Source organism: Pseudomonas sp. OTU750018 (assembly GCF_011636575.1).
Taxonomy (GTDB): domain Bacteria; phylum Pseudomonadota; class Gammaproteobacteria; order Pseudomonadales; family Pseudomonadaceae; genus Aquipseudomonas; species Aquipseudomonas peli.
The window spans coordinates 56402-167886 of record NZ_JAAPAU010000001.1 but is presented as its reverse complement, the minus strand read 5'-3'; the positions used below and the strand labels follow the sequence as shown (position 1 = coordinate 167886).

The 111485-nt window shown below is 60.7% G+C and carries 109 protein-coding genes and 4 tRNA genes (2 of these 113 running past the window's edge); 54 read left to right on the top strand and 59 right to left on the bottom strand.

Annotated elements, in window-relative coordinates; genetic code table 11:
- A protein-coding gene (locus HCI85_RS00845) for a long-chain-acyl-CoA synthetase (protein ID WP_167141122.1) crosses the window boundary here: on the bottom strand, positions 1–1801 show its 5' portion. Its footprint begins 26 nt before the window's first position; only the first 1801 of its 1827 coding nucleotides appear in the window; it begins with the start codon at positions 1799–1801; its stop codon lies off the left edge, out of view.
- A gap of 179 nt (positions 1802–1980) precedes the next feature.
- Between HCI85_RS00845 and HCI85_RS00840 the strand changes: the two genes are divergently transcribed.
- Entirely contained in the window at positions 1981–2355 is a 375-nt protein-coding gene (locus HCI85_RS00840; protein ID WP_167141120.1) for a VOC family protein, read from the top strand.
- Positions 2356–2460: 105 nt separating this feature from the next.
- Positions 2461–3243, top strand: coding sequence for a substrate-binding periplasmic protein (locus HCI85_RS00835; RefSeq protein ID WP_167141118.1), 783 nt, complete (start codon positions 2461–2463; stop codon positions 3241–3243).
- Positions 3244–3248: 5 nt separating this feature from the next.
- Here the strand turns inward: HCI85_RS00835 and HCI85_RS00830 are convergent, their stop codons facing one another.
- From HCI85_RS00830 to HCI85_RS00800, 7 genes are all read right to left on the bottom strand, one after another.
- Positions 3249–4067: an SDR family oxidoreductase gene (locus HCI85_RS00830; RefSeq protein ID WP_167141116.1), complete on the bottom strand. Its 819-nt coding sequence runs from the start codon at positions 4065–4067 to the stop codon at positions 3249–3251.
- Between the two features lie 35 nt (positions 4068–4102).
- Positions 4103–6091 carry an acetyl/propionyl/methylcrotonyl-CoA carboxylase subunit alpha gene (locus tag HCI85_RS00825; RefSeq protein ID WP_167141114.1) on the bottom strand — a complete coding sequence of 663 codons (1989 nt, stop codon included), beginning with the start codon at positions 6089–6091 and terminating at the stop codon, positions 4103–4105.
- A gap of 55 nt (positions 6092–6146) precedes the next feature.
- On the bottom strand, positions 6147–6947 hold the full coding sequence (locus tag HCI85_RS00820) for an enoyl-CoA hydratase/isomerase family protein (RefSeq protein WP_167141112.1): 801 nt from the start codon (positions 6945–6947) through the stop codon (positions 6147–6149).
- Positions 6948–7138: 191 nt separating this feature from the next.
- Positions 7139–8296 carry a citronellyl-CoA dehydrogenase gene (atuD, locus tag HCI85_RS00815; RefSeq protein WP_167141110.1) on the bottom strand — a complete coding sequence of 386 codons (1158 nt, stop codon included), beginning with the start codon at positions 8294–8296 and terminating at the stop codon, positions 7139–7141.
- Positions 8297–8314: 18 nt separating this feature from the next.
- Positions 8315–9931 (bottom strand): geranyl-CoA carboxylase subunit beta, encoded by a 1617-nt coding sequence (gene atuC, locus HCI85_RS00810; RefSeq protein ID WP_167141108.1) that lies wholly within the window; start codon positions 9929–9931, stop codon positions 8315–8317.
- A gap of 4 nt (positions 9932–9935) precedes the next feature.
- Positions 9936–10805, bottom strand: a complete 870-nt coding sequence (locus HCI85_RS00805) for an SDR family oxidoreductase (protein ID WP_167141106.1) — start codon at positions 10803–10805, stop codon at positions 9936–9938.
- A 2-nt stretch (positions 10806–10807) separates the two neighbouring features.
- Positions 10808–12607, bottom strand: coding sequence for an acyclic terpene utilization AtuA family protein (locus HCI85_RS00800; RefSeq protein WP_167141104.1), 1800 nt, complete (start codon positions 12605–12607; stop codon positions 10808–10810).
- 242 nt (positions 12608–12849) lie between these two features.
- Here HCI85_RS00800 and HCI85_RS00795 point away from each other — a divergent pair, with 242 nt between their 5' ends.
- From HCI85_RS00795 to HCI85_RS00785, 3 genes are all read left to right on the top strand, one after another.
- Complete coding sequence (locus HCI85_RS00795) at positions 12850–13473, top strand: TetR/AcrR family transcriptional regulator (RefSeq protein ID WP_179960907.1); 624 nt, start codon at positions 12850–12852, stop codon at positions 13471–13473.
- Positions 13474–13581: 108 nt separating this feature from the next.
- Positions 13582–14367 carry a substrate-binding periplasmic protein gene (locus HCI85_RS00790; RefSeq protein ID WP_241693705.1) on the top strand — a complete coding sequence of 262 codons (786 nt, stop codon included), beginning with the start codon at positions 13582–13584 and terminating at the stop codon, positions 14365–14367.
- A gap of 72 nt (positions 14368–14439) precedes the next feature.
- On the top strand, positions 14440–15261 hold the full coding sequence (locus HCI85_RS00785) for an amino acid ABC transporter substrate-binding protein (protein ID WP_446730766.1): 822 nt from the start codon (positions 14440–14442) through the stop codon (positions 15259–15261).
- Here the strand turns inward: HCI85_RS00785 and HCI85_RS00780 are convergent.
- Together HCI85_RS00780 and HCI85_RS00775 are read right to left on the bottom strand one after the other, a co-directional pair.
- Positions 15212–15970 (bottom strand): CPBP family intramembrane glutamic endopeptidase, encoded by a 759-nt coding sequence (locus HCI85_RS00780; RefSeq protein ID WP_167141102.1) that lies wholly within the window; start codon positions 15968–15970, stop codon positions 15212–15214. The genes HCI85_RS00785 and HCI85_RS00780 overlap by 50 nt on opposite strands.
- 20 nt (positions 15971–15990) lie before the next feature.
- Positions 15991–16158, bottom strand: coding sequence for a DUF2897 family protein (locus HCI85_RS00775; protein WP_090247932.1), 168 nt, complete (start codon positions 16156–16158; stop codon positions 15991–15993).
- Between the two features lie 183 nt (positions 16159–16341).
- Between HCI85_RS00775 and HCI85_RS00770 the strand changes: the two genes are divergently transcribed.
- Together HCI85_RS00770 and HCI85_RS00765 are read left to right on the top strand one after the other, a co-directional pair.
- The gene (locus HCI85_RS00770; RefSeq protein WP_167141100.1) at positions 16342–17646 is read left to right on the top strand and encodes an ATP-binding protein; all 1305 of its coding nucleotides are present in this window, start codon (positions 16342–16344) and stop codon (positions 17644–17646) included.
- A gap of 1 nt (position 17647) precedes the next feature.
- On the top strand, positions 17648–18559 hold the full coding sequence (locus tag HCI85_RS00765) for a response regulator (protein WP_167141092.1): 912 nt from the start codon (positions 17648–17650) through the stop codon (positions 18557–18559).
- Between the two features lie 55 nt (positions 18560–18614).
- Here HCI85_RS00765 and HCI85_RS00760 read toward each other — a convergent pair whose 3' ends face one another.
- The 6 genes from HCI85_RS00760 to HCI85_RS00735 form a co-directional block, all read right to left on the bottom strand.
- Positions 18615–19961: a class II 3-deoxy-7-phosphoheptulonate synthase gene (locus tag HCI85_RS00760; RefSeq protein WP_160084870.1), complete on the bottom strand. Its 1347-nt coding sequence runs from the start codon at positions 19959–19961 to the stop codon at positions 18615–18617.
- A 106-nt stretch (positions 19962–20067) separates the two neighbouring features.
- On the bottom strand, positions 20068–21858 hold the full coding sequence (locus tag HCI85_RS00755) for an N-acyl-D-amino-acid deacylase family protein (protein WP_167141090.1): 1791 nt from the start codon (positions 21856–21858) through the stop codon (positions 20068–20070).
- Positions 21855–22595, bottom strand: coding sequence for a sulfite exporter TauE/SafE family protein (locus tag HCI85_RS00750; RefSeq protein ID WP_167141088.1), 741 nt, complete (start codon positions 22593–22595; stop codon positions 21855–21857). Before HCI85_RS00750 ends, HCI85_RS00755 begins: the two co-directional genes overlap by 4 nt.
- Positions 22595–23377, bottom strand: coding sequence for an SDR family oxidoreductase (locus HCI85_RS00745; protein WP_167141086.1), 783 nt, complete (start codon positions 23375–23377; stop codon positions 22595–22597). Before HCI85_RS00745 ends, HCI85_RS00750 begins: the two co-directional genes overlap by 1 nt.
- Complete coding sequence (locus tag HCI85_RS00740; protein ID WP_167141084.1) at positions 23377–24312, bottom strand: bile acid:sodium symporter family protein; 936 nt, start codon at positions 24310–24312, stop codon at positions 23377–23379. Before HCI85_RS00740 ends, HCI85_RS00745 begins: the two co-directional genes overlap by 1 nt.
- Positions 24312–25652, bottom strand: coding sequence for a flavin-containing monooxygenase (locus tag HCI85_RS00735; protein ID WP_167141082.1), 1341 nt, complete (start codon positions 25650–25652; stop codon positions 24312–24314). Before HCI85_RS00735 ends, HCI85_RS00740 begins: the two co-directional genes overlap by 1 nt.
- Before the next feature lie 162 nt (positions 25653–25814).
- On the opposite strand from HCI85_RS00735, the gene HCI85_RS00730 reads away from it, so the two are divergent.
- On the top strand, positions 25815–26588 hold the full coding sequence (locus HCI85_RS00730) for a spermidine synthase (RefSeq protein ID WP_167141080.1): 774 nt from the start codon (positions 25815–25817) through the stop codon (positions 26586–26588).
- Positions 26589–26594: 6 nt separating this feature from the next.
- Here HCI85_RS00730 and HCI85_RS00725 read toward each other — a convergent pair whose 3' ends face one another.
- A complete protein-coding gene (locus HCI85_RS00725) occupies positions 26595–27386 on the bottom strand; it encodes a crotonase/enoyl-CoA hydratase family protein (protein ID WP_090247917.1) in 792 nt (263 codons plus the stop codon).
- Positions 27387–27738: 352 nt separating this feature from the next.
- Here HCI85_RS00725 and HCI85_RS00720 point away from each other — a divergent pair, with 352 nt between their 5' ends.
- Positions 27739–29451 (top strand): DEAD/DEAH box helicase, encoded by a 1713-nt coding sequence (locus HCI85_RS00720; RefSeq protein WP_169852824.1) that lies wholly within the window; start codon positions 27739–27741, stop codon positions 29449–29451.
- Between the two features lie 71 nt (positions 29452–29522).
- Here the strand turns inward: HCI85_RS00720 and HCI85_RS00715 are convergent, their stop codons facing one another.
- On the bottom strand, positions 29523–30293 hold the full coding sequence (locus HCI85_RS00715) for a DODA-type extradiol aromatic ring-opening family dioxygenase (protein WP_167141077.1): 771 nt from the start codon (positions 30291–30293) through the stop codon (positions 29523–29525).
- A gap of 169 nt (positions 30294–30462) precedes the next feature.
- Here HCI85_RS00715 and HCI85_RS00710 point away from each other — a divergent pair, with 169 nt between their 5' ends.
- The gene (locus tag HCI85_RS00710; protein ID WP_167141075.1) at positions 30463–31119 is read left to right on the top strand and encodes a thiopurine S-methyltransferase; all 657 of its coding nucleotides are present in this window, start codon (positions 30463–30465) and stop codon (positions 31117–31119) included.
- A 53-nt stretch (positions 31120–31172) separates the two neighbouring features.
- Here HCI85_RS00710 and htpX read toward each other — a convergent pair whose 3' ends face one another.
- The 4 genes from htpX to HCI85_RS00690 form a co-directional block, all read right to left on the bottom strand.
- Complete coding sequence (gene htpX / locus HCI85_RS00705) at positions 31173–32045, bottom strand: protease HtpX (RefSeq protein WP_167141073.1); 873 nt, start codon at positions 32043–32045, stop codon at positions 31173–31175.
- A gap of 143 nt (positions 32046–32188) precedes the next feature.
- On the bottom strand, positions 32189–32641 hold the full coding sequence (locus HCI85_RS00700) for a hypothetical protein (protein WP_160084860.1): 453 nt from the start codon (positions 32639–32641) through the stop codon (positions 32189–32191).
- Entirely contained in the window at positions 32641–33384 is a 744-nt protein-coding gene (locus HCI85_RS00695; RefSeq protein WP_167141071.1) for an SDR family NAD(P)-dependent oxidoreductase, read from the bottom strand. The genes HCI85_RS00700 and HCI85_RS00695 overlap by 1 nt, the downstream gene beginning before the upstream one ends.
- Before the next feature lie 11 nt (positions 33385–33395).
- The gene (locus HCI85_RS00690) at positions 33396–34607 is read right to left on the bottom strand and encodes a pyridoxal phosphate-dependent aminotransferase (protein ID WP_090247908.1); all 1212 of its coding nucleotides are present in this window, start codon (positions 34605–34607) and stop codon (positions 33396–33398) included.
- Positions 34608–34852: 245 nt separating this feature from the next.
- Here HCI85_RS00690 and msrB point away from each other — a divergent pair, with 245 nt between their 5' ends.
- From msrB to HCI85_RS00675, 3 genes are all read left to right on the top strand, one after another.
- Positions 34853–35248, top strand: coding sequence for a peptide-methionine (R)-S-oxide reductase MsrB (msrB, locus tag HCI85_RS00685; RefSeq protein WP_090247906.1), 396 nt, complete (start codon positions 34853–34855; stop codon positions 35246–35248).
- Positions 35249–35358: 110 nt separating this feature from the next.
- Positions 35359–35844 carry a glutathione peroxidase gene (locus tag HCI85_RS00680; RefSeq protein ID WP_090387165.1) on the top strand — a complete coding sequence of 162 codons (486 nt, stop codon included), beginning with the start codon at positions 35359–35361 and terminating at the stop codon, positions 35842–35844.
- Positions 35841–36314 carry a MarR family winged helix-turn-helix transcriptional regulator gene (locus HCI85_RS00675; RefSeq protein ID WP_167141068.1) on the top strand — a complete coding sequence of 158 codons (474 nt, stop codon included), beginning with the start codon at positions 35841–35843 and terminating at the stop codon, positions 36312–36314. The genes HCI85_RS00680 and HCI85_RS00675 overlap by 4 nt, the downstream gene beginning before the upstream one ends.
- Here HCI85_RS00675 and HCI85_RS00670 read toward each other — a convergent pair.
- A complete protein-coding gene (locus HCI85_RS00670) occupies positions 36290–38602 on the bottom strand; it encodes a response regulator (protein ID WP_167141066.1) in 2313 nt (770 codons plus the stop codon). The genes HCI85_RS00675 and HCI85_RS00670 overlap by 25 nt on opposite strands.
- A gap of 99 nt (positions 38603–38701) precedes the next feature.
- Between HCI85_RS00670 and HCI85_RS00665 the strand changes: the two genes are divergently transcribed.
- Both HCI85_RS00665 and HCI85_RS00660 read left to right on the top strand, forming a co-directional pair.
- A complete protein-coding gene (locus HCI85_RS00665; RefSeq protein ID WP_167141064.1) occupies positions 38702–39595 on the top strand; it encodes an ATP-binding protein in 894 nt (297 codons plus the stop codon).
- Positions 39588–40070 carry a GAF domain-containing protein gene (locus HCI85_RS00660; RefSeq protein ID WP_167141062.1) on the top strand — a complete coding sequence of 161 codons (483 nt, stop codon included), beginning with the start codon at positions 39588–39590 and terminating at the stop codon, positions 40068–40070. The genes HCI85_RS00665 and HCI85_RS00660 overlap by 8 nt, the downstream gene beginning before the upstream one ends.
- A 69-nt stretch (positions 40071–40139) precedes the next feature.
- Here the strand turns inward: HCI85_RS00660 and HCI85_RS00655 are convergent, their stop codons facing one another.
- Together HCI85_RS00655 and HCI85_RS00650 are read right to left on the bottom strand one after the other, a co-directional pair.
- Positions 40140–40802 carry a glutathione S-transferase family protein gene (locus HCI85_RS00655; RefSeq protein ID WP_167141060.1) on the bottom strand — a complete coding sequence of 221 codons (663 nt, stop codon included), beginning with the start codon at positions 40800–40802 and terminating at the stop codon, positions 40140–40142.
- Positions 40803–40853: 51 nt separating this feature from the next.
- On the bottom strand, positions 40854–41621 hold the full coding sequence (locus tag HCI85_RS00650; RefSeq protein WP_167141058.1) for a hypothetical protein: 768 nt from the start codon (positions 41619–41621) through the stop codon (positions 40854–40856).
- A gap of 224 nt (positions 41622–41845) precedes the next feature.
- Between HCI85_RS00650 and HCI85_RS00645 the strand changes: the two genes are divergently transcribed.
- The 4 genes from HCI85_RS00645 (at position 41846) to HCI85_RS00630 (ending at position 42252) form a co-directional block, all read left to right on the top strand.
- Positions 41846–41921: transfer RNA gene (locus HCI85_RS00645), tRNA-Glu, on the top strand.
- A gap of 38 nt (positions 41922–41959) precedes the next feature.
- A tRNA-Gly gene (locus HCI85_RS00640) sits at positions 41960–42035 on the top strand.
- 43 nt (positions 42036–42078) lie between these two features.
- A tRNA-Glu gene (locus tag HCI85_RS00635) sits at positions 42079–42154 on the top strand.
- 22 nt (positions 42155–42176) lie between these two features.
- Positions 42177–42252: transfer RNA gene (locus tag HCI85_RS00630), tRNA-Gly, on the top strand.
- 111 nt (positions 42253–42363) lie between these two features.
- Here the strand turns inward: HCI85_RS00630 and HCI85_RS00625 are convergent.
- Both HCI85_RS00625 and HCI85_RS00620 read right to left on the bottom strand, forming a co-directional pair.
- On the bottom strand, positions 42364–42774 hold the full coding sequence (locus HCI85_RS00625; RefSeq protein WP_090247892.1) for a PA2817 family protein: 411 nt from the start codon (positions 42772–42774) through the stop codon (positions 42364–42366).
- A gap of 66 nt (positions 42775–42840) precedes the next feature.
- Positions 42841–45288 carry an acyl-CoA dehydrogenase gene (locus tag HCI85_RS00620; protein WP_167141056.1) on the bottom strand — a complete coding sequence of 816 codons (2448 nt, stop codon included), beginning with the start codon at positions 45286–45288 and terminating at the stop codon, positions 42841–42843.
- 151 nt (positions 45289–45439) lie between these two features.
- Between HCI85_RS00620 and HCI85_RS00615 the strand changes: the two genes are divergently transcribed.
- The 5 genes from HCI85_RS00615 to HCI85_RS00595 all read left to right on the top strand — a co-directional run bounded on the left by HCI85_RS00615 (position 45440) and on the right by HCI85_RS00595 (position 52219).
- On the top strand, positions 45440–46099 hold the full coding sequence (locus HCI85_RS00615; protein ID WP_167141054.1) for a transglutaminase-like domain-containing protein: 660 nt from the start codon (positions 45440–45442) through the stop codon (positions 46097–46099).
- A gap of 208 nt (positions 46100–46307) precedes the next feature.
- Positions 46308–47240 (top strand): ABC transporter ATP-binding protein, encoded by a 933-nt coding sequence (locus HCI85_RS00610; protein WP_167141052.1) that lies wholly within the window; start codon positions 46308–46310, stop codon positions 47238–47240.
- A gap of 11 nt (positions 47241–47251) precedes the next feature.
- A complete protein-coding gene (locus HCI85_RS00605) occupies positions 47252–48031 on the top strand; it encodes an ABC transporter permease (RefSeq protein ID WP_090251084.1) in 780 nt (259 codons plus the stop codon).
- Positions 48032–48122: 91 nt separating this feature from the next.
- Positions 48123–49154 (top strand): efflux RND transporter periplasmic adaptor subunit, encoded by a 1032-nt coding sequence (locus tag HCI85_RS00600; protein ID WP_167141050.1) that lies wholly within the window; start codon positions 48123–48125, stop codon positions 49152–49154.
- Positions 49151–52219, top strand: a complete 3069-nt coding sequence (locus tag HCI85_RS00595; RefSeq protein WP_167141048.1) for an efflux RND transporter permease subunit — start codon at positions 49151–49153, stop codon at positions 52217–52219. The genes HCI85_RS00600 and HCI85_RS00595 overlap by 4 nt, the downstream gene beginning before the upstream one ends.
- A gap of 48 nt (positions 52220–52267) precedes the next feature.
- Here the strand turns inward: HCI85_RS00595 and HCI85_RS00590 are convergent, their stop codons facing one another.
- Positions 52268–53275 carry an NADP-dependent oxidoreductase gene (locus tag HCI85_RS00590; RefSeq protein ID WP_167141046.1) on the bottom strand — a complete coding sequence of 336 codons (1008 nt, stop codon included), beginning with the start codon at positions 53273–53275 and terminating at the stop codon, positions 52268–52270.
- A gap of 224 nt (positions 53276–53499) precedes the next feature.
- Here HCI85_RS00590 and HCI85_RS00585 point away from each other — a divergent pair, with 224 nt between their 5' ends.
- Together HCI85_RS00585 and HCI85_RS00580 are read left to right on the top strand one after the other, a co-directional pair.
- A complete protein-coding gene (locus HCI85_RS00585; RefSeq protein WP_090247880.1) occupies positions 53500–54261 on the top strand; it encodes an SDR family oxidoreductase in 762 nt (253 codons plus the stop codon).
- Between the two features lie 147 nt (positions 54262–54408).
- On the top strand, positions 54409–55293 hold the full coding sequence (locus HCI85_RS00580; RefSeq protein WP_167141044.1) for a bile acid:sodium symporter family protein: 885 nt from the start codon (positions 54409–54411) through the stop codon (positions 55291–55293).
- 61 nt (positions 55294–55354) lie between these two features.
- Here the strand turns inward: HCI85_RS00580 and cysB are convergent, their stop codons facing one another.
- From cysB to HCI85_RS00555, 5 genes are all read right to left on the bottom strand, one after another.
- Positions 55355–56329, bottom strand: a complete 975-nt coding sequence (gene cysB / locus HCI85_RS00575; RefSeq protein ID WP_090247877.1) for an HTH-type transcriptional regulator CysB — start codon at positions 56327–56329, stop codon at positions 55355–55357.
- 113 nt (positions 56330–56442) lie between these two features.
- On the bottom strand, positions 56443–56943 hold the full coding sequence (locus HCI85_RS00570; RefSeq protein WP_160084845.1) for a universal stress protein: 501 nt from the start codon (positions 56941–56943) through the stop codon (positions 56443–56445).
- A 157-nt stretch (positions 56944–57100) separates the two neighbouring features.
- Positions 57101–58006, bottom strand: a complete 906-nt coding sequence (locus tag HCI85_RS00565; protein WP_090247874.1) for a 5'-nucleotidase — start codon at positions 58004–58006, stop codon at positions 57101–57103.
- A 9-nt stretch (positions 58007–58015) separates the two neighbouring features.
- Entirely contained in the window at positions 58016–58963 is a 948-nt protein-coding gene (locus HCI85_RS00560; RefSeq protein WP_167141042.1) for a putative 2-dehydropantoate 2-reductase, read from the bottom strand.
- A complete protein-coding gene (locus tag HCI85_RS00555) occupies positions 58963–59298 on the bottom strand; it encodes a thioredoxin family protein (protein ID WP_241693703.1) in 336 nt (111 codons plus the stop codon). The genes HCI85_RS00560 and HCI85_RS00555 overlap by 1 nt, the downstream gene beginning before the upstream one ends.
- A gap of 50 nt (positions 59299–59348) precedes the next feature.
- On the opposite strand from HCI85_RS00555, the gene HCI85_RS00550 reads away from it, so the two are divergent.
- Both HCI85_RS00550 and HCI85_RS00545 read left to right on the top strand, forming a co-directional pair.
- Entirely contained in the window at positions 59349–59768 is a 420-nt protein-coding gene (locus tag HCI85_RS00550; protein WP_160084841.1) for a PilZ domain-containing protein, read from the top strand.
- A 169-nt stretch (positions 59769–59937) separates the two neighbouring features.
- Positions 59938–61014 carry a 3-deoxy-7-phosphoheptulonate synthase gene (locus tag HCI85_RS00545; protein WP_167141038.1) on the top strand — a complete coding sequence of 359 codons (1077 nt, stop codon included), beginning with the start codon at positions 59938–59940 and terminating at the stop codon, positions 61012–61014.
- A gap of 64 nt (positions 61015–61078) precedes the next feature.
- On the opposite strand, the gene HCI85_RS00540 is transcribed toward HCI85_RS00545, so the two are convergent.
- From HCI85_RS00540 to HCI85_RS00530, 3 genes are all read right to left on the bottom strand, one after another.
- On the bottom strand, positions 61079–62275 hold the full coding sequence (locus HCI85_RS00540) for a benzoate/H(+) symporter BenE family transporter (protein WP_167141034.1): 1197 nt from the start codon (positions 62273–62275) through the stop codon (positions 61079–61081).
- Positions 62275–62886 carry a LysE family translocator gene (locus HCI85_RS00535; RefSeq protein WP_167141031.1) on the bottom strand — a complete coding sequence of 204 codons (612 nt, stop codon included), beginning with the start codon at positions 62884–62886 and terminating at the stop codon, positions 62275–62277. Before HCI85_RS00535 ends, HCI85_RS00540 begins: the two co-directional genes overlap by 1 nt.
- Positions 62887–63025: 139 nt before the next feature.
- Positions 63026–63469: a MarR family winged helix-turn-helix transcriptional regulator gene (locus HCI85_RS00530; RefSeq protein ID WP_167141029.1), complete on the bottom strand. Its 444-nt coding sequence runs from the start codon at positions 63467–63469 to the stop codon at positions 63026–63028.
- Positions 63470–63566: 97 nt separating this feature from the next.
- On the opposite strand from HCI85_RS00530, the gene HCI85_RS00525 reads away from it, so the two are divergent.
- The 3 genes from HCI85_RS00525 (at position 63567) to HCI85_RS00515 (ending at position 67409) form a co-directional block, all read left to right on the top strand.
- Complete coding sequence (locus tag HCI85_RS00525; protein WP_167141027.1) at positions 63567–64724, top strand: aminotransferase-like domain-containing protein; 1158 nt, start codon at positions 63567–63569, stop codon at positions 64722–64724.
- Between the two features lie 33 nt (positions 64725–64757).
- The gene (locus HCI85_RS00520) at positions 64758–65360 is read left to right on the top strand and encodes a glutathione S-transferase family protein (protein ID WP_167141025.1); all 603 of its coding nucleotides are present in this window, start codon (positions 64758–64760) and stop codon (positions 65358–65360) included.
- 114 nt (positions 65361–65474) lie between these two features.
- Complete coding sequence (locus HCI85_RS00515; RefSeq protein ID WP_167141023.1) at positions 65475–67409, top strand: DEAD/DEAH box helicase; 1935 nt, start codon at positions 65475–65477, stop codon at positions 67407–67409.
- A gap of 144 nt (positions 67410–67553) precedes the next feature.
- Here HCI85_RS00515 and HCI85_RS00510 read toward each other — a convergent pair whose 3' ends face one another.
- From HCI85_RS00510 to HCI85_RS00500, 3 genes are all read right to left on the bottom strand, one after another.
- Entirely contained in the window at positions 67554–67997 is a 444-nt protein-coding gene (locus HCI85_RS00510) for an NUDIX hydrolase (RefSeq protein WP_090247859.1), read from the bottom strand.
- Between the two features lie 26 nt (positions 67998–68023).
- Positions 68024–68569, bottom strand: a complete 546-nt coding sequence (locus HCI85_RS00505; RefSeq protein WP_167141021.1) for an AAA family ATPase — start codon at positions 68567–68569, stop codon at positions 68024–68026.
- A 136-nt stretch (positions 68570–68705) separates the two neighbouring features.
- On the bottom strand, positions 68706–69107 hold the full coding sequence (locus HCI85_RS00500) for a hypothetical protein (RefSeq protein ID WP_167141019.1): 402 nt from the start codon (positions 69105–69107) through the stop codon (positions 68706–68708).
- Positions 69108–69257: 150 nt separating this feature from the next.
- On the opposite strand from HCI85_RS00500, the gene HCI85_RS00495 reads away from it, so the two are divergent.
- Together HCI85_RS00495 and HCI85_RS00490 are read left to right on the top strand one after the other, a co-directional pair.
- Positions 69258–69635 (top strand): hypothetical protein, encoded by a 378-nt coding sequence (locus HCI85_RS00495; protein ID WP_167141017.1) that lies wholly within the window; start codon positions 69258–69260, stop codon positions 69633–69635.
- Between the two features lie 82 nt (positions 69636–69717).
- Positions 69718–70221, top strand: coding sequence for a cupredoxin domain-containing protein (locus HCI85_RS00490; protein WP_167141015.1), 504 nt, complete (start codon positions 69718–69720; stop codon positions 70219–70221).
- A 69-nt stretch (positions 70222–70290) separates the two neighbouring features.
- Here HCI85_RS00490 and HCI85_RS00485 read toward each other — a convergent pair whose 3' ends face one another.
- A complete protein-coding gene (locus HCI85_RS00485) occupies positions 70291–70662 on the bottom strand; it encodes a glutaredoxin family protein (protein WP_090247853.1) in 372 nt (123 codons plus the stop codon).
- A gap of 134 nt (positions 70663–70796) precedes the next feature.
- Between HCI85_RS00485 and HCI85_RS00480 the strand changes: the two genes are divergently transcribed.
- The gene (locus tag HCI85_RS00480) at positions 70797–71033 is read left to right on the top strand and encodes a DUF3820 family protein (RefSeq protein WP_090247851.1); all 237 of its coding nucleotides are present in this window, start codon (positions 70797–70799) and stop codon (positions 71031–71033) included.
- A 129-nt stretch (positions 71034–71162) separates the two neighbouring features.
- Here the strand turns inward: HCI85_RS00480 and HCI85_RS00475 are convergent, their stop codons facing one another.
- From HCI85_RS00475 to nhaD, 6 genes are all read right to left on the bottom strand, one after another.
- A complete protein-coding gene (locus HCI85_RS00475; RefSeq protein WP_167141013.1) occupies positions 71163–72758 on the bottom strand; it encodes a malate:quinone oxidoreductase in 1596 nt (531 codons plus the stop codon).
- 387 nt (positions 72759–73145) lie between these two features.
- Positions 73146–73694, bottom strand: a complete 549-nt coding sequence (gene folE, locus HCI85_RS00470; protein WP_090247849.1) for a GTP cyclohydrolase I FolE — start codon at positions 73692–73694, stop codon at positions 73146–73148.
- Between the two features lie 86 nt (positions 73695–73780).
- Entirely contained in the window at positions 73781–74338 is a 558-nt protein-coding gene (locus HCI85_RS00465) for a Smr/MutS family protein (RefSeq protein WP_160084825.1), read from the bottom strand.
- A 310-nt stretch (positions 74339–74648) separates the two neighbouring features.
- Complete coding sequence (locus HCI85_RS00460) at positions 74649–74969, bottom strand: LPXTG cell wall anchor domain-containing protein (protein ID WP_090247847.1); 321 nt, start codon at positions 74967–74969, stop codon at positions 74649–74651.
- Between the two features lie 123 nt (positions 74970–75092).
- Positions 75093–75689 carry a cysteine hydrolase family protein gene (locus tag HCI85_RS00455; protein WP_090247845.1) on the bottom strand — a complete coding sequence of 199 codons (597 nt, stop codon included), beginning with the start codon at positions 75687–75689 and terminating at the stop codon, positions 75093–75095.
- 319 nt (positions 75690–76008) lie between these two features.
- Positions 76009–77238 (bottom strand): sodium:proton antiporter NhaD, encoded by a 1230-nt coding sequence (gene nhaD / locus HCI85_RS00450; RefSeq protein WP_176600612.1) that lies wholly within the window; start codon positions 77236–77238, stop codon positions 76009–76011.
- A gap of 267 nt (positions 77239–77505) precedes the next feature.
- On the opposite strand from nhaD, the gene prmB reads away from it, so the two are divergent.
- Entirely contained in the window at positions 77506–78438 is a 933-nt protein-coding gene (gene prmB / locus HCI85_RS00445) for a 50S ribosomal protein L3 N(5)-glutamine methyltransferase (RefSeq protein ID WP_167141009.1), read from the top strand.
- A 10-nt stretch (positions 78439–78448) separates the two neighbouring features.
- On the opposite strand, the gene HCI85_RS00440 is transcribed toward prmB, so the two are convergent.
- Positions 78449–81925, bottom strand: coding sequence for a hybrid sensor histidine kinase/response regulator (locus tag HCI85_RS00440; protein WP_167140999.1), 3477 nt, complete (start codon positions 81923–81925; stop codon positions 78449–78451).
- Between the two features lie 242 nt (positions 81926–82167).
- On the opposite strand from HCI85_RS00440, the gene HCI85_RS00435 reads away from it, so the two are divergent.
- Complete coding sequence (locus HCI85_RS00435) at positions 82168–82737, top strand: GNAT family N-acetyltransferase (RefSeq protein ID WP_090247839.1); 570 nt, start codon at positions 82168–82170, stop codon at positions 82735–82737.
- Positions 82738–82740: 3 nt separating this feature from the next.
- Positions 82741–83574 (top strand): helix-turn-helix transcriptional regulator, encoded by an 834-nt coding sequence (locus HCI85_RS00430; protein ID WP_160084821.1) that lies wholly within the window; start codon positions 82741–82743, stop codon positions 83572–83574.
- Here the strand turns inward: HCI85_RS00430 and HCI85_RS00425 are convergent.
- Together HCI85_RS00425 and HCI85_RS00420 are read right to left on the bottom strand one after the other, a co-directional pair.
- On the bottom strand, positions 83571–84362 hold the full coding sequence (locus tag HCI85_RS00425; RefSeq protein ID WP_167140996.1) for a hypothetical protein: 792 nt from the start codon (positions 84360–84362) through the stop codon (positions 83571–83573). The two genes, HCI85_RS00430 and HCI85_RS00425, sit on opposite strands and share 4 nt — an antisense overlap.
- Positions 84363–84426: 64 nt before the next feature.
- Positions 84427–85422 (bottom strand): alpha/beta hydrolase family protein, encoded by a 996-nt coding sequence (locus HCI85_RS00420; RefSeq protein WP_167140994.1) that lies wholly within the window; start codon positions 85420–85422, stop codon positions 84427–84429.
- A 162-nt stretch (positions 85423–85584) separates the two neighbouring features.
- Here HCI85_RS00420 and aroC point away from each other — a divergent pair, with 162 nt between their 5' ends.
- The 5 genes from aroC to HCI85_RS00395 all read left to right on the top strand — a co-directional run bounded on the left by aroC (position 85585) and on the right by HCI85_RS00395 (position 89317).
- Positions 85585–86676 carry a chorismate synthase gene (aroC, locus tag HCI85_RS00415; protein WP_160084818.1) on the top strand — a complete coding sequence of 364 codons (1092 nt, stop codon included), beginning with the start codon at positions 85585–85587 and terminating at the stop codon, positions 86674–86676.
- 58 nt (positions 86677–86734) lie between these two features.
- Positions 86735–87886, top strand: a complete 1152-nt coding sequence (locus tag HCI85_RS00410) for an MFS transporter (protein WP_167140992.1) — start codon at positions 86735–86737, stop codon at positions 87884–87886.
- A 58-nt stretch (positions 87887–87944) separates the two neighbouring features.
- Positions 87945–88493 carry an acireductone dioxygenase gene (locus HCI85_RS00405; protein ID WP_167140990.1) on the top strand — a complete coding sequence of 183 codons (549 nt, stop codon included), beginning with the start codon at positions 87945–87947 and terminating at the stop codon, positions 88491–88493.
- A 75-nt stretch (positions 88494–88568) separates the two neighbouring features.
- On the top strand, positions 88569–88760 hold the full coding sequence (locus HCI85_RS00400; protein ID WP_090247827.1) for a PLDc N-terminal domain-containing protein: 192 nt from the start codon (positions 88569–88571) through the stop codon (positions 88758–88760).
- 2 nt (positions 88761–88762) lie between these two features.
- Positions 88763–89317, top strand: a complete 555-nt coding sequence (locus tag HCI85_RS00395) for a histidine phosphatase family protein (protein WP_167140988.1) — start codon at positions 88763–88765, stop codon at positions 89315–89317.
- 1 nt (position 89318) lies between these two features.
- Here the strand turns inward: HCI85_RS00395 and HCI85_RS00390 are convergent, their stop codons facing one another.
- From HCI85_RS00390 to HCI85_RS00375, 4 genes are all read right to left on the bottom strand, one after another.
- Positions 89319–89816 (bottom strand): methylated-DNA--[protein]-cysteine S-methyltransferase, encoded by a 498-nt coding sequence (locus tag HCI85_RS00390; RefSeq protein ID WP_167140986.1) that lies wholly within the window; start codon positions 89814–89816, stop codon positions 89319–89321.
- A 6-nt stretch (positions 89817–89822) separates the two neighbouring features.
- Positions 89823–90707: a DNA-3-methyladenine glycosylase family protein gene (locus HCI85_RS00385; RefSeq protein ID WP_167140984.1), complete on the bottom strand. Its 885-nt coding sequence runs from the start codon at positions 90705–90707 to the stop codon at positions 89823–89825.
- Between the two features lie 98 nt (positions 90708–90805).
- Positions 90806–91345 carry a methyl-accepting chemotaxis protein gene (locus HCI85_RS21185; protein WP_409079740.1) on the bottom strand — a complete coding sequence of 180 codons (540 nt, stop codon included), beginning with the start codon at positions 91343–91345 and terminating at the stop codon, positions 90806–90808.
- 1032 nt (positions 91346–92377) lie between these two features.
- Positions 92378–93400 (bottom strand): AraC family transcriptional regulator, encoded by a 1023-nt coding sequence (locus HCI85_RS00375; protein WP_167140980.1) that lies wholly within the window; start codon positions 93398–93400, stop codon positions 92378–92380.
- Between the two features lie 119 nt (positions 93401–93519).
- Between HCI85_RS00375 and HCI85_RS00370 the strand changes: the two genes are divergently transcribed.
- From HCI85_RS00370 to HCI85_RS00335, 8 genes are all read left to right on the top strand, one after another.
- Positions 93520–94995 (top strand): flavin-containing monooxygenase, encoded by a 1476-nt coding sequence (locus HCI85_RS00370; protein WP_167140978.1) that lies wholly within the window; start codon positions 93520–93522, stop codon positions 94993–94995.
- Positions 94979–95908 (top strand): alpha/beta hydrolase, encoded by a 930-nt coding sequence (locus HCI85_RS00365; RefSeq protein ID WP_167140976.1) that lies wholly within the window; start codon positions 94979–94981, stop codon positions 95906–95908. Before HCI85_RS00370 ends, HCI85_RS00365 begins: the two co-directional genes overlap by 17 nt.
- On the top strand, positions 95909–96670 hold the full coding sequence (locus HCI85_RS00360; RefSeq protein WP_167140974.1) for an SDR family oxidoreductase: 762 nt from the start codon (positions 95909–95911) through the stop codon (positions 96668–96670).
- Between the two features lie 315 nt (positions 96671–96985).
- Complete coding sequence (locus HCI85_RS00355) at positions 96986–97321, top strand: ribonuclease E inhibitor RraB (RefSeq protein ID WP_108490342.1); 336 nt, start codon at positions 96986–96988, stop codon at positions 97319–97321.
- A gap of 268 nt (positions 97322–97589) precedes the next feature.
- The gene (locus HCI85_RS00350) at positions 97590–98297 is read left to right on the top strand and encodes a type 1 glutamine amidotransferase (protein ID WP_167140972.1); all 708 of its coding nucleotides are present in this window, start codon (positions 97590–97592) and stop codon (positions 98295–98297) included.
- 250 nt (positions 98298–98547) lie between these two features.
- Positions 98548–99957: a circularly permuted type 2 ATP-grasp protein gene (locus tag HCI85_RS00345; protein ID WP_160084807.1), complete on the top strand. Its 1410-nt coding sequence runs from the start codon at positions 98548–98550 to the stop codon at positions 99955–99957.
- 2 nt (positions 99958–99959) lie between these two features.
- Positions 99960–100910, top strand: coding sequence for an alpha-E domain-containing protein (locus tag HCI85_RS00340; RefSeq protein ID WP_160084806.1), 951 nt, complete (start codon positions 99960–99962; stop codon positions 100908–100910).
- Positions 100907–101704 (top strand): transglutaminase family protein, encoded by a 798-nt coding sequence (locus HCI85_RS00335; RefSeq protein WP_167140970.1) that lies wholly within the window; start codon positions 100907–100909, stop codon positions 101702–101704. The genes HCI85_RS00340 and HCI85_RS00335 overlap by 4 nt, the downstream gene beginning before the upstream one ends.
- 884 nt (positions 101705–102588) lie before the next feature.
- Here HCI85_RS00335 and HCI85_RS00330 read toward each other — a convergent pair.
- Together HCI85_RS00330 and HCI85_RS00325 are read right to left on the bottom strand one after the other, a co-directional pair.
- Positions 102589–103398, bottom strand: coding sequence for a c-type cytochrome (locus HCI85_RS00330; protein ID WP_241693702.1), 810 nt, complete (start codon positions 103396–103398; stop codon positions 102589–102591).
- Entirely contained in the window at positions 103395–103754 is a 360-nt protein-coding gene (locus tag HCI85_RS00325) for a rhodanese-like domain-containing protein (protein ID WP_167140967.1), read from the bottom strand. The genes HCI85_RS00330 and HCI85_RS00325 overlap by 4 nt, the downstream gene beginning before the upstream one ends.
- A 674-nt stretch (positions 103755–104428) precedes the next feature.
- On the opposite strand from HCI85_RS00325, the gene HCI85_RS00320 reads away from it, so the two are divergent.
- From HCI85_RS00320 to HCI85_RS00310, 3 genes are all read left to right on the top strand, one after another.
- Positions 104429–105634 (top strand): acetyl-CoA C-acetyltransferase, encoded by a 1206-nt coding sequence (locus tag HCI85_RS00320; protein WP_167140965.1) that lies wholly within the window; start codon positions 104429–104431, stop codon positions 105632–105634.
- 16 nt (positions 105635–105650) lie between these two features.
- On the top strand, positions 105651–107795 hold the full coding sequence (locus HCI85_RS00315; RefSeq protein ID WP_167140963.1) for a 3-hydroxyacyl-CoA dehydrogenase NAD-binding domain-containing protein: 2145 nt from the start codon (positions 105651–105653) through the stop codon (positions 107793–107795).
- Positions 107796–107909: 114 nt separating this feature from the next.
- Positions 107910–108311 carry a lysozyme inhibitor LprI family protein gene (locus tag HCI85_RS00310; protein ID WP_167140961.1) on the top strand — a complete coding sequence of 134 codons (402 nt, stop codon included), beginning with the start codon at positions 107910–107912 and terminating at the stop codon, positions 108309–108311.
- A 3-nt stretch (positions 108312–108314) separates the two neighbouring features.
- On the opposite strand, the gene ptrC is transcribed toward HCI85_RS00310, so the two are convergent.
- Together ptrC and HCI85_RS21070 are read right to left on the bottom strand one after the other, a co-directional pair.
- The gene (ptrC, locus tag HCI85_RS00305) at positions 108315–108512 is read right to left on the bottom strand and encodes a type III secretion system co-regulatory protein PtrC (protein ID WP_090385536.1); all 198 of its coding nucleotides are present in this window, start codon (positions 108510–108512) and stop codon (positions 108315–108317) included.
- 26 nt (positions 108513–108538) lie between these two features.
- On the bottom strand, positions 108539–108673 hold the full coding sequence (locus HCI85_RS21070; RefSeq protein ID WP_256665350.1) for a hypothetical protein: 135 nt from the start codon (positions 108671–108673) through the stop codon (positions 108539–108541).
- A gap of 220 nt (positions 108674–108893) precedes the next feature.
- Between HCI85_RS21070 and HCI85_RS00300 the strand changes: the two genes are divergently transcribed.
- Positions 108894–109622, top strand: coding sequence for an amidotransferase (locus tag HCI85_RS00300; RefSeq protein ID WP_090247794.1), 729 nt, complete (start codon positions 108894–108896; stop codon positions 109620–109622).
- A gap of 116 nt (positions 109623–109738) precedes the next feature.
- Here HCI85_RS00300 and HCI85_RS00295 read toward each other — a convergent pair whose 3' ends face one another.
- Together HCI85_RS00295 and HCI85_RS00290 are read right to left on the bottom strand one after the other, a co-directional pair.
- Positions 109739–110710, bottom strand: coding sequence for a magnesium and cobalt transport protein CorA (locus HCI85_RS00295; RefSeq protein ID WP_167140959.1), 972 nt, complete (start codon positions 110708–110710; stop codon positions 109739–109741).
- Positions 110711–110842: 132 nt separating this feature from the next.
- Positions 110843–111485, bottom strand: partial view of a 1-acylglycerol-3-phosphate O-acyltransferase gene (locus HCI85_RS00290; protein WP_167140957.1) — the 3' portion only. Its footprint extends 83 nt past the window's final position; only the last 643 of its 726 coding nucleotides appear in the window; its start codon lies beyond the right edge, outside the window; the stop codon is at positions 110843–110845.

Here is a 111485-nt window from a genome sequence, read left to right as displayed (position 1 = left end):
TGGCTGCGAACAGCGTCTGATCCAGAGGGGTAAAGCGCTGCTCGCCCGGCAGCCGCACCCACAGCGGCTCCTGTACGGCTGCGGGGTTGTAGGCGGCCTGCTTGAGATCGGTCTTCTTGTATTTGAAGGTGCCGGTGGTTTCCACCTCGCCCAGCAGGCGGATAAACAGCGGCGCGGCATACACCGGTAATTCTGCATCCAGGTACGCGGCAAGGGCGGCGCTATCCAGTTGCTGGCCTTCACTCAGACGCAGCGCGGCCATGCCACAGCGGCCGTTGGTGCCAGGGATTTCCACGCCATAGACCACCGCATCCTCGACGCCGGGGAAGGCCCCGAGCACGTTCTCTACCTCGGTGGTCGAGACGTTTTCGCCTTTCCAGCGGAAAGTGTCGCCCAGGCGGTCGACAAATTGCGCGTGCTTGCAGCCGATGTCGCGCATCAGGTCGCCGGTGTTAAACCAGGCATCACCCTTCTTGAACACGTTGCGCAAGATCGCCGCTTCGCTCTTGGCCGGGTCGGTGTAGCCGTCGAAGGGCCACTTGGCGCTGATCTCGCTGATCAGTAGACCCGCTTCACCTTTTTTGGCTTTTTCCAGAAAGCCTTTCTTGCCACGTACCGCCTGGTCGTTCTCCAGGTCATAACGCACGATGGCATAGGTGGCGGGGGAGAAGCCCACGGTATTGTCGAAGTTGAACACGTTGGTAAAGCCGATATTGCCTTCGCTGGAGGCATAGAACTCGGTGATCTGCTCAACCCCGAAGCGCGCCTTGAACTCGGCCCAGATTGAGGGCCGCAGGCCGTTGCCGATCATGCAGCGCAGGCTGTTGTGCTTCTCCGCAGCGCACTCGGGCTGGTTAAGCAGGTAGCGGCACAGCTCGCCGATATAGCCGAAGCAGGTGGCTTGGTAGTGCTGCACATCTGGCCAGAAGGCGCTGGCGGAGAACTTGCGGCGCAGGGCGATGGCCGCGCCGCCAGCCAGCGCGGCGCTCCAGCACACGGTCACGGCGTTATTGTGGTAGCAGGGTAGGGTCAGGTAGAGCACGTCCTGGTTGTTCAGGGTCAGCCCGGAATGGCCGAAGCCGCCGTAGGCCTTGATCCACTTGCCGTGGCTCATGATCGAGGCTTTGGGCAGGCCGGTGGTGCCAGAGGTGTAGATCAGAAAACAAGGGTCCTTCATCTGCACCTTGGTGCTCTCGGGCAGGTTATCGCTGGCCTGACTGCGTGCCAGTTGCATCAGATTGGTCCAACCGTCGGGGGCCTGGCCGGCGTCCTGCAGGCAATCCTGATCGGCCACCCAGTAACGCGGTGTTTGTGGGTTGTCGAGCTGCTCGGCAACCTCTCTGAAGGCGACGAGCAGTTCTTCGCCGATCAGCATAAAACCCGGTTTAACTAGATTTAGGCTGTGCGCCAGCACCTTGCCGCGCTGAGTGGTGTTGACCAGCGCACCGACCGCGCCGAGTTTGCTCAGCGCGGCGAGGATCGCCAGCAGCTCCAGGCGGTTTTCCAGCATCACCGCCACCACGCTGCCATGACGCACGCCTTCGGCCTTGAAGGCCCATGCCAGGCGGTTGGCCCAGGCGTTGAACTGGGCATAGCTGAGGCTGCGCGACTCATCCAGCAGCGCCGGGCGCTCAGGATGTTGCTGCGCTGCCCGTTCCAGTGCCCAGGCCAGGGAGAGGTTCTTCTCGCGGTTGCGAATACCTGCGTAATACAGGCCGCGCAACATACGCGGCACTCGCGGCAGGTGCTGCGGTAGGCGGGTTAGAAAACGCAGCGGGGAAATCAGATCGGTCTGGCTCATGGCTCTCGCGCTTATGGTTGTTCTGCGGGGGCGAAGTGCCACTCTAGCCGTCGTCCGATAGCGCTGCCATGGCTGTCGCGCATGCCGGACAAGGCAGCTCGGCAAATAACTGTACAGGCCGTTGCCGAGCCATTCGGGGTGTGGCATTACAGGAAATGCTTAATGCTGAGGAGCCGGCGATGAACCTGAATCAAGTCACTGTTGCGGTCACCGATTTGCCACGCGCGATACGCTTTTACCAGCAACTGGGGTTGCAACTGATTGTTGAGAGCCTGCCGGACTATGCGCGGTTCTGTTGCCCGGATGGCCAGGCCAGCTTTTCCCTGAGTCGGGTCGAAAAGGTGCCGGCCAGCCAGACGCTGATTTACTTTGAATGTGCTGCACTGGATCAGACTGTCGCCCGCCTGCAGGCCCTTGGCATCGTGTTCAGCATGCTGCCGACCGACCAGCCCTGGCTATGGCGCGAGGCCTACCTGCAGGACCCAGATGGCAATCCGCTGTGTCTCTATCACGCCGGCGAAAATCGTCTGAATCCGCCCTGGCGGCTGAGCTGAAACGCCAGATAGGTGTTTTTTGCAGGCCGGCAAGCCACTGAAGCTGGCCTGCGGCTAGACTCTCCACAGCGTTCGGTCCAACAGGTTTTACCCTAAGGTTTGTGCATGAGAACAACTCGCCGTGTTTCAGCTACATCGCCTGTGTTTATCCTCTTTGCGCTGATCCTGCTGGCCCCGTTGGCGAGTGCCGACAGCCTGCGCGTTGGCTACTTCGACCTGCCGCCTCATACGCCGTTGCCAGGGCAGGCCGATACTGAAGGGACGGCGATTGCCTACTTCGAGAAAATTGCCGAGCGTATGCAGCTTAAAGCGTTGAGTTATCAACGTTATCCACTGTCGCGGCTGTTACAGATGCTGCAGCGTGATCAGCTGGATATGGCACTGATCCTGGCCAAGACTCCGGAGCGTGAAGCGACGCTGGTCTACCCGGCACAGCCCTTTGTGGTGGTGCAACCGTTGCTGCTGGTGGCCCGTGAGCACCCTCTGCAGCGGGTTAACTCGGTCGAACAACTGCTGCCCTTGCGTTTAGGCGCCTGGCAGGACGGTTACCGCTCGCCCATGCTGCGTGACCCACGCTTACAGCTGCAAACCCTGAGCAGCAGCAACGTATTGAACCAGAGCCTAAAAATGCTCCAGGCCGGGCGCCTGGAGGCGTTCTACTACCCCGACGACTTGGCCGTGCGCTATCAGGTGCAACACTTGAGCATGCAAGACAGCATTCGCCTGCTGCCGTTGCCCAAGGAGCGCATGCAGCTCTACTCAGCATTCTCCCGCGCCGCAGCCGAGCGGTATCTGCAGCGTTATGAGCGAGCGCAGGCCAAGGTGGCAGCGCAGCAGGGGTACTCGGCGTTTTTTACCGAACACCTATTACCGGCTACTGCGCACTAGGGCGGCTAGTCGACAAACAAATCATTCATCAGTTTGCCGGCCGGGTCATAACGGTACTGCTCGAAGTCGCTCTGGCCCTGCTCTCGGAGGATTTCTTCGTCGATCAGCAGGCGCCCGCTGATGCTGCGTTCGCTGCTGGACAGGATGGCGTGGGCGGCATCGGCCATGATCGCCGGCAGGCGTGCGGCCTTCATTACCGCCGGGCCTCCAGCCTCGAACTCGATGGCGGCGGTGGCGATCACCGTCTTTGGCCACAGCGAGTTGACGCTGATGCCGTACTTCTTGAATTCCTCATGCATGCCTAAGGTCAGCATGCTCATGCCGTATTTGGTGGTGGTATAGGGGCCGTAGTTGGCGAACCACTTGGGGTCGAGGTTAAGCGGCGGCGACAGGCTGAGAATATGGCCCTTACTCTGCTTCAAGTACGGCAGTGCGGCCTGGCTGCAGACCATCACCGCGCGGGTGTTGATCTGGAACATCAGGTCGAAGCGCTTGGGTTCGAGTTTCTCCACACCGACCAGCTTGATAGCGCCGGCGTTATTGATCAGCGCATCGATACCGCCAAAATGTTCAGCGGCCTGAACCATGGCGGCTTTTACCGCGTTTTCGTCACGCACATCGACTTGCAGGGCCAGGGCCTTACCGCCTACTTCCTCGACCTCGACGGCCACCGAGTGGATGGTGCCGGGCAGCTTGGCGTGAGGCTCGGCGCTTTTCGCCGCAATCACGATATTGGCCCCCTCACGCGCGGCGCGCAGGGCGATTTCACGGCCGATGCCACGGCTGGCGCCGGTGATAAATAGGGTTTTGCCTTGCAGTGACATATGGCGTCTCCAATTTTATTTTTATGTAGGGTGGATCAGGTCTCTGCGGCTTCGATTTCCACCAGCAGCTGGCGATTCTTCACCTGATCGCCACGGCTGACGCCAATCCGCCGTACCACGCCATCGATGTTGGCTTTGAGCGGGTGTTCCATCTTCATCGCTTCCAGCACTACCAGCAGTTGGCCTTTGCTGACCGTAGCGCCTTCCTCGACCAGCACCTCGACAATCGCCCCGTCCATCGGCGCCTTGACGCTGCCCGAGCCGGTGCCGGCGGCGCTGCTGACCGGCAGGTGGGTGATATCGGTGAGCTGCAGATTGCCGATATGGCCGTACAGCCAGAGGTGTTCGCCGGCCAGGTGATAGGCCAGGCGCTGGCGAATGCCATCCAGCTCCAGGGTGGCCCAGCGGCCGTCGCTGGCCAGCAGTTTGAGACTGACCTGCTGTTCACCAATCGTGGCCAGCAGGCTGGGCTGTGGGCCGTCGCCCAGCACTTCCAGCTCCACGGTAAATGTCTGTTCGCCCTGCTTGAGCAGAAAGTGCCAGGGCGCGCTGCCGGCGTTACGCCAGCCGGAGAGGCCCGGTTGGTGCGCACGGGCATTGGCCGATTGCTGGAACAGTAGGGTAGCTGCGGTGGCCAGTTCGCTGGCTTTGGGCGGCTGAGGGCTTAGGCTCGGGTCGCTGGCGAAGTGCTCGGCGATAAACGCGGTGGTGGCATTGCCTGCGGCAAACTCGGGGTGGCTGAGCAGGTTGGCGAGAAAGCGCTGGTTGCCGTTGACGCCCAGCAGCACGCAATCCTCAACCGCACGCACCAGCTTGCGCCGCGCTTCTTCGCGGGTGGCGCCATAGGCAATCACCTTGGCCAGCATCGGGTCGTAGAACGGCGTAATCGCTTGGCCTTCGACCAGGCCGTGGTCGATGCGAATACCATCGCGCAGCGCCGGCTCCCAGCGCAGGGCGGTGCCGGTTTGCGGCAGGAAATTCTGCGTGGCGTCTTCGGCGTACAGGCGCACTTCCATGGCGTGGCCGGTGAGGCGGATCTCATCCTGTTTAAGCGGCAGCGGCTGGCCTTCGGCCACGCGAATCTGCCAGGCGACCAGATCCTGGCCGGTGATCAGTTCGGTGACCGGATGCTCCACCTGTAGACGGGTGTTCATTTCCAGAAAGAAGAATTCGCCGCTCTGATCGAGGAGAAACTCCACGGTGCCGGCGCCGACGTAATTCACCGACGCGGCCGCTTTCACCGCTGCCTCGCCCATGGCTTGGCGCAGCTCGGGCGTCATCACCGGGCAGGGCGCTTCCTCGACCACCTTCTGGTGGCGGCGTTGCACCGAGCAGTCGCGCTCGCCGAGATAAACGATGCTGCCGTGCTGATCGCCGAACACCTGAATTTCCACATGGCGGGGTTGGATCACTGCACGTTCGAGAATCAGTTCGCCGGAGCCGAAGGCATTCTGCGCCTCCGAGCGGGCGGTGCGAATCTGCGCCAGCAGCTCGCTGGATTCGTGTACCAGACGCATGCCACGGCCACCGCCGCCAGCACTGGCCTTGATCATCAATGGGTAGCCAATACGCCCGGCCTCGCGGCTCAGGGTCTCGTCGTCCTGGGCTGCGCCCTCAAAACCGGGAATACACGGCACGCCGGCTTCGAGCATGGCGATCTTCGACAGGCGCTTGCTGCCCATCAGGTGGATGGCTTCCACAGTTGGGCCGATAAACACGATGCCGGCGGCCTCGCAGGCGCGGGCGAAGTCGGCGTTTTCCGAGAGAAAGCCGTAGCCCGGGTGGATCGCGTCGGCCCCGGTTTTTTGCGCTGCGTCGATGATATTGGCGATCAGCAGATAGGACTGGTTGACCTGGGCCGGGCCGATGCACACGGCTTCATCGGCTTCCTGCACATGACGTGCGCCGGCGTCGGCTTCTGAGTAGACGGCCACGGTGCGGTAGCCGAGGTCCTGGGCGGTGCGCATCACCCGGCAGGCGATTTCCCCACGGTTGGCGATCAGGATTTTGTTAAAGGCGGGCATCTGTGTGCTCCTGCTGGGGTCGTAAATCTGGCAATCAGGTCATGTTGTAGTGGGCTTATTCAGCAGCCCACTTAGGCGCACGTTTCTGCATAAAGGCCATGGTGCCCTCGATACCTTCGGCGCCGGTTACCGCTGCGGCAAACTGTTCGGCGGCGCGGTCCAGTAACGGGCCAAGGGCTTCGTGTTCGGCGGCCAGTAGCAGGGCTTTGGTCTGGGCATTGGCCTGGGGCGCGCATTGGCGCACCTGGCTAAGTACCTGGTGCAAACGGGCGTCGACGGCTTCGCTATCGGCTTCGCTGAAATGCACCAGACCCAGGCGTTCGGCCTCGCTGCCATTGAAGCGGGCGGCAGTAAGGGCCAGACGGCGGGTCTGGGTCAGGCCGATGCGCCGCACCACAAAGGGTGCGATCTGCGCCGGGAGAATGCCCAGGGTGGTTTCCGGCAGGCCGAACTTGGCGTCCTGCTGGCAGATGGCGATATCCGAGACGCAGGCCAGGCCGAAACCGCCGCCGAGCACTGCGCCTTCGAGCACGGCGATCAGCACCTGCGGCGTGTTTTGCGCTTCTTCCAGCAGGCTGCCGAAGGCGCGATTAAGGCTGCGGTAGGCATCGCCACCGGCCGCTCGGGCACCGGCCATGTCCTTGATATCGCCACCGGCGCAGAAGTGCCCACCGGCACCGCGCAGGACAATGGCACGCACGCGAGGGTCTACGCGCAGGCTTTCCAGCACCGCGCGCAATTCGCTGACCATGGCCAGGCTCATGGCGTTGCGGCTGTCCGGGCGGTTGAGGGTGATGTGCAGCACGCCGGCGTCGAGGCTCAGCAGCAGGGTTTCGCAGTTCGGTAGATCGGCCATGGCAGGCTCCTTGATGTATGCGCAAGGGGTGTCCGTAGGGTGGATCACGCTGTGTCGATCCACCATGACGGTGGGTGTAAAACGCGACGTTCACCCTACGGCTTTTCCGCTCTTAGCCCTTCTTTATGGCCCGCCATCCCTGGCGGCCACCCTTCGGGCCGTCGCTACGCGACGTTAAAAATAGCTCCCGGCTATTTTTTCTTCCCCGGCAGAATGCCCATCAGCTTGCAGATAATGCCCAGCATGATTTCGTCGGCACCGCCGCCGATGCTTACCAGGCGCACATCGCGGTAGGCGCGGGCCACCGGGTTTTCCCACATGTAGCCCATGCCGCCCCAGTACTGCAGGCAGCTGTCGGTGACTTCACGGCCGAGGCGGCCGGCCTTGAGCTTGGCCATGGAGGCCAAGTTGGTCACGTCGCGGCCGCGCACATACTGCTCGGTGGCCTGATAAACCAGGGCGCGCAGGCACTCGATTTCGGTCTGCAACTCGGCCATGCGGAAGTGGATAACCTGGTTGTCGATCAGCGCATTGCCGAAGGTCTTGCGCTCTTTGCAGTAGTCGATTGTGGCATTGATGCAGTGCTCCAGGCCCTTGATCATGTTGGCCGCGCCGAACAGGCGCTCTTCCTGGAACTGCAGCATCTGCATCATGAAGCCTGCGCCTTCGTGGCCGATGCGATTGCGCTGCGGCACGCGTACGTTGTCGAAGAACACCTGAGCGGTCTCCGAACTGCGCATGCCGAGTTTGTCCAGGTGCGGGCTGAGGGTTATGCCTGGGGTGTTCATCGGCACCATGATCAGCGATTTATTGACGTGCGGTTTGTCGTCGCTGGTATTGGCCAACAGGCAGATAAAGTCAGCGGACGGGGAGTTGGTGATCCACATCTTGCTGCCGTTGATCACGTAGTCGCTGCCGTCTTTCTTGGCCGTGGTTTTCAGCCCGGCGACATCCGAGCCGGCGCCGACTTCGGAAACGCCGATACAGCCGACCATCTCGCCGGAAATTGCCGGTTTGAGGAATTCTTCGCGCAGCTCATCGGAGCCGAAGCGCGCCAACGCCGGGGTACACATATCGGTCTGCACGCCGATTGACATCGGAATGCCGCCGCAGATGATGGTGCCGAATTCTTCGGCTGCGACGATTGAGTAGCTGTAGTCCAGGCCCATTCCGCCGAATTTCTCCGGCTTAGAGATGCCCAGCAGGCCCAGGTCGCCGGCTTTCTTGAAAATATCGTGGATCGGGAAGCGGCCGTCCTTTTCCCATTGCTCGACGTGCGGGTTGATTTCCTTGTCGACAAAGTTACGGACCGTGCGGCGCAGCTCTTCGTGTTCTTGGGTGAAGATCATGTCTTGTTCTCCGAAAAGTTACAGGCGGGCTACGCCAAAGGTGTTTGATTTGAGCGGGCGAACAGCGGCTTCGGCGCAGATATCCAGCAGGTAGCCGAGCAGCTTGCGCGTATCGCGCGGGTCGATCAGGCCGTCGTCCCACAGGCTGGCGGTGCCATAGAGCGCGGTGGACTGACTGTCGAGTTTTTGCGCAGTGACCTGCTCGAGCATGTCGAGCATCTTCGGATCGGCTTCCTTGCCTTCCTTGAGGTGCTTGTCCTCAGTGACGATGCGCAGCACCTTACCGGCCTGGGCGCCGCCCATCACGGCGGTTTTGCTGTTGGGCCAGGCGAAGATAAAGCGTGGGTCCAGGCCACGGCCGCACATGGCGTAGTTGCCGGCCCCGTAGGAACCGCCGACGACAATGGTCAGTTTCGGCACCGTGGCGTTGGCCACAGCCTGGATCATCTTCGAGCCGTGCTTGATCACCCCGAGTTGTTCCGACTCGGTGCCGACCATAAAACCGGTGGTGTTGTGGAAGAACAGGATCGGCGTATTGCTCTGCTCGCACAGCTGGATAAATTGTGCCGCCTTGGCCGCGCCTTGCGGGGTGATCGGGCCGTTGTTGCCGATAAAGCCGCAGGGCTGGCCTTCGATCTGCAAGTGGCCGCAGACCGTCTGGTTGTCGAACTCGTTCTTGAAGTCGAGAAACGCCGAACCGTCAGCAATGCGCGCGATGATCTCGCGTACGTCGTAGGGCTTTTTGGCGTCGGCCGGCACCAGGCCGAGCAGCTCTTCGACCGGATACAGCGGCTCGCTGAAGGCCTTGACTGGGCGCGCCGGCAGTTGGGCATTCCACGGCAGCATGGTGAGGATTTCGCGGGCGATGCGTACGCCGTCGGCGTCGTTTTCCGCCAGGTATTCGGCGGTGCCGGCGACCTGGGCGTGCATCTCGGCGCCACCCAGTTGCTCGTCGGTGGCGATCTCGCCGGTGGCGGCCTTTAGCAGCGGCGGGCCGGCTAGGAACATCTTGGCCTTGCCACGCACCACCACCACATAATCAGACAGCCCCGGCTGATAGGCCCCACCTGCGGTGCTGGAGCCGTGCACCACGGTGATTTGCGGCAACCCCATGGCCGACATGCGCGCCTGGTTGGCAAAGCCGCGCGCGCCTTCGACGAAGATATCCGCGGCGTAGTTGAGGTTGGCGCCGCCGCTTTCGGTCAGCGCCACCACCGGCAGTTTGTTCTCGAAGGCGATCTGCTGCAGGCGCAGGGTTTTCTTCAGGCCGGTGGGGGAGATGGTGCCGCCCTTGATTGCGCTGTTGCTGGCGGTGACCAGGCAGCGCACCCCGGCGATATAACCGATACCGGAAATAATCCCGCCACCGGCCTGGGTGCCGTCCTTGTCGTCATGCAACTTGTAGCCAGCCAGCGACGACAGTTCAAGAAAGGGCGCGCCGGGGTCGAGCAGCAGGTTAAGGCGCTCACGCGGCAGCAACTGGCCACGTTTTTCAAATTTGGCTTTGGCCTCGGCAGCCTTGTTTAGGCAGTTCTGTTCGATCTGGCGAAAGCTGGCCACGGCGGCGAGCATGGCTTCGCGGTTCTTGGCGAACTCCTCGCCATGCACGTCAATTTCGGAGTGGATAACCGGCATGGCGTTACTCCTCGCCCTTGAGTACGTCAGGCACGTAGGCCCGGTGGAAGCCGTTATAGGTTTCGCTGTTCTTCGCCTTACCCAGGGTCCAGGCGCGGGTGCCCTGGCTCGCGGCGCCGTCGATGCGGATGGTGTTGCCGCTGATGAAGTTGGCGCCTGGCGTGAGCAGGAAGACGATGGCCGCGGCCACTTCCGATTCGCTGCCAATGCGTTGCAGCGGCACATGATCCTTGAGTTTGCGGATCATGTTCTTCATCGATTCTGGGTAGGTGTCCATGCCGCTGGAGGCGATCCAGCCTGGTGCCACGGCGTTAACCCGCACCCCGGCGTGGCCCCATTCGTAGGCGGCGGTCTTGGTGAAGTTCTCCATACCGGCACGTGCGGCACCCGAGTGGCCCATGCCGGGCATACCGCCCCACATATCGGCGAGCATATTGACGATGCTGCCGCCATGTTTGCTCATGCTCTGCATGAAGACTTCCTTGGCGATCAGAAAACCACCGACCAGGTTGGTGCGCACCACGGTCTCGAAGCCTTTCTGATTGATGCCGATCAGCGGCGCAGGGAACTGGCCGCCAGCGTTGTTGACCAGGTGATGGATCTGCCCGCGTTCGGCGACCACGGTTTTGACCATGGCCTTGACGGCTTCTTCATCACGGATATCGCAGACCTGAAAGCTGGCGCTGCCGCCGTCTTCGATGATCTCGCCGCAGGTGGCTTCGAGCTTTTCCAGCTTGCGTCCAACCAGCACCACGTGGGCACCCAAGTTGGCCAGCTCATGGGCGGTGCAACGGCCAATGCCGCTGCCGCCACCAGTGACCATGATGGTCTGACCGCTAAAGAGGCCGGGTTTAAACACCGAGTCGTAGCTCATTGTTATTGTCCTTGTTCGAGGCTAGCGGCCAGCGCCTTGGGCACCGGTATCGGGAATTCCAGCAACTGTTGGGCGAAGGCCTTGCCTTGCGGGTCGATGCGCAGGGAGGCGACGCCGCCGCCGCCCAGAGCGTTCTCCAGCAGGAAGTTCAGGCTATGGCTGCCGGGCAGATACCAGCGGCTGACCTTGCCGGTTTGCGCATCCAGCGCGTGCTGCATCCATTCGGCCACGGCTCCCTCTGTTAGCGCAGCGGCGATCCAGGCCAAGTAATCGGGCTTTCTGGCCATTACACCAATATTGCTGTGGTTGCCCTTGTCGCCAGAGCGCGCTACAGCCAACTTGATCAGCGGTACGCAGGCGTCGGCCTGGCCGCTTGGCTGCGGGGCGGCGATATCGGCAGCAATCTGCGCGCTGTCCAGCACCTTGATCTGCGGCAGTGCGACCGGTGTGCGTTCGCCGTTCAGTTCCACTTCCATGGCACAGGCACCTTTGTCAGCGAGAAAGCTGAACAGGCGGATCACCGGGTAAACCGTAGGACGGCCGCCGACGATGCCGGTCAGGCCCGGTGCCATGCCGGTGGCAGCCTGAGCGATCTCGCGGGAGAACAGCACCAGGGCTTCTTTCTTGGCATGGCGCACGGCGATCTTGATCACGATCTCGCGGGTGTCGCTGCGCTGGCCACGCGGGCCGTAGGTGGCTTCGGAACCGAGCAGTTCGATGCTGACTTCCTTGTAGGGCCCCCAGCCGCGCTCGGTGAACATTTCCTCGGTCTTGCGGATGATCGCCTGGCTGACGCGCTGGGCTTTCTTCACCGCATCAATGCCGGCCATCAAGCAGCTAGCGGTACAACGGAAACCGTCCGGGTGGGTGGCGCTGACTTTGTACTGATCAGTTGGCGGCAGGCCGCGCGCGCCTTTCAGCTCCACACGGTTGTCGCCGACCTGGCTCAGTTGCACCTGGGTGAAATCGCAGAGCACGTCGGGCAGGTAATAGGCCCGTGGGTCGCCGATTTCATAGAGCATCTGCTCGCCCACGGTAAAAGGCGTGACCAAGCCGCCGGAACCATCCGGCTTGGTCACGACAAAGCTGCCGTCGGCTGCCACTTCCACCACGGGGAAGCCGATATGTTCGTAGTCCGGCACGCTTTCCCAGTCGGTGAAGTTGCCGCCGGTACACTGCGCGCCGCATTCGATGATATGCCCGGCCAGCGCGGCCTGAGCCAGCTGGTCGTAGTCGCTCCAGTTCCAACCGAATTCATGCACCAGCGCGGCGCTGACCACGGCGCTGTCGACTACGCGACCGGTGATGACGATATCCGCACCCAGTTTCAAGGCTTCGACAATACCCGGGGCGCCGAGGTAGGCGTTGACCGACACGCAGAAGGGCGGCAATGGCGCGCCACTGAACATCTCGACTGTGCCGGCCTTGGCCAGTTCACCGAGCTTGGGTTGCAGGTTGTCGCCATGCAGCACGGCAATCTTCAGGTTAACCCCAGCTTGCTCACAGGCAGCGGCCAGGGCAGCCGCGCAGGCGCTTGGATTGACGCCGCCGGCGTTGCTGATCACGCGGATGTTCTTCGCGGCGATCTCGCCCAGCAGCGGTGTCAGCACTTCAACAAAGTCGCGGGCGTAGCCTTCATCCGGCTTCTTCATCCGCGCGCCAGCCATGATCGACATGGTCACTTCGGCCAGGTAGTCGAATACCAGGTAATCCAGTTCGGTGCCCTTTACCAGCTGGGCGGCGGCGGTGCTGGTGTCGCCCCAGAAGGCGGAAGCGCAGCCGATGCGTACGGTTTTAGTCATTGGAATAGGTCCGCAACACATGAATAAGGTGAATCGAAGGCTACCAAGCAAGCGCTTGGTTGAAAAGCCCCGGGGCGAATCTTTCTAACCGAAAGTGTGGCCAAGCGCTTGCTTGGGTGGCTGGTGCAGCATAAATTTCACTAATAACGACAAGCACTTGGGTAAACCAGCTGAGAACCAGCGTGCAATTGCAGGCTGGGCCGCTTGGCCCGAGGCATAAAGAGAGTTGGAGAGTACTTAGCGTGGATGATCAACAAGCGCAGGCGGTGATGCAGCAACTGGTGGCCAGCGGACAGATCACCGATCCGGACAGTGCACGCGGCAAGCTGCTGCAAACCGCAGCACACCTGTTTCGCAGCAAGGGTTATGAACGCACCACGGTGCGTGATCTGGCCAGTGCCGTGGGCATTCAGTCCGGCAGCATCTTTCATCACTTCAAGAGTAAGGACGAGATCCTGCGTTCGGTGATGGAAGAAACCATCCGCTACAACACCGCGTTGATGCAGGCTTCGCTGGCCGAAGCGACGGACCTGCGCGGCCGTGTGCTGGCGCTGATCCGCTGCGAGCTGCAATCAATCATGGGTGGCACCGGTGAGGCCATGGCGGTGCTGGTGTACGAATGGCGTTCGCTGTCGGAGCCTGGTCAGGCGTTTATTCTGGAGCTGCGCGATAACTATGAGCAGCTTTGGCTGCAGGTGTTGGGCGAGGCGAAGGCGGCCGGTTACTTCAAGGCTGACCCGTTTATTCTGCGTCGCCTGCTGACGGGTGCGCTGAGTTGGACCACAACCTGGTTCCGTCCTGAAGGCCCCATGACTCTTGATCAACTGGCCGAAGAGGCCCTGTCGCTGGTACTAAAGGACGCTTGAGGAAATTCAGCTACGCTACATGGCCTATTGATAGTATTTTGGCGCCAATGGATTACTGGTGTCTTAGGTCACGGAAGAAGTCGCTGCGTTTTTTCTGAGGTTCGCTGTGTGGCCGCGTTGTTACGGTGGGTACTGCTCGGATTGATGTTTTCTGCGGTGTGCGCTGTGCAGGCCGCAGAAGATGTACGAGTGGGGGCCTACCATTTCCCTCCTTATGTGATTAAACCCGAAAGCGAGCGCCCTGGCGGGCTGCTGCCCGAATTGCTGCAGGCACTCAATCAGATGCAAAGCGACTACCGCTTCAGCCTGGTCGCGACCTCAGCCATGCGGCGTTATCGCGATCTGCAAAGTGGTCGTTTCGACCTGATGCTGTTCGAGTCCCCAGTTTGGGGCTGGCAGGATACCCCGCACACTGCGCTGGACCTGCGTGTCGAAGATGCCGAAGTCTATGTGGCACGTCGGCAGCCAGGTCGTGATGAGCATTATTTCGACGAGTTCGCGGGTAAACGGATGGCCCTGTACAGCGGCTATCACTATGGTTTTGCCGGGTTTAACTCGGACAAACAGTTTTTAACCCATGCATTCAACGCGGTGTTGACCTATTCCCACGACAGCAATCTGATCATGCTCCTGCGCGGTCGCGCCGATGTGGCCGTCGTGACACGTTCATACCTACGCTCGTATCAGCAGCACTACCCTGAGCAAAGCAGCGCGTTGCTGGTTTCCCAGCGAGTCGATCAGATATACCAGCACCAAGCACTCTTCCGTCCGGAGTCGACGATACAGCCACACACTTTTGCCCGGCTGCTTGAGCAACTCAATCATGATAAACAGCTGGATAAGTTGCTTAATCGCTACCATCTGCGTGACGCATCGGCACTTATAAATGACTGAAAACGCTCTGTTCGGTCAGATTTTCCTGGGGTAGGCTGCTGGTACTCAAAAAAATAAGGAAGTTGTCGTCAAATGGGGTTCTTAGGACGCAGGGTAATTAGAGGGCTGGGCACGGGTTTGGCGTTGTTGCTCGCCGGGCCACTTATGGCCGCGCAGGAAGTGCGCGTGGCCTCTGTGTACTTCCCACCTTATGTGTTCAAAGCCGAGCAGACGCGCTCCACCGGCTTGCTCGAAGAGTTGGTCGTGGCACTGAATCAGGCCCAAACGGATTTCCACTTTGTCATGGTGCCAACCGCGGTTAAGCGGCGCTTTCGTGATTTCAAGCAGCAGCGTATCGACCTGGCGATTTTCGAGAACCCCGGTTGGGGCTGGCAGAACGTCCCACATGTGGCTCTGGACATGGGGCTGGAAGACTCTGAAGTGTTTGTCGCCCGCGCAAAGGCGAACCGTGGTCAAGACTATTTCGACTCGCTCAAAGACAAGCGCTTGGCCCTCTATCATGGCTATCACTATGCCTTTGCCGGCTTTGATTCCTCGCCTGAACACCTGACCAAGACCTTTAACGCCACCTTGACCCATTCCCACGAAAGCAATCTATTGATGGTATTGCACGAACGGGCGGAGATCGCCTTGGTCACGCGCTCCTACATTGGGGATTTTCTGGAGCGTAATCGGCAATACGCAGGGCAGTTGTTAATTTCCGAGCGTGCCGACCAGCGCTATCGCCATCATGTGCTGTTACGCCCGCAGTCGCCGATCACGCCTGAGCAGTTTGTGGCGCTGTATGAGCCGCTGCGCGATAGCGGCCAGTTGGAAGCGATTTTTAGCCGCTATCAGGTTGCGGTCATGCCGCGCGCAACGGATAGCTCAGCAGCAGCAGGTGCAGCACATTAACTGCACCATGCAGGGCGATGGCCAGGCTGATGCGTCCGCTGAAATGAAAAATCAACCCATAGCCCAGTCCGGCGACCCCGGCGACCACAGAGAATAAAGGACTGAAGGGCAGGTGCACCGCGGCAAACAGCAGCGTCGTCAGTCCAATCCCCGCCCAGGCACCGAGCCAACTGACCAGGTGGCGCTGCAACAAGCCGCGAAACAGTAATTCTTCGGCCAGCACGGCCACTCCCAGGTTGACCGCCAACCACAGCCAAAGCCCGTCTGGCCATTTCGGCTGCCAGCCCACCAAGCCCAGCGCCAACGCCATCAGCGGTACACCGAGCAACGTCAGTGCGGCGGTGAGCCAGATGTTTTTGGACAGTGGCTTGCTCGGCGTTATCTGTCCCAACCACCAGGCCAGCAGCGTGACACCGACCAGCAGCTTGTCCCAGGACAGGCGCAGCGCGTATGGCGCGGCATCGACGCTGAGTTGGCGTGGCGGCCATAACGGTGTGGCGCTAAAGCCTGGGACGAGGTGTGCGGCAAAGGCAATGCAGGCCAGCAGGCTCAGTCCGGTCCACAGTGCTGGGTGTAGGTGCTTTTCGACATACAACAGCCATGCACCGAGTGCGGCTCCAGCGGCCAACCCCGCCAGGTGGATATAACCCAGGGCAAACCCACTTGCCAGGCACAGGGCGGGGAGCAGCAGGCGCAGATGCAGTGGCATGAAACATCCTTGTGAGGGGGTTAGCGTTGGTCAGCGTCCTTGGCTGCCTGTTCGCGTTCACGCTGGTGAATCTTTGTCAGCTGTTCCTCGCTCAAGGGCAGTGGTTTGGCGGTGCGCAGCAGCACCATCAAGCCGCCCACGATGGAGCCCAATACCAGAAGTATGAACAGCCAGATATACCAGGTCATAACACCATCCTTGCAGAGTTGAGCAGCCACCATAGCGCGCGGCAGTCGGTAATTAAACGGCAACAGCGTTTCGAAGGGAGGCGCGCAAGGCTCTGGCGTGAGGGGTTAAATGTGATGACTGTCACATGGCGGCAACTTGGCGCTGGTTGAATGGCGGCTTTCCAACGCACAGGGAGTCTGCCGATGACCACTGCCAGCGCGCTCACGCGCTTGCTCAAGCCGGTTTCGCCGTTGGCTGCAGACATGAGCATCGCCGATGTGGCGGATCGTCTTCTGACGCCGGAGCTCAAAGCTTTTCTCTCGCTGCCCATTGTAGATAGCGCCGGCCGGCCACTGGGCCTGGTCAGTCGCACCACCTTGCAGGACATCTTTATGCAGCGCTTCGGTCGCGATTTGCGCGGCCGTCACGCGGTGCAAGAGGTGATGAATGCGGCACCGCTGGTGGTCAGCTTGGAGACTAGTTTGGAAGAAGCGGCCAAGCAGATCACCGGGCAGCTGCAATACCCGATTACCGAAGACTTTATCCTGGTCGACGCCCAGGGCCTATATCGCGGTCTGGGCACTGTGCTCGATCTGCTCAAGGCCATGGAGGCGCGCATCGCTCAGCGCAATTTGGTGCTGCGCAAGGCGCTTGTTGAACTCAAGGAATCGCAGACTCAACTGGTGCAGTCAGAGAAGATGGCGTCCCTGGGGCAGATGGTCGCCGGCGTCGCCCACGAGCTGAACACCCCGCTGGGTTATGTGAAAAACAATGTGCAGCTACTGCGCGAACTGAGTGCGCCGCTGTTTGAACTGGCCGAGGCGCAGGCTGTTCTGGGCGATTGCCTGAACGATCCGACCTGTGATGAGGCGCGCCTGACCATGGCCCTGGAGGTTGCTGCCGAAGCCCGCACTAAGGCTGCTCCGGAACTGCTGGTGGAGGACTTTACTCAGCTGTTCAGCGACACCCTCTATGGCCTGGAGCAGATTGCCGAACTGGTGGTCGGGCTGAAGGATTTCGCCCGTCTGGATCGCGCGATGAGCGAGGAGGTCGACCTCAATGAGTGCATCCGCAGCGCCCTGGTGATTGCCCGCAACGGCATCAAGGACAAGGCCGAAACCATCCTGCAGCTTGGCGAGTTGCCGCGCATTCCCTGTGCGCCGTCGCAGATCAACCAGGTGCTGCTCAACCTGCTCAACAACGCCGCCCAGGCCATCGACGGCTTCGGTCAGATCTTGGTGAAAACCTGGGCCGACGACAGTGCCGTGTGCCTTTCCGTACAGGATTCCGGGCGTGGTATGCCACCTGAAGTGCTGGCGCGCATCTTCGATCCGTTCTTTACCACCAAACCGGTGGGCCAGGGCACCGGCCTGGGGCTATCAATCAGCTACAAGATCATCCAGGACCACGGCGGGCAGATCCGCGCAGCGTCCGAGCCTGGGCGCGGTACGCGCTTTCTGATCCGCCTGCCGCGCCCGCAGGCGCTGCCACTACAACGGAGTGCCTGATATGAGTGAGCAGATTCGTATTCTGTTTGTTGATGATGAAGAGCGCATTCTGCGCAGCCTGGCCCTGCAGTTTCGCCGTGAATATGAAGTGCTGACCGAGAGCGACCCGCGTCGCGCCCTGGAGCGGCTGAAAAGCGAGAATGTGCAGATCATCGTCAGCGACCAGCGCATGCCACAGATGAGCGGTGCCGAGCTGCTGGCCCAGGCGCGTGAGATTGCCCCCGATACCCTGCGCATTCTGCTGACCGGCTACTCAGACCTGGATGCCGCCGTGGAGGCGCTCAATAGTGGCGGTATCTTCCGTTACCTGACCAAGCCCTGGGATCAGCAGGAAATGGCCTTCACCCTGCGCCAGGCAGCGCAGATAGCTGCACGCCAGTTGCAGGCACCGAAAGTCTCGGCAGTCATACCGCAGGCGGCGCTCAATGTGCTGCTCCTGGATGAGGATGCGTCGACTCTGGATGTGGTGGCCGAGTTCTGCGTGGCCGGCGGTCATCGTCTGCTGCGCGCGGCTTCGCTGAGCGACGCCGTGATGCTGCTAAACAGTCAGCCGATTGATCTGCTGGTCAGTGACCTGCAAGTGGCTGGGGAAGACACTGCACCACTGCTGAAAAGCCTAGCCCAGGCCCATCCACGTCTGCTCAGCCTGGTGGTTACGCCGTTCTGCGATACCCAGGCGCTGCTCAAATTGATCAACGAAGCGCAGATTTTCCGTTACCTGCCCAAGCCGATTCGGCGCGGGCTGTTCGACAAGGGCTTGTTGGCAGCGGCCGAACAGGCGCAGATCTGGCGTGCGCAGCCGGCGCAGGTCGTTACCCGCCTGGCGCAGCAGCCGCGTGAAGAGCGGGATCGGGAGAAGGTTGGCAGTTTGCTCGGCATGCTCGGGCGTTTGCGTGAACGCCTGATTGCCTGAATGCATCCCGCTGCTGCGCCATTTGCGACGTAGCAGCGGGGGTTGGTAGCCGCCTTTAGCGGCGTACTTGCTTAAGGGTTTCGGCGATCAGGAAGGCCAGCTCCAGCGACTGGTCGGCGTTCATCCGTGGGTCGCAGTGGGTGTGGTAGCGATCCGACAGGCCGTCTTCGGTGATCGGCCGCGCGCCGCCGATGCACTCGGTGACATTCTGCCCGGTCATCTCGATATGGATACCACCGGCATAGCTGCCCTCGGCCTGGTGCACGGCGAAGAACTGCTTCACTTCGGCAAGAATCTGCGCAAAGTCGCGGGTCTTGTAGCCGCTTGAGGCCTTGATGGTGTTGCCGTGCATCGGGTCACTGCTCCACAGCACCTGGCGACCTTCGCGTTGCACGGTCTGGATCAGGCGCGGCAGACCGGCTTCGACCTTGTCGGCGCCCATGCGCACGATCAGGTTGAGGCGGCCGGGATCGTTGTCCGGGTTGAGGATATCGATCAGGCGAATCAGGTCTTCGCTGCCCATACTCGGGCCGACTTTCACCCCAATCGGGTTGCCGACGCCGCGCAGGAACTCGACATGCGCGCCGTCCAGCTGACGGGTGCGGTCGCCGATCCACAGCATATGCGCCGAGCAGTCATACCAGCCGCCGGTAAGGCTGTCCTTGCGCACAAAGGCTTGCTCGTAGTTCAGCAGCAGCGCCTCGTGGGCGGTGAAAAAGCTGGTTTCACGCACTTGCGCCGCGCCGTCCATGCCGCAGGCACGCATAAAGGCCAGGGTTTCGTCGATGCGGTCAGCCAGCTGGCTGTACTTCTCGCCGAGCGCCGAGTTGGCAATAAAGTCGAGGTTCCACTGGTGCACCTGATGCAGGTCGGCGAATCCGCCCTGGGCAAAGGCGCGCAGCAGGTTCAAAGAAGCCGTGGACTGGTGGTAGGCCTGCAGCAGGCGCTCCGGGTCTGGCACGCGGCTGGCCGAGTCAAAACCGATACCGTTGACGATATCGCCGCGGTAGGCGGGCAGGGTCACGCCGTCGATGGTTTCATCATTGGCCGAGCGCGGTTTGGCGAACTGGCCGGCCATGCGCCCGACTTTGACCACCGGGCAGCCGGCGGCGAAGGTCATGACAATGGCCATTTGCAGCAGCACCTTGAAGGTGTCGCGGATTTTTGCCGCGCTGAACTCGGCGAAGCTCTCGGCGCAATCGCCACCCTGCAAGAGAAACGCGCGACCCTGGGTGACTTCGGCAAACTGTCGACGCAGTTCACGGGCTTCACCGGCAAACACCAGCGGCGGATAACCGGCCAGGGTCTGCTCGACCTGGGCCAGTTGCGCGGCGTTCGGGTACTGCGGTTGTTGCTGGATCGGTTTGGCTCTCCAGCTTTCAGGGCTCCAGGGTTGCGACATTGCGGCTCTCGGCTTAAGTCAATTTAGGCGGACGGGCATGGTAACCGATAAGCCATGACCGGCAAGCCGATAGGCGCGATAGAGCCGCTGCATGGTGACGTACGGCTCAGGCCGTGGCGGGTTTGAAACCTGCTGCTGGCGCTGTGCGCGGCGCAACGTCACGCCCCGGCAGAAAGCTGCCAAAGCCGGCTTGCTTGCCCAGCGCGTCGGGGAACTCGGCGCCGCGGCGGTAGGCGATGCGACCGTTGATCAGGGTAGCGTCCACCGCTGCGTCATTGCGTTTGACCACGCGCTCCAGGCCGAGCACGTCCATCGGCGCTTCATGGATGTCGTCCAGCTCATCGGTCAGCCCGGCTGGGTTGACGATCACCACATCAGCACGGTCGCCAACGCGGATAGTGCCGGCGTCGATGCCGATAAAGTCCGCCAGCTCTCCAGTTAGGCGGTGAATGGCGCGGCCCATGTCCATAAACGGCGTACCGGTAAGTTCGGCATCGCGCACGTATTTAAGGAAGCGCAGCGGGAAGTTGTACTGGGCGATGGAACGCAGGTGTGCGCCGGAGTCAGCGAAGCCCGGCTGGGTCCAGGGGCTGGAGAGCAGCTTGTGCATCACCGCCTCGCGCTGGTTACCGTAGCAGGTGGTCCACTTCAGTGCCTCGCGGTACTGGCAGGCCAGCTCGAAGTAGGCGTCCACCGGGTCCAGGCCACGGGCGGCGCCGAGCTGCTTGAAGTTTTGGCCAACCATGCTGGCGTCCGGGCATTCGGTTACCCAGCAGTCGGAGAAGTCGCGGTGCCACAAACCCTTGGTCAGCACGGCCTTGACCTGCTTTTTGAACAGCGCGCGGAACTCCGGCTCCAGCACCTTGGCGTACAGCTCGTCTGGGTCTTTGATGTTGCGCAGGATCTCGCCCGCACCGAACTCCTCGAAGGCGTTCACATTCAGCCCTTCCAGGCGCAGGGTGAAGGGCGCTGGAAGAGTCTGCCAGCGGAAATGGCCGCCCAGCACGCGGTTGGCCAGCCAGCCAGAGAGGCGGGTGAAGTAATGCAGCAGCGGCTGGGATTTCAGGTCCAGGGCGGTCAGCATTGAACACTTCAGCGGTTGGCGGAACCAGCCGTGGGCCTGCCAGAGGAAGGCGAACACATTGACCTTGGTCACCGCGTTCGGTGCGCCCTGCATCACCGCACCACGCCGGCGCAGGATGGCGAACAGGCGGGAGAACTCCGTCCAGCTGGCGAAGGTCGAGGGCAGTGGGCTGGACCAGGCGCGGTCGCCATCCATCTTGTCCAGGCGCGTGGTCATCACCGATAGGCCGATGCAGCCGGCGTCCAGCGCCTCTTCCAGCAGTTGCTCCATGCGTGCAAGTTCGGCTTCGGTCGGTTTGACCTGGCTGGTGGCGCGCTCCAGGCCCATTACCGCCACGCGCAGTTCGGAGTGGCCAAGGAAGGAGCTGACATTCGGTCCCAGCGGCTGCTGGTCATAGAACGCGCGGTAACCGGCGGCGTCGCGCCAGGTTTTCTTCTCTTTAAGAATCGGCAGCACGTATTCACGCGGCACCGCTTCGACGCGGGTGAACAGGTCGGAACAGTCCTCGGCATCGGCCAACACCATGCTGATCGAGCAGGAACCGATGGTCACGCTGGTGACGCCGTGGCGCACCGATTCCTTCAATGCTGGCGCAGCGATCACTTCGGCGTCGTAGTGCGAGTGGATTTCCAGAAAGCCCGGGGTGACCCACTTGCCGGCAGCATCCAGCACCTCGGGGCAACCGCTTTCATCCAGCGGGCTGAGGCTGAGTACATCGATGCGTCCGTCCTTGATGCCGATATGCCGCAGCTGCCCTGGCTGGTTGCTGCCGTCGAAGTACAGGCCGTTTTTGATGATGATGTCGTGGCTCATAGCAGACTCCAGGGCGCGAGTAGCAGGCCGCCGGTGACCAGCAGCAACAGGTAGATGGCAATGCGGAAATGTTGTTCGTTGAAGCGTTGGTGCAGGCGTTCACCCAGCCACACACCGATCAGCAGCAACGGCGCGTAACTGGCGACTTGCGGCAGGGCGGGCAGCAGGCGGCCGTCGAGCAGAAAGGCCAGGGTCAGCAGGCTGTTGAGGGTGAACCACACCGTGACCAGGGTGGCGCGCAGGCGCGCCTTGTCCAGTTGCGTACCGGCCAGGGCGAACACCAGCAGCGGGCCGCCGGAGGCGAACAGACCGTGACTGATGCCTGCGCACAGGCTGAGCAGGCGGCTAAGCCACATGGGCCGCATGGGCTGCACGGTCGCATGACGCAGACGCCACAGTTCGCGGGCAGCAAACCACAGTACCAGTGCGCCAAACAGGCGCTTGGCCAGGGCAGCGTCCAGGAAGGGCAGCAGGGCATAGCCGATAGCCGTGCCGAGCAGCATGCCGGGCAGGATCATGCCCAGCAGCAGGCGGCGGTCGATCATTTGTCGGTGTCGCCAGACCAGGTAACCGGTCATGCAGATATTCAGCGGCACCAGCACCGGCAGTAGCTGGTCGATGGGCAGCAGCAGGGCACCCAGTGACAGGGCAATCACGATGCTGCCGAAACCGGTGATCGCCTCCAGGGTGTAGGCCAGCAGGATAAAACCGGCCAGGGTCAGCCAGATAACCTCCATCAGCCCATCTCCCCGGCGAAGCGCGCGCTCATCTTGCGGTAGTAGAAACCCGGGGCGATGCGCCAGAGCAGGCTGGCCAACCAGCTGCCACGGTCGGGGAACAGGCGTTCGCGGCCTTGCATTTGCGCCTGGAGAATCTGCGCGGCCATCCAGTCGGCGCCGCGTATCTGGCCTACGGTTGAGCGGCCGTGCTGCGCCTGCTGGCCATCGCCGCCGAGGGCGTTCTGTTCGATCTGAGTGTCGAGAAAGCTGGGGTACACCAGCAGCATCTTGATGCCGTCGCGGGCGGCCTCAGCGCGCAGCACCTCGAAGAACTGGCCGAGGGCGCTTTTAGCCGCGCAATAGCCGGCGCGACCGAGCACCGGCATCCAGCCGGCCATGGAACCAATGGCGATGATCTGCCCACGGCTCTGGCGCAGCAACGGCAGGGCGCTCAGAGTCAGTTCCACGGGCGCCTGGTAGTCGACGGCCATGACCTTGCGCAGCACCGCTGGGTCGGTCTGCATAGTCGGCGAGCGGTGGGTGATGCCGGCGTTGTTGATCAGCACATCCAGGCCGCCGAAGCGCTCGCTGCAGGTTTTCAGCAATTGCTGATGCAGCTGCGGGTCGGTGATATCGCCGGCCAGGCCGATTACCCGCTCGGCGCCCAGTTCATTTACCCGCGCGTTCAGGCCGTCTGCGTTGATATCGGTGAGCAGCAGGTTGCAGCCTTGGTCGTGATAGGCGCGCGCAAGCTGCCAGCCGAGGCCGCTGGCGGCCCCGGTGATCAAAATGGTGGGCATTATTTTTCTCCAGCGTTGGCCAGGGCCGCAGGTGTAAGTGGCAGGCTTGCGGGTGGCCGACGGGACCAGATAAAGGCCAGGGCCAGGCCGCTGACCAGGTGCCAGCAGCCCCAGAACGCGGCGATCAGCAGCATGCCGCTGGCCTGCGGGAAGAAGGTGAAGATGATCACCAGGCCCAGGGCCGAGTTCTGGATACCGACTTCCAGGGTGATCGCCCGACGATCCGCTGCCGGCAACCCGGACAGCCGCGCGCATCCGTAGCCCACCGACAACGCCAGGGCGTTGTGCGCCACCACCAGCCAGAAGAACAGATGAAAATGGGCGATAAACTGGTCGAAGTTGCGGCTAAAGGCCAGGGTGACGAAGGCCAGCATCACCAGCAGGGCAAAGATGCGCAGTGGCTTTTCCACCTTGAGCGACAGGCCAGGAAAGCGCCGGCCGATCCACATACCGGCGATCAGCGGCAGGCCGAGTACCAGCAGCACCAACAGCAGCAGGCTGACCGGGTCCATGGCGATCTGCGTCAGCAGTGGTCGGGTCAGCGGATTGAGCCAGGCGTAAAAGCCGAAGTTCAGCGGCGTCAGTACGCTGGCCGCGAGGCTGGATACCGCGGTCATGCTCACCGAGACCGCGACGTTGCCCCGCGCCATCCAGGTCATGATGTTGGAGAAGCTGCCGCCGGGGCAGGCCGCCACCAGCATCATGCCCAGGGCCAGCATCGGCTCGATACGCAGCGCCCAGCAGGCCAGACAGGTCAGCGCCGGCAGCAGGACAAATTGCGCGAGCAGGCCAATCAGCGGTGCCTTGGGCTCGCGGACAATGCGTTTGAAGTCATCCAGACGCAGGTCCAGCGAGACGCCGAACATCATCACGGCGAGGATGATGTTGATCAGCACCAGGCTGCTGGGGTCGAACTGGATATTCACCGGCTCCATCACAGGCTTCCTTCAACAGTGCGGCTGGCGGTAGCAGGCAGCGCAGCCAGGCCGGCGCGCAGGCTATTGCTGTGCTGCGCGATGCTTTGACGATAGCTGTCCTTGTGCACGTAGTAGGCCATGCGCTCCAGTTGCAGGTACTGGTAGCCGCCGTCCAGGCGTATGCCGGCGCGTTCGCGTTTGAGCGCCTGGAAGTCTTTGGCCGCCTGGCTGCCGGCTTGCAGTCCTTTGATATAAAGCGCCACCAGCTCAGCCTGCTCGTCACGGCCCTGCCAGCCAAGGCCTGAGGCTTCGACCATGCCCAGCATAAACAGATCGTCGTACTCGGGATGGAACACATTCAGGTACAGCTGCGGCGCGCCGGCGTTGCTCGGCCAGTTAAGGTGCGCACGGTCGATAAAGGGGTAGTCGAGTTTGTAGCCGGTGCCTTGCAGAATCAGGTCGTACTCGGCCTGTTCGCCATCGCTGAAGGTCACCTGCAAACCGTCGATTTTGGCCACATCGCGGCGCGCCTTGATATCGCCATGGCCGAGGTAATGCAGCACTAGGGAGTTCATCACCGGGTGTGACTCGTAGAGCTTGTAGTCCGGGTCGGGCAGGCCGTATTGCGAAGGTTTGCCGACCAGTGCGCGTATCAGCAGGCCATCGAGGAATTGCTTGAACGGGCGCGGCAGCTTGATCGCGCCGCCGAGCGTGTCGGTCGGCCGGCCCAGGGTGAATTTGGGCAGGAAGTAATAGCCGCGACGCACCGAGAGGTCCACCGAGATGGCGCGGTGCACAGCGTCCACGGCGATGTCGCAGGCCGAGTTGCCGCAGCCGATCACCAGCACGCGCTTACCGTCGAACACCGCTGCCGAGCGGTAGTCGCTGGAATGCATCAGCTCGCCGGTAAACGTGCCGGGTAGCGCCGGCTGATTGGGCGTATGCAGGGTGCCGTTGGCCATCAGTACGCCGTCGAACAGCCACTCACGCTGTACGCCGTCGTACTCGCTGATCAGCTTCCAGCCCTTATCCAGGCGCTGAATTTCCACCACGCGAGTGTTGAATTGGTAGTGCGCATACAGGCCGAAGTGCTTGGCGTAGTCGCGGAAGTAACGGCGCATTTCACTGTGATGCGGGTAGGGGGCTACCTCGGCGCGCATCGGAAATTCGCTGAACTGGGTGGTGCCCTTGGAGGAAATCAGGTGCGCCGAGTCGTACATGGTGCTGTGCGGATTATCGATATCCCATAGGCCGCCAACATCCGCGTGCAGTTCGAAACCGACAAAGTCGATACCGTACTTTTGCAGTTGACGTGCTGTACACAGCCCCATGGGGCCGGCACCGATAATGGCGTACATGGCAAACCTCGATCATTGTTTTTATTGTTGTAGTCGCACAGCACCAAACCGGCGCACCCGACTGCGGCAAATTATCGCGTGACCAGGGGAGGGTGCCTCAATGACAATTAGCGCCTTTCCTCTGGCCGAAATGGTCGGGGATGTCACGGTGGAGAGTGGTGGATGCCAGGTTTACCCCCGGTTGGGCAGATGCCGGACCCGCTGTTGATCGCCGAAGTGCATGATGCCTTCGGCGTTATCCAGGTAGTCGAAATGGGCGCGTATCGCTTTCTCGAATTTGGTGAGGCGATTGAGCAGAGCTGCGTCTATATGCCGGACCCCAGCTGGCTGGAGTACGACTACACCCGCGCCATGCTGCTTGGCGCGTTGTGCCATGAACACCCGGAAAGTGCGCTGTTTCTCGGCCTTGGCGCCGGCAACCTGACCCAGGCTTGCCTGAAGTTTCTGCCGCTGGACGATGTTGAGGTGATCGAGCTGCGCGCCGATGTGCCGCGCCTCGCCATGGAGCACATGGGGCTGACCGATGATCCGCGCCTGACCATTCGTATCGGCGATGCGTTGGAACTGCTGGAAAGCGCGGAAAAGACCGACCTGCTGTTTGTCGACCTGTACACCGACCATGGCCCGGCGACTGGGCATCTGGCCTGGCGTTTTCTGGAAAACTGCCAAAAGCAGCTTAACCCTGGCGGCTGGCTGATTATCAACCAGTGGGCCGGCAACGACGGCAAACCACTGGGTGCGCCGCTGCTGCGCGGTCTCTACCACCGGCATTACTGGGAGTGCCCGGTGAAGGAGGGCAATGTCGTGTTGCTGGTGCCGGCGGATCTTGAGCAGAACATCGACTTTACCGAACTGCGGCGCCGCAATGAGCTGCTGGCGCCGCAGTTCGGTTATTCGCTGGAGTCGTTGATCAAAGCGGTGCGTCCTGCGACCTGATCACGCTCAACGCCCTTTAAAGTCGCCCGGACGGCGTTCCAGCATCGCTCGCACGCCTTCCTGCGCATCTTCACTGGCCATCAAGCGAGTCACGGTCGGGTGCAGGCTGGCGGCTGCGGCAGCCGGGCCTTCGACCACCGCCTGGCGCGCCGATGCCAGGGTAGCCTGCACACCCAGCGGGGCTTGTGCGGCAATGCGTTCAGCCAGCCACAGTGCCTTGGGCAGCAGCTCTTCACTGGCCACCACCTGCTGGATCAACCCCAGGCGATAGGCTTCGTGAGCATCGAACTCATCGCCGGTCAGTAGCCAGCGCATGGCATTGCCCCAGCCCGCGCTCTGGTGCATGCGCAAGGTGGCGCCGCCGAACGGAAAGATCCCGCGCTGCACTTCCATCTGCGCGAAGCGGGTATTGCTGGCGCACAGGTTGATATCCGAGGCCAGCATCAGTTCGATACCGATCGTATAGCAGTAACCCTGAGCAGCGACGATCACAGGTTTGCTCACTCGCGGCCCGCCGAACACGCCCCAAGGGTCACAGCCGTCGTCAGGGATCTTCCAGCCGGCGGCAAATTGCGCCGCTACGTTTGCCAGGTCCAAACCAGCGGTGAAGTGTTCACCATGGGCAAATACCAGCGCCACACGCGCATCGCTGTCGCGCTCGAACTCGCCGTAAGCCCGGCACAGATCATCCAACATGGGCATATCGAAGGCGTTGCGTTTGCTCGCTCGGTCCAGGCCGATCAACATGATCTGGCCACGTTTTTCACGGCTGACGCGGCCGCTGGTGCTTTGGGTCATGGCTGGGAGTCCTTGTGCGCAGGTAGGTGAGCTGGGGTTGAGGCCGTTACAGCATGGCAGTTGCAGGCTATCAGAGGATGGCTGTATGGCACGTTATAGGTGCTGCTTATGCATTTTTTATACTTGGTTGATGGAAAAACAGGCACATCGGCCAGGTTTTCCGGTATAGTGCGCGCCGGTCAATTCTTGGCCACGTTCAGGTAGTACAACTCGCCCGAAGGTTTACTTTGGCAGTTAGTCCGTTTTGCGGACTACCCTTGACGATTCATTTATCACACGTTTTCGCAAATCCCCGCCGACATGGCTGCCAGGGTGACTCTCGGGTCTTACACGGCATGCGCAGCTTTGGAACATGGGTCTTTGCGGATGCACTAGAGGCAGACCCATGACCCAGGAAACCGGCGGCTTCGCCGCACTCGGACTCAACTCCAATATTCTCGCTGCACTGACCGCTGTTGGTTACGAAGAGCCGTCGCCGATTCAGGCGCAGGCCATTCCCGTAATTCTGTCCGGTCAGGACATGATCGGTCAGGCCCAGACCGGTACCGGTAAAACCGCTGCTTTTGCGCTGCCGATCCTGTCGAAGATCGACCCAGCCAAGAAAGAACCGCAGGCGCTGATCCTCGCGCCAACCCGCGAGCTGGCCCTGCAAGTGGCCACCGCCTTTGAAACCTATTCCAAGCAGATGCCAGGTCTGAATGTGGTTGCCGTTTACGGCGGCGCACCGATGGGCCCGCAGCTGAAGGCTATCCGTCAGGGCGCACAGGTCATCGTGGCTACGCCGGGTCGTCTGGTTGACCACCTGCGTCGTGATGAGAAAGTCTTGTCGACCATTCAGTACTTGGTCCTCGACGAAGCTGACGAAATGCTCAAGCTGGGCTTTATGGATGACCTCGAAGTGATCTTCGAAGCCATGCCAGCCAGCCGTCAGAGTGTGCTGTTCTCCGCGACCCTGCCGCATTCGATCCGCGCCATCGCAGAAAAACACCTGCGCGATCCGCAACATATCAAAATCGCTTCGAAGACCCAGACTGTGACTGCGATTGAGCAGGCGCACCTGATGGTCCACGCCGACCAGAAGCACGCGGCTGTCCTGCGTCTGCTGGAAGTCGAAGAGTTCGACGCGCTGATCGGTTTCGTGCGCACTAAACAAGCCACCCTGGACCTGGCCGCTGCGCTGGAAGCCAAGGGTTACAAGGCTGCTGCACTGAACGGTGATATCGCTCAGAACCAGCGTGAGCGCGTGATCGAGTCCTTGAAGGATGGCCGTCTGGACATCGTCATCGCCACCGACGTTGCTGCTCGCGGTCTCGATGTGCCGCGTATCACCCACGTTATGAACGTGGACATGCCATATGACCCAGAATCGTACGTGCACCGTATCGGCCGTACTGGCCGTGCGGGTCGTACCGGTCGCGCCCTGTTGCTGGTAACGCCACGTGAGCGCCGCATGCTGCAAGTGATTGAGCGTGTAACCGGGCAGAAAGTGGGTGAGGTGAAGCTGCCGGACGCTCAGCAAGTACTGGACGCACGCATCAAGAAGTTGACCAACAGCTTGGCGCCACTGGTGGCCGATGCCGAAGCCAGTCATGGTGATCTCCTAGATCGCCTGACGGCTGATATCGGTTGCAGCCCACGTGCTCTGGCCGCAGCACTCCTGCGCAAGGCCACCAATGGCCAAGCCCTGACCCTGGCTGAAGTTCAACGTGATCAGCCGTTGGTTCCGGGTAGTGGTAGCAGCGCTCCGCGTGAACGCAGCGAGCGCAGTGAGCGTCCTGATCGTGAAGGCAGCCGCGAGCGCCGTGCACCGGTGCCGTTGGCCGAAGGCCGCGCGCGTTGCCGCACCGCCCTGGGTGCGCGTGACGGGATTGCCGCGAAGAACCTGCTGGGTGCGATCCTCAACGAAGGTGGTTTGACCCGTGAAGACATCGGCCGCATTCAGGTGCGCGAGAGCTTCAGCCTGGTCGAGCTGCCGGAAGAAGGTCTTGATCGTCTGCTGGGTAAGTTGAAAGACACCCGCGTCGGTGGCAAGCCGCTGAAACTGCGTCGTTATCGCGAAGATTGATACTTCGCTGAATAAAAAAGCCCCGCTCAATGCGGGGCTTTTTTATTGCTGTAACTCTGTGGGCATAGGGCTTAGGTGAAGCTGTAGATATCCATCCCCAGTGCGCCCAGGGTGAAGCCGCTGTGCTCGACCTTGAACTGCCCGCCGGTGCTTGCGGCAAAAAATAGCGGCAGCAAGTGTTCATCGCTGGGGTGGTTGCGCGCAGCATAGGGGGCTTGCCGGCGATAATCATCGAGGGTGGCATTGTCCTGTGTAGTCAGTTTATCCACGATCCAGTCGCGGAAAGCCTGCGCCCAGGGCTTGATGACATCTGGACCCGCATGCCAGTCCAGTTCGCCGAGGTTGTGGGTGATGCTACCCGAACCGATCAGCAGCACGCCTTGCGCGCGTAAGCTGGTCAATGCCTGGCCGACACGGCGTTGCAAGACTGGACCCTGGTGGCTGGGCAGGGAGATTTGCACCACAGGTATATCCGCCTGTGGGTACATCAGCGCCAGGGGTACCCAGGCGCCGTGATCCAGCGGCCGTTCAGGGTCCAGCTGGGCCGGAAGGCCGGCTTGCTCCAGCAGATTGGCGATCTCGGCGGCCAGCTCGGGCTCGCCTGGTGCTGGGTATTGCACCTGATACAGTTCAGCGGGAAACCCGTGAAAGTCATGCCAGGTTCGTGGGTATACGGCGCTGCCAACCCGCAACTCACGACTTTCCCAGTGCGCCGAAACCAGCGCAATGGCGCGCGGTTTGGGTAGTTGGCTGGCCAGGCGGGCAAGAGCGGGGCCGCTGGCGCCGGGTTGCAGGGCCAGCATGGGTGAGCCGTGGGAGATAAATAAACTGGGCAGTGACATGACAGGCTCCTGATCGGTTTCCTGCATCTTCCATCAGTCAATCTGTACATAAAAGCGTAAAAGACTGGGTATTTAAATCGCTTAAATAGATGGTTTGCGTGGGTGGAGCTTCTTGGTCTTATGGGCCGGGTGCGTCACGATCTTTCGTCGAGTCTTTTCAGGAGTGGGTATGCACGCAGAATTTTGGCAGGCACGTTGGGCGCGCAGTGAAATCGGCTTTCATCTACCTGAGGTCAATCCCTATCTGCAGCAGTACTGGCCGGCGCTGGGTTTGCCGGAGGGCACGCGCGTGTTGGTGCCGCTGTGTGGCAAGAGCCTGGATCTGGCCTGGTTGGCGGGGCAGGGTTATCACGTCGTCGGTGTTGAGCTGGCGCAGCGTGCAGTGGAAGATTTCTTCGACGAGCATAAGCTGCTGCCGGAGGTCAGTGAGGTCGGCGCGCTCAGGCTGTATCGGGCTGGCGCTGTGGAAATCTACTGCGGTGATTTCTTCGCCCTGACGGCTCACCAGCTTGCTGGCTGTTCCGCACTGTATGACCGCGCCGCACTGATTGCATTGCCGCCAGAAATGCGCGCGCGTTATGTGGCGCATTTGACGCAAGTCTTACCCAGCCGCTGCCAGGGGTTACTGGTGAGCTTGGACTATGACCAGACGCGCATGGATGGTCCGCCCTTCGCTGTGGCAGATGAGGAGGTGCAGCGCCTGTATACGCCTGAATGGCATTTGCAGGAGCTGGTGTGCGGCGATGTGCTGGGCGATAACTGGAGGTTTTTAAAGCGCGGCCTTGAGCGCCTGGATGAGCGGGTCTATCAGCTGCGTAAAGACTGAATCACAGCCACAAAAAAGGGCGACTCAAGAGTCGCCCTTTTTGCTTTTGCTACTTAGCTGCGCTGACGCAGGGCTTCAATGCGGACTTCCAGTGGCGGGTGGGTCATCAGCAGGCCAGCCAGGCCGCCTTTGAGGCCACCGTTGATGCCGAACGCGGTCAGGCTGTTAGGCATGGTGACCGGCACTTCCTGTTCGGCGCGCAGGCGCTGCAGAGCAGCAATCATTGCACCTGTGCCGGCCAGGCGTGCACCAGCTTCGTCAGCCTTGAACTCGCGCTTACGCGAGAACCACATAACGATGATGCTGGCCAGGATGCCCAGAACAAGCTCGGCGAAGATGGTGGCAACGAAGTAACCGATGCCTGGGCCGTCTTCGTTCTTCAGAATGACCTTATCGACAAAGTTGCCGAAGATCCGTGCGAAGAACATCACGAAGGTGTTCACCACGCCCTGAATCAGCGCCAGGGTAACCATGTCGCCGTTGGCCACGTGGCCGATTTCGTGGGCCAATACCGCACGTACTTCGTCAGGCGAGAAGCGCTCCAGAAGCCCCTGGCTGACGGCTACCAGGGCATCGTTCTTGTTCCAGCCGGTAGCGAAGGCGTTGGACTCGTAGGCCGGGAAGATACCCACTTCTGGCATCTTGATCCCGGCTTCGCGGGACAGTTCTTCCACGGTCTGCATCAGCCACTGTTCGTGGCGGGTGCGTGGCTGGGTGATGATTTCGGTCTTGGTGCTCATCTTCGCCATCCACTTGGACAGGAACAGCGAGACCAGCGAGCCGGCAAAACCGAACACGGCGCAGAAAACCAGCAGGCTGCCATAGTTCTGGCCGGTAAAGCGGTCAACCCCGAGCAATTTCAGGGTGATGCTGGCGATGATCAACACCGCAATGTTGGTGGCCAGGAACAGCATAATGCGCATCATGGTGTATTGAGACTCCTCACGAGAACGTTCTATAAGGTCGTTGAAACCCTGTTTTGGCTGTTTCGCCGGGTTTTCAACGACCACTCTTGGATATGACGGCTATATAAGGGCGCACCCCCAGGCACTTCAACCTGGCGACTATTTCAAACTATGTCGCTTGCCCCGTTTAGGCTGGATTCGAACAGCAGGCGAGTCAGGCGGGCTATGCGCTCGCCATGCCTTTGGCCCAGCGCTTCGCGCAGCTGAAAGGCCAGGGTGGCGTGCACGCGGCGCACGCTGGGCGGCAGGGCGTCACCCTCTGGCAGGGCGTGAGGCACGCCGCGGGTCAGGCGCAGAAAGCCCTTTTCGCTGAGCACGGCCTGATCCAGTGCGTCGTAACCGATGGTGGAGTCGAAGCGGATATAGCCTTCCTCGGCCAGCCACAGCAGGGCGCCCAGACAACTTTGATGACGTGGTGTGGGCAGGCCGAACTCATCCGGCTCTTCGCGGCCGATCAGGTCTTCCACATACAGTGCGGATTTACTCGGAAACGCCTGGTACAGAGTCAGCATGCCGGCGGCGGCATCCTTGTAGAAGTCGTCGATCTGCAGGTCCATCAGAATTTGCCAATCATTGAGGTTGGAAGATAAGGCAGCACGCGGCCCAGGAGCGCCCAGGGCCAGCCAGGCACGTAGGCGCTAACATGGCGTTTGTCGATGTGCTTGGCGATCAGCGCCGCGCCGCGTTCTACATCAATCAGAAATGGCCGGCTGGCCATATCGCTGTTCAGTGGCGTGTCGATAAAACCCGGCAGCAGCAGGGTGGTGTCGATGTTCTTACCTAGCAGCTCGGCACGGGTGGCTTCCATATAGCTGATCAGGCCAGCTTTGCTCGCCGAATAGGCCGCCGTATGCGGCAAACCTCGTTTGCCGGCGACTGAGGCGACGGCAACCAGGTGGCCGTGGCCTTGCTGACGAAACAGTGCGCAGGCGGCATCCAGGCAGGCAATCGCGCCGATCAGGTTGGTTTCCACGGTCAAACGTGCGCGCTTGAAGTGGCCACCGCCGGCTTTACCGGTCAGTGCGATACCGGCATTGGCAATAATTCCGTCCAGACCACCGAGCAGGTTGGCGGCCAGGCCTACGGCGTCCTGGCATGCGTCGTAGTCGGTCACATCCAACGGCAAGACCACCACTTTGCGCTTGAAGCGCGCCTGCAGTTCGGCGGCCAAGAGGTGCAGGCTGTCTTCGCGGCGTGCGGACAGGGCCAGGTCATAACCCTTGGCCGCCAGCTCGCGGGCCAGAGCGGCACCGATACCAGAGCTGGCACCGGTTAGCAGGTAGCGTTTGCTCTGGTTCATGTGCGCTCCGATTACTGTTGGTAAGTCTTGAGGAAGCTGCCGATACGGCCGATGGCCATTTCCAGCTCATCCACGCGCGGCAAGGTGACCACGCGGAAGTGATCCGGCCACGGCCAGTTGAACGCGGTGCCTTGAACGATCAGCAGTTTTTCCGAGAGCAGCAGGTCGAGCACAAACTTTTCGTCGTTGTGGATCGGGCAGACCTTTGGGTCGATCTTCGGGAAGGCATACAGCGCGCCCATCGGTTTGACGCAGCTGACCCCGGGGATGTCGTTGAGCAGTTCCCAGGTGCGGTTGCGCTGCTCCAGCAGGCGGCCTTGCGGCAACACCAGGTCATTGATGCTCTGGTAGCCGCCCAGGGCGGTCTGAATCGCATGCTGGCTTGGCACGTTGGCGCACAGGCGCATGTTGGCGAGGATGTCGATGCCTTCGATGTAGCTCTGTGCGCGGTGCTTGGGCCCGGAAATCGCCACCCAGCCGGAGCGGAAACCCGCCACGCGATAGGACTTGGACAGGCCATTGAACGTCAGGCAGAGCACGTCTGGAGCCAGCGATGCGGTAGAAATATGCTGGGCTTCGTCGTAGAGAATCTTGTCGTAGATCTCGTCGGAGAACAGCACCAGGTTGTGCTGACGGGCCAGTTCGACGATGTCCATCAACACTTCTTTGGAATACACCGCGCCAGTCGGGTTGTTCGGGTTGATCAGCACCAGGGCTTTAGTATTTGGTGTGATTTTCGCGCGCATGTCGGCGATATCGGGGAACCAGCCCGCCTGCTCGTCGCACAGGTAATGCACTGGCTTGCCACCGGCAAGAGCCACTGCCGCCGTCCACAGCGGGTAGTCCGGTGCCGGGATCAGTACTTCATCACCGTTATTCAGCAGCGCCTGCATGGCCATCACGATCAGCTCGGATACGCCGTTGCCCAGGTAGATGTCTTCGATACCAACGCCTTCTACCTGCTTCTGCTGGTAGTACTGCATGACCGCCTTGCGTGCGCTGAACAGACCCTTGGAGTCGCTGTAGCCCTGGGCTGTGGGCAGGTTACGGATTACATCCTGCAGAATTTCTTCAGGCGCTTCAAAACCGAACGGTGCCGGGTTGCCGATGTTCAGCTTGAGGATGCGATGGCCTTCCTCTTCCAGGCGTTTGGCGTGCTTGAGCACCGGCCCGCGGATGTCGTAGCAGACGTTGGCAAGCTTGTTCGATTTGCTGAACTGCATGTATGTGATCCCGAATGGTGGACGCCGCTGAATTACCCTGCAAAAAGTCGCGATCTGACGAGCCTTGGCAGGTTGTAACGCCGGTGACAGACTGGGGTCGAATGATACGTGGCAGTCCGACCTTGGCAAAGGTACTGGTCGGGCTTTTTTATGGCGTGCCATCCATGGCCGCCACCCTTTGGGCCGTCGCTGCGCGACGTTAAAAATCGCTCCCGGCGATTTTTTCATATAGAGGAGACTTGCCTGTGGACAAGCTGGAAAAACCCCTGGAAGCCTGGCGCGAAGAGCTTTCCGAGGAGCAGTTTCATGTCTGTCGCCTGGGCGGCACCGAGCGCGCGTTTACCGGCCAATACCACGACAGCAAGGTGCCAGGTATTTACCACTGCGCCTGCTGCCAGGCTGAGTTGTTTGATTCGGACGCCAAGTACGACTCTGGCAGCGGTTGGCCGAGTTACTTCCAGCCCGTCAACAGCGAGGCCATCACCAGCCTGGATGACTTCAATCACGGCATGCACCGCATCGAAGTCAAATGCGCCAAGTGCGATGCTCACTTGGGCCATGTATTTCCCGACGGGCCGGCGCCGACGGGGCTGCGTTATTGCATCAACTCGGCTTCGCTCAAGCTGGTGCCGAAGGCTTAATGCCATTGCACAGGCCCGCTATCAGCGGGCCTTATTTTGCTTTAATTAAATTGCGTACAATTTAATTGCTCGCTATCTTGCGTCCATTACCACTCCTCAGGATGACCAGCATGAGCAACGCACTCTTCGATATTCCGGTTACCACCATCAAGGGCGAGCAGAAAACCCTGGCCGATTTCGGCGGCAAGGCCGTGCTGGTGGTCAACACTGCCAGCAAGTGCGGTTTCACCCCGCAGTACAAGGGCCTGGAAAACGTCTGGCAGCAGTACAAGGATCAAGGTCTGGTGGTGCTGGGCTTCCCCTGCAACCAGTTCGGCAAGCAGGAGCCAGGTGATGAGGGCGCGATCAGTGAGTTCTGCGAGCTGAACTTCGGTGTGAGCTTCCCGTTGTTCAAGAAGGTCGATGTCAATGGCAGCGATGCCCACCCGCTGTTCGTCAACCTGAAGAAGAGCGCGCCGGGCCTGCTCGGCAGTCAGGGTATCAAGTGGAACTTCACCAAGTTTCTGCTCAGCGCCGACGGCACGGTGATCAAGCGTTTTGCCCCGACCACCAAGCCTGAAGACCTGACTGCTGAGATCGAAGCACTGCTGAAATGAGCCAGGCCAGTCAGCACGTGGACGAGGGGCTGCAGCTGGACAACCAGCTGTGTTTCAAACTCTACGCCGCTTCACGGGCGGTGATCCGCGCCTACAAGCCGATGCTCGATCAGCTCGGTCTGACCTACCCGCAGTACCTAGCCATGCTGGTGCTGTGGGAGTGGCAGCAGCAACCGCCGGCGCTGCCAACAGTCAAGGCGTTGGGTGAGCGTTTGTTGCTCGACTCCGGCACGTTGACGCCGCTGCTCAAGCGCCTGGAGCAGCAAGGCTTGTTGCAGCGTAAGCGTTCGGCCAGTGATGAGCGTGAGGTACACCTGGCGCTAACCCCGGCCGGCGGCGCTTTGCGTACGCAGGTGCTGCCGCTGAAAAGCCAGTTGTTGTGCGAGCGCGGTGTTGACCTGGATCAGGTCGCGGCGCTGCGCAGTCAGGTGGGCATGTTGCTGGATCAGTTTATGGCGCTTAACCACTGATCGAGCAACACCGCTAGCTCGTCTTTACGGAAGGGCTTGGCCAGGTAGTCGTCCATCCCCGCAGCGCGGCAGCGCTCACGTTCATCGGACAGCGCATTGGCGGTGAGGGCAATGATTGGCAACTCGGCGAATTCGCTTTTCTGGCGAATTTGTCGGGTGGTTTCATAGCCGTCCATGACCGGCATGTTGCAGTCCATCAGGATCAGATCGACCGTCTGGGTTTCCAGCAAGGTCAGCGCTTCGCCACCATGATTGGCCAATAACACCTCGCAGCCGAGCTTGCCCAGCATGCCCTTGGCTACCAGCTGATTGACTGGGTTGTCTTCCACCAGCAACACGCGCGCCCGGCGGCTGCGTTGCGGTTCGCTGTGCTGCTCGGCGGCTTGTACAGCGTCCTGGCCGAGAATGCGGCGTAAGGCCTGCAGCAGCACCTGGCGTGACAGCGGCCGGGCCAGTTGCTCGATAGGCGAAAGGTTCTCCACCTGTTCGCTGCTGAGAAAATTACCGTAGGCGCTGACCACCAGAATGGGCAGGCTGGAGTGCGCGCGCAGCTCATTCAAACGCTGCGGGCTGTCGCTGATCAGCACGTCCGCATCAAGCGGGCCCAGCACGCTGTCGGCATCCTGGTGTTGATAGTGCAGGCCCCAAGCGGGCAGCAATTGGCTCAGCTGTTCACTCAGGCCTGAGCTCGCCGGGCTGAGGCCAATAACGCGTCCGTGTAACACGGGAAGTTGCTGGGTGTGGTTCTGGCTGGGCAGCGGCAGGTCAACGCAGAAGGTGCTGCCGAAGCCTTCCTGTGTCTCCAGGCTCAGTTGGCCGCGCATGGCTTCGCAAAGCCGGCGAGTCAGGGCCAGGCCCAGGCCGGTACCGCCAAATTGCCGGGTGATACCAACGCCGGCTTGAGCAAACGGTTGGAAGATCCGTGCTTGAGCGTCTTCGGCAATACCGATGCCAGTGTCGCGCACAATGATCCTGACGCCACCGTTATGCGTGCTGACACTGATGTCTACGCGGCCAAAGCGGGTGAATTTCAGCGCGTTGGACAGCAGGTTGCTGACAATCTGCCTGACCCGCGTTGGATCGCCGAGCAGCTGGTTGGGCAGCAGGGGATCAATCAGGCAGGTCAGTTCAACGCCGGGTGCGGCATTCTGCGACAGCAGGTTGGCTGTGTCTTCGACCATGCTGCCGAGGTCAAAGGGGATGTGTTCCAGCTCCAGCTGCCCAGCCTCGAATTTCGACAGGTCGAGAATGTCGTTGAGCAGCTCGACCAGCACCTTGCCGGAATCGTGGGCGATCGAAAGCTGTTGGCGCTGCTCGTTATTCAGCGGCCCGTCCAGTGACAGTGCGAGCATGCCGAGCAGGCCATTCAGTGGGGTGCGGATCTCGTGACTCATATTGGCCAGGAAGGCTGAGCGCGCCTGGGCCATGTCCAATGCCGTGCGTTTGGCCTGCTCCAGTTCGCGGTTGGAGTCGAGCAGGCGGCTATTGGCGGCTTCCAGTTGCTCGGTACGCGCCGAGACCATGTCTTCCAATTCAGCCAGGTAGCGAGTCAGGCGGGCTTCGGCCTGCTGACGCTGCTCGATCTCGCTGGCAATGCTGCTTAGCTGACGGTTGGTGACATCGACCAATACGCCGATTTCATCGCGTTCATGGCTGGGCGGGTAGGGCAGCTTGGCGTTGTTGGGGCTGCGCAGGTCACGTTCGCTGAGGGCGCGGATAAAGCCAGTGAGTGGCTTGGTCAGCATGAAGTAGAAGAGCACCAGCAAGATCAGTGACAGCAGTAGGCTACGGGCAAAGCCGGTGAGCAGGGTCAGCAGCGAGCGATTGAGAAAGTGGCTGCCAAAGGCATAGGTGTCTACTTCCAGGCTCAGCTTGCCGAGGGCTTCACTGGGCGAGTGGCTGACGAACAGCGCGGTCTCGAAGTGCCGGCGTTCGCCAAACATAAAGTCGCTAATTATCCGATAGCGGCTTTCCATGGCGGGCCGGCTGACGCTGGCCAAAGTCAGCTGGTTGTTGTCGATGATTTGCGCGCTGATCACGGCCGGTGAGCGCAGCAGGCCCAGCACCAGTTCCTGCGCCAGTTCAGCGTCAATGTTGTAGGCGATGCGCGCAGCCGGGTTGTGGCTGATCTCCATCAGTGCGTTGATCTCGCGGTTGATGGAGGCATCTTCGCTGGCATAATCGATGCCCACTTGTATCAAGCTGAGCGCAGTGCCGAGGATGAAGGCTACCAATACGGTCAAACCGGCCTGTTTGAATGACAGGCGTTGGGTAAGCGCTATATCCATATTGGCCGGTTGATCTCATGTTGAATCGCTTGCCAAGCATAGCCCATCTGTTTTGCCGGACGGCAGTGGCAGAACAACTCGAAAACCCTGGAGTGTGTTGTGGATTCGCGTTTGAGTGATTTTTTGTTGCGTGCTGAGGCTGTGTTGGCGCGTCTGGAGCCTTTGCTGCCGGTGCAGCGCCCGGTTATTGACTGGCAGCAGAGCTTGGCTGCCCGCTGGCAGCGTGAGGCGCGCAGCGGATATTTGGCACCGCTGCAGGTCAGTCTGGATGTGGAGCTGGCTGATCTGATCGGGGTGGATCGCCAGCGTGCTCAGTTGGCGCGCAATACCCAGCAGTTTATCCAGGGCCTGCCGGCCAACCATGCGTTGCTCTGGGGCGCGCGGGGTACGGGTAAATCATCGCTGGTGCGGGCACTGCTGGCCGAGCATGCGGCGGCGGGGCTGCGCCTGATTGAAATCGAGCGTGACCATCTGGCCGATCTGCCGCGCATCGTCGAGCAGTTGAGCGAGCTGCCGCAGCGTTTTGTGCTGTTCTGCGATGACTTGTCGTTCGAGGCCGGCGAGGGCGATTACCGCATGCTGAAAACCGTGCTCGATGGCTCACTGGAGCGTGCGCCGGACAATGTGTTGCTGTATGCCACCTCCAACCGCCGTCATCTGTTGCCGGAAAAGCAGAGCGATAACGAAAGCTGGCAGCGAGTCGATGGTGAGCTTCACCCCAACGAGGCGGTGGAAGACAAGATTGCGCTATCTGACCGCTTTGGCCTGTGGTTGTCGTTCTACCCCTTCACTCAGGAGCACTTCCTCGACGTGGTCCGGCACTGGGTCGAGGTGCATGCCGCGCAGGCCGGTTTGGCTTGGCAATGGGACGACGAGCTGGAAAAAGCGGCCATACGCTGGGCCTTGGGTCGCGGTAACCGCAACGGCCGCTGCGCCTATCAATTCGCCCGTGACTGGGTGGGCCTGCAATTACTGAGTAAGCACGATGATTGATTTACAACACAGCGGGCCAGGGCTCGATGGCTATCCACTGCTGGTGGCGCAGCTGCAGGCGCTGCTGGCGGGTGAGCGCGACTTTATTGCCAATGCGGCGCAGTTTTCGGCGTTTCTGTTTCAGGAGCTGAGCGACCTGAACTGGGCAGGTTTTTACCTGGCCCGTGGTGAGGAGCTGGTGCTCGGGCCTTTCCAGGGCAAAGTAGCCTGCGTGCGCATTCCTTTCGGTCGCGGTGTCTGCGGCGCCGCCGCGGCCACTGGGCAGACTCAGCGAGTTGACGATGTGCATGCCTTTGCCGGGCATATTGCTTGCGACAGTGCGTCCAACAGTGAGCTGGTGGTGCCGCTGTTCAAGGACGGCCGTTTGCTCGGCGTGCTGGATCTCGACAGTCCGTCATTGGCACGTTTTAGTGCAGCGGATCAGGCTGGTATCGAGCGGTTGGTCGCAATGTTTATCGACCTGACCGATTGTTGAGTCAGCGCTAAAGGCAAGGCAAAAAAGCCCGGCAATAGCCGGGCTTTTTGTTGGATGGCCAGCGATTATTCAGGCCTTGGCGGCCATCTTGGCGAGCATCTTCAGCTCGCCCGGCAATACAGCCTGCACCGAGGCGCGCGCAGTGATTCGCGCATAGTGCGCACTCAGGTTAGGCCAGCGTTGTGCATCCAGTTGCTCGTCGCCGTGCTGCATATTGATCAGCTGACAGGCCAGGGCCAGGTCGGCCAGGGTCAGGCTATCGCCGACCAGGTATTCAGCTGAACCGAGGGTCTGTTCCAGGTAGTCGAAATGCGTAGGCAGCTTTTCGTGCAGGGCTTTCTGTACGGCAGCCTCATCGCAGCTCTGGCCCATGCTTGGTTTTAGTGCGCGGTTGCGAAATACGCTGAAGGTGCAGAGCGGGGCCAGTTCATAGTCGGCGTATTTCTCCAGCCAACGTACCTGCGCGCGTTGTTCGGCATTCTGCCCGAGCAGGGTGGGGTGTTCCGGGTGCTTGTCGTCCAGGTATTGGCAGATCACGCTGGAGTCGGCGAGGGTGAAATCGCCATCTTTGAGAGCGGGGATACGTCCCAGTGGGCTCATGTCGCGGTACCAGGCTGGTTGGCCGAACGGCAGGATGATTTCCAGCTGGTAGTCCAGGCTCTTTTCAGCCAAAAACAGACGCACTTTACGAACGAAGGGTGACAGCGGTGCACCGTAAACAGTCAGGCTCATGCGCGGCACTCGTGGGCAGATGGATAGCGCGCAGGTTGCGCGCTGGAGGGGTTAGTCGTAGATGTTTTTCTTTTTCCACTCGTCGCCGCCGAGAGACTCCAGGCCGGCATCCAGTTCGCTGGGCTGCTCCGTGACGGGTTTACTGCTCTCTAGGACCATGGCGTTGGCGCGTGCCAATTGCTCTTCGAATTTCTTCAGGGCTTTTTGATAAGGAGCTGGGTCAGGCTGCTTGCGCAAATATTGTGCGCCGCGCTCGAACGCCAGGCGTGCTTGGCCAGGCTGGTTCTGCTGCAAGGCCTGTTGGCCAAGGTTGCCGAAAAATTCGATATGCACCTGAGTCAGCATGTGGCGCACTTCCTTCAACCAATGCTTGGCTTCACTGGTCGGGATAATTCCGTCTTTTGCACAGCGGGTCAGTTGACCGTGAAGGCTTTCCAGCTGAAAGCGTACTTCCTTCGCTTTAGGTTCATTAATGATGGGTTGTGGCGGATTGTTTACGGTAATTGACTCGCCTTGGGCGATCATCTTGCGCAGCTCTTCAATATGCGCCTTTAGGGCATTGTTGCCCTTGTCATACGGCAGTACGTGTTCACTGAAATGCAGCTGCAGGCGGCTCAGCAATAACTTCAATGCTGGCGTCATCAGTTGACCGGGGAGTGCTTCGGCGAGGTCCGTACAACGGCGCAGGCGATCATTGAGGTCAGCCTTGATGCGCGCCTTCTCCAGTTTGTTGTTCTCGACCATATGATTGATGTAAGCAATGGCGATCAAAATAACGATGCCAGACACAATCAATATGGTAATCACGAGTGGGGACATGGGTGCAGCCTCTCGATCACCGGTTTTTCGTCCGAGTGTAGTGCGTTAGCCGGGAGGCTGATAGAGCTGCCTCACATTCGAGGCTGAAGTCGTTGATTTATAAAAATTTTTACACAGAGGTTGACGGGCCTTACAAGGCTCCATAGAATGCGCGCCACTTCGTAGCGCAATGCCTCACGGCAAAACGTGTAGAAGCCGGATAGAAGTTGTAGTTTCCGGGCTGCGTCCCCTTCGTCTAGTGGCCTAGGACACCGCCCTTTCACGGCGGTAACAGGGGTTCGAGTCCCCTAGGGGACGCCACTTCTTTATGAAGTGTGCTGCTAAAAACCAAGTTGTATGCGGGAATAGCTCAGTTGGTAGAGCACGACCTTGCCAAGGTCGGGGTCGCGAGTTCGAGTCTCGTTTCCCGCTCCAAATTAAGGTGATCTGCTCAGGCAGGTAGCCGACAAGTTCCAAGGTCCCCTTCGTCTAGTGGCCTAGGACACCGCCCTTTCACGGCGGTAACAGGGGTTCGAGTCCCCTAGGGGACGCCATTTTTGTTGTACCAAGTTGTATGCGGGAATAGCTCAGTTGGTAGAGCACGACCTTGCCAAGGTCGGGGTCGCGAGTTCGAGTCTCGTTTCCCGCTCCAAATAGTCAAAAACGCCGCTCATTGAGCGGCGTTTTTGTTTCTGCTGTTTTTAGTGCCCACAAAAAAGCCCGCCGGTTATGCCGTGCGGGCTTTTTTGTTTCTGGCTTAGGCTCAGTGCTTGCCGCCCTGAGCGGGCATGCTCAGCAGCTGCTTTTCCTGATTCCAGTCGAAGGGTTCGTCGTTTTCTTCGGCGTAGAAGCGGCGTTCTTCGAGGGTCTGGTACATCTCGATTTCTTCGTCCGGCATGAAGTGCAGGCAGTCTCCGCCGAAGAACCACAGCAGGTCGCGCGGTACCAGGTGGGCGATTTGTGGGTAGCGCTGGAAGATCTGACTGATCAAGTCCTGGCCCAGGTAGAGGCTGGCTTCCGGATCGCTCGGCAGATCGCTGAGCAGCTCGTCGTAGCGCTCTAGGTACATGGCGTGGCTGTCATCGAGAATCTGCTCTGCTTCGCCCAAGGCGACCAGGATGGTGCGCAGGTGCTGCAGCAGGGCGAGGTGATGGTCGATGTGAGTGTTAGCCATGGGGCAATCCTGTAGGTAAAACGGGCGCGCAAGTATAAGGCTCGCGTCGCCCGCTGTCCCGTCGGTTTAACGCACCTTGCCGGAGCCCAAGGTCAGTTCCTCCTTGGCGAAGTCGTCGACATCGATCACCACCCGCCGCGCCGCTTCAGCCTGATGCAGGCTGTGCGCCTCTTCCGGGTTGAGAACCCCAGCAGCCAGTGCGGCATCGATCAGGCTTTGCCCTGGCAGTTCCTGTACCTGGCCGGCTTTGACGGCCTTGTGCAGTTTCTTCTGCAGGCCCTGTACGTCTTGCAGCAGGGTCATCGCATATTGCAGAGCACCCACCGGGTCCTGTTCAGCTTGTGGGCGATAGCAGCCTTCGAGCAGTTCCTCTAGCGCTGGATCGCCGCTGTTACGGCCGATAATGCTGGCTACTTCGGCGTCCAGTTCATCGCTTGGGCCTTTGTGACGGCGGCCCAGCGGCAATACCAGTACGCGCAGAGCGCAGCCGAGCAGTTTGCTGGGGAAGTTGCTGAGCAGCTCTTCCAGCGCTTGTTCGGCCTTGCCCAGGCTTTCTTCCACGGCCCAGCGCAGCATGGGCTGTGAATGCTCCGGATAACCGAGGTCGTGGTAGCGCTTGAGCGCGGCAGAGGCCAGGTAAAGGTGGCTGAGTACGTCACCGAGTCGCGCCGACAGGCGTTCTCGGCGTTTCAGTTCGCCGCCGAGCAACATCATGCTGGTGTCGGCGAGCAGGGCGAAGGACGCTGCCAGGCGGTTGAGCGCGCGGAAATAAGGGCGGCTGATGCGATCGCCCGGCACCTGGCTGAAAACGCCAAAGCCGAGGCTGAGCAGCAGGCTGCTGGCGGCGTTGCTCACGGCAAAACCGATATGTTGCAGCAGCAGTTCATCGAATTCCTGCAGCGCCTGATCCTGGTCTTCACGACTGGCCAGGGCCATTTCTTTGAGTACGTAGGGGTGGCAGCGAATCGCGCCTTGACCAAAGATCATCAGGTTGCGCGAGAGGATATTGGCCCCCTCCACGGTGATAAAGATCGGCGCACCTTGCCACGAGCGCGCCAGGTAGTTGTTCGGGCCCATGACGATGCCCTTGCCGCCGTGTACGTCCATGGCGTGGCTGATGCATTCGCGGCCGCGTTCGGTCAGGTGGTACTTGAGGATAGCCGAGAGCACCGAGGGCTTTTCGCCCAGATCCACCGCATTGGCCGTGAGGATGCGCGCGCTGTCCATCAGCCAGGCGTTACCGCCGATGCGCGCCAAGGCTTCCTGAATGCCTTCAAAGGCTGAAAGCGGCACGTTGAACTGCTCACGCACCTGGCTGTACTGGCCAGTGGTCAGGCTGGTGAACTTGGCAGCGCCGGTGCCGACGGCCGGCAGGGAAATGGAGCGGCCCACGGACAGGCAGTTCATCAGCATCATCCAACCCTTACCGAGCATCTCCTGGCCGCCGATCAAGTAATCCAGTGGGATAAATACATCCTTGCCGGAGTTCGGGCCATTCATAAAGGCGGCGCCGAGTGGCAGGTGACGGCGGCCGATTTCGACACCTGGCGTTTCGGTGGGTACCAGAGCGAGGCTGATGCCCAGATCTTCCTCTTCACCCAGCAGATGCTCGGGATCATAAGCCTTGAAGGCCAGGCCAAGCAGGGTGGCGACCGGGCCGAGGGTGATATAGCGCTTTTCCCAGTTCAGACGCAGGCCGATCACTTCCTCGCCTTGCCACTGGCCTTTGCAGATGATTCCGGTATCCGGCATGGCGCCGGCGTCAGAACCGGCCAGGGGGCCGGTGAGGGCGAAGCAGGGGATGTCTTCACCGCGGGCCAGGCGCGGCAGGTAATGGTCACGCTGCACATCGGTGCCATAGTGCAGCAGCAGCTCGGCCGGGCCCAGCGAGTTGGGCACCATCACGGTGGAGGCCAGGTCGCCGGAGCGGGTGGCCAGCTTCATGGCTACCTGGGAGTGGGCATAGGCGGAAAAGCCCTTGCCGCCGTATTGCTTGGGAATGATCAGGGCGAAGAAGCCGTGTTGCTTGATATGCGCCCAGGCCTCAGCGGGCAGGTCCATCTGCTGGCCGATCTGCCAGTCACTGACCATGGCGCACAGCGCTTCGGTGGGCCCATCGATAAACGCCTGCTCTTCTTCGGTGAGCTGCGCCTTGGGGTAGGCGAGCAGGGTGTCCCAATCCGGGCGGCCGCTGAACAGCTCGCCATCCCACCACACCGTGCCGGCTTCGATGGCGTCGCGTTCGGTGGCCGACATCGGCGGCAGCACGCGCTTGAACCAGGCAAACAGCGGCGCAGTGAACAGGCTACGGCGTTGTTGCGGCAGCAGCAGAGGCAAAGCCACGGCTAGCAGGAGCAACCAGAACAGGCCCATCAGCCAGACCGGTGCATGGCTGAACACGCCCATCAGAATCAGCAAGCCGGCCACCATGCCCAGTGCGGGCAGAGGCGCGGTGCGGCGGTGAGCGAGAAAGGCCGTGCTAAGCAGCAGGGCGAGTAACCAGAGAGCGAGCATGCAGAATCCTCCATGATGACAATGCGTTGTTACGCACCATCACGAGCGTAGTCGTCATTGATGGCGACAAGAGCGGTGAGCTTGGCCGAATCGTCGTGACATTGGCCGGAGCCGCGTCGTTAGACTGGGTCTCTATCATGGAGAAACCCTGATGCGTGAATACCTCGAGCCCGGCCGCTTCATCGATAGTGACCACCCTGCGCTGGTGGAGTTCGCAGAAAAGTTTCGCGGGGCCAGTCGTGACCCGCATCAACAGGCGATCAATCTGTACTACGCGGTGCGCGATGAAATTCGCTACAACCCCTATGTGTTCAGCCGCGACCCCGACACCCTGAAGGCCAGTCACGCACTGCAGGCGGGCGAAAGCTACTGCGTGCCCAAAGCCACTTTGCTGGCTGCCTGCGCCCGCCATTGCGGCATCCCGGCACGCATCGGCCTGGCCGATGTACGCAATCATCTGGCCACTCCACGACTGCTGGAAATGCTGCGCAGTGAAGTGTTCGCCATGCACGGCTACACCGAGTTGTACCTTGAGGGCCGCTGGGTCAAGGCCACGCCGGCGTTCAACCTGGCGCTGTGTCGGGTATTCAAGGTCGCGCCGCTGGAATTCGATGGCCTGAGCGACAGCGTATTTCACCCGTTCAACCAGCAGGGCGAGCGTTATATGGAATACCTGCATGACCACGGCCAGTTTGCCGATGTGCCGGAGCCGCTGTTCTTCGGTCATCTGGCTACGTGTTACCCACATCTGTTTGCCGATGACGCGTTGTCGATCAGTGGCGACTTCGCCGCCGAGGCCGTGCCTGGATGATTTATCGACAGGGTTGATAAGCACCATCGGAAACTGCCGGGTTTAATCTGCGCCTGGCGCTGGTAGGCTGCTGCCCAGCCCTGGGGGCGGCAGTTTTGCGCAAAGATGCTGTGGTGGGGAGCTTCCAGGCGCTAGACTTGGGCCACTTCGCGCTGCAGGCGCAGCCCCTCTCGAATTTCTTTTTATCTGATCAGGTGTGCGCATTTTTATGAGTACTGCTCTGTCCATTCGCCAGTTGACCAAGACCTATGGCAACGGCTTCCAGGCGCTGCACGGTATCGACCTGGACGTGGCTGAAGGCGATTTCTTCGCCTTGCTCGGCCCCAACGGTGCCGGCAAATCCACCACCATCGGCATTCTTTCCACCCTGGTGACCAAAAGCAGCGGCACGGTGAACGTCTTCGGTCATGACCTGGACAAACAGCCCTCTGCGCTCAAGCGCTGCCTGGGTGTGGTGCCGCAGGAGTTCAATTTCAACCAGTTCGAGAAGGCCTTCGATATCGTCGTAACCCAGGCCGGTTACTACGGTATCCCAGCGAAAATCGCCAAGGAACGCGCTGAGCAGTACCTCAACCAGCTCGGCTTGTGGGGCAAGCACAATGTGCCGTCGCGTGAACTGTCTGGTGGGATGAAACGCCGCCTGATGATCGCTCGTGCGCTGGTGCATCAGCCGCGTTTGTTGATTCTCGATGAGCCGACGGCCGGGGTTGATATCGAACTGCGCCGTTCGATGTGGAGCTTTCTCACCGAGCTGAACGAGCAGGGCATCACCATCATCCTCACCACCCATTACCTGGAAGAGGCCGAACAGCTATGCCGCAACATCGGCATCATCGACCACGGGCGGATCGTCGAGAACACCAGCATGAAGGACCTGCTAAAAAAACTGCATGTGGAAACCTTCCTGCTCGACCTCAAAGAGGCGCTGCTGATGGCGCCGCAACTGATCGGCTACCCGGCGCAGTTACTCGACGGGCATACCCTGGAAGTGCAGGTGGATAAGGCTCAGGGCATTACCGAGTTGTTCCGCCAGTTGGCCTTGCAGAACATCGAGGTGCTCAGCTTGCGCAATAAAACCAACCGCTTGGAGGAGCTGTTTGTTTCCCTGGTCGAGAAGAATCTGGCGAAGGTGGCGGTATGAGCACGGCTTATCTGAACTCCGAATTCACCGCCAACATGGTGGCGCTGCGCACCATCGTCTACCGCGAAATCCGCCGCTTTACCCGCATTTGGCCGCAGACCCTGCTACCGCCGGCAATCACCATGGTTCTGTACTTCGTGATCTTCGGCAACCTGATCGGCAGCCAGATCGGCGACATGGGGGGCTTCACCTATATGGAGTACATCGTGCCGGGACTGATCATGATGTCGGTGATCACCAACTCCTACGGCAACGTGGTGTCGAGTTTCTTCGGCAGCAAGTTCCAGCGCTCCATCGAGGAGCTGATGGTCTCGCCGGTGTCGCCGCATATCATCCTCACCGGCTATGTGGTCGGCGGTGTGCTGCGCGGCCTGGCGGTGGGTTTTATCGTCACTCTGCTTTCGCTGTTCTTCACCAAGCTGCAGGTGCACCACCTCGGCGTGACCGTGCTGGTGGTGTTGCTGACCGCGACCATCTTCTCCCTGGGCGGTTTTATCAACGCGGTGTTCGCGCGCAACTTCGATGATATTTCGATCATTCCAACCTTTGTGCTGACGCCTTTGACCTACCTGGGCGGGGTGTTCTATTCGATCACCTTGCTGCCGCAGTTCTGGCAAACCGTGTCCTTGGCCAACCCGGTGCTGCATATGGTCAACGCCTTCCGCTACGGCATTCTCGGGGTGTCCGATATTCGCATCGGCGTGGCCATCGGTTTTATGCTGGTCGCTACTGCTGTGCTGTATGGCGTGTGCATCCGCTTGCTGGTTAGCGGTCGGGGCATGCGCCAGTAACCGGGCAGCCAACATCGGGAAACATTTTTAACGGCTGATCTGCGCGGCTCGGCCGTTAGACTCAGCCTCTACAAAGAATTAGGGGTTGTATATGTTTGCCCGCGCACCTGCTCTTCTCGGTACAGTTTTCTGGCTGTGTTCGCTTGCCAATGTGCACGCACAAGCCAATGAAGGGCCGCTGGTCGAGGTGGTCAAGGTCGAACGAAGCCTGGTGCGCGATGAGCTGGTGACCTTTGGCTCGCTGAGTCCTGACGAGTCGGTGATGATCCGACCGGAAATCGCCGGGCGAGTGGCGCAGCTGCATTTTCGTGAAGGTCAACGCGTCGAGGCTGGTGCGTTGCTGATCAGCCTGGATGATTCGATTACCCGCGCCGAGCTGGCCCAGGCGCAAGCCAACCTGAACCTGGCAGAAAAGAACTTTCAGCGCGCGCAGATGCTATTCAAGCGCGGCGCCAGTAACGCCCAGGCGCTGGATGAAGCCAGCGCGCAGCAGCAGGCCTCACGCGCCAGCCTGGCGCTGTCTCAGGCGCGCCTGGATAAGACCCGCATCCTCGCCCCCTACGACGGTGTCTTGGGTTTGCGCGCTGTCAGCCCCGGCGATTACCTCAGCGAAGGCCAGGACATCGTCAACCTGGAAGTGCTCGATCCGCTCAAGGTGGATTTCCGCATTCCGCAAAAAGCCGTCAGCCAGATTCGCCTCAAGCAGCTCATTGAAGTCAGCCTGGATGCTTACCCGGGTGAGCGGTTTAACGGTGAGATTTTCGCCATCAACCCGCGCCTGGACGAAGCCGGGCGCAGCCAGGCGATTCGCGCGCATATCAGCAACAGCGATGGTCGCCTGAGCCCAGGCCAGTTCGTGCGGGTTTCGGTGATTCTCGCCGAGCGGCCGAATGCCCTGGTGATTCCAGAAGAAGCCATCATGCCGGTGGGCGACAAGCTGCTGGTCAATCTGGTTGTGGAGGGCAAGGTCGAGCTGCGTGAGGTCAAACTGGGCAAGCGCCTGGCTGGCAAGGTCGAGGTTCTAGAAGGCCTGCAGGGTGATGAAACCCTGATCAGCGCCGGCTGGCAGAAGGTTCGGGCCGGCGCGCCGGTACGCACCAAGGTGGCGGAGCAAGCGTCATGACCCTGTCGGATATCTGCATCCGGCGGCCGGTATTCGCCACCGTACTGTCGCTGATTGTGGTGCTGCTTGGCTTAATGGCCTATGACCGCCTGGCCGTGCGCGAGTACCCGAATATCGACGTGCCGATTGTCACGGTCAACGTCACCTACCCGGGCGCCAGCCCGGAGATCATGGAGTCCCAGGTCGCCCAGCCGATCGAGGATGTGCTGTCGGGCATCGATGGGCTGGACTTCGTCAGTTCCATCAGCCGTTCGGAAAACACCCAGATCACCGCGCAGTTCCGTCTGGGCAGCAACTCCGATGAGGCTGCCAACGATGTACGCGACCGCCTGGGCCGGGTGCGTGGCCTGCTGCCGGATGAAATTGCCGAGCCCATTGTGCAGAAGGTCGAGGCCGACGCCCAGCCGGTGATCTGGATCGCCTTCTACAGCGAACGCTACAGCGCCATGGAAATCACCGACGTGTTGGAGCGTGTGATCAAGGATCGCCTGCAGACCATCCCCGGCGTCTCCGAAGTGCAGATTCGCGGCGCGCGTACCTTCGCCATGCGCATCTGGCTCGATCCGGAGAAGCTCGCCGCGCACAACCTCACCGTGCAGGACGTGGAAGATGCCCTGCGCCGGCAGAATGTCGAGATTCCGGCGGGGCGTATTGAGTCGCAGCAACGCGAATTCACCGTGCTCTCGGAAACCGACATGAACACCCCGGAGCAGTTTAATCAGCTGATTCTCGATGACTCGCGCGGTTACCTGCTGCGCCTGGCTGACGTTGGTTATGCCGAAATCGGTGCGGCGGACGAACGCAGTATTGTTCGCTACAAGGGCAAGCCGGCGGTGTCGATGGGCATGATCAAGCAGGCTACCGCCAACCCGTTGGATATCTCCGACGGCCTGGCTGAGGCCATGCCCGATGTACGCGCGCTGCTGCCGGAAGGCATGGAAATGGCAGTGGCCAACGACAACTCGCAGTTTATTCGCGAGTCGATCGACAACGTGTTTATCACCATCTGGGAAGCGGTGGGGCTGGTCATTCTGATCATCTTTATCTTCCTGCGTTCGCTGCGTGCCACCATCATCCCGCTGGTGACCATCCCGGTGTCGCTGATCGGTGCATTTGCCTTGATGAGCCTGATGGGCTTCACCATCAACACCCTGACGCTGCTGGCGATGGTGCTGGCCATCGGCCTGGTGGTGGACGATGCCATCGTGATGCTGGAGAACATCCACCGGCATATCGAGGAGGGCATGCAGCCGCTGCAGGCGGCGCTCAAGGGCAGTCGCGAGATTGCCTTTGCGGTCATCGCCATGACCCTGACCCTGGCCGCCGTATTTGCCCCCATCGGCTTTATGCAGGGCACCACAGGCAAATTGTTTACCGAATTCGCCTGGACCCTGGCCGGCGCAGTGCTGGTGTCAGGTTTTGTCGCCCTGACCCTGACGCCGATGATGTGCGCGCTGTTGCTTAAGCCGCATCAGGCCGGTGAGCGGCACAACCGGGTGTACAACCTGATCGAGAACTTCCTCAATGGCCTGACTTACAGCTACAAGCATCTATTGGCCAAAGCACTGAGTGCCTGGATGTTGGTGGTGGGCGTGTTGTTACTGACTATTGTGGCCTGCGTGCTGCTGTTCTCAGGGCTTAAATCCGAGCTGGCGCCGACCGAAGACACCGGCACCATTGTCGGTGTGTTCAACGGCCCTGACGGCGCCACTATCAACTACACCGGGCGTTATGCCCGCGAGATCGAAGCGGCCTACGACAGCATCCCGGAAACCAATCGCTACATGGTCATCGCTGGCTTTCCGACTGTGGCTCAGGGCATTTCCTTTATGAAGCTGGAGGACTGGGCGGACCGCTCGCGCAGCCAGTTCGAGATTCGTAATGAGCTGCTGCCCAAACTGCAGGATGTTGCCGGGGTGCGCGCCTTCCCGGTCAACCGGCCGCCGCTCGGGCAGAGCGCGCGAAACCAGCCGGTTAACTTCGTGATTCGCTCGTCCATGGAGTACAGCGAGTTGCAGGGCTATGTCGATCAGTTGCTCAATCAACTGCGCGATTATCCTGGGCTGGAAAGCCTGGACAGCGATCTGAAGCTCAACGCGCCGCAGCTCAAGGTCGCGGTTAACCGCGAACAGGCCGTAGCCGTGGGCACTGATGTGGCAACCATCGGCCGCAGCCTGGAAAGCCTGTTCGGCAGCCGCCAGGTGACGCGCTTCAAGCAGAACGGTGAGCAGTACGACGTGCTGGTGCAGTTGGAGGATGTGGACCGCAGCAACCCGCAGGATCTTGACCGCGTGTATGTGCGCGGCCGCGATGACAGCATGGTGCAGCTGTCCAATCTGATTGAAGTGCGCGAAACCGTGGCGCCGCGCGAGCTCAACCACTTCAACCAGCTGCGTGCGGTGACGGTGAGTGCCAACGTGGGATCCGGCTACACCCTGGGTGAAGCCCTGGCACACTTGGAAAGCACAGCGCGCACGGTATTCCCGGCAGAGACGCAGTACGACTACACCGGCACGTCGCGAGACTTCAAGGAGTCCAGTGCGGGCATTGCACTGATCTTCGCGCTGGCTTTGGCGTTTATCTTCCTGGTGTTGGCGGCGCAGTTTGAAAGCTTTACTGACCCGCTGATCATCCTGTTCAGCGTGCCGCTGTCGATGGCTGGCGCCTTGCTGGCCCTGACGATGTTCGGCGGCACTTTGAACATCTACTCACAGATCGGCTTGGTGACGTTGATTGGCTTGATTACCAAGCACGGCATCCTGATCGTCGAGTTCGCCAACGTGCTGCTGCGACAAGGGCATGAGTTGCGAGGGGCGGTGATTGAGGCGTCGGTGCAGCGTCTGCGGCCGATTCTGATGACGACCGGGGCGATGGTGCTGGGTTCGCTGCCGTTGGCGATTGCCACCGGGGCGGGTGCGGAAAGCCGTCAGCAGATTGGTATGGTGATCGTCGGCGGCCTGTTGGTAGGCACCTTCTTCACCCTGTTTGTAATCCCGACCCTGTACATGCTGCTGCGCCGCTGGCGGCCGATAAAGCAGGACAGTGAGGCAATGGCAGTTGCTTGATGCCTGGTTTTCGTAGGAGCAGCGCTTAGCCGCTCCTACGAAATTGCCTCAGTCGACTTTCAGCACCAGCTTGCCGAAGTTCTCGCCACTGAACAGCTTGAGCAAGGTTTCCGGGAAGGTGGTCAGATCGCTGACAATATCTTCCTTGGATTTCAGCTTGCCGCTGGCCATCCAGCCGCCCATCTCCGACGCTGCTTCGGCAAAACGCGGGGCGTAGGTCATCACCACCATACCTTCCATGCGTGCGCTGTTAACCAGCAGATTGAGGTAGTTGGCTGGGCCTTTTACGGCCTGTTTGTTGTTGTACTGGCTGATCGCGCCACAGATCACCACACGTGCCTTGAAGGCCAAGCGGGTGAGTACGGCATCCAGAATGTCGCCGCCGACGTTATCGAAGTAGACATCCACACCTTTCGGGCACTCGCGCTTGAGGCCGGCGATCACGTCTTCATTTTTGTAATCGATGGCGCCGTCGAAGCCCAGTTCATCAACCAGGAACTTGCACTTGTCCGCACCGCCGGCGATGCCAACTACACGGCAGCCTTTGAGCTTGGCAATCTGCCCGGCGACGCTGCCGACCGCGCCGGCCGCACCGGAAATCACCACCGTTTCACCCGCTTTCGGCGCGCCGACATCCAGTAAAGCGAAGTAGGCGGTCATTCCGGTCATGCCCAGTGCCGAGAGGTACAGCGGCAGCGGCGCGCGCTTGGGGTCGACCTTGTAGAAGCCTTTGGGCTCGCCGAGGAAATAATCCTGCACACCAAGGGCGCCATTTACATGATCACCCACGGCAAAGTCAGGGTGCTGCGAGGCCACCACTTCACCCACGCCGAGTGCGCGCATCACTTCGCCAATGCCAACGGGCGGGATATAGGACTTGGCATCATTCATCCAGCCGCGCATGGCCGGGTCCAGCGACAGGTAGGCGTTCTTCACCAGAATTTGGCCGGGGCCGGGTTCACCCACGCTGGTTTCGACATAGCTGAAGGTTTCGCGGCTGGGCAGACCGACTGGGCGTTGGGCAAGCAGGAATTGGCGGTTGAGTGGGGCAGTCATGACAGGTACTCACTGAACGGAAAGCCTGTTGATAGCCCGTGCTGGTCAGCGGGGCAAGGTTTGCCCGTGGGCCGAATGCTTGTAAATCCATTCGAGTGATAGCCATGCCGGGGTGTTAATCACTCATTTCGATGGGGCTATCACCAGCAATTTGATAGTGCTGCCTTGGTACGCAGCAGCTGATTAGACTCAATGCAGTTTTTAATCCTTGCGAGGACACGCAGATGAGCTTGAGCTTTTCCGGCCGGGTTGCCCTGGTCACCGGTGGTGCAGCGGGTATTGGTCGTGCCACGGCACTGGCATTCGCCAACGAAGGCCTGCAGGTGGTGGTGTCCGACGTTGATGTCGACGGTGGCGAAGCGACTGCCGCGCTGATCCGTGAAGCGGGCGGCGATGCGCTGTTTGTTCGTTGCGACGTGACCCGCGATGCTGAGGTCAAGGTGTTGATGGAGCGCACGCTGGGCGCCTACGGCCGCCTGGACTATGCCTTCAACAATGCGGGCATCGAGATCGAGAAGGGCAAGCTGGCCGAGGGTAGCGAAAGCGAGTTCGACGCCATCATGGGCGTCAACGTCAAAGGCGTGTGGCTGTGCATGAAGCACCAGATCCCGCTGCTGCTGGCCCAGGGCGGTGGCGCCATTGTTAACACCGCGTCGGTCGCCGGTTTGGGCGCTGCGCCGAAGATGAGCATCTACAGCGCATCCAAACATGCGGTGATCGGCCTGACTAAGTCCGCTGCTGTTGAATACGCAAAGAAGAAAGTGCGGGTCAACGCCGTATGCCCGGCGGTGATCGACACTGACATGTTCCGCCGCGCCTATGAAGCCGACCCGAAGAAGGGCGAATTCGCCGCCGCCATGCACCCGGTCGGGCGCATTGGCAAGGTCGAGGAAATCGCTACTGCCGTGCTGTACCTGTGCTGCGATAACGCGGCGTTCACTACCGGCCACGCGCTGGCGGTGGATGGTGGGGCCACCGCCATCTGATTTCCTTCAGTAATAAAAAAAGCGCCCATCTGAGCGCTTTTTTTATACCTCGCCATTTCTTTCACCACGTTGGCCACTAAAGTCACTGCAGTGTTCTACGTCGTTGTTCAAGATCGCCCAGCGCTTTGATCAAGGAGTAAGAAAGCCGTGACTGCTGACCCGTTATTGACCCTGTTCCTGCCCATCGCCTTGGGCATCATTATGCTTGGCCTGGGCCTGTCGCTGACCCTGGCCGATTTTGCCAGGGTGGTGAAGTTTCCCAAGCCGGTGCTGATCGGTTTGAGCTGCCAACTGTTGCTGCTGCCCGTGGTGTGTTTCTTCCTGGCCAAGGCCTTTGGTCTGGCCCCGGCGCTGGCAGTTGGTCTGATGCTCTTGGCAGCCTCGCCTGGCGGCACCACTGCCAACCTGTACAGCCACCTGGCGCATGGTGATGTGGCACTGAATATCACCCTGACGGCGGTCAATTCGGTGATCGCGGTGCTGACCATGCCGCTGATCGTCAATCTGTCGCTGGCCTACTTTATGGAAGGTGATCAGGCCCTGCCGTTGCAGTTCACCAAGGTGGTGCAGGTATTTGTCATCGTCCTCGGCCCGGTGGCTATTGGTATCTGGATACGCAGCCGCTTCCCTGGATTTGCCGCACGTATGGAGAAGCCGGTGAAGATCATCTCCGCGCTGTTTCTGTTGATCATCATCATCCTGGCGGTGGTCAAGGATTGGCAGACCTTTGTCGACTACGCGCCGCTGGTGGGTGGTGCGGCGCTGGCGTTCAACCTGATCAGCCTGGCGGTAGGTTACTGGGTGCCGCGTTTGTTTAAGCTAAGCCTGCGTCAGTCGGTTGCCATCGGCATGGAGATCGGCATCCACAACGGCACCCTGGCGATAGCCCTGGCACTGAGCCCGATGCTGTTGAATAACGCCACCATGTCGATCCCCGCAGCGATCTACAGCATCATCATGTTCTTTACCGCAGCGGCCTTCGGCTGGTGGGTGAACTTTGCTCATGGCAAAGAATTGAAAGCCACTGAATAGGTATCGCCGAGTATGAAAAAGCCCGTCACTTGGACGGGCTTTTTCATATCTGCAGGTTGGCTCAGTGCAGCGGCAGTTCAACGCCTTCGAACAGCTCTTCCAGCTCGACCTTGCTGTGGCACTGCACGGCTTTGGCCATCATGTCGCGGGTCAGGTGCGGGGCAAATTTCTCGATAAAGTCGCACATGAAACCGCGCAGGAAGGTGCCGCGACGGAAGCCGATCTTGGTCACGCTGGCTTCGAACAGCTCCCCGGCATCCAGCACCACCAGGTCCGGGTCTAGTTTGGGATCGACGGCCATCTTGGCCACGATGCCCACGCCCAGGCCCAGGCGTACGTAGGTTTTGATCACGTCAGCGTCGGCGGCGGTAAACACCACTTTCGGCGTCAGACCACGATGGCTGAAGGCTTCGTCGAGTTTGGAACGGCCGGTAAAACCGAACACGTAGGTGACGATGGAATATTCGGCCAGGGCCTCCAGGGTCAGCTTCGGCAGCTTGGTCAGCGGATGACCCTGAGGTACCACGACGCAGCGGTTCCAGCGGTAGCAGGGCATCATGATCAGGTCGTTGAACAGCTCCAGACCTTCAGTGGCGATGGCGAAGTCGACGGTGCCGTCGGCCGCCATTTCAGCGATCTGCATCGGCGTGCCCTGGTGCATGTGCAGGGATACATCCGGGTATTGCTTGATAAAGGCACTGATCACCGGCGGCAGGGCATAGCGCGCCTGGGTGTGGGTGGTGGCGATGGACAGGGTGCCTTTCTTCTCGTTGGAGAACTCCTGGGCAATCTGCTTGATGCTTTCGACCTTGCGCAGGATTTCCCCGGCGGTGTTGATGATGCGTTCGCCGGCGGGGGTGATGCGGGTCAGGTGCTTGCCGCTGCGGGCGAAGACTTCAACCCCCAGCTCGTCTTCGAGTAGGCGGATCTGTTTGCTGATGCCGGGTTGTGAGGTGTAGAGGCTTTGTGCCGTGGCAGAAACGTTGAGGTCGTGATGCGCGACTTCCCAGATGTAGCGCAGTTGCTGAAGCTTCATAAAAATCCCTCAAAGCAAAAAGACGGCCGTTCAGGTTACCGGCGTTCTATATAACCATAATGATGATTGAAGCATTAAATCTAGACCAAAAATAGAAATGTGCTGCGCTTCTTCTAAAGATCACCTCGGCTGCGATGCTGCAACATCGGCACCAAGTACACCGGTACTTCTGACAACTGCACCAGGCGCGACGCGGTACGGCCCAGTGGAATGTCCATATCCGTGCCGTGGCTGTGGCTACCTAGGACCAACAAATCCACACCGAGTTGCTGTGCTTCATCGAGTATCACCAAGGGGGGATCGCCCTGTACCACGCGTACCGCCTTGATCAGATCCAAGTCATGCAACGCTTCGCCAATCTCATCGCGAAAGCCCTCTAACACCCGCTGCTCGATACTCGCCATCACTGTGCTGAGGCCGTTGGTGCGCAGGTCCTTAAGGCGCTCTTCATCCAGGTAGGTTTGCAGCACTGATTCCGCAAACAGACCCATGGGCTCCACGGCGTGCACCACATACAGGCTGGCGTTGAAGGAACGTGTGAGTGCCAGCGCATGCTGCAGGATGTAGGGGGCGTAAAGGCCTAGGTCGGTTGCATAGAGAATCGAGCGAATCATTCGGCCTCCTTGACTGCCAGACTGGCAGGCCTGATCTGAGCTTAGCAGTGCCCTCGATAAGTCAAAGAAAGCCGAGGTTTTGAGGACGAATGGTTATATAGGCAGGGAGATAGAGAGTGCTTAGCGGCGAGGGCGATTGACCGCCCTCGCGCGGGAACTAGAGCTGCGGTTCGTTGCTGATGCCGTGTGGCACATGGCCGGTAGGTACGACCTTGTTGGCTTTTTCGCAGTGGCCGGTTTGGTCGTCGAAAAACACGTCGGCGCCGAAGGTTTCCAGAATTGCGGCTTTTTCCAGACCACCGAGGAAGAACGACTCATCCAAGCGGATATTCCACTCGCGCAGCGTGCGAATCACCCGCTCATGGGCCGGCGCCGAACGCGCTGTAACCAATGCGGTGCGAATCGGGCACTGCTCTTCAGGAAACTCCTGTTGCAGACGGTGCAGGGCGGCAAGGAAGGGTTTGAATGGGCCGCCGCCGAGCAGCTCACGTGCCGACTGCCGCTCGTGGCTCTGAAAGGCTTCCAATCCGGCCTGCTGATAGACCCGTTCGGATTCATCGGAAAACAGCACGGCATCACCGTCGAAGGCGATGCGCAGTTCATTGCTGGCCGCTCGCCGCGCGCCGCCGGAAAGAATGGTCGCCGCACCGAAACCTGCACGCAATGCGCTGCGCACATCTTCGGCGTGGGTGGAGAGAAACAGGTGGCAGCCAAATGCGGCCAGATAAGGGTCGGGGCTTCGCCCGCCAACAAAGGCTGCGCGGGATATGCCCAGCCCGTAGTGCTGGATTGAGTTGAACGCACGTAAGCCGGTGTCGGCGCTGTTGCGCGAAACCAGGATTACCTCAACGCGCTGCTGATTGAGGGCCGTGTTCAGCGCCAGCAGCTTCTCGACCAGCGGAAAGGCATCCCCTGGCGGGAGTATCTCGTCCTCATGCTCAATCTGGTATTGGCGATAGGCCTCGACGCCCTGGCTTTCATAAATCTGGTGGCTGTCGCGCAGGTCGAACAGCGCCCGCGAGGAGATCGCCAGCACCAGTTTGTCGCCTAATCCCTTGCTCATGGCTGTGTCCTATTGCGCGCGTTGTTCGAGGAAACGTAGGGTCTGATAGAGCATCTCGGTGCGCGGCATGGCGCAGCCGGCCTGCGCCGCAGCAGCCAACGGCGCGGCGTAGATGGCATGCAGCTCCAGTGGGCGCTGCAGGGCAAAGTCGTGGTACATGCTCGGCAGGTAATCCGGCATGCGGTCGGTGGCGCTCAGCAGCTTGCCGGCAAACCCGGCAGGTAGCTGATAGCCGCAGGCGCCGGCCGCATCCACCACTTCCTGCATGATCGCCTCGATCAGCGCGCGGCTGTCGGTGTTGCCCATTAGTGCCGTGGTGGCGCTGTTCAGCAGCACGGCCAGACCGTTGTAGGGCACGTTCCACACCAGTTTCTGCCAGCGTGCCTGGTTCAGTTCGGCCATGGCGGTGGAGTCAAGGCCAGCAGCCTGGAACAGCGCGCTGCCTTGTTCGAGGATCTGCTGACGGCTCTCGGCATCACAAGCCGGGCCTGAGTGATAGCCCAGATTGACGTTACCCAGCGCCTGGTGCTCGACCACTCCCGGCGCACTGCGATGGGCGCAGATGTAGCAGAGGCCGCCCAACAGGTGCAGCGAGTCCGGTAGCAGCGGGCGCAACTCGTCTTCTACGGCCAGGCCGTTCTGCATCAGCACCACCTTGGCGCCGGGCGCAGCGGCCTGGCTGATCAGTGGAGCCAGTTCGGCGTTGCTGGTGGTTTTAGCGCCGATCAGCAGCCAGTCGCACGGCGGCATATCAGCCGCTGACTGATACGCCTGCACGTTATCCAGGTGCAGGTTGCCGTGTAGGGCACTGTTGACGTGCAAGCCTTGGCTGGCGACTGCGGCGAACTCGCTGCGCAGCAGAAAATGCACATCAAAGCAGGCGCGGGCCAGCATCAGGCCATAGAAGCCACCAATGGCGCCGGAGCCGATAATGCCGATACGGGGAGTTGGGGTCATCAGGGTAAGTCCTCTGCGTGGCGCGACAGGGCAGTGTCCAGCGCCTGAATAAGTGCGGCGGGCTGCAGACGGCTCTGCAACGCGCCATAAAACTGACCATCGCGCACTACGAATAGCGCCGGGAGCTGAAATACCTCATAACGCGTCACTAAACCGCCGTTGTCGGCCGCATCGACCCAGGCCAAGCGTTGGATGGCTAAGGGTAACTTAGGCAGCTCACGCTTCACCCAGCGGCAACTGGCACAACCTATGCTGGTAAATATCAGCAATGAGATGCCAGGCGCGTCGAGCAAGTAGCGGTCTGCATCTAAATCGGTCAGTTCCAGCTCAGTCACTATACTGGCCAATGTGGTATCAAATTGATGGCATCCGAGGTAGTCATAAGATGCGTCACTTTTTGCGTCATCCCAGTGATATGCCCGTTGAGTTAGTGCTGCGTAAACAGGCGTTCGTGCCCAAGCAGCGGCTGAACAATATCAGTCTCGGCGGTGTGGCTTGCAACTCCAACCGTGCTTTTCGCCGCGGTACGGCCATCGAGTTGCGTATTCCGCTGTTCGGCGAGCATGCGCGTTACCCAGGCCTGGTGGCGTGGTGCCGCAAACAGGAAGACAAATACCTGGTGGGTATCGCCTTTGTCGATGAGGACACGCTGTTTCGCGCGCGTATGGTCGAACAGGTCTGCCAGATTGAGCATTATCGCCATCAACGCGAGCAGGAACTGGGCTGCAGCTTGCCGGTCGAGGTGGTGGCGCAGGAGTGGATCAGCCAGCATGCCGCCGAATTTTCCCGCGCCAGCCTGAATTAGTTGAATCGTCCACTCGGCGCGGCTTAAGCCGCAAAGCCCATTGTCGAGCCAGGCCTATACGCGCTAAGGTTCGGCTTCCCCGCTGTGCTCATATTGCTGTGCTCCGCCACACGGGGATCGCTGGCGGCCGGCACCCGTGACCTGATGACTCTGACTGATGAATAGCACGATGGCTGATTTACCGATTGATGACCTGAACGTTGCCTCCAACGAAACCCTGATAACTCCCGCACAGCTCAAGCGTGAAATTCCGCTGACCGATGCTGCTCTGCGCACGGTTGCCAGCGGTCGTGAGGTGATCCGCAATATTCTCGATGGCAAGGATCATCGCCTGTTCGTGGTGGTCGGGCCGTGCTCGATCCACGATATCAAGGCCGCCCACGAGTATGCCGAGCGCCTCAAGGCTCTGGCTGCCGAGGTTTCGGACAGTCTGTATCTGGTTATGCGGGTGTATTTCGAGAAGCCGCGTACCACTGTCGGCTGGAAAGGCCTGATCAACGATCCGTTTATGGATGACTCGTTCAAGATTCAGGATGGCCTGCATATCGGTCGCCAGTTGCTCCGTGACCTGGCTGAAATGGGCCTGCCGACCGCTACCGAAGCCCTCGACCCGATTTCCCCGCAGTACCTGCAGGACCTGATCAGCTGGTCGGCCATCGGCGCGCGCACCACCGAATCGCAAACCCACCGCGAGATGGCCTCAGGCCTGTCTTCGTCAGTGGGCTTCAAGAACGGCACTGATGGCGGCCTGACTGTGGCGATCAACGCCCTGCAGTCGGTCTCCAGCCCTCACCGTTTCCTCGGTATCAACCAGGAAGGTGGTGTGTCCATCGTTACCACCAAAGGCAATGCCTACGGCCACGTAGTGCTGCGCGGTGGCAATGGCAAGCCGAACTACGATTCGGTGAGTGTTGCCGTTTGTGAGCAGGAACTGACCAAAGCCGGCATACGCCCGAACATCATGGTCGATTGCAGCCACGCCAACTCCAACAAGGACCCGGCCCTGCAACCGCTGGTGATGGACAACGTCGCCAACCAGATTCTCGAAGGCAACCAGTCGATCGTCGGCCTGATGGTGGAAAGCCACCTGGGCTGGGGCAACCAGTCGATTCCCAAGGACCTCAGCCAGCTCAAGTACGGCGTGTCCATTACCGATGCGTGCATCGATTGGGAAAGCACCGAGAAAACCCTGCGCGGCATGCACGCCAAACTTAAGGATGTGCTGCCGAAGCGTCAGCGCGGCTGATTGCACCGGCTGTAACAAAAACGGGCTTATGTGTATGCATAAGCCCGTTTTTTATACCTGCTAATTACGCGTCTTGCTTGCCCCAGTTAAGAATCGCCAAGGTCAGCAAGCCCGCAACAATCCCCCAGAACGCCGAGCCCACCGAAAACAGGGTCATGCCCGAGGCGGTTACCAGAAAGGTGATCAGCGCCGCTTCACGCTCTTTCGGCTCGCTCATGGCCTGAGTCAGGCCGCCGATGATCGAAGCGAACAGCGCCAGTGCTGCGATGGACAGGATCAGGGCTTTCGGTAGCGCGGCAAACAACGCCGCCAGGGTGGCGCCGAAGATGCCGGCGATGCCGTAGAACACCCCGCACCAGATGGCGGCTGTGTAGCGTTTTTTCGGGTCTTCGTGGGCTTCCGGGCCGGCGCAGATCGCTGCGCTGATAGCGGCCATATGAATGCCATGGCTGCCAAAGGGCGCCAGCAGCATGGATGTCAGCCCGGTGGTGGTGAGCAGCGGGCTGGCTGGAACGTCATAGCCATTGGCGCGCAGCACAGCCATGCCCGGCAAGTTCTGCGAGGCCATGGCGACGATAAACAGTGGAATGCCGATGCTGATGACCGCTGCCAGGGAGAAGCTCGGTGTGGTCCATTCCGGCACCGCCAGTTGCAGCTCGAAGTGCTCGAAATTGAGCAGGCCGAAGACCGCAGCCAGCACGCTGCCAACAATCAGTGCCGCAAGCACCGCATACCGCGGTAGCAGCCGTTTACCCAACAAGTAAGCGAGCAACATCGCCACCACCAGCAGCGGCTGCTGTTCGGCGGCCACGCAGATTTCCAGACCGATTTTGAACAGCACGCCCGCCAGCAGCGCTGCCGCAATTGAACCGGGAATGCGCCGCATGAGGCGGTCAAACGTGCCCGTCAGGCCGATCAGCACAATCAGCCCGGAGGCGAAGATATAGGCGCCAATTGCCTCGCTATACGGCACGCCGGGCAGACTGGTGATCAGCAGGGCCGCGCCAGGGGTGGACCAGGCGATCATGATCGGCGCGCGGTAGCGCAGCGACAGGCCGATGCAGCAGATCGCCATACCAATCGACAGCGCCCAAATCCACGATGAAATCTGCCCGTTGGTCAGCCCTGCGGCCTGGCCAGCCTGGAACATCAGCACCAGCGAGCTGGTGTAGCCGGTGAGCATGGCGATAAACCCGGCGACTACCGCCGAGGTCGAGGTGTCGGCCAGCGGCCGTAGGCGGGTTTGCGGCAGGTCGTGCATCAGAGCAGTCCGGTGTCGGCGAAGATGGGGTACAGCGAGGCTACCAGCAGCATGGCCATGCCGATATTGAAGATGCGCAGCGCTCGGGCGTTGCTCAGCCAGTTGCGCAGCAGGCTGCCGGCCACCGTCCACAGGCCGACGCTAGGGCAGTTGACCAGGGCGAACAGCGCCGCGATTAGCAGCACATTGACTACGAAATTTTCCTGCGGGGTGTAGGTGGTAATAGCGCCGATAGCCATGATCCAAGCTTTCGGGTTGACCCACTGAAAGGCCGCTGCCTGCAGAAAGGTAAACGGCTTGCCCACCGGCTTTCCGCCATCCTGCGGCGCACCAGAGCCGGCAATCTTCCAGGCCAGGTACAGCAAGTAGGCGGCGCCCAGATAGCGCAGCACGCTGTAGAGCAGCGGCACCTGCTCGAACAATTGACCAAGGCCGAGGCCGACCGAAGCCACCAGCAGCATAAAGCCCAGGCTGATGCCGAACATGTGCGGCAGGCTGCGGCGCAGGCCGAAATTCACCCCGCTGGCGAGCAGCATCATATTGTTAGGGCCCGGCGTCACCGAGGTGACAAAGGCAAAGGCGATAAAGGCGAGCAGCAGTTCGGTGGTCATGGCGCAGCACTCAGGGGCAGTGCTGATCAGCCTAGGGGGAGATGCTCAGAGCGTCGCGGTACAGCGATGCAGGCAATGGGCGGTACAGTTTTAGTTGGCTCGGTTGTAGCGTCAGTACAGTTTTGCCGTGGGTGCTCTCTCAGCCTTCATTTGCGCTGTTGTGCAGGGTTTGATTGACCTGCAACCAGCCGCTCACGGCTATTTCTCCGGCTTCACTGAACGCCCGCTGCAGCAGCTTGGCCTGTTCACGGCGCAGAGCCTGTTCCAGCTTGGCGCCTTCAGCAGTAAAGCCGAGTAGGCGTTTGCGCTTGTCGTCTTCAGCGGCAAGGCTCTGCACCAGGTTCATTTCCAGCAGCTGACGCAGCGGGGTGTTTAGCGCTTGTTTGCTTACACCCAGGTAGCCGAGCAGCTCTTTCATGCTCAAGCCGGGGTACTTGGCGATAAAGAACAGAATGCGGTGATGCACGCGCGACAGGCCGCGGCGCGCCAGCATCTCATCGGCCTTGGCGGTAAACGCCTGGTAACCGAAGAAGAACGCTTCCATGGCGGTCTGTTGAGTGTTTGGGTTTTTAAGGTCAAGCATGTTGACGTATCCAGGCTGATCGTCGTAGCTTCTGTCAAACAGAGCTTTGGTCAAACAGTTTGACCTATTTTTATTTGCCTTCGCTACCGGTGTATCCATGGCCTTCTCCGAACGTGTTGCCCGCCTGAAAAGCTCCCTGATCCGTGAAATCCTGGCTGCCGCGCAGCGTCCAGAAGTGATGTCGTTTGCCGGCGGTCTGCCGGCCGAGCCGATGTTGCCGCGGGTGGAATGGGCGGATATGCCCACCAGCATGGGGCAATACGGCACCAGCGAAGGCGAGCCTGAGCTGCGTGAAGCGATTGCTGAAGAGGCGCGCGCCTTGGGCGTACCCTGCGACGCCAGCCAGGTACTGATCGTCAGCGGTTCGCAGCAAACCCTGGATTTGGCCAGCAAGCTGTTTATCGATCCGGGTACCGAGGTGTTGCTGGAGGCGCCGACTTACCTCGCGGCATTGCAGGCTTTTCAGTTGTTCGGCGCCGATTGCATCGCCGTGCCGCAGGAAGCCGATGGCCCGCAGATCGATGCGTTGCGCGAGCGGCTGCAGAACCACAAGCCGGCTTTCGCCTATTTAATCCCAACTTTCCAGAACCCATCGGCGGTGCGCTACAGCGAAGCCAAGCGCGATGCGGTGGCAGCCTTGCTCGATGAGTTTGGCGTGACCCTGATCGAAGATGAGCCCTACCGTGAACTGGTATTTGATGATGGCAGCGCTACACCGATTGTCAGCCGCCTTAAGCAGGCCAGCTGGATCTACACCGGCACCGTGTCGAAAACCCTGCTGCCTGGCCTGCGCGTCGGTTACCTGATCGCCACTCCAGACCTGTACCCCTATTTGCTGCGGTTGAAACAGTCCGCTGACCTGCACACCAACCGTATTGGTCAGTGGCAGGCGTTGCAATGGCTGGGCACGCGGCATTACCGCGAACACTTGGCCGAATTGCGTGATTTTTACCGGGTGCGCCGTGATGCCATGCAGGACGTGCTGGTCGAGCATTTCAGCGACCTGGCCGACTGGCAGATTCCTCAAGGTGGGCTGTTCTTCTGGCTGACCCTCAAGCAGCCGCTGGATACGCGTACGCTGCTGGCGCCGGCGCTGGCGCAGAACGTGGCGTTTATGCCGGGCGAACCGTTCTTTATTGATCCGGACGCTAACCCTGGGCATTTGCGGCTTAACTTTAGCCACGTTGCGCCGGAGCGCCTAAGTGAAGGCCTCAAGCGCCTGGCAGAGGTGATTCGCCAGGCACAAGCAAGCTAGTCCACGCGTTAAGCAGGTTAGGAGGAGGGCGATATGTATAAGGTCTATGGCGATTACCGCTCGGGCAACTGCTACAAGGTCAAGCTGATGCTGCACCTGCTGGATCAGCCCTATGAGTGGATCCCGATCGATATCCTCAAGGGCGAAACCCAGAGCGACGCCTTCCTGACCAAGAACCCCAACGGCAAGATTCCCGTGCTGGAGCTGGACGACGGCACCTGCCTGTGGGAGTCCAATGCCATCCTCAACTTCCTCGCCGACGGCAGCGCGTTTCTGCCCAGCGAGCCGCGTCTGCGCACTCAGGTGCTGCAGTGGCAGTTTTTCGAGCAATACAGCCACGAGCCTTACGTCGCGGTGGCACGCTTTATCCAGCTGTATCAGGGCCTGCCCGAAGCGCGCCGCAGCGAGTACGAAGAGTGCCATGTGCGCGGTCATAAGGCACTCAAGGTGATGGAGAAGCAGCTGCAGCGCACGCCATATCTGGTTGGCGAGAATTTCTCGATTGCCGATATCGCCCTGTACGCCTACACCCATGTGGCGGATGAAGGCGGCTTTGATCTGACGCCCTATCCGGCCATTCGCGCTTGGCTGGAGCGGGTTGCCAGCCATCCGCGTTATGTCGGTATGCTCGACTGATAGCTGTCGGATCAGCTGAGCGGTGAGAGGCGCTGCGCTTTCTCACCGCTCAGTCGCCAGTTCGCCGTAAAAAGCACTTATCATTCAACGATCTATCTTCTGGCTGGGTCGCGAATGCCATCTGCTGTTCAGCGCTATAAGCGGCTGTTGTCCGCTGCACTGGCGCGCTACTTTCCCCACACCACAGCTTATCTGCGTGCCGAGCGTGAAGCGGCGGTGCAGTTAAAAAAGCCTGCACCACGGGCCAAAAAAGCGGCTAGCAAGGGTCAATCTGCTGGCGCGAAGCCGCCGGCTAATCCGCGCCGCGCTGCCAGTAAACCACGCTCTCAAGGCATTTACGGGCCGGCCATGCTGACAGTCGAGGCCGCGCAAGCTCAGGCCATGCGCGAGCAGGTGGCGCGGGCGGTGACGGCTGGGCTGCTCAGTGCGCCATCGGATGAACAGTGGGCGATGATCCTCAGCAATCATCCGCTGACGCGCATCTTCGCCGGGGCCGGTTCGGGCAAATCCACCACGTTGGTGCTGCGGGTGGTGTTTATGTTCTGTCACCTGGGCATCAAGCCCGAGCAGCTGACGGTGATTTCCTTTACCAATGCCTCCTGTGCCGAGCTGCGTGAGCAGTTTCTCAAGGTGTTGGGCTTCTTCAACTACCCCTTTGATGCCGCCCAGGCGCGTCAGTCTGTGCGTACGTTTCACTCGGCCATGGGCAGCGTGGCCAAGAGCCTGCTGAACAACCCGCGCTGGTTTGAGCAACTGGATGACCCACAAGCTGCGAGCCGCGAACTGGATAACCCGCTGAGCGCCGGACGGCTGCGGCCGGCCCAACAGCGTCTGCTTAAGCAGGCTTACCAGCAGTGCTATGCCGAGCAGCCGGAATTTCGCAAGCGGGTGCATAGCCTGCTGCAATTACCCTTGCCGCCGGCTGAGAGTAAGCGTCTGCCGAAGGCGCCGTTGGATGCCTATAAGCTGGCAGGCGAATTCAGTGCTGCGCCGCTGTATGAGGTGTTCTATACCCAGGCCGGGTTTGCCGAAAGCATCGGCGTTGAGCTGTCGACTATGCAGCCGCAACGCCTCGACACTGCAATACCATTGCGTGAGTTTCTTGAGGCACTGCTGCTGTTTTGGCCCTATTTTCAGCGCGCTTTGCAGGAGCAGGGGCTGTTGACCTTTAACGCCGCCTTTGCCCAGCTGACGGCAAGGCTGAATGCAGACGGGCAGGGCGTGGCAGCGTCACTGCTGGCGTCGTTCAGTCATCTGCTGATCGATGAATTTCAAGACATCTCGCCGCAGATCGTACAGTGGCTGCAGGCCGTGCAGCGCACGCTGGCCGGGCAGGGGTCTGCGGTCAGTCTGATGGCCATCGGCGATGACTGGCAGTCGATCTACGGCTGGCGCGGCAGTTCGCCGGAGCTATTTATCGACTTTGATCGGCACTTTCCCGGGAAAGGTAAAGCCAAGCGCAGCGCCGTGCTGACCCTGGCCAACAACTACCGTTCGATTGAGCCGATTATTCGTGACGCTGAAGCGCTGCTCGGCGACGTGCAGCACAAACAGGCAAAGGCCAGCCAGGCGATTAAAGCCGCGCAGCCGGGCGATCATGGCGTGCGCCTGATTCAGCGTTTCGACAGCAAGGCACGCCTGCCGGAGCTGCTCAAACAGATCCGCGCGCAGTGCGCTTACGCCGCCGAGCGCAACAGCCGCGAACGGAATGCCGTGCTGCTACTGAGCCGGCGGAATGAGCCCCTGCAAGCCATTACCGCGCAGCTGGACAAGCAGCTGCCGGTCAAGGCTTACACCATCCACCGCGCCAAGGGCCTGCAGGCCGAAGTGGCGATCATCCTCGATGACTGCCAACCACCCGAGCCGCACCCGCTGCGCAATGCGCTGTACGCCCACTCGGGCTTCTTCAGCAACAGCTACGACCAGGCCATGCAGGATGAAAGCCTGCGCCTGGCCTATGTGGCGATCACCCGTGGCGTCAGCCGCGTCTTTTGGTACTGCCAGAAAACCCAGGGCGCAACGCGCATTCTGGCGGGGCGAGGGCGGTAGTCGATTCGGGGAATGTCAGCGCCAGGCGGTGTTGCCATTCGAAGCGAGAGTGCAGGGAAGTACCTTGAGAGCGTTCGAGAGTTGCGCCGTATGCCCGCATCACCTTGATTGGCATACGGCCAGCCCCGGCCTACTTTTGCGCCGTCACAGCAGCATTGCGCGCTTGAGCAGGTCGTAGAGCCCTTCCGGTACCAGCGGTGATGCCGGGGTGAAGCTGGCGCTGGAGTGCCACGCGGCTCTGAACGGCGCGCCATCGCTTTCGTGGCCGTCTAGCCAGGGTTGTTCATAGACCTCTGCGTCGTCAAACCTGGCATCGTAGACCTGAACAATCTCGTGCCCCGGCTTGCCTGCGTAGGTGAAGATGCTTTCCAGCGTGCCAATCAGGCGAATGTCGCTGATCGAGCGACCCAGTTCTTCCTGCACTTCGCGGACGATGGCGTCGTGACTCCTTTCGCCGAATTCAATGCCGCCACCAATGGGGCGAAAGAGCGTCCGGTTCTCATCGGCGTCGTGGAATTGGTTGACCAGTATTTTCCCCTGATGATGAAAAATGCACAGCGCGAGCGGGCGAATGAAGTGTTTTGCCACGAGTAATAATCCCTTTATTCGGGTCGTCAGTTGATCGAACTGGGCCGGGTTGCAGGTGTTGCGGGCAACTGAGCCAGGAAGGCGGTAATCTCTCGACCGCCTCGTAGATGCAATGTTGGCACCGTCGGGCCGATGGCCATGCGCACTGCCTCGATACCTTGGCGGTAGCCATGGTCGAACTGCCATACGAATTTAAGAAAATCCAGAAATGCCCGGTCGAGTTGCTCTCTACAGCCAGCCGGAAGGTCGGGGCGCGGTCGGTTCAAGACGCTACGTACGATGACGCGCCTAAGGCAGGACAGGCGCGGCGTATCCAGCCAGATGATCAGGTCGGCGCTGGGCAGGCGCAGGTCAAAGGTGCGGCGGGCGTAGTTGCCTTCGCAGATCCAGGCCTCCGTTGTGAGCGCATCGCGGACCCTTTCACGGAACTGCGCCGCGTCGGGCTCGACCCAGCCGGGCTCCCAGAACAGGGTATCAAGATGCACGACGGCTACGCCGAGGCGCTTGCCCAAGGCCCGCGCCAGTGTGGACTTGCCGCTGCCGGCATTGCCCAAAATCACAATCCGTTGCACGAGGGACTTCCATCCGTGGAAAAGGGGCGGCGATTCTGCTGATTTTTACCAGCCTGTCAACCGCGCGGTCTTCGGCTCATGCAGTCGACCGGGGGTTAGCCCTTTTTGCCAATTCACGACCCTCTTAGCCAGCCCCTCAAATATCGCGAAACAGGTCATGGGCGTTCAGCAGGTCGTAGGCGATCTGCGGGCGCTTTTCAAACCCGCGGCGAATGGCGGTGGGAATGGCCTGGCGGGTTTTGCGGCACAGCCCGGGCAACTCATCGATCTGAATCGCAATGCCGCGCATGCTGCGTACTTCATTGAAGCCTGGGGCAACCGCAACACGCACGCCGAGTTGTTCGTAGATGCGCCGCTGCAGCTTCTCCAGGTCCGCCAGGCTCTCAAGGTTTTCCAGGCGCTCTAGCAGGCGCTTTTCCTCGGTGCGGGTAAGCAACAGGATGCGCACATCGCTGTTGGCTTGCTGCAACAGCTGCTCGCGCCCGCAATCGCAGGCACCGGGTGGGCAGGGTTGGCGCAAGGGTGGGGTACTGGTCATGGGCTCCGATCATAGCCAGCTGCGGGGGCTTTTGCCCATGCTCAGGCATGGACAAAGCTGCTGTTGGGCGGATAATCCGCCTCCATGTCTTTGCCTACGACAACATCCAACGCCATGCGCTCACTGCGAACTGCCCTGATTTGCATGCTGATGCTCGCCTTGCCAGCGCAGAGCATGGCCGCTCTCAGCATGCAGTTATGCGCGGTAACCCAGCAGAGCGGGCCGATGGCCAAGGCTGATGCGCAAATGGCGGCGCACCATCCGGGCGCGATGGTCATGGCTCAGCCGGCTGAGGCGTCTGCCCACGGCCAACATCACTCCGGCGATAACTCCAGCAAGTCCCTAACTGCCGCCGATAACAGCCTGTGCAGCCTTTGCGCATTCTGTGTCGGTGCGGTGGCCCTGAGCACGGTGATTGTCAGTAATTCTCCACTGCAAGCAGTCGAGCCTTCCCTGGCGCGACTGGATCAGTTTGTCGGCTTTATCAGCGACCCCCTCGAACGTCCGCCTCGGTTATTTCTCGTCTGAACACCGTGTTGTTGTGTGTGGCCTGCTCTTTGGAGCGGCCTGCTCACAGCGTTTATTCAGTTTTTATTCCGAGAAATTAACCATGAGTGCATCTTCAAATGCTGTTGCGTTGCTATTGAGTCTGGGCCTTCTGTTGGGCAGCGGCGCTGCGTGGGCCGCTGGCGAGCATCACGGCGGGCATCACGCGGCAGCACCGGCAAAGCAGCAGAAGGCCTGGGGGATTGCCGGCGAGCCGGAGCAGGTCAGTCGTACCATCGAAATCAGTATGAGTGATCAGATGCGTTTCAGCCCCGATCAGCTTGACGTCAAGCAGGGCGAAACCATCCGCTTTGTTCATCGTAACGAGGGGCAGGTTATGCACGAGTTCGTGCTCGGTACCCAGGCTGAGTTACAGGCGCATGCTGCGATGATGGCGACATCCGCGGGCATGCAGCATGAATCAGCGGATATGACGCATGTGGCACCGGGGCAGCGCGAGGAGGTTATCTGGACCTTCAACCGTGTCGGTGAATTCGACTTTGCCTGCCTGATTCCCGGGCACTACCAGGCCGGAATGGTCGGCAAGGTACGCGTGTTGGCGAACTGAATGGCTGGGCTGAGTGATCAGCTATAGCGCTGAAACAACCGGGGCCGCTAAGCGGCCCCGGTTGTTTGTTCAGACTGCAGCGAAGCGCTCATCGAGATAAGCGATGATCGCTTTGGACTCGTACAGCCAGGTGCTCTGGCCGTTTTCTTCGATGCGCAGGCACGGCACCTTGATCTTGCCGCCTTGCTGTTCCAGCTCGCTGCGCGCCTGGGCGTCGTTTTTCGCGTCGCGCAGGGCCACTGGCACATTCAGCTTGTGCAGGGTGCGGCGGGTTTTTACGCAGAACGGGCAGGCGTGGAACTGGTACAGCGCGAGGTTGCTGGCGCTTTGCTCGACCGCAGCCTGAGCTTCTGGGGTGCGTTTAAGCTTGGCCGGACGGCTGATCCAGTCGAGGAATATGATCAACTGGCCGAGGCCAATGCGCAGTGCCTTGATAATCATGCGGGGGCAAACCTTGGGTAGCTAAATACGGGCGCGCAGCTTACCCGAGTTTGCTGCGCTTGGCCCGGCGCTGGCCGTGCTCCCGGTCGAACGGCATAATTTGCGCTCGATTGCCTGACCCTGCTGAGCCTGCGATGAAACCCGAAGACCTGTTGCTGCTGGTGACCCGCGAAATGCCGTTTGGCAAATACAAAGGCCGTTTGCTCGCCGATCTGCCGGGTAACTACCTCAACTGGTTTGCCCGTGAAGGTTTCCCCCAGGGTGAAATCGGTCGGCTGCTGGCGCTGATGCAGGAGATCGACCATAACGGCCTGTCGGGCCTGCTCGACCCTTTACGCACCAAGCCACGCGTGCCGTTCAAGGGCCAGTAGGCTTTCACAGTGCAATAAAAAACCGGCTTGTGGCCGGTTTTTTATTGCACGCCATCCATGGCGGCAGGGTGTGTCGCCGTCGCGACGGTAAACAGTGCTTCGGGCAATCTGCATTGCCCAGCAGGCGCTTTACTGCGCCTGGCTGACCTCTGGGGTGAGGGCCAGCGGTGGCACTTCAACGAACTCCAGTTGCAGGCGTTCGCTGCTCCAGGCGCGGGTCTGATTAGTCAGCGCCAGGTCGTCATTCAGCTTTTGGCCGTAGGACGGGATGATTTCTTTCAGCTTGGTTTGCCATTCTGGACTCTGCATCTTGTCCTTGAAGGTCTTCTCCAGCACCGAGAGCATGATCGGCGCGGCCGTTGAGGCACCTGGCGAGGCACCGAGCAGGGCTGCGATGCTGCCATCAGCGGCGCTGACCACTTCGGTGCCGAACTGCAGAATGCCGCCGTGTTCGGCGTCTTTCTTGATGATCTGCACGCGCTGACCCGCCTGGATCAGCTCCCAATCCTCCGATTTGGCATTGGGGAAGTACTCGCGCAGCGAATCCATGCGGTCTTCCTGGCTGAGCATCAGCTGGCCCATCAGGTAGGTGCTGAGCGAGAAATTATCGATGCCGGCGTGGGTCATCGGCAGGATGTTGTCGGTGGTCAGGGCGCTGAAGGTATCGAGCAGCGAGCCGTTTTTCAGAAACTTGGTGGAGAAGGTGGCGAACGGTCCGAACAGCAACACCTTCTGGCCCTCGATTACACGGGTGTCGAGGTGCGGCACGGACATCGGCGGCGAACCGACCGAAGCTTTGCCGTAGACCTTGGCCTGATGCTGCGCGACGATTTCCGGGTTGCTAGTGGCCAGGAACGAGCCGCCGACCGGGAAGCCAGCATAGCCTTCGGCCTCGCTGATGCCGGACATCTGCAGCAGCTTCAGCGCGGCGCCGCCGGCGCCGATAAACACAAACTTGGCGTTGATGGTTTTCTCGGCGCCGCCGTTGACCAGGTCTGCCACCTGCACGTTCCAGGTGTTGTCGGCATTGCGCTCGATTCCGCGCACTTCATGCTGCAGGTTAAGGCTGACGTTGTCCTGCTGGCTCAGCGAATCGAACAGCTGGCGGGTGATTTCGCCAAAGTTGACGTCGGTGCCGATCGATACGCGGGTGGCAGCAAGCTTTTGCCCAGGCTCGCGGCCTTCCATCACCAGCGGTACCCACTGCTTGATCTGCTGCGGGTCCTCGGAATATTCCATGCCACGGAACAGCGAACTGGCTTGCAGGGCGGAATGGCGCTTCTTGAGGAACTCGACGTTGTCATCACCCCAGACAAAGCTCATATGCGGCACGTTGTTGATAAACGAAGGCGGATTGTTCAGCACCTTGCGTTCAACCTGATAGGCCCAGAACTGTTTGGAAATCTCGAAGGACTCGTTGATTGCCACCGCCTTGCTGATATCGATGCTGCCATCGGCCAGCTCGGGGGTGTAGTTCAGCTCGCAGAAGGCCGAGTGGCCGGTGCCGGCGTTGTTCCAAGCATTGGAGCTTTCATCGGCGACGCGATCGAGGCGTTCGTAGATGTCGATGCTCCAGCCGGGCTCCAGTTCATTGAGGTAGGTGCCCAGGCTGGCACTCATGATGCCGCCGCCAATCAGCAGAACATCCACGGATTTTTCCGGCTCGGGGTGCTTGGCGCAGCCGATCACGCTCAGGCACAGCAGGGTCAATAGGAGCTTTTTCATTAAACCAACCATTTCAATCGGTGAAGTCAAAGTGACGACCTGCGCCGACACGGGATCAGGCGTGTGGCAATAGCGTGCTGGCCCGTCGGCGAGCGACAGGCGCGGGGCAGGGTGTGCAGGGCGTCGTGTGCATAACGGCAGCGGCCCAAGGCGCGGCGACTGGCGTTGCCTGGGCTAATCGCAAGAAGCATGCCCGCCACTGCAAAGCGTTGGACTGCGGCGCGCTGCCGCAGTTGCACTGGGTTGCTCGACGGCTCTAGGTGGCGTGATCTCGCCATGCTCGGGCGGATTTATTGCGACTTTTGGCGGAATCTCGCCGCTTGCTTTGAGGATGTGCAGGCAGAAAAAAACCGGCGTGGGGCCGGTTTCTTCTGACTCAGAGCTTGATCAGTTATTGATCAGGCTGAGGAACTCACTGCGTGTGGCGGCGTTTTCACGGAACTCGCCGAGCATCACCGAGGTGACCATGGAGGAATTCTGCTTCTCCACGCCACGCATCATCATGCACATGTGCTGCGCTTCGATCACCACTGCAACGCCGAGGGCGCCGGTGACCTGCTGGATGGCTTCGGCGATTTGCCGGCTGAGGTTTTCCTGGATCTGCAGGCGGCGTGCGTACATGTCGACGATGCGGGCGACTTTCGACAGGCCGAGCACCTTGCCGTTGGGGATATAGGCGACATGGGCCTTGCCGATAAAAGGCAGCAGGTGGTGTTCACACAGCGAGTACAGCTCGATGTTCTTTACCAGCACCATTTCGCTGTTGTCGGAGCTGAACAGCGCGCCGTTGGTGACTTCTTCGAGGGTTTGCTGATAGCCCTTGCACAGGTACTGCATGGCTTTGGCGGCGCGCTTGGGCGTGTCGAGCAGGCCTTCGCGGGATACGTCTTCGCCAAGTTGGCCAAGGATCTCGGTGTATTGCTGTTCCAGGGACATGGACAATCTCGTAGGTCTTTCTGAAGGGCGCAGGTTAGGCCGCGAGGGTCGGGCTGGCAAGTGCGCAACCCGCCAGCCGCAGGGGCTTATTCGTCGCGGCCATCCATCATGGTGCGCTTGAGCATCACATACACCGCGCCGGTGCCGCCATGTTTGGCCAGGCAGGAGGTGAAACCGAGCACCTGTGGGTGTTGGCGCAGCCAGGTGTTGACGTGGCTTTTGATCATCGGCTTGCGGCCGTCCATGCGCACCGCCTTGCCGTGGGTAATGCGCACGCAGCGCACCTCCAGTTTGTTGGCCTCGGCGATAAATTCCCACAGGGTGTCGCGGGCTTTTTCCACGCTCATGCCGTGCAGGTCAAGGCTGCCTTCGAAGCTTATCTGGCCCAGTTTGAGCTTGCGCATCTGGCCGTCCTGCACGCCGTTGCCGGCCCAGTACAGCGGGTCTTCGGCGCCGACATCGATCACGAACTGGTCGGACAGGCCGTCGACCTTGATTGAATCCACGCGCGCCGTAGCCGCCTGGCGCAGGGTGGCCAACTGGGCGCGGTTAGGTTTTGGTTTGCCGGTGTCGGCGCGGTCATGCTTGATCGGTTTGACGCCGCGCAACTCGGCTTTGAATAGGGAAAAATCGTCGTCTTGCATTTAGGGTCTGTTACCGTTTTGTCGTGGCTGCGCCGGAGCCTGTTTTAGCGCGAGGCAAGGCACGAGACGCGAAGTTTGGTGTTCCAAATGAGTGTCGAGAAACGCAGTATCGCGCTAAAACAGGCCCGGCCCTTCGGGTTGCGCGAAAAATCTCGCCATGCGGTGTTGGAGGTCTTGGCAAGGGAGCGACCATTACCTGCGTCCTCCGCCTAGCCTGGCGAGATTTTACGCGGCAACGCGGCTCGCGACAAAACGGTAACAGACCCTAGATATCCGCGAAGGCCGTTAGTGTAACCAAGCTGCCCGGCACTCAGTCGCGCTTTTTCATCAGATGTGGGGCCATGCTCAGGTCGCTGGGACGGCGCAGGCGGCGTCGGCAGCGGCGCCAGAGCAGCACGCCGAAGGTCAGCAACAACAGCCCGATCACGACAAATACGCTGGCGGCGGCTGGCGATTCGTTCAGGGGGCCGAGCGCAGCAGGCTGGCCGAGCAGGGTGGCGATGCCCGCCATGCTCAGCAGTATGCCGAATGTGGCAAACAACGCTGCTAGGCCAGCGCCCAGGCGCAGGCGCCAGTTGCTGGCATTGCGTGGGCGCAGGCGGCGTGCATCAAAACCATCGGCGTGTTTCATTCCGATTTCCTCATGCCAAGTTCCTCGGTGGCTATCGGCGGTATGACCGGCCCGGGCTGGCGGGGTTCAACTTCGCCGTTCAGGCGCTGTGCAAGTTGCGAACTGCTGCGCGCTGGCGGTGAATCAGATCAGCGCACTGGCGCGCGGCACCACGGCCGCGAAATTGTCGCCCAGGGCGATCATCTCGGCACGGTGCATGTCGGCCGCGCTGATGACGTGGCCGTCTGGGGTTGGCAGGTCACGGGTGGCGCAGGCAGCATCGACTACGGTGCAGCGGTAACCATAGTCCTTGGTGGCGCGCACGGTGGTGCTGATGCTCGAATGAGTCATAAAGCCGCAGACGATCAGGTCCAGATGCCCCAAGGCCTGTAGGCGCTCGTGCAAGTCGGTGCCGTTGAATGCGTTGGGCATGCGTTTCTCAATGACCAGCTCCCCCGGCAGCGGAGCAGCTTCCGGCAGGTGATGGCCACGTGGGCCGCGTGGGTCGAGCAGGCCGTCAGGAATACCCAGGTGTTTGACGTGAACAATGGCACTGCCTTGTGCGCGAGCGGCTGCGAGCAGTTTGGCGATTTCTTCCAACGCGGCATCCAGCCCCGGGAGTTGCAACACGCCGCTGCGGTATTCCTCTTGCGCATCAATGATCAGCAAGGTCGCATTGCTCAGGCTGGCGGGGGCATGGCCGCGGCCAGTGAGGGCGAACATGGTTTTAGGGGCGGACATGGCAGGAACTCCAGGCTGGCATGGACAGTGGGTCTATTGTCCGCCTGTGCTGCACTGCTGTGAACCTTTGTGGTCGATGATCTTGCGTGCTGCCTATACGGCGAGCAGAATCGAGGGGCTGCCGAGGAACGGCTATTTCAAGCAAAGGAGCTGCAATATGAGCCTGATTGCACTGTTTTCCGAACATTTCTGGCTGTTGTTTGCCGTGGCGATTTCCATCGCTGTGCTGCGCGAATTGCACCTTAAACGAGACTAATGGTGGTGTGCGCCAACGCCGCATTCATCGACAAACGCCAGGGCATGCCCTGGCGCTTTCGTTTTAATAGAGGCCAAACAGTTCGAACTGCAGGTACCAGATACCCAGCGAGCCGAAGAAGTTGACCAGAATGGCCGGCAGAAACTTCAGGTGCACAGCAAAGCTGTAAGTCTTGTCCAGTGACATCGCCATGACTCCCGCAGCGGAACCGACCACCGTCAGCGAGCCGCCAATCCCCACCATCAGCGCATTCAGCGCCCACTGATTGAGCCCCAGCTGTGGGTTGGACATCAGCGCAGCCGCTTCCACGGGCACGTTATCCATCACCCCAGACGCCACCCCAAGCACCACGTTGACTGCGGTGGGGTGCAGCACTTCGAACAGCCGCGAGATATACGACAGCCAGCCGACGTGGTTAAGGCAGGCCACCGAAGTGATGATGCCGATAAAGAACAGCAGGGCGTTCCACTCGACCTTTTGCAGTTGATCCTGCCAGGGCAGCTCAATACCGCGGCGCATCAGCAGCCAGGCATACAGGGCGACGATGCCCAGGCCGATGCCGATGGCAAACTCGATGCTGACTTTCAGCACGATATTGCACAGCACCGCGCCAAACACGGCGAAGAAACCGACTATCGCCAGGCCCGCGCCGCCGGGTTTGAGTGCGGATTCGGCCTGGTCGGCCACTTGAATCAAGTCCTGGCCAGTGAGTTTGCGCAGGTAAAAGAAATGCAGGGTCGCGGCAAACAGCAACCAGCCGATCAAGGCGGAGGGGATCAGCAACAGCAGGCCTGCGATGCTGATCTTGCCGGCCAGCACCACCATCAGGCTGGTCGAGGTGCCAAGGAACCACACTCCGGAGTTGGAGGCGACCACGATGTTGCATAGCGAGATATGGGTATAGCGCTGATTGGTTGAGATGTTTTTTACCGTCTTGCCAAAGATCATCGCCGTGGTGATGTTATTGAGAAACGGTGAGAGCAGCGCCGACAGCGCGCCTGTGGCCCAGAACATACCGCGCGCACCGAGGCCCTTACGCATCAGGTAGCCATTGAGGGCAGTGAAGACGTTCCTCTCGTTGAGCAGCTCGACCACCATCCACATAAACGCCATAAAGGCGATCAGGCCGAACAGTTCTTCCTTGATCTCGCTCTGCGCATGCAGAAAGAACTGAAAACCATTGGGGTCGTAAAGCGCGTAGTGGGCACCGATAACGACCAGGCCGGACATCATGAACATCGCCGGCTTGAACTTATCCATCTCCAGTTGTGCTTCAAAAACGATTAGCGTCATGCCAATCAAAAATATCGCCAGCACGAGCAAGCCCGTGATCGAGAACGGATCTATGACCATTTTTAGGAATGTCTTGAGAAGGGAGGGGAAGGGTTTGGAATTGGTAACAAAATTATACTGATGCGCATGAGGCTTGTGCAGGCCTACTTTGTGACTGTGGCGGCCTATATAGTCAGCAATGCGTCGCGCGGCTTAACGAACGCACACCCGGCGCGGGTGGGCTCGCCAGGCTGCTAGAATGGCGCACTTTTTTTGTGGAGAGCTGCCGTGACTGACGCTACACCTGCCTACCCAACCCGCCTGCGTACCGTGCGCGACTACATTCGCTGGGCAGTCAGTCGGTTTCATGGCGAGGAGCTGTTCTTCGGCCACGGCACCGACAATGCGTGGGATGAAGCCCGTCAGCTGGTGCTCGGTGCCCTGCACCTGCCTTACGAAATCGCCGACAGCTACCTCGATTGCCGCCTGGAAGACGCCGAACATGCGCACCTGTATGCTTTGCTCGCACGGCGTATCGATGAGCGCGTACCGACCGCATATCTTCTGGGTGAGGCCTGGTTCTGCGGCATGCCGTTCATTGTTGATGAGCGTGTGCTGATTCCACGCTCACCGATTGGCGAGTTGATCGAGCAGCACTTCGAGCCCTGGCTGGCGACGGAGCCAGCGCGGATTCTCGATTTGTGCACCGGCTCGGGCTGCATTGGCATTGCCTGTGCCTACGAGTTTCCCGAGGCCGAAGTGGTGCTGGGTGATCTATCGTTTGAGGCGCTGGAAGTGGCCAATCAGAACATCGAGCGCCACAGCCTTGAGGAACGTGTGTACACCGTGCAAGGCGATGGTTTTGCCGGACTGCCGGGGCAGCGTTTTGACTTGATCGTCTCCAATCCGCCCTATGTGGATGCTGAGGATTTCGCCGATATGCCGGCCGAATACCAGCACGAGCCTGAGCTGGGCCTGGCCTGCGGCGACGATGGCCTAGACCTGGTGCGGCGCATGCTCGCCGAGGCGGCGGATCATCTGACCGAAAAGGGCGTGCTGATTATCGAAGTCGGCAATAGCCAGGTACATGTCGAGGCGCTGTACCCGGAAGTCGATTTCACCTGGCTGGAATTCGAGCGTGGCGGTCACGGCGTATTCCTGCTAGCAGCTGCGCAATGCCGTGAGCATCAGGCGCTGTTCCGCCAGCGCCTGCAAGGTTAAGAGCCGGTTCTCAGCGCAGCGCTAGATGGCGGCTGAGCAGGGCGCGCAAAGCGGCCGGTTTGACTGGCTTGGGCAGGTAATCCAGGCCGGCGGCATGCACCTGAGCTATCAACTCGGGGCGGCCGTCGGCGCTGATCACCACACCCGGTAGCGGCTCGCCCAAGCGCGTGCGCAGCCAGGCCATCAGCTCGGTGCCGGTTTCGCCGTCATCCAGGTGGTAGTCCACCAGTGCCAGCTGCGGCCGCACGTTTTCACTCAGCAGGTGCTCGCACTCCAAGCGATTGCGTGCCGTCCATACCTGGCACCCCCAACGTGATAGCAGGCTGTGCATGCCGGCGAGGATGCTGTCCTCGTTGTCGATACATAGCACCTGGATGCCGGCCAGTGCTTGTCCATTGTGGTCGGGTTGGCTGAGTAGCACCGGCGGTTCGGCGTGCAAGGCCAGGGGAATGGTGACGCTGAATACGCTGCCTTTGCCTGGCCAAGAGCGTACTTCCAGCTGATGACCGAGCACTCGGCACAGCCCGTCAGCAATCGCCAGGCCCAGGCCCAGGCCTTTTTCAGCACGGGTCTGGTGGCTGTCCAGGCGTTTGAATTCCTCGAAAATCACCTTGCGTTTGTCTTCCGGTATTCCCGGTCCGCGATCCCAGACTTCCAGGCGCAGTTGCTGCCCCTGACGGCGTACGCCGAGCAGTACACGGCCCTTGGCGTAGCGGAAGGCGTTGGTCAGGAAGTTCTGCAGGATGCGCCGCAGCAGTTTGATATCGCTGTCGACCCGCAGGCGGCTGCCGCGCAGGCGGAAGTCCACGCCGTGTTCGGCAGCCAGCACCCTGAACTCCGCACCCAAGGTGTCGAACAAATTGTTCAGCATAAAGGCATGACGGTCCGGAGTGATGCGGCCGTTTTCCAGGCGCGAGATGTCCAGCAGGTCGCTGATTAGGTCCTCGGCCGAGCGCAGCGAGCTGTCCAAGTGGCGCACCAGTTCACGGGCATCGGCGGGCAGGGCGTCGTCCTGATGGGACAGGGCAGCGGAGAACAACCGCGCAGCATTCAATGGCTGCATCAGGTCATGGCTGACGGCGGCAAGAAAGCGGGTTTTCGACTGGTTGGCGGCTTCGGCTACGCCCTTGGCTTCGGTCAGCGCTTGGTTCAGTTGTGACAGCTCCTGGGTGCGCTCGCTGACGCGTTGTTCCAGGCCTTCGTTGGCGTCTTTCAGTGCGCGCTCGGCTTCACGGAACTCGGTGATATCAGTGAAACTCATGACAAAACCGCCGCCTGGCATCGGGTTGCCGATCAGCTCGATCACTCGGCCGTTGGGGAACAGTCGCTCTGAAGTGTGCGCCGTGCCCTGGCGCATCCAGTACAGGCGTTTGCTGACGTGCTCCTCGATATCTCCGCCGCCGAGCAGGCCGCGTTCGGCGTTGAAGCGGATCAGTTCAGCCACCGGGCGGCCAACATACACCTGGCCCTCGGGGTAATTGAACAGCTCTATATAACGGTGGTTCCAGGCCACCAGGCGCAGCGATTGGTCGACCACGCTGATGCCCTGGGTGATGTTCTCGATGGCGCCTTGCAGCAGTGCGCGGTTGAACTGCAGCACTTCCGAGGCTTCGTCGACGATGCGCACCACATCCTCGACCTGCATCTCGCGGCCTTCGATGGCCGCCTTGACCACCGCGCGGGTCGATGAGGCACCGAGCACACCGGCCAGAAGCCGTTCGGTGTGGGCGATCCATTCACTGTTGGCGGTCTGGTTGGGGTCGAAGCCTTTGCCCTGGCGGTAGGCGAAACGCATAAAGCTTTGCCGTGCGCGGTCTTCACCGACAAAACGGTTGGCCAGCAGCAACAGGTCGCCGACCTGCACCGCGAGCATGCTGCGGTTACTCGGTTTGTTGCCCAGGTCATGGCCGATAAAGCGCCCGGCCTGCCAGTGCTCGGCCACCCGGGTGCGCGAGAAGTAGGAAACCCAGGCAAACAGCAGGAAGTTGCCGGCCAGGGACAGCACCACCCCACGGGTCAGCGGGTCGACCTGAAAACCAATCGGCCCGTACAGCAGGGTGTGTATGCCCGGTAAGGCATCCACCGGCCAGCCCAGGCTGCGGGATACCAGCGGCATGACCAGGGTGTAGAACCAGATCAGCGCGCCCACGAACAGCCCGGCGAATACGCCCTGGCGGTTGGCCTGCTTCCACACCAATGCGCCGAACATCGCTGGGGCCAGCTGGCCGATGGCGGCGAAGGAGACCTGGCCGATGGTTGCCAGGCTGGCGTTGGAACCGAGCAGGCGGTAGCACACATAGGCCAACAGCAGAATTACCACGATGCTTACCCGTCGCGCGGTGAGCATCCAGTAACGGAAGGCTTCAAAGGGCCGTTCGGTGTTCTGCCGGCGCAGCAGCCAAGGCAGCAGCATGTCGTTGGAAATCATCGTCGACAGCGCCACTGACGCGACAATTACCATGCCGGTGGCCGCCGATGCGCCGCCGATAAAGGCCAACATGGCCAGCGCCGGATGGGCTTCGGCCAGCGGCAGGCTGATCACGAAGGAGTCCGGAGTGATACCGGCCGGCAGCAGCATCTGCCCGGCCAAGGCAATAGGCACCACAAACAGCGCGGCGAGTATCAGGTAGGCGGGGAACACCCAGCGCGCCAGGCGCAGGTCCTTGGGCTCGATGTTTTCCACCACGGCCACATGAAACTGACGCGGCAGGGCGATGATGGCGATCATCGCCAGCCCCGTCTGGGTCATCATCGCCGGCCAGTTCACGGTTTCTGCCCAGAAGCCCGCCAGTTCAGTGCTGGCTTTAGCCTGGCTGAACAAGTCGCCAAAACCGTTGTACAAGCCGTAAGTCACAAACGTGCCGACGGCGAGGAAGGCAAGCAGCTTGACCAGTGACTCGAAGGCAATTGCCAGGACCATGCCGCGGTGGTGTTCGGTGACATCCAGGTTGCGTGTGCCGAACAATATTGTGAACAGTGCCAGCACCAGTGAGACGATTAACGCGGTGTCCTGAGCGCCGGTGCCATTGGCGCCGGCGCCAGCGCCGCTGAGCAGGTTGACACCGAGCACGATGCCTTTGAGCTGCAAGGCGATATAGGGCAATACGCCCACCAGGCAAACCAGCGCCACTACTACAGCCAGCGTCTGGGATTTGCCGTAACGCGCGGCGATAAAGTCAGCAATCGAGGTGATGTTTTCCTGTTTGCTGATCATCACCATCTTCTGCAGCACCCAGGGGGTGAAGACTAGAACGATGATTGGTCCTAGATAAATCGGCAGGAATGACCACAGCTGCTCAGCGGCCTGGCCTACCGCGCCGAAAAACGTCCAGCTGGTGCAGTACACCGCCAGCGACAGGCTGTACACCCAGGCGCGAACCTTCGGATGCATGGGGGTGGCGCGGCGGTCGCCGTAGAAGGCGATGGCGAACAGAAGGGCCATGTAAATCAGCGCAACCGCGGCGATCAGCCCGCTAGACAGGGTCATGCAAACTCCGAAAACAAACTATAGGGGGCTGCCGGGGTCTTACCTGGCAGCGCAGCGGCTGCCCAGAGCCTACCGCATCAGCGTCCACGGCAGATGATGGGTGTCAGTCTCGCAGCAAAGTCGCGATGCGTCAGGCACGACCAAGGTCGCACTGGCGTAGAACCTGTTGCTGTTGTGGATTGTGCACACGTGTTGGCCCTGTTAGCGTGTCGCGCCTGCGACTCTGTCCGAGGAGGGACCCTATGTTCAAGCCGCAACTGATTACCCTGCAACGTGGTGGTTTGCGCATCGAGCCAATGGTCGATGCCGATATCCCGGCTTTGATCAGCCTGGCCGAAGCCAATCGCCAAGAATTGATCTACATGAGTGGCAGCCTGCGATTGGACTGGTACCGCCTAGGGTTGCTTGATCAGCGCGAAGGGCGGGCCTTGCCCTTTGTGATTCGCCTGGGCGACCAGCTGGTGGGCACTACCCGTTTCGGCGACTTCATGAACAGCTTGCCCGCCGCGGAGATTGGCTGGACCTGGCTGGATCGCAGCCAGCACGGCACGGGCCTCAATACCACCATCAAGTACCTGATGCTCAAGCACGCTTTTGAGCACTGGGGGCTGGTGCGCGTACAGCTTAAAACCGCTGCGAGTAACCTACGCGCGCAACGTGCCATCGAAAAGCTCGGCGCGCAGCGCGAAGGTCTGCTGCGTAACCATCGCCGCCTGGCCGACGGGCGTTTGGACGACAGCGTGTTGTACAGCATCACGGATCACGACTGGCCGGCGATCAAGCAGCAGCTGGAGGCGCGTTTCAGCGGTTGACTCATGGCGCAGGCACACAGCGAGCAGACACGGTTCTGGCAATCACGCGAGTTGGGCGGGGTAGAGCTGTTGCAGGCGCATTATGTTGAGCAGCGCTTTTCCCCGCATGTGCATGAAGGGTTTGTCTTCACCGTTATTGAACATGGTGCGCAGCGCTTTCGTCATCGCGGCAGCGATCATCTGGCGCCGGCCGGCAGCATGGTGCTGATCAACCCGGACGAGCTGCATACCGGCTCCAAAGCTCATGATCTGGGTTGGCATTACCGCGGTTTTTACCCGGACAATACGCAGGTATGCGGCGTGCTCGCGGAGCTGGAATGGGGTCAAAAGGGCATGCCGTCATTCGCGCTCAGCGTGCTGCATGATCCACAGCTGCATCACCAGTTCGTCACCTTGCATCAATTACTGGACAGCCAGGCGTCGGCGCTGCAGCTGCAAACTGCCTGGCGTGAGGCGATTCTGCTGCTGTTTCAGCGCCATGCGCATCTGCCTGAGGTCCTGGCACCAGGCCATGAGCCGCATGCGGTCAGCCGCGCCAAAGAATTACTCAGCAGCCAGCTGGCGTCGCCTCCTTCATTGGAGGAACTGGCGCAGGTGGTGGGCTTGTCGCCATTTCATTTCGCACGCGTATTCCGCCGCGCCACCGGCCTGCCGCCGCATAGCTGGCTGATGCAGCGCCGCCTGGAACAGGCTCGGGCGTTATTAAGGAATGGCTGTGCGCCGCTGAGTGTGGCGATGCAGCTGGGGTTTGCCGACCAGAGCCATCTGAGTCGGCAGTTCAAACAGGCCTATGGCGTGGCGCCAGGGCAGTATCGCCAGGCCCGCGCCATCCGTTAGCGCGTGGCAATCCAGATCAGCAACCCCGCCTGAAACACGCAGAAGGCCACCAGGCAGGTAATGGTGAAGCGCAGACCGTTGTCTTCGCGTTTGAAAACCTCAATGCGCTCTTCCAGTTTGCGTACTTTCACTTCCTGCTCGCGCAGGCTCTGGTCAGCCTGCTGCAGCATGCTGGCGGCGTCCAGCAACTCGACGATCTGCACTTTTTCCGTATGCCAGTCGCCATGCAGTGAGCTGACCCGTGGTGCGACGCAATGCGCCTTGATATTCAGTGGGTCAAGGTACTCGACGACAAAGCCCTGGGCCTGCAGGCAGTGGTCGCGACGCGCACGGGCTTCTTCACTGAAGGCGTCCTTGCTGGGCAGTATGGTGTTGGCCACTTGATAGTGGGCGAAGTGCTGACGCGCCCAGCTAATCCCCTGGGCCAGCATAAAGCGCCCTAAACCTCGGTTTTCCGGCTGCACCTGCAGTGCGCTGTCGGGGCCGAAACTGAGCAGGCGTTGTTCGTGATCGGCCCAGACTTCGAGAATATTCTGCTCCTTACGCACCCGCTGACCGGGGAGCTGCAAGCTTAAACGCAGCAAACTGTGTTGCTTGCCCAGCCGCTCGACGCGGCCGAACTGGATAAAGCGCAAGGGGCGTGCGCCAGTGTGGCGGTCGGTGGGCAAGGCGGTCAGGCGCAAGAGGCGAAAGTGCTCGGGCGCAAGATCGGCCCACGGGTGGGCTTGCTCGACGACATCCTGCGAAGCGGCGTCGGTATCGTTCTGTGGTTCTGGGTTGTCAGTCATACACGGCGATCCTGTGCGCGACATCTTCAGGTGTCGTCTGATGCGCTTATCGGCCGCCGCTCGGCTAACTGGAGGCTGGCTTTTTGCCGCTGCGCTGGATGAACTGGGCGATCTGCTCGCCCAGCCCCTGTGCCAACGGTAGCCGAGGATTGTCATAGCTGGCCAGTTGCGCCGGTAAATCCAGCGCGCTGATGCGCAGCAGATGGTTCATCCCGGGAATGATCAGCAACTCGGCATCAGGCTTGGCCGCCTGCAAGGCATGGGCATCGGCGACACTGACCTGAATGTCGTGGCTGCCTTGTACGATCAGCGCCGGAATCTGCAGGCGAGCAAAGGCCTGACCGGGGTTCTGCCGCAGCAGCGAAATCAAATAAGGCTGCACACTGGGACGAAACAGCACCTGCAAGTCTTTGGGCACTTGCGGGGTGAGTTGCCCGGCCAATAGGCGGTCAAGCAGGTGATTGCTCTGCGCCATGAAATGTGGGGGCAAGCGAGCGGCGAGTTGCTCACGCAATAACTGATCAATCGGCCGCGAGCTGCCGGCAATCGCCACCAGGGCATCGGCCTGGGCCTGTTCGGCCGCCAAGCTGGCAATCAGCGCACCTTCGCTGTGGCCGATCAGAATCAGCCGGTCAAACGCTGGATCAGTCCTGAGCAGCTGTGCCCAGCCCACGGCATCGCTGACATACCCCTCGACACTGAGGTCGCGTTCATCCGGGGTGGCGGCGCGGCTGGCGGCTACACCGCGTTTGTCGTAGCGAAGGCTGGCGATGCCCTGTTTGGCCAGACTTTGCGCCAGGCGCTTGAGGCTGTCGCTCTGGCCGCCTTCGGGGTTATTGCCGTCACGGTCGGTAGGGCCTGAGCCGGCAATCAGCAACGCCACGGCCACCGGCTTGGTGCTGCTGGGCTTGAGCAGCGTGCCGTGCAGCGTGCCTTGGCCGGTCTGCAGGCGCATGGGTTGCTGCACGCTGCTGTGTGCGGTGGTGGTGTGGGCGGCGTTGGGCGCGGCATTTAGCAGGGCGCTGCAGAAAAGAAGGGGCAACAGAAGAGCTCGGGTCATGGAAAGGAACTGCCGGGGGTGAGCATGTTGGACGTTTATCTGCCCTGAAGGTTCGAGGATGATCTGTGCGGACGCCACGGGTATACTCGCCGCCTTTATCCAAATGAGGCTTTGCGCCGGCTGGCGTAGCCTCGGAGCTGATTTTCGCGGAGCGTTTTGCACATGTCCGGCAATACCTACGGCAAGCTGTTCACTGTCACCACCGCCGGCGAAAGCCATGGCCCAGCGTTGGTCGCCATTGTCGATGGCTGTCCGCCGGGGGTGGAGATTAGCCTGGAAGACCTGCAGCGCGATCTTGATCGGCGCAAACCGGGCACCAGCCGTCATACCACCCAGCGCCAGGAAGCCGATGAGGTGGAAATACTTGCCGGGGTGTTCGAGGGCAAGACCACCGGTTGCTCGATTGGCCTGCTGATCCGCAATACCGACCAGAAGTCCAAAGACTATTCGGCGATCAAGGACTCCTTCCGCCCGGCCCACGCCGATTACACCTATCACCACAAGTACGGCGTACGTGACTACCGCGGTGGTGGCCGCAGTTCGGCGCGCGAGACCGCCATGCGTGTGGCCGCCGGTGCCATCGCCAAGAAATACCTGGCGACTCAGGGCATCGTCATTCGCGGCTACATGAGCCAGCTCGGCCCGATTGAAATCCCGTTCAAGACCTGGGACAGCGTCGAACAGAACGCTTTCTTCAGCCCCGATCCGGACAAGGTGCCGGAGCTGGAAGCCTATATGGACCAGCTGCGCCGTGATCAGGATTCGGTTGGGGCGAAGATCACCGTGGTTGCCGAGGGCGTGATGCCCGGCCTGGGCGAGCCGATTTTCGACCGCCTGGACGCCGAACTGGCCCATGCGCTGATGAGCATCAACGCGGTCAAGGGTGTGGAAATCGGCGCGGGGTTCGCCAGCGTGGCGCAGCGTGGCACTGAGCACCGTGACGAGATGACCCCTGAAGGTTTCCTCTCGAACAATGCCGGTGGCATTCTCGGTGGGCTCTCCAGCGGCCAGCCGATTGTTGCGCACCTGGCGCTCAAACCGACCTCGAGCATCACCACGCCGGGGCGCTCGATCGATGTTCACGGCAACCCGGTGGATATCATCACCAAGGGCCGTCACGACCCTTGCGTGGGCATCCGCGCTACACCAATCGCTGAGGCGATGATGGCCATCGTGCTGATGGACCACCTGCTGCGCCATCGCGCGCAGAATGCCGATGTGCGGGTCAGCACGCCGGTGCTGCCACAGCTGTGATCAGCGCTGCTGCGCGGCCACGTGCGCTCCGCAGCACGCTGCCGGGTTTGTGCTCAGCATGAGCCCGGTTTTGCCGTACTGGCGTCTGTCCGGTTTCTATTTCTTCTATTTCTCGCTGCTCGGCGCCACCGCGCCCTTTCTCGCGCTGTATTTCGATCACCTGGGGTTTTCCGCTGCGCGGATCGGTGAGCTGATCGCCATTCCCATGCTGATGCGCTGCATTGCGCCGAATATCTGGGGTTGGCTGGGCGATCACACGGGCCAGCGCTTGGCCATTGTGCGCTTTGGCGCGATCTGCACGCTGCTGTGTTTTGCCGGCATCTTTGTCAGCCAGAGTTACGCCTGGCTGGCGTTGATCATGGCGCTGCATGCGTTCTTCTGGCACGCGGTGCTGCCGCAGTTCGAAGTCATCACCTTTGCCCATCTCAAGGAGCAGGCCGCGCGCTACAGCCAGATCCGTCTGTGGGGCAGCATCGGCTTTATCGTCGCAGTGGTGGGCCTCGGCAAGCTGTTCGAGTTGCTCAGCCTGGATGCCTATCCCTGGGCGCTGATTCTGATCATGAGCGGTATCGTCTTGAGCAGTTGGTGGGTGCCTAATGCACAGCCGCAGTTGCGCCCCAACACCCTGGAGCAGGGCGGCTTTCTCCAGCAACTACGGCGGCCGGGGATTCTCGCCTTCTACCTCAGCGCCGGGCTGATGCAGTTGAGCAATGGCCCGTACTACACCTTTCTCAGTTTGCACCTGGAAGCACTCGGCTATTCGCGCGGGGTGATCGGCCAGTTGTGGGCGCTGGGCGTATTGGCCGAAATCGTGCTGTTTATGGTCATGGCCCGGTTGCTGGCGCGCTATTCCCTGCGTACCGTGCTGCTGGCGAGCTTTCTGATTACTGCCGTGCGCTGGCTGTTGCTGGGTAATCTGGCTGGGCACTTGCCGGTACTGCTGTTCGCTCAGCTGATGCATGCGGCGACTTTTGGCAGTTTCCATGCGGCGGCCATGCATTTTGTTCAGCGTAGCTTTGCCGATCGCCAACAGGGGCAAGGCCAAGCCTTGTATGCCGCGCTGGCGGGCGTGGGCGGCGCACTCGGCGCGTTGTATTCGGGCTATAGCTGGCACGGCCTCGGTGCGGCCTGGACCTTTGCCATCGCCAGCCTGATTGCCCTGGCGGCTGCGGTGATTACCGCGCGCTATATGCGCGATGAGCGGCCCTGAACCTTTAGCTGTTGAATTGAACCGCTGACTTGAAACCGACTGTACGAGAGCCTTGAGCATGAGCAGCCTGACCGTCTACCACCAGTCTTCGCCCGAGTACCCGAACAAGCTGCTGACTCACGCCGAGGACATCGCCAGCACTCTGGCGGCTGTTGGCGTGCAATTCAGTCAGGTGCCGGTTCAGCAGGCGGTCACGGCTGGTACAGCCAGTGACGAACTGCTGGCGGCCAGCCGCGTACAGGTCGACCAGCTGATGACCGCGCATGGCTACGCCACTGCCGAGGTGCTGAGCCTGTGTGATGAGCGTGGTGAGGGCAGTGAGCTGGCTCGCCGCCTGCGCGCAGAACAATCTTGTCAGCCGGCCCACCTACATTACTACCTGGCCGGGCGTGGCCTGCTGGCGCTGCATCTCGGCGAGTACGTCTACAGCCTGTTGTGCGAGAAGGGTGATCTGCTGCTGTTGCCCGCCACTACGGCGCATTGGTTCGATGGCGGCGAGCATCCACGGTTTGCCGTGCTGCGTCTGTTTGACAGCGCGAAGGTGCCTGATTTTGTGCCTGTCGCGGGTGAGTTTGCCGCCGCCTTTGCGGGGCTGGATGACTGCTGATAGGTAAAGCGGCTGAACTCTTCAGGCCAGCGTCTATCCTACTTAAGCGATCCCTTCGCATAGGAGCGACACCATATGGGTTCAATGTTCAACGGTTTACTGGGTCTGGTCATTCTGGCGCTGGATATCTGGGCGATTCTCAGCGTCATCAAAAGCAACGCCGAAACGGGTATCAAGGTGTTGTGGATCTTGCTAATCGTACTGTTGCCGGTGATCGGTCTGATCATCTGGGCGCTGTTGGGGCCTCGCGGTACGGTCAAGTTCTAGTCATGCGGCGGGCCGGCGTGTGGTGGTTGGCGCTTTGCCTGTTGAGTGGCGCGGTTCAGGCCAGCGATAAGCACGCCTGGACTGCGCTTCGTGAAGGTCGCGCCGTACTGCTATTGCGCCATGCCACAGCGCCCGGTACGGGTGATCCGGCGAATTTCCAGCTGAATGATTGCCGCACCCAGCGCAACCTCAATCAAGTTGGCCGTGAGCAGGCGCAGCGCTGGGGACAGTTGTTGCGTAGTCAGTGGATCGAGCCGCTTCTGCTCAGCAGCCGCTGGTGCCGCGCTCAGGACACAGCCCGCGAAATGGGCTTGGGCGCAGTCGAAGCGCTGCCTGCCTTGGATTCATTCTTTCAAACACCCAACACCGCCCGTGAGCAAACTGCCGCGCTGATCGAGCAGATCAATTCACAACCGCGTGGTGCGCCGTTGGTGCTGGTCTCCCATCAGGTCAATATCACTGCGCTAACTGGCATCTACCCGGCATCTGGCGAGGGTCTGATTCTGGCGTTGCCGCTAGAGGCTCCGGCGCGCGTGCTGGCGCGGGTTCAACCCTAGGCTAAATACTCAGCAAGCGCTGTTCCGGCAGCTGCGCCCCTTCGAGCTTAAGCAAAAGCGCCTTGCGCGGCAGACCGCCGGCATAACCGGTGAGGCTGCCGTCACGACCGATTACACGATGGCAGGGAATGATGATGGCAATCGGGTTTGCGCCATTGGCTGCGCCGACGGCGCGCACCGCCTTGGGCCGCGCGATCTCGGCGGCGAGGGCGCTGTAGCAGCTGGTTTGGCCAAATGGGATGGTCTGCAGCGCTTGCCAAACGGCTTGCTGAAACGCCGTACCTTTCGGCGCCAGGCGTACTTCGAAACGCTGCCGACGCCCGGTGAAATACTCATCCAGCTGTCGGCACACTTCATCCAGCTCATCGGCGGAGCTGCGCCAGTGTTCGCCGATATGCCAGGGCTTGTCATCGATATCCATCAGCAGCTTTTGCAGGCCGGTTTCGTCAGCGGCCAACAGCAGGCGGCCAATCGGGCTGTCGTGGTAGCGGTAGAACATCCGGCGTCATCCCTCTGAGTAGTTGTGCCACAGGTGCGCGGCGGCATAGGCGCGCCAAGGTCGCCAGGCTTCGGCGCGGGCCTTGAGCTGTTTGGCGTCGATGCCTTCTGGCCCCCACACCGGCGCCTTGAGCAGGCCCAGGTCGCTGGCGGGAAATGCATCGACCTCGCCAAAGGCGCGCAGGGCAATGTATTCCGCCGTCCACGGGCCGATGCCGGGTAGGGCACACAGCTGCTCGACAAAGGCTGTGTAGCCGTTTTGCAAATCCAGACGCAGTGCCCCGCTGGCCACCTGCCCAGCGAAGTGCTGCAAGGTCTGCACGCGTTTGCCGGGCATGCCAATGCCGTCCAGATTGGCGTCAGCAATGGCTGCGGCTGTGGGGAACAGCCGTTGAATATCGGTCGCATCGGCAAACTGCAGTGATTCACCCAGACGCGTAACCAGGCGGCCGGTGATGGTCACTGCCGCCTTGACCGTAACCTGCTGACCCACAATGGCGCGAACGGCCTGCTCGAACGGCTCGAAAGCAGTCGGCAGGCGTAAGCCGGGATTTCGCGCAACCAGCGGGCCGAGCTGCGTATCGTTGGTAAAGTGCGCGCTGATCTGCTGCGGCTGGCAGTCCAGATCAAACATTTTGCGCACCCGCGCAGTAAGCGTCGCCAGACAGGTCTGCAGCGATTCGCTGTAGTGCAGCTGCAGCGCGTGCTGATCAGCCAGGGGTTGCACGCGGAACCAACCACGTTGGCCATCCAGGTGCACGCTGCGCGCGTAACTGTGCGCTTGCAAGCTTTCCACCCCAGCCAGGGCACGGAGGGCAAAGTGCGCGTGGAATTGTTGCCACTGCCAGGGCCGTTGATAGCTCAGAAGCAGAGTGTGGGGTGATTGGTTCATGGCCGAACAATAACCGCCGTTCGGCTGGCTGTCAGCGCAGAACTGACTTTCAAACTGGCGTTTACCCTCTCCCAGGCTTGGGAGAGGGTGCGTGCTAGCTAGGCGCTGGCCACGCGCTGATGCAACTGATGCGACAGCTGCTCCAGCTGTTGGCCCAGGTGCACCAGCGACTCCTGAGCATCCAGCAGTTCGGCGCTGGCGGCACGCTGGCGCTGGCTGGCATCGCGTTGCGCGGCGCTGTTGTCGCGCACGTGCAGCAGTTGCTGGTGCGCCTGGGTAAGCGCCTGGCTGTGTTGCAAGATCGAGCTGGAGAGGTTGTCAGTCAGCCCGGCGTTGCTGCTCAGCGCGCTGCCTACTTCACTGACCTGCATCGCCCCGGTGTCGATGATCTGCTGCGACTGGCCCAGTACGTTCTGTACGGTGTCGGCGGTTTCATTGCTGCGCTGTGAGAGGTTACGTACTTCATCGGCCACCACCGCAAAGCCGCGGCCATGCTCGCCAGCCCGCGCCGCTTCGATGGCGGCGTTAAGCGCCAGTAGATTGGTTTGCTGGGCGATGGCGCTGATCATCTGCATGGATTCGGCGATGCGCTGGTTGCTCTGCTGAATGGCCTGCATGCTGGCTTGGGCATCTTCCATACGCTGTGCGCAGACATTCACCTGGCTGCTGCTGTGCTGGGTGTCCTGGCTGAGTTGCTGCATATGGCCGGTGCTAGCGGCGAGGCTGTCGAGCACTTCATGCAGGGCCAGATCCAGCTGGTGCATGGCATCGGCCTGCTGTTGCACATCTGTATCGATGCTCTGGCAGCGCTGGCGGATACCACCGAGGGTCTGTTGCAGCTTGCCGGCCATCTGTAGCAAGTCGCTAGCGGTGCTGCGCACGTCATCGACGATGCCACCGAGTTGATCCTGATTACGCGCGGCGCGCTGACCGAACTCGCGGGATTCATTGAGAGCCTGTTCGGCATCGGCCAGGGCCTGATTACGCAGTTGCGCGCTGTACCACTGCGCCAACCAGACGGTCAGTACGGGCAGGATGTAACCCGAGTAGGTGTTGACGGCAGCATCCCGTGGGCTCAGTTCGAACACCGGCAGGCTGGCGCCACTGCGTTCCAGGCGGATCAGCCAGAACACGAACAGCACCTGAACCAGGCTCCAGACCATGGCGCTGCGGGCGCCGGCCAGCAGGTAAGCGAATACGATAATCACCGCCGGCCAGTAGATATGCGCCGAATGCAGGCCGCCCAGTTGATAGATCAGCAGCATCGAGTAGCTGGCCATGCAGGCCAGGGCCATGTTCGCGGCGACCGCCAGCGGCAGCACGGCACTGCGCAGTACCAGCAACATCAGTGGCATGCCGAGCACCAGCAGCAACGAGCCATACATCAATGCGTCGTTGCCAAGGCGGCCCCACTTGATACAGCTGTACAGGCCAATGACCACGCTGCACAGGGCACTGAAGGCGAGGGTACGGGCCAACAGGATGCTGGCCTGGTCGGTCAAATCATGTGGCAGGAACTGCCCAAGAAAACCCTGTCGCATGAAAACTCCAGTCAGTAGGTTGTTCAGCAGTATCGGCGCAAATGGTCGCCAGCTTGAGGGTGGAAAGTGCCAATTTGGCGGATGAAATAGCAAAGTGCCATCTGCGCCGACGACTTGTCAGTCGCTCTTTCACACCAATCCTTGGCGGTACTGCCCAGGCGTGAGGCCTTTCCAGCGTTTGAAGGCATGCAGGAAATTCGACACCTCGCTGTAGCCCAGGCGTTCGGCAATCTCCTCCTGGCTTAGGCTGGCGATGGACAGCAGTTCCTCGGCCAGGGCCTGACGCACTTCTTCCTGCAACTGGCGAAAGCTGCTGCCTTGCTCTTCCAGACGGCGACGCAGGGTACGGCTGCTGATGTTCAGTTCGCAGGCGATGACTTCCATGTCCGCCAGCCGTCCCGGTGTGCTCAGCAGGCGATCACGAATCTGTCCGGCCAGGCCGCTGCGCACCTGACGTTTAGCCAGCAGGGCCTGGCATTGCTGCTCGCAGAGCTGAGCGCTGTGCGGATTGGCGCGGGGCAGTGGCAGATCAAGCAGGTGACGGGAAAAGCTGATGCGGTTCTCTGCGCAGGCAAACTCCGGCAGCAGGCCGAATTGCTCGATAAAGCGTGCAGTATCAGCTGGCGCCGGCATGCTCAGTTGTACGCGATCCAGGGGCATGCGGTTGCCGGTCAGTTCGCGCTGAATCACCATCACTGCCACGGTGTCGCGCAGCAGGAGAAAGTCGCGCACCTGATCCGGCAAATGGCTGCCGTCCAGCTGCAGATGCGCCTGGTCGGCGTCTTCACGCAAGCTGATGCGGTTAAAGGCAAAGGTCAGGTCCAGGTAGCGCAGGCCGAGGTCGGCAGCCTGGCGGAAGCTCTGACTGCTGAGCAGGGCGTAACCCCAGATGCCATAGGTGGTCAGTTGATAGCGCAAACCGGCTTGCAGGCCGAGGTCATCCCGGCTAGGCAGGGCCTCGATCAGGTTGCGGATCAGCTGCAGCTCCTGCGCACCTTCGATTTCACTGTGCAGCTCGGCCAGTTGCAGGGGGCTGAGTCCGGTGTCGCGCAGGCAGTGTTCGACACTCAAACCATGGTCGAGGCCCAGCTGGGTCAGCAGTTGCACACTGGTGATGCTGCGTCGTGGCAGGCTGTAGGGAAGAGCCGACATGCAGTTATCCGCTGATTTGTCCGAAAGTCACAACCGATTGGCCGACTATGCCATAACCTCTCACGTGCCGTGCAAGTAGCATCTTGGTATCCGCACTGTTTGCGGTTGGGGATATAACAATGCACAACACTTCCCAGAACCAGGCCCCGTTGCGCGTGCTGATTATCGGCAGCGGCTTTGGCGGCCTGGGCATGGCCATCCAGTTACAGAAAGCCGGGATCGAAGATTTTCTGATCCTGGAAAAGGCCGCAGAAGTCGGCGGCACCTGGCGTGACAACAGCTATCCGGGGGCGGCCTGCGATGTGCCGTCGCACCTGTATTCGTTTTCCTTCGAGCCGAAAACCGACTGGAGCCGCAAGTTCGCGCCCCAGGCGGAAATCCACGGCTACATGCTGCATTGCGTGGCCAAGTACCAGTTGCGGCCGCGTATTCGCTGCAATGCCGAAGTGGCGTCTGCCGCTTTCGATGCGGCCGCAGCGCTGTGGCGGGTAACCCTGAGCACTGGCGAAGAACTCTGCGCCGAGGTGCTGATCAGCGCCTGCGGCCAGCTCAATCAGCCGGCCTATCCAGCGTTGCCGGGAATTGAGCAGTTCGCCGGGGAGGCCTTTCACTCGGCGCGCTGGCGGCATGACCTGGACCTCAACGGCAAGCGCGTGGCGGTGATCGGCACCGGCGCCTCGGCGATCCAGTTTGTTCCGCAAATCCAGCCCAAGGTCGAGCAGCTGCAGCTGTTTCAGCGCTCGCCGGCCTATGTGCTGGCCAAGCCGGACCGCGCCTATCGGCCGTGGGAACTAGCGGTAATGCGCCGGCTGCCCTGGCTGCAACGCATCGACCGCGGCCTCAAGTACCTGCAACACGAGGTGCGCGGCCTGGCGTTTATCAGCATGCCGTGGCTGATGAAGCTGTTTCGCTTCAGCTTCGAACGGCACCTTAATCAGCACATCAGTGATCCGCAGCTGCGCACTCAGCTGCAGCCGAATTACCCCATGGGCTGCAAGCGCATCCTGATCAGCAATGACTATTTCCCGGCCCTGGCGCAGCCCAATGTGGCGGTGATCAGCGAGGCGATCAGCCGCGTCGGCGAGCGCGCCATCATCACCGCCGATGGCCGCGAGCACCCGTGCGATGTACTGATCTACGGCACCGGCTTTGCCGCCACGGATTTTCTCGCGCCGATGCAGATTCGCGGCCTCGGCGGGCAGGAGTTGAACCAGGCCTGGCGCGACGGCGCCGAGGCGTACAAGGGCATCAGCGTCAGCGGTTTTCCCAACCTGTTTATTCTTTACGGGCCGAATACCAACCTGGGGCATAACTCGATCATTTATATGCTCGAAAGTCAGTTCCGTTACGTGCTCGGCTGCATCGATTTGCTGCGCCAGCAAGGCGCCCGTTATGTCGACGTAAAAGCCGCAGTACAGCAGCGCTACAACCAGCAAATTCAAGCCAGCTCACATCGAACGATATGGGAGCAGGGCTGCTCAAGCTGGTACAAAACCGCCTCCGGCAAAAGCACCAATAACTGGCCGGGCTATACCTTCACTTACCGCCAGCAGACCCGCGCACCGGAGCTTGATGACTATGAATGCACCCGTTGAATTCACCGCGCCGGCGGCCGATCAGGCACTTCTGCGCAGCGTTTTGCGTACCAGCCTGCGCCTGCTGTTCCGTGGTCTGGTACGCCCACCCATGCCGATTGCCGGACAGCGCGCGGTGCTGCGCCTGCTGACAGCCGCCAGCCCGGCGCCGCGCGGTATCACCCGTAGCGCCGGCACCTTGGGCGGGCGATCCTGTGAGTGGCATAAACCACAGAGTGGTCGCGGCACGGTACTGCTGTACCTGCATGGCGGTGCATACCTGATCGGCGGAGCGAATACCCACCGCACGATCTGCTCGACCCTGGCCAAACGCGGACAGATGGATGTGTGCGCGCTGGATTACCGCCTGGCACCTGAGCATCAATATCCGGCGGCTCGCGAGGATGCGTTGGCCGCGTTTCAGGAGCTGCTGACGCTGGGTTATACGCCCGAGCAGATCGTGATTGGCGGCGACTCGGCTGGTGGCAACTTGGCGTTGATTACCAGTTTGCGTTTGCGTGATCTGGATCTGCCGCAACCGGCAGCGTTGGTGTGCTTCTCTCCGGTCACTGACTTTACCGGTACGCAGCTGCACGAGCCGCCAGCCGGTGACCCGCTCATCCACCGCAAATGGGTGGAGCAGGCGCTGGCGCTGTATTGCCCGGCGGGTTTGGCCCACGACGACCCTGGCTTGTCGCCGCAGTTTGCCGATCTGCATGGCCTGGCCCCTGTATTGATTCAGGTCGGTGAAGACGAGATTTTGCGTAACGACAGCCTGCGCTTTGCCGACAAGGCCCAGGCGGCGGGTGTGGATGTACGCCTGCAGCGTTATCCGAACCTGTGGCACGTGTTCCAGGCCCACGCGGGCATGCTCAAGGCCGCTGATTTTGCCCTTGCCGAAGTGGTGAGCTTTCTGCGCGAGCGGGGCTGCTGAGTGAACAATATTCTGATTACCGGCGCCGCGTCAGGGATCGGCGCCGCCACCGCGAGGTTGTTTCATCAACACGGCTGGCAGGTTGGGCTGCTGGATATCAACCACCAGGCGCTGACTCAGTTGGCCGGTGAGTTGGGTAACGTCTGGCATGCCGAGCTGGATGTGGCCGACCCGGCGGCAGTCAAGGTCGCCCTGGCGGACTTCTGCGCCCTGCATGGCGGTCAGTTGCGCCTGCTGTTCAACAGCGCGGGGATTCTGCGGTGCGGGCACTTCGAGGACATCGAATTGAGCGAGCATGCGCGCATTCTGCAGATCAACGTGCAGGGGCTGCTAAATATGACCCACGCGGCCTTTCCTTATCTGAAAGCCACGCCCGACGCCCAGGTGATCAATATGGGCTCGGCCTCCGGGCTATATGGCGTGCCGCATCTGGCCAGCTATTCGGCCTCCAAGTTCGCCGTGCGCGGGCTGACCGAGGCGCTGGACCTCGAGTGGGCCAAGCATGGTATCCGCGTCGGCGACCTGATGCCGCCGTTTGTCAGCACGCCGATGCTTAACAACCAACGCTTCCAGGCCCCGGTATTGCGCCGTCTGGGCGTCAATCTTGAGGCTGAAACCGTGGCTCAGGCCGTTTTGGCGCAAACTCGCAGCCGTGCGGTACACCGGCCTATCAGCCGACAATTCAAGCTGCTGTACTGGTCCGGCCAGCTGACACCCGCCTGGCTGACCCGGCGCATCATGGCCTGGCTTAGTCGCGACTGATTGATTGGCTGTATGGCTGAAACAACTTTCGCTGGGCAAATGCGCGTTGATGGGACTAGTCTGCAACTAACGCTTCTGACTTGTTCGCTCTGAACAAGCCTGCGTTGACCAGCCCTGGTTTCAGGTCTGGCTTATGACATATCAAGCAGCACATCGCTTGATTCTCGGGCGGCACTGCAATCGGTGCCGCAACACCGCTGAGGCTCTGGCGGTAGCAATGGGAAAGCGTTTACCAGGTCGTAGCACTGCAGTATCGACACCTAGTTGGTTCTTTAGCGTCCTGTAAATTTGTCCATCGCCTGAGGAGGTCACTTCATGAGCACAGCCTTGCACGATGATGTCAGTAACGGGGTTTTACGGCGGATGAAGGAGGGTGGCTTCGACTTTGCCAGCTTCCATCCCATCGAGTTCTACGCCCTTTTCCCTGATGAAGAGCGGGCCCGCATGGCCACCCGCAAATTTCGAGGTGAGTCTTTACACGCCCTGGTGACCGAGCGTGATGACGGTGTCTGGCACCTGCAAGTCAGTAAAGTAATGTTCGCGACATACCACGGCATCGACGACTTCGAGCATGACCTGGAGTCAGTCGTGGCCCCGCTTGGCGGCAAACTGGATGGGTGGGGTGTTACCCAGGAGGTAAGGCAGCCCTGAGAACCTGTCTACGGTCTACTGCGCGTCGGCCCTGCTGTGTTAAAAACAGGCTGGGACGCGGCGTCTCGGAATGCTCATTTACAGCCCGTAAACTCCGCTTCCTCGCCTGTTTTTGCCTTGCATGGCTCTAGCTCGCGAGATCGTAAACAGGTTCTGCAATCCAAACACGGGCCGGCCATAAGCTGGCCCGTGTCATTTCTACCTCGTCGACGCGCCCCCAGCCAATCGCCCCTCGACCCCAGGCCGTGCTTTGCTTCAGACTTGGCGCATGACTGACATCCTGATTCTTACCCATATCGATTACTGCCCGCCGGCCCACCTGGGCAAGGTGCTTGAGCAGGCTGGCCACACCTATAACGTGCTGCGCGCGGATCTAGGCGAGCTGGACGGCATTGATCTGGACCGACCCAAGGCCGTGGCCATCATGGGCGGGCCGATGAGCGTCAATGATCCGCTGCCCTGGCTGGCCACCGAGGTCGCAGCGCTGCAGCATTTTATCCGCCGCGATATTCCGCTGATCGGCCACTGTCTGGGCGGCCAGCTGTTGGCCAAGGCGCTAGGCGCGGACATCAGCCGCATGCCTTACACCGAAAGTGGCTGGCAGCAGCTGACCCGTCTTGACCAGGCGGCGCCCAGCCCCTGGTTGCAGCATTTGCCTGAACAGTTCCCGATCTTCCAATGGCATGGCGACAGCTTTGCTATTCCTGAGGGCGCCCAGCCCTTGCTCAGCAGCCCCTGGTGCAGCAACCAAGCGTTTGCCTGGGGCGATAAAATCCTGGCCCTGCAAGGCCACCCGGAAATGGATGAAGCCCTGGTGCGCCAGTGGCTCGGCGACTGGCACCACCTGCTGGATGAAAGCCAGCCCAGCCAGCAGAGTAGGGCGCAGATGCTCGACCAACTGCCCGCCAAAGTTGCCGAACTGAACCGTGTAGCAGAAGGCTTCTATCGCCACTGGCTGCAACTGGCCGGGTTCTGATGCTCGGCTAGGGTGGATGACGCTTTCCCATCCACCAATGGTTACCGTGCGGTGCATAAAAAGAGCGTTATCCACCCTACGGACTGGGCGCCTTAAAATGGCGCGCCCTGCAACTCGGCGGTCACGATTGCGCCCTGGCTTGGTGCGTTGCTTGTGTCGTAAATACTCAAGTTATTGATTTAAAACATTTTTATTGTATGGCGCGGGCCTTGCAAAGCTGTCTCTATGTCCGGGTGACAAGGAGTACGGCATGGTCCGCACCTTTTATGACGAGATGTACGACGCGAGTGGCGCTGTCCGCCCGCACTACCAAGCGTTTGCCCGCTGGTTAGCGGATACGCCGGATGAACTGCTGGCCCAGCGCCGCCGGGAAGCCGACTTGCTGTTCCACCGCGCCGGTATCACCTTCACCCTGTACGGCGACGACCAGGGCACCGAGCGGCTGATCCCGTTCGACATCATCCCGCGTAGCATCCCTGCCAGCGAATGGCGCATCGTCGAACGCGGCTGTATCCAGCGCGTGCAGGCGCTGAATATGTTCCTCGCCGACCTCTACCACGACCAGCGCATCATCAAGGCCGGCATCGTGCCCGCCGAGCAGGTGCTGGCTAACGAGGGTTACCAGATCGCCATGCAGGGCCTCAACCTGCACCGCGACCTCTACGCCCATATCGCTGGGGTCGACCTGGTGCGCGACGGTGACGGCAGCTACTACGTGCTGGAAGACAACCTGCGCACGCCCAGCGGCGTCAGCTACATGCTCGAAGACCGCAAGATGATGATGCGTCTGTTCCCCGAGCTGTTTGCTGCGCAGCGCGTGGCGCCGATCGATCACTACCCGAACCTGCTGCTCGATACGCTCAAATCCTCCAGCCCGCTGGATAACCCCAACGTCGTGGTGCTGACGCCGGGGCGCTTCAACAGTGCCTACTTCGAGCATGCCTTCCTCTCCCGCGAAATGGGCGTGGAGCTGGTAGAAGGCGCGGACCTGTTTGTGCGCGACGACAAGCTGTTTATGCGCACCACCGCCGGTGCCAAGCAAGTGGATGTGGTCTACCGCCGCCTCGACGACGCCTTCCTTGATCCATTGGCTTTCAACCCCGATTCCATGCTCGGCGTGCCTGGCCTGCTGGCCTGCTACCGCAGCGGTAATGTGGTGCTGGCCAACGCCATTGGCACCGGGGTGGCGGACGATAAATCGATCTACCCCTATGTCGACGACATGATCCGCTTCTACCTCAGCGAAGAGCCGATCCTGAAAAACGTACCGACTTTCCAGTGCCGCAAACCGGCCGAGCTGTCCCACGTGCTGGCCAACCTGGAACACCTGGTGGTCAAGGAAACCCAAGGTTCCGGCGGCTACGGCATGCTGGTTGGCCCGGCAGCCACCAAGGCCGAAATCGAAGACTTCCGCGCCCGCCTGATTGCCCGTCCCGAGGCCTATATCGCCCAACCGACCCTGTGCCTGTCGACCTGCCCGACCTTTGTTGAACGCGGCATCGCGCCTCGGCATATCGACCTGCGGCCATTCGTTCTATCCGGCAAGGAAACCCGCATCGTCCCCGGCGGCCTGACCCGCGTCGCGCTGCGCGAAGGCTCGTTGGTGGTCAACTCGTCCCAGGGTGGCGGCACCAAAGACACCTGGGTGGTGGAGGACTAACCATGCTTTCAAGAACTGCCTCTGATCTGTACTGGATGTCGCGCTACCTGGAGCGCGCGGAAAACCTCGCGCGCATGCTTGAAGTCAGCTACTCGCTGTCGCTGATGCCGCAGGACGGCCGCGGCGATGGTTTGGAAGAACTGGCTTTGCCGCTGCTGATTACCGGCACCCTCGACGATTACCTGGAGCGCCACGGCCCGCTGCACGCCGAGCGCATGCTGCACTTCTTCGCCCTCGATGCGACCAATCCGGCGAGCATCTACTGCTGCCTGCAGGCCGCGCGCAGCAACGCCCACGCCGTGCGCGGGCGGATCACCGCCGACATGTGGGAAAACATCAACGCCACCTGGCTGGAAATCCACGGTATCGCCCAGCAAGGCCTGAGCCGCTACGGCATCAGCCGTTTCTGCGAATGGGTCAAGGAGCGCTCGCACCTGTTCCGTGGCGCCACCTTCGGCACCATCATGCGCGGCGACCCGTACCGCTTTATCCGTCTCGGCACCTTTATCGAGCGCGCCGACAATACCCTGCGTCTGCTTGATGCGCGCTACGAGATGCTCGGCGAAGACATCGACGAAGTAGACGGCCGACCGGCACGCAGCTACTACCAGTGGACCGCGTTACTCCGTGCGTTGTCCTCGTTCGAGGCGTTTGCCGAGATCTACCGTGGCTCGCCCGGTACGCGCAAAGTCTCCGAACTGCTGCTGCTACGCGCTGACGTGCCGCGTTCGTTGCGCGCCTGCATGGACGAACTCAGCCTGATGCTCGCCAGCCTGCCAGGCGACAACGGCCGCCCAGCCCAGCGCCTGGCTGCCGAACTGGAAGCGCGACTGCGCTATACCAGCATCGAAGAAGTACTCGACGAGGGCCTGCACGCCTGGCTCACCGATTTCATCCTGCTGGTTCGCCAGCTGGGCCAAGCCATCCAAAGTTCCTACCTGGAGGTCGCATGAGACTGTCAATCAGCCACGACACTACCTATCACTATGAAGACCAGGTGCGTACCAGCATCCAGTACCTGCGCATGACCCCGCACGACAGCGAACGCCAGCAGGTACTCAGCTGGGAATTGACCCTGCCGCGTCCGGTGCGCGCCCAGCTCGATCCCTACGGCAATATCCTGCATGTGCTGACCATGGATGAGCCGCATGAATCCATCGTTATCGGCGCCCGTGGCCAGGTGGAAATCGACGAAGCGCGGGAAGCCGAGCACGAAAGTCAGTCGGCGCTGCCGTTTCTGCGCTTTACCCGCTTGACCGAAGCCGACGAAGCCCTGCGCGAGTTTGCCAAACTGCAAAGCCGCAGCCGCCCGGACCGCAGCGGCCTGATCGACCTGATGCATGCGTTGAATGCGCATATCCGTTACCAGCCGGGCAGCACCGCCGTGGAAACCAGCGCCAGTGAAGCCTTCGCCGGCGGCAAGGGCGTCTGTCAGGATCACGCTCACGCCTTCCTGGCCTGCGCGCGCAGCCTGGGCGTTCCGGCGCGCTATGTCTCGGGTTATCTGTTTACCGACAGCGAAGACCACCTGGCCAGCCACGCCTGGGCCGAAGCCTGGCTGGACGACGCCTGGTACAGCTTTGATGTGACTAACTGTCTGGCCAAGCCGGAGCGGCATTTGAAGTTGGCCGTGGGCCTGGACTACCTGGATGCCTGCCCGGTGCGTGGCATGCGCCGGGGCGGTGGCATCGAGCAGATGCATGCGCAGGTGGAGGTTGCACCGCTGGTGCGGGTGCAACAGCAGTAGCTTTTAAAGCTCCCTCTGCCCGCTTGCGGGAGAGGGTTGGGGAGAGGGCTTTTCAATGGCGTAGGACGCCGGTATTAAATGAAGCCTGCTTCGTAGGGTGGGTTAGTGGCGCTGATCCGAGATTGATGGTTCAGCTCGGTGCTTGAGCGCCATGTAACCCGCCAAGCGGTGGTCGCCGTTGTTCCTGCTGACGCTTTTAGCGGTCGCTGTGCAATTCACTTGCGGCGGTCGGCTTTAGCTCTGGTTTCGCCCCTTACGGGCGAGTCACTTTTTCCAGTCGCGGAAAAAGTAACCAAAAACGCTTGCCCCGACATCCGGCCCTGCCTGCGGCAGGGTTCGTGAACAGAATCATTGCTCCGAGGGTCGGCGTACAAGGGCCGTCCCTGGCCCTTTACGCCTTTCGCCGCATCCATGCGGCTCACCCCTCTACACAACAATTCTGTTCACCCTCCTGAAGGGGCGTTTGGCGTCGCCTGCGCGTTTTGCGTGGTTCAACCAACAGCGATTTGATGGGTATCGCGTTGCTCAACCCATCCTAAGGATCGCTTTTACAAACCACATATCCCACAGGCGCGCGAAAAATCCCCGTCAGGAGGCCGAGTGGAGGTGTTGCGTAGGGGGACGAGCCGCATGGATGCGGCGAGAGGCTTAAAGGGGCAGGGACGCCCCTTGTAAGCCGGCCCCTGGAGCAATACCGGAGCGAGGGGAGTTTCGCGCAGCGAAACCCGGATGCAGGGGCGCATTCTCTTTGGTTACTTTCTCTTGTGCGAAGCAAGAGAAAGTAACTCGCCGTAAAGGCGAAAAGCGTAGGTCGACTCGACTAGAGAGTTTTGTGAAGCTGCGTTGGTGAATAAACAACGTGTTGACCACCCTCCGTGAAGCCTCTAAGGCTGCACCTTCCTCCCCACCATATGCCGCAAATACTCAACCAACTCCCCCAATTCCTTGTCACTCAACACCTCAACCGAAAATCCCGGCATCTTGCCCTGCGGCCAGCGCCGCAAACTTTGTGGATCGCGGATATAGCGGGTTAGAAAGTCGCCGCTGAAATACTCGGTCGGGTTGTGCGGAATATTCAGGTCCGGGCCGAATTGTGAGTCACCTGCGCCATTCAGGCGATGACAGGCCATGCAGTTCTTCTGGTATTGGGCAAAACCGGCCTGCACCGCCGGGCTGGCTTCGGCGGCGGGCAGTAGCTGCGGGAAGCGCTGCGCTACCGGGGCCAGTTTGCGGATGGTGGCCAGTTGGAAGGGCCATTGCTCCGGGCCGATCTGGCTGGCGGCCGGGTTTTGCCAGACCAGGTAGAACGGCCCGGCGCTGGGTTTGCCGTTGCCCAGGGCGGGCCAGGGTTGGGCTGGATCTTCGATGGCTAGCCAGGCTTTGCTGCCAGCTTGGCTGAGCGCGGGGGCGGCGGAGAGTTCGGCGGCAAAGCCGTCGCTGGCGACCAGTTGCAGGTGGTCGCCCGGCTGCACGCCTTCCAGCAGCGCGGCCAACGGCACGGCGCGGTAGTGCATGCTGTGTTTGTAGCTGACGTCGTCACTGATCTCGACGTTTTGCGCCTGCGGGTGGGCGAGCAGTTGCGCGCTGCTCAGGCGCTGGCTGCCGTTGCCCAGTTCTAGGGTCAGTTCGGCGGCGTGCAGGTGGGTGAAGGGTAGGAGGGCGAGCAGGGCGATACCGAGAGTGCGTTTGTTCAATCCTGCGACTCCAGGGCGAGTTTCAGTTCGTCATAGCCGCCCGCGTTGATCAGGTTGCTGTAGCCCATTGCGCGCAGGCTTTCTTCGGCGATGCCGGAGCGGCGGCCGCTGCGGCAATACAGCACGATGGGGGTGTCCTTGTCCGGGGCAAGAGCGCTGATGCGGCTGGCGATCTGTTCGTGTTCGATCTGCTCGGCTCCGGGCAGTGCGCCAGCGGCGAATTCTTCGGCGGTGCGGACATCGATCAGCACGCTTTCCGGTGATTGCAGGGCGACAACTGCGGCGCTGAGTTCGGCTTCGCCGGCCAGCAGAGGCAGGCTGACCAGCAGGCCGAGGGTGGCAAATAGTGTGCGCATGGTGTGCTCCTTGGGTTGATTGAAATCACCCTAGCACAGGCGCTGCTTTGCACGTGTTTGTTGAGGTAACGCTGCCGCTGCCGGCTCACTCCACGGTGGCAGGCAGGGCAGGAAATCAGGGGGTTAGCTGACCAAACGGGTCAGGTTGGGAAGAATCAGAATGACGGTGGTGGCAAACACGATCATGCCTGCCTGACGCATTTTCACTGGATTGAACATGGCGGTTGGCCTTGTTGTTTTTTGCGGGTGGTCGTCGCTGTCCTGCGTAATGTGCGGATGCGACGCCACGCCTCGTGTTGATCATTCAAGCCGTCCCGGCAAAACCCGGCGACGACGCCTACTACAGCCGACCTGCGCTCTATTTGCCGGTGGCTTGATTCAACTGTAGGGGCGTGCAGCACCTGGCTATAGACGCCTTGATTACTAAGGTGCGTTGGCTAGTTGCCAGCGGTTATGACGCGCGGCCTGCAACAGGCAAGCGCCCCTTGATCTAGACGCGCTTGTGGGCCTTCGTCCAGTGATTGACCGTTTGTCTGAGCTGAGCGGTCAATGGGCCTGAGCACTTCGGTCATTGAGACTACTTCGGCTCGGCGTATGGTAGGCCCACTCAACAAAAACAGGCGCGGGCCTCACCTGCGCCATCAGCCACCCTCCATTGGAGGTCTGAGGACGCCATGACCGAAGCATATATTTTCGATGCCGTGCGCACGCCCCGCGGCAAGGGCAAGAAGGACGGTGCGCTTTACAGCGTTAAGCCTGTCGACCTGATCGCTGGCCTGCTCAAGGCGCTGCAAGCGCGCAATAACCTGGACACCAGCCAGGTCGATGACATCGTGCTCGGCTGCGTAACGCCGGTGGGTGATCAGGGCGCGGACATTGCCAAAACGGCAGCCATGGTCGCCGATTGGGATGTCAGCGTGTCGGGCGTGCAACTCAACCGTTTCTGCGCCTCGGGCCTGGAAGCGGTGAACCTCGGCGCGATGAAGGTGCGTTCCGGTTTTGAGGACCTGGTGGTGGTTGGCGGCGTCGAGTCGATGTCGCGCATTCCCATGGGCTCCGATGGCGGCGCCTGGGTGATGGACCCGGCAACCAATATGCACACCCACTTCACTCCGCAGGGTATCGGTGCCGATCTGATCGCCACCCTTGAAGGTTTCAGCCGCACGGATGTCGACAGCTTCGCCCTGCGATCGCAGCAAAAGGCCGCCCGCGCCAGCAAGGACGGTTCGTTCAAAAAATCGCTGATTCCGGTGGCCGATCAGAACGGCATCGTGCTGCTCGACCACGACGAATTTATCCGTGGCGAATCCACCCTCGTAGGCCTGGGCAAGCTCAAGCCAAGCTTCGAGATGATGGGCCAAATGGGCTTCGACAGCACCGCGCTGCGCGTCTACAGCCATGTTGAGCAGATCAACCACGTGCACACCCCGGGCAACAGTTCCGGCATCGTCGATGGCTCTGCCCTGATGTTGATCGGCTCCGAGGCCAAAGGCAAAGAACTGGGCTTGAAGCCGCGTGCGCGCATCGTCGCCACTGCCGTGACCAGCACCGACCCGACCATCATGCTCACCGGCCCGGCGCCGGCCACCCGCAAGGCGCTGGCCAAGGCGGGACTGAACGTCAATGACATCGACCTGTTCGAGGTCAACGAAGCATTCGCTTCGGTAGTGATGAAATTTATGAAGGACATGGGCGTCAGCGAGGACAAGGTCAACGTCAATGGCGGCTCCATCGCCATGGGCCACCCGCTGGGTGCAACCGGCTGCGCCATTCTCGGCACCCTGATCGACGAGCTGGAGAAGCGCCAACTGCGCTACGGCCTGGCCACCCTCTGTGTGGGCGGCGGTATGGGCATTGCCACGATTATTGAAAGAGTTTGAGGCGGAGATAAGAAAAATGACTGACGCCATCCGTTACGAAAAAGGCCAGGACAATATCGTCGTTCTGACCATGGACATGCCTGGCCAGAGCGCCAATACCATGAACGCGGTGTACCGCGAAGCCATGGGCAAGATTGTTGACCGCCTGGAGGCCGAGAAGGATTCCATTGCCGGGGTCATCCTCACCTCAGCGAAGAAAACCTTCTTCGCCGGCGGCGACCTCAATGAGCTGATCAAGGTCACCAAGGCCGATGCGCCTGCCTTCTACCAGATGATCCTCAATATCAAGGGCCAACTGCGCCGCCTGGAGTGCCTCGGCAAGCCGGTGGTTGCTGCGATCAATGGCGCGGCCCTGGGCGGCGGCTGGGAAATTGCCCTGGCCTGCCATCACCGTATCGCCCTGAACAACTCCAGCATCCAGCTCGGTTTGCCGGAAGTGACCCTCGGGCTGCTGCCGGGCGGCGGCGGGGTGGTGCGCATGGTGCGCATCCTCGGCCTGGAAAAAGCCCTGCCGTACCTGGCCGAAGGCAAGAAAGTGCGTCCCGATGCGGCGCTCAAGGCCGGCCTGATCCATGAACTGGCCAGCGATAGCGATGACTTGCTAGCCAAGGCACGCGCCTTTATTGCCGCTAACCCGACCGCTGTGCAGCCGTGGGACGTGAAAGGCTACAAGATTCCCGGTGGCACGCCGTCCAGCCCGAATGTGGCGCAAATGCTGGCAATTGCGCCGAGCGTGCTGCGTGACAAGACCAAGGGCTGCTTCCCGGCGCCTGAGAAGATCATGTGCGCCGCCGTTGAGGGCGCGCAGGTTGATTTCGACACCGCGCAGATCATCGAAGCACGCTACTTCACCGAGCTGACCACCGGCCAGGTGGCGAAGAACATGATCGGCACCTTCTGGTTCCAGCTCAATGAAATCAACGCCGGCGGCTCACGTCCGCAAGGCTTCGAGCCCTATGTGACCAAGAAGGTCGGTGTGCTAGGCGCAGGCATGATGGGCGCCGGTATTGCCTATGTGTCTGCGGTCGCCGGTATCGACGTAGTGCTCAAGGACATCTCCATCGAAGCCGCTGAGAAGGGCAAGGACTACTCGGCCAAGCTGCTGGAGAAGAAAGTTGGCCGTGGCCAGATGAGCGCTGAGAGGCGCGATGGCATTCTGGCGCGGATCAAACCCACCGTCAGTGATGCTGACTTTGAAGGCTGCGACCTGATCATCGAAGCCGTGTTTGAGGATCGTGACCTCAAAGCCAACGTCACCGCAGCTGCTGAGCGCGCGGCGCTGGCTGACGCGGTGATCGCCTCCAACACCTCAACCCTGCCGATTACCGGCTTGGCCACGGCGGTGCAGCAGCAGGATAAGTTTATCGGCCTGCATTTCTTCAGCCCGGTGGACAAGATGCCGCTGGTGGAAATCATCAAGGGCGAGCACACCAGCGACGAAACCCTGGCGCGCGGCTTCGACTACGTCATGCAGATCAAGAAGACCCCGATCGTGGTCAACGACAGCCGTGGCTTCTTCACCTCACGGGTGTTTGGCACCTTCACCAACGAAGGCTTGGCCATGTTGGGCGAGGGCGTGAGCGCGGCGATGATCGAGAACGAAGCGCGCAAGGCCGGCATGCCGGTCGGCCCACTGGCGATCAGCGACGAAGTGTCGATGAGCCTGATGAACCATATCCGTCAGCAGACCATCAAGGACCTCGCGGCCGAAGGCAAGCAGATTCCTGAGCACCCGGCATTTGCCGTGATCGACATGATGCTCAACGAGTACAAGCGCCCGGGCAAGGCGGCGGGTGCGGGCTTCTACGATTACCCGGCGGGTGGCAAGAAGCACCTGTGGCCGGAACTCAAGGCGCGTTTCGAGAAGCGCGATGCGCAGATCTCGCAGATCGATGTACGGGACCGCATTCTGTTTATCCAGGCCATCGAAACCGTGCGCTGCGTGGAAGAGGGTGTGCTCAAGTCGGTTGCTGACGCCAACATTGGTTCGATCTTCGGCATCGGTTTTGCGGCCTGGACCGGTGGGGCGTTGCAGTTTATCAACCAGTACGGGGTGAAGGACTTCGTCGCCCGTGCCAAGTACCTGGCTGAGCAGTATGGCGAGCGCTTCCTACCGCCGGCGTTGCTGCTGGAGAAGGCGGCGAAGAACCAGAGCTTCTAAACCTGTCGTGTTAAAGCAGATGTACTGACAACCGGCTCCCTGTGAGCCGGTTTTTTTATGGGCATGACACTAGACTGCTGCAACAGCCACGCGGGTGTGGCGCAAGGAGGTGTTATGAAAATCGGGATAAGCAGTGCGCTGGCAATCAGCCTGGGGTTATTGGCCGCGCCGGTGTGGGCGGATGACTGCGCTAATGCCATAGATCAACTCACCCTTAACCAGTGCGCGGCGGCGGACTATGCCACTCAGGACAAACGTCTGAATCAGCTCTACGGCGATTATCGCAAGCGTCTGGATGATGGGCAGAAGCAGCAACTCAAAGACGTCCAGCTGGCCTGGATCAAGTTCCGCGACCTGGCCTGCGCGTTTGAGTCAGCGTCGGTGGAGGGCGGCTCGGCCTATCCGATGGTGCTAAATGGTTGCCTGACGCAAAAGACTGCCGCACGGGTCAAGGAACTGGAGCAGCTGGCCGTCTGTGAAGAAGGCGACCTCAGCTGCCCGATGCCAGCGCAATAACTGTCAGCAGGCCTGGCGGCCGCAGACCAGCTGCTGGATAGCCTGACGCTCGCTCAGGTGAGTGGGCATGCGCAGGGTGGTTAAGGTGCCGTCGCTAAGCTGGATGGCCAGCTCGGACTCGAAGTGGATGCCGCTGCCGTCGACAGTGGCATAGGTCACGCCATAGACGTTCTGGTTGCTCAGCGATTGGGCGATGCTCATGGCGTTCTCCTGATTGCGGGGCGCAGTTATCTAGCGGCGTTCTGGTCGGCCTTGAGTTGTGCGGCTTGCACTTTCTCGGCTTGGCGTTGGTTGCTCGCGCTGTGGTTACTGTTGAAGGCGGAAGCGGCAAGCAGGCTGGCGATGGCGGAAAAACTGGTCATGCTGATGTCCTCTGGTGGGGGGGCGCAGTGCCCGATGGCCAGATCATCTGCGCGTACCGCTATCGACAGAAGTGAATGGTGCTTATGGTGACTATCGAGGGCGCTGATAGGACTCGGGTAATTGGTCGGGTTTGCCCCGTGGCTATTGCCTTGCAGCCTGTCAGCAGGCACGCTTGCGCGCTGGAAAAACAACCCTCCTGCGCCCTAGGTAACCGCCCATATGCCGCTGCAGATCTGCATCCTGGAAACCGATGTTCTTCGCCCTGAATTGGTCGACCAATACGACAGTTATGGCCGTATGTTCGAGCAATTGTTCGCCCGTCAGCCGATTGCTGCCGAGTTCAAGGTGTACAACGTGATGGAGGGGCATTACCCGCCGGACAGCGAGCGCTACGATGCCTATCTGGTGACGGGCAGCAAGGCAGACTCCTTCGGCAGCGATGCCTGGATCCAGACGCTTAAAACCTACCTGCTGGAGCGCTACAACCGGGGCGACAAGCTGCTCGGCGTGTGTTTCGGCCATCAGCTGCTGGCGTTGTTGCTGGGCGGCAAGGCTGAGCGGGCGGTGCAGGGCTGGGGTGTGGGTATTCATCAGTACCGTATGGCGAACAAGCCAACCTGGATGAGCCCTGATCTGGAAGACCTGACTCTGCTGATCAGCCATCAAGACCAGGTCACCCAACTACCGGAAAAAGCCACGTTGCTCGCTAGCAGCGAGTTCTGCCCGATTGCTTCCTACTGCATCGGTGATCAGGTGCTGTGCTTCCAGGGCCACCCCGAGTTCGTGCATGACTATTCGCGCGCGCTGCTTGACCTACGCCAGCAGCACATTGGTGAGCCGACCTACTCCAAGGGCGTCGACAGCCTGCAGCGCGATCATCAGGGCCACACCGTGGCTGAATGGATGATGCGCTTTGTCGCCCAGGGCCGTGCCGGTTTGGCCGAATAAGCGGCGTTTGTGTAAAAAAGCCCGGTCAGTGACCGGGCTTTTTTATGGCGTGTCATCCATGAGCACTACCGTACGGGCCGCTGTTGCGCACCGTTAAAAAGCCTTCCAGACGATGATTACAGCCAGCCGGAGCGTTTGAAGCTGATGAAGAGTCCAGCGCAACCGGTGGTGATCAGTCCGAGCACCCCGAAGTAGCCGTAGTGCCAGGTCAGTTCCGGCATGTTTTGGAAGTTCATTCCGTAGATTCCGGCTACCGCCGTGGGGAAGGCCAGAATCGCGGCCCAGGCGGCGAACTTGCGCTGGGTCACGCTTTGCCGTGAGGACTCCAGCAGCAAGCCAATTTCGATGGCGTGATCAGCCATTTCGCGCAGGGCGGTTAGGTCTTCCAGCAGGCGGTTGACGTGAATCGCCACGTCGCGAAAGTAGGGCCGCATGTTCTTGTCGATAAACGGAAACTCTAGGCGCTGCAACTCCTGGCAGATTTCTGCCAGCGGCCCGATGTAGCGACGCAGGCGGAGCAGATCACGGCGCAAACCCTGAATGCGCTCGACATCGGCCTGGCTCAGCGGGTTTTTCAGCACGTGCTGCTCCACCTCCTCAAGCTCGCTGTGGTAGCTGTCCATCAGCGGGCGGTAGTTCTCGATCACGAAGCTGAGCAGTGCATAGAGCACGAAATCTTCGCCGTGCTCGAGCAGCAGCGGGCGGGCCTCGCAGCGTTGGCGCACCTGCGAGTAGGGCGCGGACTCGCCGTAACGGGCGCTGATGATGTAACCGCTGCCGGCGAACAGCTGGGTTTCGACAAAGGTCAGTTCGTCTTTGACCCGGATGGGCGAGTAGAGCACCAGAAACAGCGCATCGCCGAAGGTTTCCAGTTTGGGCCGGGTGTGCCGCTGGAGGGCGTCTTCCAGCGCCAGTTCATGCAGGTCGAATTGCTGCTGCAGGCTGGTCAGCTCTTCGGAGCAGGGGTCATGCAGGCCAATCCAGACGAAGTGCCCCGGTTTTTTCGACCACGGTTTACCTTCGTCGAGGCTGATAGTGGTGACTTTTTTGCCCTTGCTGTACACGGCGGCAGCCACAACGCGACCCATAAAATCTCTCTTATTGGTGGTGAACTCAGCACGCAGCTTAGCGGCTTAGTCGCTGCCAGTGGACGATACGAAATACTGCCAGCAAGAAAAAGCCCAGCATATGGCTGGGCTATGTAGGTGCTGCGAGCAGTCTCAGGCGCGTTGGCTGAGTTGCTGGTCCATGGCGTCGATGCACTGTTGCATCTGCGTGCGGCAGTTGTCGATCAGCTGTGGCAGATCATCCTGCGTCAGGCCTGCCGTAGGAATGGCCGGCAGTGAGCGGATCATGATTTCGCCGCTGTTCCAGCGGTTGAGGTGCAGGTGGTTAACGTAGGTACTGACGCACACCGGAATAATCGGTACACCAGCGGCAATGGCCATCTGAAACGCGCCTTTCTTGAATGGCAGTAGCCCTTTGCCCAAGTTGCGGGTGCCTTCGGCGAATACCCAGATCGAGGTGTCTTTGTGCTTGAGCGTCTCAGTAGTGGTGAGCATGGCCTGCTTGGCACGCACGGCATTACCGCGATCGAGCAAGACATTGCCCGCCAGCCAGTACAGTTGACCGAAGAATGGCACCCACTTCAGGCTCTTTTTGCCGATGCTTACGGTGCGTTTGGGCACCACGCGGCCGAGCACGTACAGGTCATAGTTGGACTGGTGGTTGGCGACGATCACGCAGGAGCGCTGATGGTCGAGCAGTGGCTGTACATCGGTCGTCAACTTCCAGCGCAATAGCCACTGCGCAGGGATGCTGTAGAGGCGTGCGCACAAGCGGCTGTTATCCGGATTGAACGGG

Coding starts and splice junctions, on each gene's coding strand:
- HCI85_RS00840 (WP_167141120.1), top strand. CDS start 1,981: ATGAACCTGAATCAAGTCACTGTTGCGGTCACCGATTTGCCACGCGCG.
- HCI85_RS00835 (WP_167141118.1), top strand. CDS start 2,461: ATGAGAACAACTCGCCGTGTTTCAGCTACATCGCCTGTGTTTATCCTC.
- HCI85_RS00830 (WP_167141116.1), bottom strand. CDS start 4,067: ATGTCACTGCAAGGCAAAACCCTATTTATCACCGGCGCCAGCCGTGGC.
- HCI85_RS00825 (WP_167141114.1), bottom strand. CDS start 6,091: ATGCCCGCCTTTAACAAAATCCTGATCGCCAACCGTGGGGAAATCGCC.
- HCI85_RS00820 (WP_167141112.1), bottom strand. CDS start 6,947: ATGGCCGATCTACCGAACTGCGAAACCCTGCTGCTGAGCCTCGACGCC.
- atuD (WP_167141110.1), bottom strand. CDS start 8,296: ATGATCTTCACCCAAGAACACGAAGAGCTGCGCCGCACGGTCCGTAAC.
- atuC (WP_167141108.1), bottom strand. CDS start 9,931: ATGCCGGTTATCCACTCCGAAATTGACGTGCATGGCGAGGAGTTCGCC.
- HCI85_RS00805 (WP_167141106.1), bottom strand. CDS start 10,805: ATGAGCTACGACTCGGTGTTTAAACCCGGCCTCTTTAGCGGTCAGACC.
- HCI85_RS00800 (WP_167141104.1), bottom strand. CDS start 12,607: ATGACTAAAACCGTACGCATCGGCTGCGCTTCCGCCTTCTGGGGCGAC.
- HCI85_RS00785 (WP_446730766.1), top strand. CDS start 14,440: ATGGGGTTCTTAGGACGCAGGGTAATTAGAGGGCTGGGCACGGGTTTG.
- HCI85_RS00780 (WP_167141102.1), bottom strand. CDS start 15,970: ATGCCACTGCATCTGCGCCTGCTGCTCCCCGCCCTGTGCCTGGCAAGT.
- HCI85_RS00775 (WP_090247932.1), bottom strand. CDS start 16,158: ATGACCTGGTATATCTGGCTGTTCATACTTCTGGTATTGGGCTCCATC.
- HCI85_RS00770 (WP_167141100.1), top strand. CDS start 16,342: ATGACCACTGCCAGCGCGCTCACGCGCTTGCTCAAGCCGGTTTCGCCG.
- HCI85_RS00765 (WP_167141092.1), top strand. CDS start 17,648: ATGAGTGAGCAGATTCGTATTCTGTTTGTTGATGATGAAGAGCGCATT.
- HCI85_RS00760 (WP_160084870.1), bottom strand. CDS start 19,961: ATGTCGCAACCCTGGAGCCCTGAAAGCTGGAGAGCCAAACCGATCCAG.
- HCI85_RS00755 (WP_167141090.1), bottom strand. CDS start 21,858: ATGAGCCACGACATCATCATCAAAAACGGCCTGTACTTCGACGGCAGC.
- HCI85_RS00750 (WP_167141088.1), bottom strand. CDS start 22,595: ATGGAGGTTATCTGGCTGACCCTGGCCGGTTTTATCCTGCTGGCCTAC.
- HCI85_RS00745 (WP_167141086.1), bottom strand. CDS start 23,377: ATGCCCACCATTTTGATCACCGGGGCCGCCAGCGGCCTCGGCTGGCAG.
- HCI85_RS00740 (WP_167141084.1), bottom strand. CDS start 24,312: ATGGAGCCGGTGAATATCCAGTTCGACCCCAGCAGCCTGGTGCTGATC.
- HCI85_RS00735 (WP_167141082.1), bottom strand. CDS start 25,652: ATGTACGCCATTATCGGTGCCGGCCCCATGGGGCTGTGTACAGCACGT.
- HCI85_RS00730 (WP_167141080.1), top strand. CDS start 25,815: ATGCCAGGTTTACCCCCGGTTGGGCAGATGCCGGACCCGCTGTTGATC.
- HCI85_RS00725 (WP_090247917.1), bottom strand. CDS start 27,386: ATGACCCAAAGCACCAGCGGCCGCGTCAGCCGTGAAAAACGTGGCCAG.
- HCI85_RS00720 (WP_169852824.1), top strand. CDS start 27,739: ATGGGTCTTTGCGGATGCACTAGAGGCAGACCCATGACCCAGGAAACC.
- HCI85_RS00715 (WP_167141077.1), bottom strand. CDS start 30,293: ATGTCACTGCCCAGTTTATTTATCTCCCACGGCTCACCCATGCTGGCC.
- HCI85_RS00710 (WP_167141075.1), top strand. CDS start 30,463: ATGCACGCAGAATTTTGGCAGGCACGTTGGGCGCGCAGTGAAATCGGC.
- htpX (WP_167141073.1), bottom strand. CDS start 32,045: ATGATGCGCATTATGCTGTTCCTGGCCACCAACATTGCGGTGTTGATC.
- HCI85_RS00700 (WP_160084860.1), bottom strand. CDS start 32,641: ATGGACCTGCAGATCGACGACTTCTACAAGGATGCCGCCGCCGGCATG.
- HCI85_RS00695 (WP_167141071.1), bottom strand. CDS start 33,384: ATGAACCAGAGCAAACGCTACCTGCTAACCGGTGCCAGCTCTGGTATC.
- HCI85_RS00690 (WP_090247908.1), bottom strand. CDS start 34,607: ATGCAGTTCAGCAAATCGAACAAGCTTGCCAACGTCTGCTACGACATC.
- HCI85_RS00680 (WP_090387165.1), top strand. CDS start 35,359: ATGAGCAACGCACTCTTCGATATTCCGGTTACCACCATCAAGGGCGAG.
- HCI85_RS00675 (WP_167141068.1), top strand. CDS start 35,841: ATGAGCCAGGCCAGTCAGCACGTGGACGAGGGGCTGCAGCTGGACAAC.
- HCI85_RS00670 (WP_167141066.1), bottom strand. CDS start 38,602: ATGGATATAGCGCTTACCCAACGCCTGTCATTCAAACAGGCCGGTTTG.
- HCI85_RS00660 (WP_167141062.1), top strand. CDS start 39,588: ATGATTGATTTACAACACAGCGGGCCAGGGCTCGATGGCTATCCACTG.
- HCI85_RS00655 (WP_167141060.1), bottom strand. CDS start 40,802: ATGAGCCTGACTGTTTACGGTGCACCGCTGTCACCCTTCGTTCGTAAA.
- HCI85_RS00650 (WP_167141058.1), bottom strand. CDS start 41,621: ATGTCCCCACTCGTGATTACCATATTGATTGTGTCTGGCATCGTTATT.
- HCI85_RS00625 (WP_090247892.1), bottom strand. CDS start 42,774: ATGGCTAACACTCACATCGACCATCACCTCGCCCTGCTGCAGCACCTG.
- HCI85_RS00620 (WP_167141056.1), bottom strand. CDS start 45,288: ATGCTCGCTCTCTGGTTACTCGCCCTGCTGCTTAGCACGGCCTTTCTC.
- HCI85_RS00615 (WP_167141054.1), top strand. CDS start 45,440: ATGCGTGAATACCTCGAGCCCGGCCGCTTCATCGATAGTGACCACCCT.
- HCI85_RS00610 (WP_167141052.1), top strand. CDS start 46,308: ATGAGTACTGCTCTGTCCATTCGCCAGTTGACCAAGACCTATGGCAAC.
- HCI85_RS00600 (WP_167141050.1), top strand. CDS start 48,123: ATGTTTGCCCGCGCACCTGCTCTTCTCGGTACAGTTTTCTGGCTGTGT.
- HCI85_RS00595 (WP_167141048.1), top strand. CDS start 49,151: ATGACCCTGTCGGATATCTGCATCCGGCGGCCGGTATTCGCCACCGTA.
- HCI85_RS00590 (WP_167141046.1), bottom strand. CDS start 53,275: ATGACTGCCCCACTCAACCGCCAATTCCTGCTTGCCCAACGCCCAGTC.
- HCI85_RS00585 (WP_090247880.1), top strand. CDS start 53,500: ATGAGCTTGAGCTTTTCCGGCCGGGTTGCCCTGGTCACCGGTGGTGCA.
- cysB (WP_090247877.1), bottom strand. CDS start 56,329: ATGAAGCTTCAGCAACTGCGCTACATCTGGGAAGTCGCGCATCACGAC.
- HCI85_RS00570 (WP_160084845.1), bottom strand. CDS start 56,943: ATGATTCGCTCGATTCTCTATGCAACCGACCTAGGCCTTTACGCCCCC.
- HCI85_RS00565 (WP_090247874.1), bottom strand. CDS start 58,006: ATGAGCAAGGGATTAGGCGACAAACTGGTGCTGGCGATCTCCTCGCGG.
- HCI85_RS00560 (WP_167141042.1), bottom strand. CDS start 58,963: ATGACCCCAACTCCCCGTATCGGCATTATCGGCTCCGGCGCCATTGGT.
- HCI85_RS00550 (WP_160084841.1), top strand. CDS start 59,349: ATGCGTCACTTTTTGCGTCATCCCAGTGATATGCCCGTTGAGTTAGTG.
- HCI85_RS00545 (WP_167141038.1), top strand. CDS start 59,938: ATGGCTGATTTACCGATTGATGACCTGAACGTTGCCTCCAACGAAACC.
- HCI85_RS00540 (WP_167141034.1), bottom strand. CDS start 62,275: ATGCACGACCTGCCGCAAACCCGCCTACGGCCGCTGGCCGACACCTCG.
- HCI85_RS00535 (WP_167141031.1), bottom strand. CDS start 62,886: ATGACCACCGAACTGCTGCTCGCCTTTATCGCCTTTGCCTTTGTCACC.
- HCI85_RS00530 (WP_167141029.1), bottom strand. CDS start 63,469: ATGCTTGACCTTAAAAACCCAAACACTCAACAGACCGCCATGGAAGCG.
- HCI85_RS00525 (WP_167141027.1), top strand. CDS start 63,567: ATGGCCTTCTCCGAACGTGTTGCCCGCCTGAAAAGCTCCCTGATCCGT.
- HCI85_RS00520 (WP_167141025.1), top strand. CDS start 64,758: ATGTATAAGGTCTATGGCGATTACCGCTCGGGCAACTGCTACAAGGTC.
- HCI85_RS00515 (WP_167141023.1), top strand. CDS start 65,475: ATGCCATCTGCTGTTCAGCGCTATAAGCGGCTGTTGTCCGCTGCACTG.
- HCI85_RS00500 (WP_167141019.1), bottom strand. CDS start 69,107: ATGACCAGTACCCCACCCTTGCGCCAACCCTGCCCACCCGGTGCCTGC.
- HCI85_RS00495 (WP_167141017.1), top strand. CDS start 69,258: ATGCTCGCCTTGCCAGCGCAGAGCATGGCCGCTCTCAGCATGCAGTTA.
- HCI85_RS00490 (WP_167141015.1), top strand. CDS start 69,718: ATGAGTGCATCTTCAAATGCTGTTGCGTTGCTATTGAGTCTGGGCCTT.
- HCI85_RS00485 (WP_090247853.1), bottom strand. CDS start 70,662: ATGATTATCAAGGCACTGCGCATTGGCCTCGGCCAGTTGATCATATTC.
- HCI85_RS00480 (WP_090247851.1), top strand. CDS start 70,797: ATGAAACCCGAAGACCTGTTGCTGCTGGTGACCCGCGAAATGCCGTTT.
- HCI85_RS00475 (WP_167141013.1), bottom strand. CDS start 72,758: ATGAAAAAGCTCCTATTGACCCTGCTGTGCCTGAGCGTGATCGGCTGC.
- folE (WP_090247849.1), bottom strand. CDS start 73,694: ATGTCCCTGGAACAGCAATACACCGAGATCCTTGGCCAACTTGGCGAA.
- HCI85_RS00465 (WP_160084825.1), bottom strand. CDS start 74,338: ATGCAAGACGACGATTTTTCCCTATTCAAAGCCGAGTTGCGCGGCGTC.
- HCI85_RS00460 (WP_090247847.1), bottom strand. CDS start 74,969: ATGAAACACGCCGATGGTTTTGATGCACGCCGCCTGCGCCCACGCAAT.
- HCI85_RS00455 (WP_090247845.1), bottom strand. CDS start 75,689: ATGTCCGCCCCTAAAACCATGTTCGCCCTCACTGGCCGCGGCCATGCC.
- nhaD (WP_176600612.1), bottom strand. CDS start 77,238: ATGACGCTAATCGTTTTTGAAGCACAACTGGAGATGGATAAGTTCAAG.
- HCI85_RS00440 (WP_167140999.1), bottom strand. CDS start 81,925: ATGACCCTGTCTAGCGGGCTGATCGCCGCGGTTGCGCTGATTTACATG.
- HCI85_RS00435 (WP_090247839.1), top strand. CDS start 82,168: ATGTTCAAGCCGCAACTGATTACCCTGCAACGTGGTGGTTTGCGCATC.
- HCI85_RS00430 (WP_160084821.1), top strand. CDS start 82,741: ATGGCGCAGGCACACAGCGAGCAGACACGGTTCTGGCAATCACGCGAG.
- HCI85_RS00425 (WP_167140996.1), bottom strand. CDS start 84,362: ATGACTGACAACCCAGAACCACAGAACGATACCGACGCCGCTTCGCAG.
- HCI85_RS00420 (WP_167140994.1), bottom strand. CDS start 85,422: ATGACCCGAGCTCTTCTGTTGCCCCTTCTTTTCTGCAGCGCCCTGCTA.
- aroC (WP_160084818.1), top strand. CDS start 85,585: ATGTCCGGCAATACCTACGGCAAGCTGTTCACTGTCACCACCGCCGGC.
- HCI85_RS00410 (WP_167140992.1), top strand. CDS start 86,735: ATGAGCCCGGTTTTGCCGTACTGGCGTCTGTCCGGTTTCTATTTCTTC.
- HCI85_RS00405 (WP_167140990.1), top strand. CDS start 87,945: ATGAGCAGCCTGACCGTCTACCACCAGTCTTCGCCCGAGTACCCGAAC.
- HCI85_RS00400 (WP_090247827.1), top strand. CDS start 88,569: ATGGGTTCAATGTTCAACGGTTTACTGGGTCTGGTCATTCTGGCGCTG.
- HCI85_RS00395 (WP_167140988.1), top strand. CDS start 88,763: ATGCGGCGGGCCGGCGTGTGGTGGTTGGCGCTTTGCCTGTTGAGTGGC.
- HCI85_RS00390 (WP_167140986.1), bottom strand. CDS start 89,816: ATGTTCTACCGCTACCACGACAGCCCGATTGGCCGCCTGCTGTTGGCC.
- HCI85_RS00385 (WP_167140984.1), bottom strand. CDS start 90,707: ATGAACCAATCACCCCACACTCTGCTTCTGAGCTATCAACGGCCCTGG.
- HCI85_RS21185 (WP_409079740.1), bottom strand. CDS start 91,345: ATGGAAGATGCCCAAGCCAGCATGCAGGCCATTCAGCAGAGCAACCAG.
- HCI85_RS00375 (WP_167140980.1), bottom strand. CDS start 93,400: ATGTCGGCTCTTCCCTACAGCCTGCCACGACGCAGCATCACCAGTGTG.
- HCI85_RS00370 (WP_167140978.1), top strand. CDS start 93,520: ATGCACAACACTTCCCAGAACCAGGCCCCGTTGCGCGTGCTGATTATC.
- HCI85_RS00365 (WP_167140976.1), top strand. CDS start 94,979: ATGAATGCACCCGTTGAATTCACCGCGCCGGCGGCCGATCAGGCACTT.
- HCI85_RS00355 (WP_108490342.1), top strand. CDS start 96,986: ATGAGCACAGCCTTGCACGATGATGTCAGTAACGGGGTTTTACGGCGG.
- HCI85_RS00350 (WP_167140972.1), top strand. CDS start 97,590: ATGACTGACATCCTGATTCTTACCCATATCGATTACTGCCCGCCGGCC.
- HCI85_RS00345 (WP_160084807.1), top strand. CDS start 98,548: ATGGTCCGCACCTTTTATGACGAGATGTACGACGCGAGTGGCGCTGTC.
- HCI85_RS00340 (WP_160084806.1), top strand. CDS start 99,960: ATGCTTTCAAGAACTGCCTCTGATCTGTACTGGATGTCGCGCTACCTG.
- HCI85_RS00335 (WP_167140970.1), top strand. CDS start 100,907: ATGAGACTGTCAATCAGCCACGACACTACCTATCACTATGAAGACCAG.
- HCI85_RS00325 (WP_167140967.1), bottom strand. CDS start 103,754: ATGCGCACACTATTTGCCACCCTCGGCCTGCTGGTCAGCCTGCCTCTG.
- HCI85_RS00320 (WP_167140965.1), top strand. CDS start 104,429: ATGACCGAAGCATATATTTTCGATGCCGTGCGCACGCCCCGCGGCAAG.
- HCI85_RS00315 (WP_167140963.1), top strand. CDS start 105,651: ATGACTGACGCCATCCGTTACGAAAAAGGCCAGGACAATATCGTCGTT.
- HCI85_RS00310 (WP_167140961.1), top strand. CDS start 107,910: ATGAAAATCGGGATAAGCAGTGCGCTGGCAATCAGCCTGGGGTTATTG.
- ptrC (WP_090385536.1), bottom strand. CDS start 108,512: ATGAGCATCGCCCAATCGCTGAGCAACCAGAACGTCTATGGCGTGACC.
- HCI85_RS21070 (WP_256665350.1), bottom strand. CDS start 108,673: ATGACCAGTTTTTCCGCCATCGCCAGCCTGCTTGCCGCTTCCGCCTTC.
- HCI85_RS00300 (WP_090247794.1), top strand. CDS start 108,894: ATGCCGCTGCAGATCTGCATCCTGGAAACCGATGTTCTTCGCCCTGAA.
- HCI85_RS00295 (WP_167140959.1), bottom strand. CDS start 110,710: ATGGGTCGCGTTGTGGCTGCCGCCGTGTACAGCAAGGGCAAAAAAGTC.